This is a genomic window from Streptomyces sp. NPDC052299 (assembly GCF_040679335.1).
Classification (GTDB): domain Bacteria; phylum Actinomycetota; class Actinomycetes; order Streptomycetales; family Streptomycetaceae; genus Streptomyces.
Genome location: NZ_JBFAUP010000003.1, coordinates 225273 through 339537 on the forward strand (window position 1 = coordinate 225273; position 114265 = coordinate 339537).

Genomic DNA, 114265 nt, shown 5'->3' on the forward strand with positions numbered 1-114265 from the left:
TCGGCCGGACCGGTCACCGCCCGGCCGCTCGGCTTGGCCGTGAACCCCCGCCGCTCCTTGCCCGCGGTCCACGTGCGGTTCAGTTCGCCGGGCGGACCGGGGACCGGGGCGAGGTTGAGGCGCAGCGTCTCACCGAGGGTGCCCCCGAGCGCGACCACGCGGATCCGGCTGCCGAGACGGGTGGCGGCGAGGTTGGTGAGGGTGGCCCCGAGCGTCTCCTTGCCCGAGATCCGGGCGCGCCCGGCCGGGCCGTACACGTGCTGGGTGAGCATGGCCCGGAACGCCTCGGCGGCCGGAAGCGGATCCGGGTGCTCCAGATGGTGGTGGTCGAAGAACTGGTTGTAGTCGCCCACCCGCTCGATCACCAGCTGGGCGGGACCCGCCCCGTGCTCATCGATGAACGGGGCCAGCAGGGAGTTCTGTCCCAGGGGCTCCTCGGGGTGGAACAGATCCCAGACCTCGTCCTCCGGGCGCTGGGTGAGCCAGTCGGCAGCGGGCCGGAGCGCGTCCTTCCGGTCCACCCAGGCGGGCCACCGTGCGGCCGACTCCGGATACGTACCGGAGGCGTAGCAGATGGCCAGCAGGTACTCGATGACGGCGACCCGCTCCCCCGGCGTGCCGCCTTCCACACTCCGCAGGCCGTCGGCATCGTGGAACAGCTCCACCAGATTCAGCTCCACGAGCCGGCCGTCCAGGGTGAGGACCCGGACGCAGGGGGATTCCCGGGGGTCCCATCGGGGCCGTAAGCCCTCACCGGGCAAGGCACTTGATCCAGCCACGCTCCACCGTTTCTCATTGCTCTTAACGGTTGCCTGCTCGAACGGCACAGGACGCTAGCAACCGGGCGCCTGCGGGGCGGCGGCATTGGCATATCTCCAACGAGCTTCGACAAAGAGCCAGTTGGCGACGGAGCGCGGCTGTACGATGCCGTGGCCGAGATGGCCCGTACGGGACGAGGAACCCGTTCCCCGCGGTGATGGACTCCCGCGTGCGCGGGGATGTCCCGAAGGCCGAAGACCTGCTGGACACGTTCAACGACTGCTCCCCGCACGCGCGGGGCCCTCACCCCGGCAGCAAACTCCCCCGCCGCCCCAGCAGGAACCGCTTGAACGCCGCCACCGGGGCCGTGTCCGGGTGCCCGTCCAGCCAGGCCACCCCGATCTCGCGCACCGCCCTCGGTGCCGTCACCGTCAGTTCCACCACCCCGGGGCGGGCCACCGCCGGAGGGGGCAGCAGGGCCACGCCCAGGCCCGCCGCCACCAGGCCGCGCAGGGTCTCCGCCTCCTCGCCCTCGAAGGCGACGCGGGGGACGAAGCCCGCCGCCGCGCAGAGGTCGTCCGTGATGCGGCGGAGGCCGTAGCCGGGTTCGAGGGTGACGAAGGTTTCGTCGGCGGCTTCGGCGAGGCGGATGCGGCGGCGGGTGGCGAGGGGGTGGTCGTCGGGGACGACCAGGCGGAGGCGTTGTTCGTCGAGGCGGCGGGTGACCAGGTCGGGGGCGTCCGGGACCGGGGAGGTGAGGCAGAGGTCGAGGCCGCCGGCGCGGAGGCGTTCGATCATGGCCTCGCCGTAGTTCTGGACGAGCTGGAAGCGGACCCGGGGGTGGTCGGCCCGGAAGGCGCGGATGAGGGCCGGGACGGTTTCTGAGCCCATCGTGTGGAGGAAGCCGAAGGCCACCTTGCCCGCGGTGGGATCGGCGTCGGCGCGTACCGAGTCGGCGGCCTTCTCCACCTCGGCGAGGGCGCGTTCGGCCGAGCCGAGGAAGGTCCGGCCGGCCGGGGTCAGCGAGACCGTGCGGCCCTTGCGCGCGAACAGGGCGACGCCCAGGTCGTCCTCCAGCCGCACCATCGCGCGCGAGAGCGTGGACTGCGGGACGCCCAGCTCCTGCGCGGCGCGGGTCACGTGCTCGTGGCGGGCGACCGCCTCGAAGTACGCGAGGCGGGGCGCGAGGACCGCGCGGATGTCTTCTTCGTAACTGCCCGGTGACAGCCGGGGCCGTGAGCTGTGTTGATGCACCATGGGATTGATTATTGGCTGTTTGTGCATTGGACGCATGAATCGCCCGCGGCATACGTTCCTTGCATGCCTCCTGCCAGTACCGGGGCGTCCACCCTCACCGTGGCCGCCTCGACCCCGTCGTCCCCCGTCACCGACACCACCGACCGGCTCGAACCCGGGCGCCTCGGCTACCGCCGGATGAGCTTCGCCCTCTTCGCTGCCGGTGTCGCGACCTTCGCGCTCCTCTACTCCACGCAGGCGCTGCTGCCCGCCGTCTCCGCGTCCTTCGGCGCGACGGCCGGGCAGGCGAGCTGGACGGTGTCCGCCGCGACCGGGGCGCTGGCGCTGTGCGTCCTGCCGCTGAGCGCGCTGTCCGAGCGGTTCGGGCGGCGGCAGATGATGACCGCCTCGCTGGTGATCGCGGTGACGGTCGGGCTGTTCGTCCCGTTCGCCCCCTCGCTGGGCTGGCTGATCGCGCTGCGCGCGGTCCAGGGCGCCGCGCTCGCCGGACTGCCCGCGTCCGCGATGGCGTACCTGGCGGAGGAGGTGCGGCCCAAGGCGCTCGTCGCCGCGATCGGGCTGTTCGTGGCCGGGAACAGCATCGGCGGGATGAGCGGCCGCATCCTCACCGGCTGGGTCGCCCAGCTGTGGGGCTGGCGGGCGGCGCTCGGCGCGGTCGGGCTGCTGGCCGTGGCCTGCGCGGTCGTCTTCCACTTCATGATCCCGCGCGCCCGCCACTTCACCCCGGGCACGCTGAACCCCAAGGCGCTCGCGCGTACGGTCGGTTCGCACCTCGCCAACCCGCTGCTGCGGCGGCTGTACGCGATCGGCGCGCTGTTCATGACGGTGTTCGGCGCCGTGTACACGGTCATCGGATACCGGCTCGTGGAGGCCCCGTTCAACCTGCCGCAGGGCATCGTGGGCTCGATCTTCCTGGTGTACCTGGTCGGCACGGTCTCCTCCGCCGCAGCCGGACGGCTGGTCGCCCGGCTGGGGCGGCGGGGCGCGCTGTACCTCGCCGTCTCGACCACGGCCGCCGGATTGCTGCTCTCGCTGGGCGACGCACTGGCCGCGGTGCTCCTGGGCCTGGTGCTGATCACGGCCGGGTTCTTCGCCGGGCACGCGGTCGCCTCGTCCTCGGTGAGCCGTACGGCGACGACGGGCCGCGCCCAGGCGTCGGCGCTGTACCAGTCGGCGTACTACCTCGGCTCCAGCGCGGGCGGCACGCTCGGCGCGGTGGCCTTCCACACCGGCGGCTGGGCGGGCACGGTGACGCTGGGACTGCTCGCGGTCCTCGGAGTCGTGTCCATCACGCTGTACGGGACGCGGGCCGCCCGCGCCGAACGGCTGCGGCCCGGCGCGGTGGCGCCCGTACAGAACTGAGACATTCGGCGCACAACCTGTCGCTCCCCTTCGCGCATCTAGCAGGCGGAATCACCGCAGTGCGCGCGAAGGGGAGTTGGCGTACATGGGAGTCAGGAAGAGCATGCGGAACATACGGGGCATTACGGGCGTACGGGCGCGGCGGGGGCTCGTCCTGTCCGTCGCGGGGCTGACCGCGATACCGGCGTTCGTCCTCGGCACGGGCACCGCCGCGCAGGCGGCGTCCTGCACGACGTCCACGGGCCCGTACCAGAAGCAGGTGGAGAAGTACCTGCACCTGAAGGTGGACGGCAGGCAGTCGGCGGCCGACTGCAAGAAGATCCGGTCGTTCCAGAGCACTTACGGGGTCACCCCGACCATCGGTTACGCGGGGCCGGTCACCTGGCGCACGATGCAGACGCTCACCGCGCAGAAGGCGGCCGGCAAGAACCCGAACAAGGCCGGGAAGTGCCCGACCAACAAGGGGCGCATCGCCTGCGTCGACCTGACGCGGCAGATCAGCTGGATCCAGGACGGCAAGAAGCTGAAGTTCGGGCCGGTGCCGGTGCGGACGGGGCGGGACAAGTACGAGACGCGGACGGGCGCCAAGAAGATCTACTGGCGCCACAAGAACCACGTGTCCTCGATCTACCACGTGTCCATGCCGTACTCGCAGTTCTTCGACGGCGGGCAGGCGTTCCACGCGGTCGGCGTGAAGATGTGGAACCCGCCGGGTTCGCACGGCTGCGTCAACATGCGCACCTCGGACGCGAAGTCATACTGGAATTTGTTGAAGAACGGCGACGACGTCTACGTGTACGGCCGCAAGCCGGGGACCTGACGGCTGCCGCTCGCCCGCCCCGTTGTCAGTGCCCCGCTGTAGCTTCCGAAGTACTGGACGGAGCGAGCGGTCGCACGGCACGACAGGGTGGATCGGCGATGAGTGAAGTGACAGCGGCGGGCCCCGGCGCGGAAGCCGGGGTGCCGGGCGACATCGACAGCCGCCTGGAAGGGCACCGGGTCGAGCTGACCGGTTACTGCTACCGGATGCTCGGCTCGGCGTTCGAGGCGGAGGACGCGGTCCAGGAGACGCTGGTGCGGGCCTGGCGGAGCTTCGACAAGTTCGAGGGCCGGTCCTCGCTGCGGTCCTGGCTGTACCGCATCGCCACCAACGTCTGCCTCGACATGCTGAACGCGGGCAAGCGGCGGGCCCGGCCGGTCGATCTGACCGGGCCGACGCCGCTCGCGCAGGCCGCGCTCAATCCGCTGCCGGAGAACACCTGGCTGGAGCCGATGCCGGACGGCCGGATCATTCCGACGACCGACGACCCGGCGGAGGCGGCGGTGGCGCGCGAGTCGGTGCGCCTGGCGTTCGTCGCGGCGCTCCAGCACCTGCCGCCGAAGCAGCGCGCGGTGCTCATCCTGCGCGAGGTGCTGGCCTGGAAGGCCGCGGAGGTCGCGGAGCTGCTCGGCACCTCCGTCGCCTCGGTCAACAGCGCCCTCCAGCGGGCCCGGGCGACCCTGACCGACCACGAGTCCGTGGCGGCCGACGCGGCGGACCCCCTGGACTCGGAGCAGACCGCCCTGCTGGAACGGTACGTGGCGGCGTTCGAGGGCTACGACATGCAGGCGCTGACCGCGCTCCTCCACGAGGACGCGGTGATGACGATGCCGCCGTTCGACCTCTGGCTCCGGGGCCACGACGACATCACCGGCTTCATGACGTCCCTGGGCGCGGGCTGCGCCGGCTCCCGCCTCCTCGCGACCACCGCCAACGGCTCCCCGGCGTTCGCCCACTACAAGCCCGACCCGGAGGGCCCGGGCTTCCTCCCCTGGGCGGTCCAGGTCATCGACATCAAGAACGGCACGATCACGGGCCTGCACTGCTTCCTGGACGCGCCGCGGTGGTTCCCGTTGTTCGGCTTCCCGGACAGGCTGGAGGCGGTCGCGGCGTGAGGCGGCGCGTGGTGCGGGGCCTGGCCGTGGGCTGGGTGGTGCTCGCGGGGGCCGGCTGGGCGGCCGCCCAGTGGCTCGGCGAGCCGGCGGCGACTTCGGGGCCGGCCCCGGTGACCCCGCCCTCATCGGCGGCCGAGCCGGGTCCCCAGCCGGAGTCGGACTGCGCGCAGGCGATGCGGGCGACGCCGCGCGCGACGGCACTACGGACAACACCGAAGGGGACGGGCTCCGGCGAGGGCCGTTCCCGGCTGTTCACCTGCGATTACGCGGTGGGGGAGCGCTGACGGGCGCCTGCTCCGCCCGTCCGCTCATCGGACGGGCGGGACCACGGCGAACGCCTGGGTCAAGGCACTGGGACAACCCGCCGAATTCCGTTCGGAACGCGCGCGTCAGCGTCCGTAGGTGAGGCAGTCCCCCAGTCCCACCAGTTCCAGCAGCGCCCGTAGTTCCGGGGGCGTGCCGCGCAGGGGCAGCTCGGGGATGCCTGTTCTGCGGGCGGTCAGGGTGAGGCGGGCGATCGCCTCGACCGCGGTCAGGTCCGGGTGGACGACGCCGCTCAGGTCGCAGTACACCGTGGCGGGGTCCGGGGACCTGGCCAGGAGGAGTTCCAGCTCGGCGCAGAGGCGGGGGACGGCGTCGCGCGTGATGCGGCCGGTTACGACGAGCGCGGCCGGGGGCGGGGCTGACGAGGCTTCCATACCCTGGCAGACCGGAGGGCGCCCCGGAATTCACCGCGTCGAGGCGGCCCCTCTCAGCTGACCGGGAAGATGCCCGTGTCCAGGTCCAGCCCGAACGGGTCGGGCAGGGTCAGCTTGTCGCCGTACTCGACCGTGGCCAGCTGGCGGTACGTACCGTCCTCGGGCTCCCCGTACAGCGTGGCGGTGGGGCGGCCCGAGTGCCAGGGGTCCAGCAGGAGGAAGAGCGCGACGCCCGCCTTCGCGTAGCCGCGCACCTTGCCGATGCGGTCGTGGTTGGCGTTGTGCTGCGAGGTGATCTCGACGACCAGCAGCGCTTCCTCGGCGGGGACGCGGTTGCCCGGTCCGCTCGCCACGGCTCTCGGGACGACCACGAGGTCGGGGATGTAGAGCCCGGCCCTGCCGGGGACCGAGACCCCGAGGGTCTGGTAGATCCCCCAGTCCTCCGGAATCACGGAATAGAGCCTGCGCTGGAGCAGCTCGGCAGTGGTGTTGTGGTCCTTGGACGGCGGCGGCGACACAGTGACGATCCCCTCGATGATCTCCACCTTGCAGCCCTCCGGCGCGTCCGTCTCCTCCCAGATCCGGACGAGGTCGTCCCACTCCTGGCCCTGTCCCGGGCCCGGCGCGGGTTCGACGGTGAGTGCGCTCATGGCGGTCTCTCCTCGTATTGGTGCGTCACCGAGTCCAGCATGCCGAACGGGACCGGGGGCGGTCCACCGGTCCCGTTCACCCGTACGAGGAAGCCGCAGGTCAGGCAATACGTTCCCGCACCACCGGGGTCGCCGTGAACGCCGTGCCCGCGGGCTCGATGTCGTACGCGTCCGGGAGCGCCTTCAGGGCGTAGTCGAACTTCTCCGGGGTGTCCGTGTGCAGCGTCAGCAGCGGCTGGCCGTCGGTGATCTCGTCGCCGGGCTTGGCGTGGAGCTCGATGCCCGCGCCGGCCTGGACCGGGTCCTCCTTGCGGGCGCGGCCCGCGCCGAGGCGCCAGGCGGCGACGCCGATGTCGTAGGCGTCCAGGCGGGTCAGGACGCCGGAGGAGGACGCCTTGATGACGTGCTGTTCGCGGGCGACCGGGAGCGCGGCGTCCGGGTCGCCGCCCTGCGCGGAGATCATGCGGCGCCAGACGTCCATCGCGGAGCCGTCCTGGAGGGCCTTTTCCGGGTCGGCGTCCTTGAGTCCGGCCGCGTCCAGCATCTCGCGGGCCAGGGCCAGCGTGAGGTCGATGACGTCCTTCGGGCCGCCGCCGGCCAGGACCTCGACGGACTCGCGGACCTCCAGGGCGTTCCCGGCGGTGAGGCCGAGCGGGGTGGACATGTCGGTGAGCAGGGCGACCGTGCGGACGCCGCTGTCGGTGCCGAGGGCGACCATGGTGGAGGCCAGCTCGCGGGCGTCGTCCAGGGTCTTCATGAAGGCGCCGGAGCCGACCTTGACGTCCAGGACCAGGGCGCCCGTGCCCTCCGCGATCTTCTTGGACATGATCGAGCTGGCGATGAGCGGGATCGCCTCGACGGTGCCGGTGACGTCGCGCAGCGCGTACAGCTTCTTGTCGGCGGGGGCCAGACCGTCGCCCGCCGCGCAGATGACCGCGCCGGTGGTGTCCAGGACGTCCAGCATCTCCGCGTTCGAGAGGCGGGCGCGCCAGCCGGGGATGGACTCCAGCTTGTCGAGGGTGCCGCCGGTGTGGCCGAGGCCCCGGCCGCTGAGCTGGGGGACGGCCGCGCCGCAGGCGGCGACCAGCGGGGCGAGCGGCAGGGTGATCTTGTCGCCGACGCCGCCGGTGGAGTGCTTGTCCGTGGTGGGGCGGGAGAGACTGTCGAAGTTCATCCGCTCGCCGGAGGCGATCATCGCGGCGGTCCAGCGGGCGATCTCCGTACGGTTCATGCCGTTCAGCAGGATCGCCATGGCCAGCGCGGACATCTGCTCGTCGGCGACCTCGCCGCGGGTGTACGCGTCGATGACCCAGTCGATCTGCTCGGGGGTCAGCTCGCCTCGGTCCCGCTTGGTGCGGATGACGGAGATGGCGTCCATGGTCTGGCGTCCTTCCGGCCGGTACGTACAAACGCGTTGGGTCCCGCTGACTCTACGCGCATAGAGGGAGAAAGAGGCGCCGGGTGGGCCCGTTGTGCGGGCCCACCCGGCGGGGAACGGTCAGCCCAGGTGCGAGGGGCCGAACGCCTGGGGCAGCATCTCGTCCAGGGTGCGGAAGCCGTCCGGGGTCTCCAGGATCAGTTCCGGGCCGCCGAACTCGTAGAGCAGCTGCCGGCACCGGCCGCACGGGACGAGGCTCTCGCCCGCGCCGTCGACGCAGGTGAAGTGGGTCAGCCGGCCGCCGCCCGTGGCGTGCAGCTGGGAGACCAGGCCGCACTCGGCGCAGAGCCCGATCCCGTACGAGGCGTTCTCGACGTTGCAGCCGGTGATCGTACGGCCGTCGTCCACCCGGGCGGCGACGCCGACCGGGTAGCCGGAGTACGGGGCGTACGCCCGGGACATGGCGTCCCGGGCCGCGGCCCGCAGGGCCTCCCAGTCGGCCTCGGTGAAGGGCGGGGGCGTCACTTGCCCTGGCCCTTGCGGTAGCGCATGCCGTCCGCCTTCGGCATCCGCAGCCGCTGCGCCGAGAGCGAGAGGACGAGCAGCGTGACGATGTACGGCGTGGCGCTGACGAACTCGGTGGGCACGCTGTCCGTGCCGAGGTACCAGACCAGGACCACGGCGGCGATGACGGCGCTGACGACGCCCTGCGTCCAGCTCTTGCGGTAGAGCTTCCACGCGGCGATGCCGACGAGCACCACGAACAGCAGCAGGAGCAGCGCGTGCACGGACTCGCCGCCGTTGCGCAGCTGGAGCGCGTCGGCGAAGCCGAACAGGCCCGCGCCCATGGCGAGTCCGCCGGGGCGCCAGTTGCCGAAGATCATCGCGGCGAGACCGATGTAACCGCGTCCGCCGGTCTGGCCCTCGTTGTAGATGTGCGAGGTGACCAAGGAGAGGAAGGCACCGCCGAGCCCGGCGAGCCCGCCGGAGACGATCACCGCGACGTACTTGTACGTGTAGACGTTGACGCCCAGCGATTCGGCGGCGACCGGGTTCTCGCCGCAGGAGCGCAGGCGCAGGCCGAACGCCGTCTTCCACAGGACGAAGAAGGTCCCGATGAAGAGCACGACGGCGAGGATCGTCAGCAGCGAGAGGTTGGTGACGAGGCCGCCGAGGATGCCGGCCAGGTCGGAGACGAAGAACCAGTGGTGCTTCTCGATGGAGCGCAGTCCGTCGGAGAGGCCGGGGATCGTCACCGAGGTGATGTCGTCGGCCGGCGGGGACTGCTTCGGGGAGCCGCCCTTGGCCGCCGCCTCGCCGCTGTTGAACCACAGCTTGGCGAAGTAGGTGGTGAAGCCGAGCGCCAGGATGTTGATCGCGATGCCGGAGATGATGTGGTCGACGCCGAAGGTGATGGTCGCGACCGCGTGCAGCAGGCCGCCGAGCATGCCGCCGATGACACCGGCGAGGACGCCGAGCCAGGGGCTGGTCTGCCAGCCGGCCCAGGCACCGAAGAAGGTGCCGAGGATCATCATGCCTTCGAGGCCGATGTTGACCACACCGGCCCGTTCGGACCACAGACCGCCGAGACCGGCGAGGCCGATCGGCACGGCCATGGCGAGCGCGGCGCTGATCTGGCCGGCCGAGGTGACGTCCTGGGCGCCGGTGATGGCGCGCACGGCGGACAGCGCGAGCAGGACGCCCGCGATGATCAGCAGGATGACGGGGAAGGACAGGCGGGAACGCCCGCTCTTGCCGCCGGAGACCTTGGGGGCCGCCGGGGGCGGGGTGGAAGTCGCCGTGACGGTCACGCCGACACCTCCTGCTGGTCGGAGTTACGGGCGGCCTGTGCGGCGAGTTCCGCGCCGACCTTGCTCTGCTGGCGCTTGAGTCCGTAGCGGCGGACGACTTCGTACGCGATGACGACGCACAGGACGATGACGCCCTGGATCACGCCGACGATCTCCTTGTCGTACCCCTCGAACTCCAGCTTTCCGGTGCCGCGCTCCAGGAAGCCCCAGAGCAGCGCGCCGAGCGCGATGCCGATGGGGTGGTTGCGGCCGAGGAGGGCGATGGCGATGCCGGTGAAGCCGATGCCGATGGGGAAGTCGCCGCTGAACTCGTGGCTGTCGTTGAGCAGCGTCGGCATGCCGATGAGGCCGGCGACGGCGCCCGAGATGAGCATCGAGGTGATGACCATGCGGCGGACGTTGACCCCGCTGGCCTCGGCGGCGGAGCCGGACTGGCCGACGGTGCGCAGGTCGAAGCCGAAGCGGGTGCGGGACAGCGTGAACCAGTACGCGATGCCGGCGGCGACGGCGACGACGATGAAGCCCCAGACGGGGGTCGGCGTCGTCGGGAACTCGAAGAAGTGCGAGGACTCCGGGAGCGGCTTGGTGGAGATCTTGGTGCCGGCCTCGTCGAGGTGGCCGAGGCGGTTCTGCTGGAGCAGGTAGCCGATGACCGCGGTCGCGATGGAGTTCAGCATGATCGTGGAGACGACCTCGCTGACGCCCCGGGTGACCTTGAGCAGACCGGCGATGCCGGCCCACATGGCGCCGACGATCATCGCGGTGAGGATGATCAGCGGGATCTGGAGGGCGCCCGGCAGGGTCAGCGCGCCGCCGAGCGCGGCGGCGAAGAAGGCGGCGAGGCGGTACTGCCCGTCGACGCCGATGTTGAAGAGGTTCATCCGGAAGCCGACGGCCACCGCGAGACCCGCGAGGTAGTACGTCGTCGCCTTGTTGAGGATGTAGACCTGGCTGTCCGACTTCAGGCCGTAGTCGAACATGATGCCGAAGGCGTTGAACGGCTCCTTGCCGGTGGCGGCGAGCACGAGTGCCGTCACCAGGAAGGCGACCACGATCGCGAGTACGGGGGCCGCGATCCCCAGGAGCAGCCGCTCCTTGTCGATCTTCTTCATCGGTCCTCTCCCCCTTCGCGGGGGTCGGTGTCGTCGTCCGTGGCGGGCGCGGCGGGCGCCTCGCCCTCCTCCGGCGCTTCCAGGTGGCCGCTGGCCGCGCCGGTCATCGCCGAGCCCAGCTCCTCGGGGGTGATGGCCGCGGGGTCGGCGTCCGCGACCAGGCGGCCGCGGTACATGACGCGCAGGGTGTCGGAGAGCCCGATCAGCTCGTCCAGGTCGGCGGAGATCAGCAGAACGGCCAGGCCCTCGCTCCGGGCCTCGCGGATCTGGTCCCAGATCTGGGCCTGGGCGCCGACGTCCACGCCCCGGGTGGGGTGCGCGGCGATCAGGAGCTTGGGCGCGTGGCTCATCTCGCGGCCGACGATCAGCTTCTGCTGGTTGCCGCCGGAGAGGGAGGCCGCGGTGACGTCGATCCCGGGGGTGCGGACGTCGTACTCGCGCACGATGCGCTCGGTGTCGGTGCGGGCGGCCTTGATGTCGAGGAAGGCGCCCCGGCTGTTGGGCCGCTCGGTGACGTGGCCGAGGATGCGGTTCTCCCAGAGCGGGGCCTCCAGCAGGAGCCCGTGCCGGTGGCGGTCCTCGGGGATGACGGCCATGCCGCCCTCGCGGCGCTTGCGGGTCGGGGTGCGGGAGATGTCCGCGCCGTCCAGCGTGAGGGTGCCCGCGTCCGGGGTGCGCATGCCCATGATCGCGTCGACGAGTTCGGACTGGCCGTTGCCCTCCACACCGGCGATGCCCAGGACCTCGCCCTTGTGGATGGTGAAGGTGATGCCGTCGAGCACGGCGCGCACGGCGCCGTCCGGGTCGGTCGCGGTGAGCCGCAGGCCGTCCACGGTGAGCATGGGCGTGTCGGTGACCGTGGACTCGCGGGTCTCCGGGGAGGGGAGTTCGCTGCCGACCATGAGCTCGGCGAGCTGCTTGGTCGTGGTGTTCCGGGGGTCGGCGGTGCCCACGGTGGTGCCGCGCCGGATGACCGTGATCTCGTCGGCGACCGACAGGACCTCGCCCAGCTTGTGCGAGATGAAGATGACGGTCAGGCCCTCCGCCTTGAGCTCCCGCAGGTTGTCGAAGAGCGCGTCGACCTCCTGGGGCACGAGGACGGCGGTCGGCTCGTCGAGGATCAGCGTGCGGGCGCCCCGGTAGAGGACCTTGAGGATCTCCACGCGCTGCCGGTCGGCGACCCCGAGGTCCTCGACCATGGCGTCCGGGCGGACGCCGAGACCGTACGCGTCGGAGATCTCCCGGATCTTGGCGCGGGCCCGGTCCCCGATGCCGTACAGCTTCTCGGAGCCCAGGACGACGTTCTCCAGGACGGTGAGGTAGTCGGCGAGCATGAAGTGCTGGTGCACCATGCCGATGCCGCGGTCGATGGCGTCGCCCGGGTTGGCGAACACGGCCTGTTCGCCGTCCACCGCGATGGTGCCCTCGTCCGGCTTCTGCATGCCGTAAAGGATCTTCATCAGAGTGGACTTGCCGGCGCCGTTCTCCCCGACGAGGGCGTGGACGGTGCCGCGGCGCACGGTGATGTCGATGTCGTGGTTGGCCACGACCCCGGGGAACCGCTTGGTGATACCGCGGAGCTCCACGGCGTTGGGACTGCTGGACGCGTTGATGGCGCACTCTCCTTGGCAGGAGCGGAGGGCGGGGGCGGTGAGGACGGGAAGGCGGGGGGTGGAAAACGTATCGCGCCCGGCCGGTTCCAGTCCCGACGCTACGCGCGTAGCGTCGCCGAATCGTTGGCCACCTGATCACAGGTGGCCTCCACCCCGCCGGGGGTACGTGAATCGGGGCCCGGAACGGGCGGCCGAAGCCGCTCGCCGGGCCCCGATCGACGGTGGATCAGGTCGTGGTCTTGACCGTGATGGTGCCGTCGACGATCTTCTTCTTCGCCTCGTCGAGCTGGGTCTGGATGTCCTTGAGGTGGTCACCCGTGGGGGTCAGGCTGACGCCGCCCTTGGCCAGCGAGTACGTCTGCGTACCGGTGATCGGCTTGCCGTCCTTGACGGACTTGACCAGGTCGAAGACGCCGGAGTCGACGTTCTTGACGACCGAGGTCAGGATCGTGTCCGCGTACTTCGCCAGGGCCGGGTCCTTGGCCTGGTCGGAGTCGACGCCGATGGACCAGGCGCCCTTCTTGCCGGCGACGGCCTCGATCGAGCCGGCGCCCGAGCCGCCCGCGGCGGCGAAGATGACGTCGATGCCCTTGTCGAGCATGCCCTTGGCGGCGGCCTTGCCCTTGTCGGGGCTACCGAAGCCGGAGAGGTCCGAGCCGGTGGACAGGTACTGGATCTGCACCGTGGCCTTCGGCTTGGTGTCCAGGACGCCCTGGCGGAAGCCGGCCGCGAACTTCTTGATCAGCGGGAGGTCCACGCCGCCGATGAAGCCGACCTTGTCGTCCTTGGACTTCAGCGCCGCCGCGACACCGGCGAGGTAGGAGCCCTGCTCCTCGGTGAAGACGATGTTGTCGACGTTCTTGACGTCGGAGACCGAGTCGACCAGGCCGAAGGTGATCTTCGGGTACTTGGGCGCGATCTTGTCGACCGCCTCCTTGTACGCGAAGCCGATCGCGATGACCGGGTTGTAGCCGCCCTCGGCGAGCGACTGGAGGCGCTGGTCGCGGTCGGCCGAGCTCTCACCGGTCTTGGCGGTGAGCTCCTTCGTCTCGGCGCCGAACTCGGCCTTGGCCTTGTCCAGGCCGCGCGCGGCGGAGTCGTTGAACGAGTTGTCGCCACGGCCGCCGACGTCGTAGGCCATGCCGATCTTCATCTTGCCGTCGTCCGAGCCGCTGCTCTCGTCGGACGACTCGCCGCACGCGGTGGCGGTGAGTGCGAGGGCCGCGGTGACGGCGATCGCGGCGCTGATCTTGGATACCCGGCGCAAGGGGAGGCTCCTTCAAACCTGACCGAAGCGCCTCTTCCGGCGCTGGTTTCGCCGCGATCGTAACGCGCGTAGATGTCAGATAAAGACCTGTACGGAAGCCGTTATCGGATCGTCGCGAACGCACGCCGAACCCGGGGCGACGTGTCCGGTTACGGATGGTTGACGTGGAGCAACGCGGAGGCGGTGAAGAGCTCGACGCCGACCGTGATCGCTTCCTCGTCGGCGTCGAAATTGCCCCGGTGGAGGTCGAGCCCGCGGGTGTCGCCGGGGGTGCGGACCCCGAGGCGCGCCATGGCCCCCGGGACGTGCTCCAGGTACCAGGAGAAGTCCTCGCCGCCGAGGCTCTGCTCGGTGTCCTCGATCGCATACGGTCCGCGGCGCGCGGCCATCGCACCGGCCAGGAGGTCGGTCGCCGCGGCCTCGTTGACGACGGGCGGGACGCCCCGGACGTAGTTGATCACCGTCTTGGCGCGGTGCATGCCGGCCACCTCGTCGATCGCGGCGTGCACCAGGTCCGGCGCCTCGCGCCACGCCTTGAGGTCCAGGCAGCGGACCGTGCCGGAGAGCTCCGCGTGCTGCGGGATGACGTTGCAGGCGTGGCCCGTCTCCAGGCGCCCCCAGGTCAGGGCGAGCCCGGCCCGCGCGTCGGCCCGGCGGGCCAGCAGGGCGGGCACCTCGGTGGCGACCTTGGCGGCGGCGGTGACCAGGTCCGTGGTCAGGTGCGGGCGGGCGGTGTGGCCGCCGGGGCCGTCCAGGGTGACTTCGAGGCGGTCGCAGGCGGAGGTGATCGCGCCGACCCGGAGCCCGATCCGGCCGACGTCCACCTTCGGGTCGCAGTGGACGCCGATGATCCGGCCGACGCCGTCGAGGACCCCGGACTCGATCGTGTCGGGCGCCCCGCCGGGCAGCACCTCCTCGGCCGGCTGGAAGATCAGCCGCACCGGGTTGGGCAGCAGCCCCTGCCGGTCCAGTTCGGCGAGCACGAGGCCGGCACCGAGCACGGTGGTGGTGTGGACGTCGTGCCCGCAGGCGTGCGCCCGGTCGGGCACGGTGGAGCGATAGGGCACGCCGCTCTTGGTGTCCGGGATGGGCAGCGCGTCGATGTCCGCCCGGAGCGCGAGCATCGGCCGGGTGTCCTCCCCGCGCGTCCCGACGTCGCACATGAGCCCGGTGCCGGAGGCGAGCACCTTCGGCACGAGCCCGGCCCGTTCCAGCCGGGCCTTGATCGCCGCGGTGGTGCGGAACTCCTGGTTCCCCAGCTCGGGGTGCATGTGGAGGTCCCTGCGGAAGGCGATCAGCTCGGCGCGCAGGGCGTCGGGCAGCGTGCCGGGCAGGTTCGCACCCTGGGAGGGACCGGCTTCGGACTCGGGGCAGATCAACTGGCTCACCTTTTGAAGGGTAAGCCTGTTCCCTCCTCAACTGACCATGAAACAAGAAAACTTCAGCCACACAGGCGAATGTTTGGCCGCGTCTCGGCGTGTGGGACGCGCGCGGGATGGGTACACTCCGGCGCTCGTCCTGGGGTGGAGCGGCAGTCGGGCCGCGTGTACGCGCGCGGGCCCCGGCGCTCCCTCACGCCTCCCCCGTCACCGCCGTGACCCGCCAGGGTGCCAGGCGGTGGACGTCGCGGGCGGTCTCCGTGACGCCGGTCAGGAAGCCCTGGGCGCGGGGGGAGGCCGTTTCGTGGAGCCATTCCGGGGCGATGTCGCAGACCGCGACCTTCACTTCGGTGCCGGCCAGCGCGAGGGGCAGGGTGTGGACCACCGTGGAGGGGAAGCTCACGACCGTGCGGCCGATGGGGCCTCGGCGGGCGATGAGCTCCAGGGGGAGGTCGGGCCGGACGATCTCCAGGCCGGTGACCGCCTCCAGGGCGTGCAGCTTCTCGGTGGACTCGCGGCGGTGCGCGAAGTAGCGGGTGGCGCCGTGCGTACGGGCGAGGGCGGCGACCGCCTCCAGATAGCGGGACCGGTCCACCACGCCGGTCTCGACCAGCGAGGTGCCGACCAGGTCCGCGCCCCTGGTGAGCGACGGCGGCCCGAAGCGGGACCGGGTCCAGGAGAAGGTGTTCGGGATGAGGGTGACGCCCGGCGGCGGGATGACGGGCATGGCGGTGAACAGCTCGACCTCGCGCGCCGCCGACGGCGTGAAGCGGCGCCGCGCGGTGGACGTCACCGGGGCGAGGGCCAGCTCGCGCGGGCCGAGGCCGCCGCGCCGGTGCCAGCGCACCAGGCGCTCGCCCCGGGTGAGCTGGGCGACGAACTCCATGGTGGCGGTGCCGTCGTCCACCACGGTGAGGCGGCGGGGGCGGACCAGGGTGAGCAGCAGCTGCACGTAGCGCGAGAACGGGTCGCCGATGACGATGTGGTCGGCGTTGCGGACGAGCCGGGTGAGGGCGCGCAGCGACTTCAGGGGGGTGCCCGAGTCGCCGCGCGCCTCCTGCCAGCGCACGGTCATGCCCTCGTCGCGGGCCAGCTCCGCCATCCGGCGCAGCTGGCCGCGCGACATCGGGTCGACCGGGGGGAGGACGACGACGGTGACGTCCGTGAGGACGCGCCCGCCGCCCCCCTCGGTGACGGCCCACTCCAGGACGTTCAGGAGCTGGACCGGGCTCTCGACGAAGGCGAGGTTCACCGGCCGGCCCGTCAGACCGCGACCGGCTCGGCGGCCGGGGCCGCCGCGTCGCTCTCCGCCACGACGCCCGGGACCCGGCGGAGCTTCTTCATCGGGCCGAGCTCGGACTCGTACACCTTCTTGACGCCGTCGCCGAGCGACGCCTCGATGGTGCGGATGTCGCGGACCAGGCGGGACAGGCCCTGCGGCTCGACGGAAGCGGCCTGGTCGGAGCCCCACATCGCGCGGTCCAGGGTGATGTGGCGCTCCACGAACGCGGCGCCGAGTGCGACGGCGGCGAGGGTGGTCTGGAGGCCCGTCTCGTGGCCGCTGTAGCCGATCGGGACGTTGGGGTACTCCTGCTGGAGGGTGTGGATGACGCGCAGGTTCAGCTCCTCGGCCTTCGCCGGGTACGTGGAGGTGGCGTGGCAGAGCAGGATGTTGTCGGAGCCCAGCACCTCGACGGCGTGCCGGATCTGGCGCGGCGTCGACATGCCGGTGGAGAGGATCACCGTGCGGCCGGTGGCGCGCAGGGTGCGCAGCAGCTCGTCGTCGGTGAGCGAGGCGGAGGCCACCTTGTGGGCGGGGACGTCGAACTTCTCCAGGAAGGCGACGGCCTCGGTGTCCCACGGGGAGGCGAACCAGTCGATGCCGCGCTCGGCGCAGTGCTCGGAGATGGCCCGGTACTCGTCCTCGCCGAACTCGACGCGGTGGCGGTAGTCGATGTACGTCATGCGGCCCCAGGGGGTGTCGCGCTCGATGTCCCACTGGTCGCGGGGGGTGCAGATCTCCGGGGTGCGCTTCTGGAACTTGACGGCGTCGCAGCCGGCCTCGGCGGCCACGTCGATGAGCGCGAGGGCGTTGTCGAGGTCGCCGTTGTGGTTGATGCCGATCTCGCCGGTGACGTAGACGGGGTTGCCGGGTCCGGCGGTGCGGTTGCCGAGGGTGCGCAGGCGGGAGGTGCTCATGAGGGTGTTCCTTACTCGGTGGGGACTGAGGTGGGGACTGAGGTGGGAGCTGGGGTGAGGGTGGGGCCCAGGAGCCAGGCCGCGATCTCGCGGATGGCACCGGAGCCGCCCGGGGTGGTCGTCACGGCGCGCGCCGCCGCGCGCACCGAGTCGTGGGCGCTCGCGACGGCCACGGGCCAGCCGGCGAGCGCGAAGCAGGGGAGGTCGTTGACGTCGTTGCCGACGTACATGACGCGTTCGGGCGCGAGGGACTGCTCGTCGCACCACTGCTTGAGCGCGAGGTCCTTGCGGTCGACGCCGTGCAGGACGGGCACGCGCAGCTTGTGGGCGCGGGCGGCGACGACGGGGTTCTGCTCGGTGGACAGGATCAGCAGCGGTACGCCCGCCTTGCGGAGGGCGGCGATGCCGAGCCCGTCGCCCCGGTGCACGGCGACGGTCTCGCGGCCGTCCGAGTCCACCAGGACCCGGTCGTCGGTCTGGGTGCCGTCGAAGTCGAGGACCACAGCGTCGATGTCGGCCAGGGTGGGCAGCGGGGCCGGGTCGAGGAGCGGGGCCAGGGCGCGGGCGCGGGCCAGGTCGTGCGGGTCGTCGATCTCCAGGACGCGCGCGGGGTCGGTGCGGACCAGCGCGGTGTGGCCGAAGAAGCGGTGGCGGTGGGTGCGGAAGCCGGCGGCGTCCATCGCGTAGGCGGCGCCCGTCTCCAGCAGGTCCTCGGGGCGGTCCTGGCGGCGCGGGCGGACCCGCTTGTCGTGGTTGACGCCGTAGTTGTGGTCCTCGACCGCGGTGCCGTCGCGCCACAGGAAGCCGTGGAAGGGGGCGACGGTGACGGCGGTGTCGGCGCCCTCGTGGGCGACGGCGGCGGCCACCCCGTCGACGTCCTCGCGGGTGACGAAGGGGCTGGTGCACTGGACGAGGAGGACGACGTCGGCGGTGCGTCCGCGCAGCGCCTCGTAGGCGTCGAGGGCGTGCAGCACGGCGGCCTCGCTGGTCGCGGTGTCGCCGGCGATCTCCTCGGGGCGCTGTACGCAGTGCAGCCGGGCGCTCTCGCCGAGGGCTTCGGCCGCCGCGCGGGCGGCCTCGGCGACGGCGGGCGCGTCGGTCGTCACCACGACGTCGGTGACCTCGCCGGAGGCCAGGCAGGCGTTGACGGCGCGGGCGACGAGCGGGACGCCGCCGACCCGGGCGAGGTTCTTGGCGGGTACGCCCTTGGAGCCGCCGCGCGCGGGGATGACGGCGAGCACGGTGGGTCGGTTCATCGGTGCTCCAGTAGGTGGCTTGTCGGTGGTCACAGCTCCCCCATCCGCCGGACGACCGGGGCGACGCGCTGGACGCCGTGCCGGTACGCGCCCCGGGCCGCGTCCCGGACCGCCTCGCGCACCGCGGTCCGGACCCGGCCGGCCTCGCGGGGTGCGGCGGCGCCGGGCAGCGGGTGGCCGTCGGGGGCCAGGTGGTGGCGGGCGAGGATGTCGGGGAGGTAGCCGGGGGCGGTGGCGGGCGTGTAGTAGGGCGCCGGGTCCGGCAGCCGGCCCCGGGTCAGCAGTGCGGTGACCCGGGCCCGGGCGGTGTCGTACGCCGCGGGGTAGCTGCCGTCGGCGGCGACGCCCTGGCCGGCCAGCCAGTCCGGGTCGGGTTCCGGGTGCCCGCCGCCGTCCAGGTGGTCGAAGGAGGTGAGCAGTCCGGAGCCGGTGAAGTGATGGTTGCCGAGGGCTTCGCGCACCCCGAGGTCGGTGAGGACGGCGGTGGGGATGCGGCGGTGCAGGGCCTCCAGGGCGGCCGTGGAGGAGACGGTGACGAGGAGGTCGGTGCGGTCCAGGACCTCGCCCATGTGCCCGTACACCAGGCGGAAGTTGGGCGGCAGGCCGCCGGGCAGCCGCTCGGCGAGCCGCTGGTAGGGGTGTTCCTCGATGTGCGTGGTGTGCTCGCCGGGCTTGGAGCGCAGCTTCAGCAGCACCTCGCGGCGGGGGTGCAGCCGGGCGTGCTCGACGAGGCGCCGCAGCAGGTACGTCCGGTCGGCGCGGTTCTCCGGTACGGAGGGCTGGGCGGCGAACACCAGGGTGTCGCGGCCCGGTTCGGGGCGGTACGGGTCGCCGCCGAGGAACGGGAGGGCGGCCTCGGTGACGGCCGAGGAGTCGGCGCCCACTCCCTCGTACACCGCGCGGAAACGCTCCGCGTCGTGGCGGGAGTTGGCGAGGACGACGTCGGCGCCGTGGCGCAGCAGGAGCCCGTCGGTGAGCTTCTCGTAGACGACGCCGACGTAGCCGGTGACGAGGACGGGCCTGGTGGGCAGCCGGAGCGCCGCGATGCCGTGCAGCATGGCCTGGACGGCGCCGCCGACGAGGGCGAGGACGACGACGTCGTATCCCTCGTCCCGTACGGCGTGCAGGAATTCGACGGCGGTGACCTCGCGCACCCGGTCGGCGGGGATCCCCACGTCGCCGACCTCGGCGAGCTGGCGGGGGGTCGGGGTCGCCCGGCCGCGCAGCAGCAGGCCGCTGATCTCGACCCGCTGGGCGGGTGCCCCGGACACGGGTGCGGTGAGGCGGTGCGCGGTGAGCGCGCCCCATTTCCACCGGGTGTCGGAGTCGGCGATCACGGCTGCCCTGAGGGCGGTCGTCTTTTCGGTACGTCGTGGCACGTCTCCGAATTTAGGAAGGCATTCGGATTCGCGGCCCAACGTGACGGCAACAGCGGGTTAACAGCCCGCCGACACCCGGAGAATCAGCTGATGGAAAGTGCTTCCGGGGACGGGAATCCGGGCCGGTTCATTGTCCCGACATTCTTCGTTCACCTGGTGTACCCGTCGGGTCCAAGGTAAATGCCGGACCGGCGCCTAGCGTGGTCCGCGTGGTCAAGCTCTCCGTCATCGTGCCGTTCTACAACGTTCGGGCCTACGCCCCCGACACCCTGAGAAGTCTGCGGGCCAATGCCCGCGACGGTGTCGAATTCATCCTCGTCGACGACTGCTCGTCCGACGGGACCCTGGACATCCTCCGGCGCGCGGAGCGCGAGCTCCCGGGTGCCGTGCTGGTCCCGCACGAGCGGAACGGGGGGCTGGCCACCGCGCGCAACACGGGGATCGACGCGGCGCGCGGCGAATACCTCACGTTCCTGGACGGCGACGACTGGGCGGCGCCCGGGCACTACGAGCGGCTGCTCGCCGCGATCACGGCCCTGGGCTGCGATTTCGTCCGTACGGACCATGTGCAGTTCACGGACCGGGTGCGCACGGTCCACCGCGTCCCGTTCGGGCCGCGGAACACCGTGGTCAGCCCGCGCGAGGTGATCCTTCCGGCCGACCGGTCGACGCCGGTGGACTACGCGTACGCCTGGGCCGGGGCCTATCACCGCCGGCTCGCGGATTCGGGGCTGCTGCGGTTCCGGGACGGGCTGCGTACGGCGGAGGACCGGCCGTGGATCTGGCGGCTGCACCGGGAGGCGGAGTCCTTCGCGGCGGTCGGGCTGCCCGGGATCTTCTACCGGCGCGGGGTCGCCTCCTCGCTCACCCAGATCGGCGATGTGCGCCAGCTGGACTTCATTCGCGCGTTCGACCAGGTGCTGGAGGAAACGGCCCTGGATCCGGATGCGGACCGGCTGATGCCGAAGGCCGTGCGTACGTACTGCGCGGTCATGGCGCACCATTTGGAATCCATCGAAAGGTTCGAACCAGCAGTGGCCAGGAAATTGCGCTCGATGAGTGCGGCTTCGCTGCGGCGCATGCCCCAGGACATTCTCGCGGAAACGCTGAATTCGCTGGGTGAGCGCCGTGCGGACCGGCTGCGCCGGGTGCGCCGCCGGTCCGTGTCGCGGGAGGTCGCGGCCTGATGCCCGGCAGCCGGTCCACCACTCAGATCTTCTCGGCGTGCACGCAGTACGCCGCCGCCACGCTCGTCGCCGCCCTGCGCTCGGGCATGTTCGGGCCGCGCTCCGAGCACCGGCGCGTCCTGGTCGTGAGCGACACCTCGCCCGCCCCGGAGCTCGGCACCCCGCTCCACCACCGGCCCGGATTCGAGGCGCTGGCCGCCGAGTTCGACGCGGTGCGGTCCTGGAACGACTTCATCAGCCCGTTCCACCCGGCCGGCTGGGCGCCCCGGGAGCAGGACGCCCCGCTGTGGGAGCGGGCCGTGCGCGCGGCCTGGGACCTCGGCGACGGACCGGTCGAGCTGGCCTGCGAGTCCATCCAGGCCAACCCTGCGCAGGCGCTGGCGACGGTCTTCGGGGACAGCCCGCTGCACGTGTACGCGGACGGGCTGATGAGCTACGGGCCGACCCGCAGCCGCCTCGACCAGCTGGTCGGCACCCGCATCCGCCGACTGCTCCACCTGGACCTGGTGCCGGGGCTGAAGCCCTTGCTGCTCACGGAGTTCGGGGTGGAGCCGGAGGTCGTCCCGACGGACGCGTTCCTCAAGGTGCTGGGCGAGCTGGCCGATCCGGTCGCCGTCCCGGCCGTGTCCGGCGAAGGACCGGGCCCCGCGCTCCTGCTGGGCCAGTACCTGTCCACACTGGGCATCCTGACGCCCCGCCAGGAGGAGGAGCTGCACGCGGGGATGGTGCGCGGCGCGGTCGCCCTCGGCCACACCCGTATCGTCTTCAAACCGCACCCCAGCGCGCCCGCGCACTGGACGCGCGCCCTGGAGGAGGCGGCGGCACGGCTCGGCGCCACGCTCACCGTGGCGGACACCCCGGTCCTGGCCGAGACGCTGTTCGAGTCGATGCGCCCCGCCCTCGTCATCGGCTGCTTCTCCACCGCGCTGCTGACCGCCGCCTCGTTCTACGGACTGCCGGTCGCCCGCCTGGGCACGGCCCCGCTGCTGCAACAGCTCAGCCCGTACCAGAACAGCAACCGCATCCCCCTGACCATCGTGGACGCGCTGCTCCCCGACCTGGACGACCCGGCGGCGGTGACCGGCTGGTCGATGCCCTCGCCCGAGGCCATCGCGCGCGGGGCCGCCGGGCTGGTCGGCGCGGTCGGCTACGCGATGCAGCCGCAGCTCCAGGCCCCCCTGCGCCCCGCCGCCGAGCGCTATCTGAGCGCCCACCGGGACAGCGTGCGGCGGTACTTCAAGCGGCGGCGGCTGACCGCGCTCGGGCTGCCCGGGGCGATTCCGGCGCAGCTCACGTTCATCCCGCGCAACGCGACGGTCCGCCGCATCGCGCGCCGGGCCCGGACGCTGAAGCGGGCAGCGGCCGGCTGACCCATGAGGAAACTCCCGATAATCCGGTCACCGCGCGGCCGGGCCGCCGCGCTGGCCGCCGTGCTCGCCGCCCTGACCGTCTGCGCCGGGGACGCGGTGGCCCGCAGCTATCCCTTCGGCCCGCACACCCGCAGCGTCAACGACCTGGGCAACCAGTTCGTCCCCTTCCACGCCCGCCTCTGGGACCTGCTGCACGGCCGCGCCGACGGCGGACTGCTCCTCAACTGGCAGTCCGGCTTCGGCACGGGCTTCCTGCCCGACTTCGGTACGTATCTCAGCAGCCCGTTCGCCCTGCTCGTCGGGGTCTTCCCCCGGGACCGCATCGACCTTGCGGTGTACGCGGTCACGCTGGTGAAGACCGGGGCGGCGGCGGCCTCGATGACCTGGCTGCTGACGGCGTTGCGGCGGGGACGGGGCAAGGAGTGGGCGGCCGTGGTGCTCGGGGGCTCGTACGCGCTGTGCGGGTGGTCGGTGATCGAGGCCGTGTACAACCCGATGTGGCTGGACGGGCTGATCGCGTTCCCGCTGCTGTGCCTGGCCGCCGAGTGGGCCCGCACGGGCCGTCGGCCGGTCCTGGGCGCGCTGCTGGTGACGCTGGCCTGGGTGTCGAACTTCTACACCGCGTACATGGCGACGCTCGGCGCGGCGCTGGTGCTGGTGGTGCGGCTGGTCCTGGAGGACGGGACGCGCCGGGAGCGGGTACGGGGGCTGGGCCGGGCGGCACGGACGGTCCTGCTCGGCGTCGGGCTCGCCGCGCCCGTCCTGGTGCCGGTGTACCTCGGGACGCGGCACGCCTACCCGGGCTGGACGCGCGCATTCGCCCCGGCCGCCTGGGACGACGTCGCGGCCCGGTTGCTGCCCGCGACGTACGGCTTCTTCAGCCCGGCGCTCTTCCTGGGCACCGGCGCCCTGCTGCTCGCGGGCGCCCTGGCCTTCCACCGGGCCGTCCCGCGCACCGAACGCCTGGTGTGGGCGGGGCTCGTGGCGGGGGTCGCGCTGTCGTTGCAGTGGGGGCCGACACATCTGCTGTGGCATGCCTTCGCGACGCCCAACGGCAGCCCGTACCGCCAGACGTTCGTGCTGTCCGGGCTCCTGGTGGTCGCCGCCTGGATGTCGGTCGCCTCCGGCTGGCCGGACGGGCGGGCGCTGCTCGGGGGCGCCGGGGTGCTCGTGCTGATCGCCGCCGGGGCCGCTTCCAGCGCCCTGGTCACCGCCTGGACGTTCCCGCTGTTCGCGGCGGGCCTGGTGGCCGTGGCGGGCGCCCTGGTGCTGGCCCGGCGCGGCCGGTACGCCGTGCTCGCGGCGCTCCTCCTCGTCGGGGCGCAGGCCGGGCAGGCCGCCGCGACGACCGCGTACGCCGACCGGCAGCGGCTGGGGCGGCTGGACGACTACGCGCCCTGGGGCGAGCGCCAGAGCCTCCAGGCGGCGGCGGTCGCCGGGGCGGACGGCTGGCCGCGCTACCGGACCGACCCCGGGCTGGAGCAGAGCACGGCGAACGATCCCCTGCTGACCGGCGGCCAGGGCGGGGCGTACTACAGCAGCCACACCCCGGACGTGCTGACCCGCACCTTCCTCGCCCTGGGCGCCGGGTGGACCTCCAACGGCCGCGCCCTGCACGACCTGGACGGCCCGGTCACGGACGCGGTGTTCTCCGTGGGCGCCCGGGTGCACATGCCGCGCGACCCGCACCAGGGCTGGAACCGGCCGGACGCCCGCCCGGTCACGGTGACACGGGCCGAGGTGCCGCCGCTGGTGACGGTCCGGGCCGCCGACAAGCCCGTGCGATACGGGCGTTCACCGTTCCGCAACCAGGAGAAGCTGCTCGGCGCGTCCGTCTACACGGTGCCCTCGACCACCCTCCGCGCGGCGGACGGGAGCGGTGCGGCCGACGCGGGAGCGTACGACTACGCGGTGCGGCCCGGCACGTACACCCTCCGCGCGGTCTGCCCGGCGGGCAGCGAGGTCTATCTGTGGGCGCCGGACCTCTTCGGCCGCGCACGGCTCGGCTCATCCGAAGAGGCGGACTTCCGGGGCGAGTTGCCGGGGCGGCGGGCCGAGCTGCGGAAGCTGGGCGACGGGGGCGGGGTGCTCGACGTGTCGCTGCGGGTGGCCCGGCCGGGGACCGTCCCGCACGGGGCCGTGGGCTGCCTGGACCGGGACCGGCTGGCCGACGCGGTGGCCGGGCTGAAGCGGACGGGGGCGACGCGGGTGACGGTGACCGGGAGCGGCGTACGCGCCGAACTCCCTCCGGGCACGCGGGGCCTGGCGGTGCTCGCCGCGCCCCGGATCGCCGGGTGGAGCTGCGGGGGTCGCCCGGCCGGCTCGTATCTGGGGCTGGTCGCGGCCCCGGTGAGCGGCGACCGGCCGGTCCTAGACTGCGCGTACCGGCCGCCGGGGCTGAGGGCGGGGGGCCTCGCCGGGGGCGTGGCGCTGCTGGGGCTGGTGGCGGTGGGGGTGGCCGGGCGGCGGCGCGGGGCGGCACCGGGAACCCGCGACGACACCGAGACTTCATCTCCGCGTGGTGGGGCGGCCCGGCGCTCGCGCGTACGTTCCCAGCCATGGTCTCCCTTCTGAACAACCGCCTGACCCGGCGTGCCCTGCGCCCCGCCGCCGCCCTGGTCGACCGCCGCATCCAGCAGCGCGTGGAGCGCGCCGCCGGACCGTTGCGCGGCGAACTCGCCACCCTGCGGCGGGCGTACGAGGAGGAGCGGCGCGGCCGGTACGCCGTGGAGCTGCTGCTCGACGGAACGGGGCGCGGCGCGCACCGGATGCCCCCGGCCCATGAGGTGGACCGGCTGGTCCGCGAGGTGGGGGCGCTGGCCGGGAACGGGGCGGCGGCGCGCCGGAGCGTGGTGTCCGCCTACCGCACGGTGGTCGCGCTGGAGGCGCTGGGGGTGGGCCGTCTCGCGGGCTCGACGTCCAATGTGTGCGGCAAGCTGGCGACCGTGCCGCTGCTGGCCCCGCCGAACGGGCGCATCCTGGAGATCGGCACGCTGTACGGGCTGTTCGCCGCCGCGCTGACCCGGATGACGCACCGGGCGGGGGTCGAGCCGGAGCTGACGATCGTCGACCCGCTGGCCGGTTCGCAGCTCCAGCCGGGCACCTCGCAGCCCGCCGACCCCACCGGCACCCCGGTCCGCGAGGACGTGGTGCGGGCCAACCTGGCGCTGACCGGGGGCGGCACGACGCACCACCCCCGGATCGTCCAGGGCTTCTCCAGCGCCCCGGAGGTGCGGGCGGAGGCGGGCGACCGGGAGTACGGGGTGATCGTGGTGGACGGCGACCACTCCATGGCGGGGGTGGCCGCCGACCTGGAGTGGGTCGAGGAGATCGTGGCCCCCGGCGGTGTCGTGGTGCTGGACGACTACGGCGACGCGGCGTGGCCGGGCGTCCAGGAGGCCCTGGACAAGCATCTGGCGGACGGCGGTTCGCGGCTCCGGCTGCTGGGCCGCGTGTCGACGTCGGCGTACCTGCGGGCGGAGTGAGGGCGTACGGCGGCGCCCGTCAGACGCTGCTGAGCGACAGCTTCGCGGCGAAGCCGAGGAACAGCACCCCGGCCGCCGAGGTGGCCCCGGCCGAGAGCCGGCGGCGCCTGCGGAAGGCCGCGGACAGCCGGGTGCCGCCGAAGATCAGCGCCGACAGGTACAGGAAGCTGGCGAGCTGGAGCAGGGTGCCCAGGACCAGGAACGACAGGGCCGGGTAGGCGTATCCGGGGTCCACGAACTGCACGAAGAAGGAGATCAGGAAGAGGATCGCCTTCGGGTTGAAGAGGCTGACCACCAGCGCCCGCCGGTACGGCCGTTCCATCGCCCCCGGAGCCTGCGCCTCGGCCCGCTCCTCGTCCGTGATCTCGGCGACCCGCCGGTGCCGCTCGCGCCACATCGACAGGGCGGCCCGCAGCATGCCGATCGCCATCCAGGTCAGATAGCCCGCGCCCGCGTACTTGACGATGGCGAACAGCACGGGCGTCGTCTGCAACAGCGACGAGGCACCCAGCGCGGACAGCGTCATCAGCACGGTGTCCCCGGTCCACACCCCGGCCGCCGCCACGTACCCGGTCCGCACCCCGCGCCGCGCGGCGACGGACAGCACGTACAACGAATTCGGTCCCGGCAGCAGAACGATCAGCACGAGGCCGGCGAGATAGGTCGGAAGGTCGGTGACACCCAGCATGGGACGGAGTCTCGCACGCGGCCGCGACGGCGCGGAAGCGGGAATTCCGGGGTGAAGGGCGCGGAAGGGTGCGTTCTCCGTCACAGTCGCGCGACGGCGGGAGCGGTGCAGGATTCGGCAACCGGCCGACGTGGGAACCCGTCCCATGAGACAGGCGAGTGCGCGGGCCGGGGAAGCCGGGCCGAGGATGCAGGGGGCTGGGATGATACGCACGGGCAGGACCGGGCGCGGTTACGCGCTCAGAGGGGCCGCCGTCGTGGCCGTGGTGGCGATGGCCGGGGTGACCGCCGGGTGCAAGGAGCAGCCCGCGGCCGGTGCTTCGGCCGCGCCCTCCGCACCGGCGGGCAACGGCTCCCCCACGGACGACGCGAAGCCGGCCGGCTCCGCGAGCCCGTCCGCGAGCGCGAAGCCGAAGCCGCAGCAGCCGGTCAAGGCGTCGCCGAAGCCGAGCGCGACCCGCACCACGCCGACCGCCGACCCGCAGGGCACGGTGCTGATGGCGAGCGGGTCCGAAGGCAAGCGGGTACGCGAACTCCAGGCCCGGCTGCGGCAGATCGGGCATTTCGGCCGCACCCCCACGGGCTACTACGGGACCGTCACCGTGGCCGCGGTGCAGTCCTTCCAGGGCAAGCGCGGTCTGGCGCGGACCGGGAAGACCGACAGCCTCACCTGGCAGAAGCTGCTCGGCATGACGCGCGAGCCGACGGCCGACGAGCTGAACCCGCCGACCACCCGCCCGGTCGCCAAGCCGGACAAGCGGTGTCTGACGGGGCGGGTGCTCTGCATCAGCAAGAACAGCCGCACGCTGTCCTGGATGATCGACGGCAAGGTCGTCTCGTCCATGGACGTGCGGTTCGGCTCGCAGTACACGCCGACCCGCGAGGGCACGTTCTCCGTGTACTGGAAGTCGCGCCACCACGTGTCCTCGATCTACCACACGGCCATGCCCTACGCGATGTTCTTCAGCGGCGGCCAGGCGGTGCACTACTCGTCGGACTTCGCGGCCCGCGGCTACAACGGGGCCTCGCACGGGTGCGTGAACGTCCGGGACGAGGGGAAGATCGCCGCCCTGTTCGCCGCCGTCCGCACCGGCGACAAGGTCGTCGTCTACAAGTGAGGCGGAGAAGGGGTGAGGGGCGCGGGCGGGACCGGGGGAACGTGTCCCGCCCGCGCCATGTGCGCCGAGCCGCAGGTACGGGGGGAACCCCGGCTCCGGGCGCTGCCGATGACCAGTCGGCTCATCCCGTACAGCGTCCGCAGGCCGAAAAACGTCACACCGGCCGGTAGCAAAGGTCAGCGGGCCGCCGCGGAGGCGGTCGGCCGGGGGTCCTCCGTGGCCGAATCCGTCGGCTCCGGGCCCGGCGCGACGGCCGCCGTCGAGGGGCCGGGCGACTCGGTGAACCGGATCGCGGGGAGCGACGCGGAGGCGTCGCCGCCCTGCTCGGCGTCGCCCGCTCCGGCGCCGTGCTTGCCGTCCTCGGCCGCGAGCAGCCGGTCGCAGAACCGGTCGAGGTTGCGGGCGCCCTTGGCCAGGTCCTCGAGGCGGGTGCGGCGGTCCTCGTCGAGCGTGCCGTCGCGGTAGTCGCGGCACGCCTGGACGGTCTTGGCGTACCAGGAGCCGGAAGGGGCGTCGCCGGAGTGGTCGTCCCCCTTGCCGGGGTCCTCGTTCCCCTGGGAGTCGTCGTCGCCGGGGTCGGTGCCGCCGCCGGTGCGGCTGCCGCCCGTCCGGTCGGCGTCGCTCCCCTCGTCCTCGCCGCTCCGGTCGTCGTGGGAGGCGCCGCCGCCTGGGCGCGCGGTGTCCTCGTCGTCGGCGTCGGGGCGGGCACCGGGGGACGGGGCGCCCGGGGTGGGGGTGTCGGGCGGCGGGGGCGCGGAGGTCTCCTCGTCGGGGAGGGCGCCGGTGCCCGGCTCCTCGGGTGACTCGGCGGCCGAGACCGAGGTCGCCGGCGAGGGGGCGTGCCGGCCGAAGGGGCCGGGCAGCATTCCGGACCCGGCGGCCACGGCCACCCCTCCTATGGCACAGCAGGCCAGCGAGGCGACGAGTCCGAAGCGCAGGGGCCGGCTCCAGCGGAACGGGCGGTCGGCGCGCGCACCGGCCGCCCGGCCTATGTGGACCGGGGCGAGCATCGCCGTACCGGCGTCGTCGCCGGGCGCGGCCGTGGCCCCGGCGGTACGGGGGCCGCGCGGGGCGGCGCGGAAGGCGGCGAGCGCGGCGGCCTCGCCGGGGAGTTCACCGGTGGCGGGGCGGGCGGTGCGGGCGGCGGCGTCGAGGGCGGCGGCCAGGCGTTCGGCGTCCTGGCGGGGACGGCCTTCGGCAGGGTCGACCGGTTCGCCGCGGAGCAACTTCTCCGCCGCTTCCTTGTCAAGCCATGCGTACTGCTCGTCGGCCATCACATGTCCTTCTGCGTCCACAGACGCGAATGCGTCACACCGGCGGGAGCCACCAGGCCGGTGCGTGGGGGGCGTTGTACGGGTACGGCACCGAGCTCCCCGGTCCGTCCCGGCGCGTCCCCCGCATTCTTCCGGAAGGCCGGCGAGGGCGCCTCGGGGCCCTCCGGCTCGCCCCCGTACCGCCGGCCGTCGTCCGCCTGGCCGGGGCCGGTCCTGCCGTCCCCGCCGTCCGGGCGCTCGGCCGCGGTGCCCGTCGAGTCCGCCCCGAGCAGTTCGGCGAGCCGCTTCAGCCCGCGGTGGGCGGCGGTGCGGACCGCGCCGGGCCGCTTGCCCAGCGTCTGAGCGGCGCTCTTCGCGTCGAGGCCGACCACCACGCGGAGCACCACCGCCTCGGCCTGGTCCTGCGGCAGCTGGGCGATGAGCGACATGGTGCGCCCGGTCGCCAGGGACTCGATCGCCTCGTCGGCCGTGTCGGAGACCGCCGGTCTGTCGGAGAGCTCCGTCTCGTCGCCGCCGATGGCGGGGCGCCTGCCGCGCATCCGGAGGTGGTCCAGCGCCCGGTTGCGGGCTATGCGCGCGGCCCAGCCCCGGAAGCGGTCGGCGTCCCCGCTGAAACGGTCGAGGTCGCGGGCTATCTGCAGCCACGACTCGGACGCCACGTCCTCGGCGTCCGGCTCCCCCACCAGCGTCCTTATGTAGCCCAGCAGCCGCGGCTGCACAGCGCGGTACACAGTACGGAAGGCGTCCTCGTCCCCGTGCTGTGCCGCGAGCACCGCGGCAGTAAGCCCCGCGTCGTCCCCCAGCACTACCTCAACCCTGCCCTGCTGTCCGAATCGCAGCTGGTCACCACTGCCGCGCCACCCTGCGCGACTCAGCACGCTACGTCCTTGGCGTGCACCGCGTCCATGACTTGTACAACCTGCAACATTCAGTCTGCGGACGCCGGTGTGACAGAAAACGCACCCGCGGCGCAGAGATGAGTACGGGGTCGTCCTGCGGCCCCGCGGAAGACGACCGGGGCCTCTCCTGTGGGGGGTGGCGGCCCCGGTCGTCCTCGTTCTTCCGGCCACGCGGCGGCGGTTCACGTACGAGGATGACTCCGTGACGACCACCGAAGGCGTTCCCGCCGTCCCGGTCCGCGTGTGTGCGGTACTCGTCGAAGGCGGCGAGCTCTGTCTCATCCGGCGGGAGCGGGCCGCCGGGCCGCAGTACTCGCTGCCCGGCGGGCTGCTCCACGCGGACGAGCAGGTGCCCGCGGGGCTGGCCCGCGAGTTGTGGGAGGAACTGGGGCTCGATGTCGCGGCGCTGCCCGAGCCGCCCCGGCTGCTCGGGGTGCAGGACCAGGTGACGACCCGGCCCGGCCGCCCCGGCACGTTCCGCCGGCTCCACCTCATCCATCTGGTGACCGTGCCCCGCGAGGTGCGCGCCGCCTTCCCGGCAGCCGAGCTGGACGCCGAGGACATGGCCCGGGTGGTCTGGGTGCCCCTCGCGGAGGCCGCCGGGCTGCACCTCTATCCGGCGGCAGGTCCGGTGCTCATGAAGCCGGCCGGGGCCGCCGGGTCCGACGTGCTGCTGCCCCCGCTCACCGACGCGACGTACGCCTGGCGCTAGCCGTCTGCCCATTCCCGTAGCCGGGCGAGGGCTCAGGACCGCACTCGCCCCCGCCGGGCCGCCGCAGCGCGGAGTATCCGTCCGCCCTCCGTGGAGACGTCGCGGATCTGGCGCAGGCCCGCCGTCGCGGGGGCGTCCTCGTCCAGGGCGGCCAGCATCTCCAGGATCGCGGTCTGGCGGGCCGCCTCCCCGGCCAGCAGCGGGCCCGCGCCCGAGGGGTCGCCCGCCCGGCAGCGGGCCACCGGGTCCGGGGTCGCCGGGGCGGTCATGTCGTGGCCGAGGTGGACCTCCAGGGCCAGCACCGAGCAGGCGTCCGCCCAGCCGCGCAGCTCCTCGCCCGTCCGCTCGTCCGGGGCGGCGGCGAGCAGGTCGCGGACGCGGGCGGCCGGTTCGCCGGGGTGCGCGAGGGCGTCCAGGGCGGTGCGGGTCTCGGCGAGGCGGGCGGGCCAGAGGCGGGGCTCGGCGCAGGCGGCCCAGAGCGGGCGCAGCGGATCGGGGCCGGTGCCCGGGACGGGCTGGGGCAGACAGCGTTCGAGGCAGGCGACCGCCGCGGCGGCGAGCCCGCGTTCGTCGGCGGCGGCGATCAGGTCGAGCAGGCTCATCGGCGTCTCCTGTCAGCCCTCCCGCACCCCGTGCCGGGACACAGGGGGGCGCAGCGCTTCCTGTTATCGCATTCAGCGCCGAATGGCCGAAAAGCGTCACCACCGATGGCCGATTCCCGCCGCCTCGCCTGCCGCCGACGCGCCCGCCGGCTGCCGCCCGCCTCAGTGCGCCCGGGGCGGACGCGGCGCCGCCGGGACCGGGCCGAGGTCCGCGCGCCGGGACTGCATCGCGGTCAGCCTGCGGACGAACAGGATCGCCAGGACCGCCGCGCCGAGGTCCAGGGCGTCGGTGGCCGCGACCAGGTCGAGCCCGCGGATGATCTCGTCGCCAGACTCCGCGGCGGCGTAGAGGCGACTGGTGCCCCGGCTCACGAGCTGGTCGGCGACGAACACCGCCCACCAGGCGTTCAGCAGCCCGCGCGGCGCGGCGAACCGGCCGCCGGGGGTCTCGACCGGGGCGCTCGCGGTCCAGACACCGCTCGCCACCCGGTACGGCAGCCACAGATTGCCGAGGGGCACGAACCAGCCGCCGATCGCCCAGCCGGGCCTCATCGGATGGGCGGACGGGTCGAACACCTCGGCGTTGAGCCGGACCCGGCGCATCCACACGAGGAAGACGACCGCCGCCGCGAGGAAGGTGAGCGCCTGAAGGGACCCGGCGAACCCGTACAGCCTGTCGGCGCGCGTCCACGCCTCCTCGTCGACCGCCAGGAACCCGCCGTCCAGCCCGTCCGCGAGCAGCATGCGGCTGTGGACACCGGCGGCGATCGCCACCACGTCCGCGACGGCCACGGCGCCGAGCAGCACGCACACCGCCTTGGCCGGCCCCACCGGCGAGCGCAGCTGGTCGAGCCGGGGCGGGGCCGGCGGCCAGCCCGGGCGGTCGGCCCAGGACCGGGCCCCGTCGGCGGCGGCCGTGACGGCGCACACGCCGCACCGCACATCGGCCGCACCGGCCTGTCTCGTACCGCAGAGTGAACAGAGCATGGAAACGGAACCCCCCTGGATTCGGACGTCGACGCGAGAAGCGCGCGCGTCCCTCCCCGGACGGCGCGGCCACCGGACCGTATGCCCCGGGGACCGCGTTGTCCATGGTCAGAAGCGTTTCCAGGGGCTCAGCCCGCGTCGATCTCCTTCGCCAGCGCCTGGAACTTCGCGTAGCTGAGCTTCGGCTTGCCCGGAACCCACAGCTTCTGGGCGGTCGCCCGCAGCGGCATCCGGATGCCCGCGGCGACCTGCTCGGCGGTCTGGGCGTTCGGGAAGTCGCCCCAGACCGCGAACCGGCCGCCGAGGATCTGGTCCGAGTAGCGCGCCGGGACCGGAGTGGTGCCGCGCAGCACGAGCGGGGTCCACTGCTCGTAGATCCGCTTGCCGGTCGGGTAGACGAAGGCGTTGGGCTGGCCGAGCACGTAGTACATGAACTCGTCGTTGAGGTTGAGGACCTTGCGGCCCTCGCGCAGGTACTCCTCCGGCGACCGGGCCCCGTACTCCTTGCCCGTCCAGTACTCGACCTCGATGTCCTTGTCGGCGCGCACCTCGCTGTCGCGGAACTGGCCGTCGTTCCACGCCTTCGGCCGCATGCCGCGCTTGCGGACGACCTCCGCCCGGTCGTTGAGCCAGCCGGTGGCGAGGTCGGAGATGCCTGCCCCGGAGCCGTACTTCGCGACGGCCGCGCGCTGGAGCTGCGGGTAGGAGGCGGCCGGGTTGCTCGCCATCAGCGCCCGGTACTCGTCGCCGCCCAGGTGCCAGTACGCCCCGCCGAACAGCTCCGCGTACTCGCCCAGCAGCTCGTCGATCAGCTTGGCCGCGCCCGGCTTCGAGATGTCGAGCGAGCCGGTCGAGGCGACGCCGTTGACGTTGTGCAGCTGGAGGTCGGGGTGGGCGCGCAGCACCGCGCCGAGGTGGCCCGGCGAGTCGATCTCCGGGACGACCTGGATGTGCAGCCGCCCGGCCAGGGCGACGATGTGCCGCACCTGCTTCTTGGTCAGGTGGTCCGGCGAGACCACCTCGGGGTGCGTGTCGGACTCGATGCGGAAGGCCTGGTCGTCCGAGAAGTGCAGGCCGAGCTGGTTGAGCTTGAGGTCCGCCATCTCGCGCATCCGGTCCTCGATCCAGGACGCGGTGTAGTGCTTGCGGGCGATGTCCAGGTTGAGGCCCCGCTGCGGCTTGTCCGGCCGGTCGCTCACCTCGCCCTCGGGCATCGAGCCGTCGGCGCGCACGGACTGCTTGAGGGTGCGGGTGCCGTAGAAGACGCCCGCCTCGCCGGGCCCGCTGATCCTCACCCGCCCGTCGGCGGTGCGCAGGGTGTACGACTCGGGCCCGCCGGACGCCTTCGGGGTGAGGGCCAGCTCGACGTCACCGGCGCGGGCGGCCGCCTCGCCCCGGTAGTGGATCTTCAGCTCGCCGGCCAGCAGCTTGCCCTCGTCGGCGAGCTTGCCGCTGCCCTTCGCGATGACCACCCCGCTGTCCTCGCCGGGCTTCCAGCCGGGTCCGTGGGCGGGGGTGTGCTCGCGTACGGCGGGAATGGTGCGGGGCGTCTTGGAGAGCGGGTAGCTCCGGGTCGGCGACGGGGTGGGGGAAGGGGACGACGCCGCACGGGACGTCTCGGGTCCGTTGCCGTGTTCGGTTCCGGAGCCGCCGCAGCCGACGAGCGCGACGCTCGCCGCGGCCGCCGCCGTCACGGCCAGGAGGGCGCCGCGTGAGGATGCCATCAGTCAGAACCTCCGGTTCGAAGAAGCGTGGGGGGAAGGTCAGAGGCAGGTCGGGGAAAGCCGGGGCAGATCGGAGAAAAGGGAGCAGAACTGCGAGAAAAGAAGGCAAATGCAGGGAGGTAACCGGGCATTCTCCTCACACATCCGCTCGTCGGGCATCGCGAAACTCTCCCGTCCGGGTGAAATTCGCGCATCCTTCGCCCACCCTTACCCACGCCTCGCTAGCGTTGTGCCCCCTTCGTATCCGAGTCCCCCTTCGTCTCTCCATTCGGGAGCACACGCTGTCCAGGTCCAGCGAGTCCCACGCCGGCCTTCCCGAGCAGCCGCGCCGGCCCGCCCGGCACACCGCCGTACCCGTACAGAACCGCGGCGGCGCCCCCGCCCGGTCCGCGCCCCCCTGGGGCCTGCCCCGGTTCAACGGCGCGCCCGCCCCCGAGGCCGAGGCGGCCCTGCTGGAGTGCTTCGGCAGCGCGGCCTGGGCGCGCCGCCTCGTCCGCCACCGCCCCTACCCCGACGCGGAGGCGCTGCTCGCCGCGGCCGACGAGGCGGCCTACGACCTCTCCCCCGCCGATCGCGCCGAGGCCCTGGCGGCCGAGGAGTCCCCGGGGCTGCGGCCGGACGCGCCGCGCTCCGCCCACCTCGCGCTGGCCGCCGCCCACGCCGAGTACGAGCGCAGGTTCGGCCACGCCTTCGTGATCTGCCTGGACGACTACCCGCCCGCCGAGCACCCGGACCAGGTCCTCGCGGGCATCCGGGCCCGCCTTGCGCACGAGGAGGACCGGGAGCGGGCGGTCGCGGCGGACGAGATGCGGCGACTCGCCCGGGGACGCCTGGCCGCCTTGGTATCGAGTCGATAACGGGCCGGGGGCGGGCCGGGCGGCCCGGATTCCCCGGCAGGGAGCGGCCGAGCAGCGTCGCGGAGGGCTGTCCATAGCCCGTCCGTGCCTGTTTCGTTGCCACTTTGATCACACCGGAGGGCCCCGCGCGATCGAACCGACAATCCGTCGCTACGATGGCCGGGGCCGGTGGACCGTACCCGGCCGGGTCAGACCGACAGTCAAGCCGGCCGACCCCAATCCCCGCTCCCGGAGGGTTCTTCCGTGCCGGCTGGAACGCTGTACCGCGGCCGGGAAGGCATGTGGTCCTGGGTGGCTCATCGAGTCACCGGTGTCCTCATTTTCTTCTTCCTGTTCGTGCATGTCCTGGACACCGCCCTCGTCCGCGTCTCCCCCGAGGCGTACGACGACGTCGTGTCCACGTACAAGACGCCGATCGTCGCGCTGCTCGAATACGGCCTCGTGGCCGCGATTCTCTTCCACGCGCTGAACGGTCTGCGCATCGTCGCCGTGGACTTCTGGGCCAAGGGCCCGCGCGTTCAGAAGCAGATGCTCTGGGCCGTGCTGGGCATCTGGATCGTGCTGATGCTGGGTGCCCTGTACCCCGTGCTCGGCCACGCCGTACGCGAACTCTTCGGGAGCTGAGGCCCATGTCCACCGAGACTTCCGCGATCGGCGCCGTCGAAGGCGTTACCCTCTACGACGTCGACAACCCGGCCCCCGTGATCGAGCCGCCGCGCAAGCGGACCGGCAAGACCCCCAAGGGCTCGCGCACCAACTTCGAGATGTACGCCTGGCTCTTCATGCGCCTGTCGGGCATCGTGCTGGTCGTCCTGGTCATCGGCCACCTGCTGATCCAGCTGGTGCTGGACGGCGGCGTGTCCAAGATCGGCTTCGCCTTCGTGGCGGGCCGCTGGGCCTCGCCGTTCTGGCAGGTCTGGGACCTGGCGATGCTGTGGCTCGCCATGCTGCACGGCGCCAACGGTCTGCGTACGGTCATCAACGACTACGCCGAACGGGACAACACCCGCTTCTGGCTGAAGATGCTGCTGTACACCGCCACGGTGTTCACCGTCCTGCTGGGCACGCTGGTGATCTTCACCTTCGACCCGAACATCCGCTAGGCGCCGGGCCCGAAGGACCAGAGGTAAACCATGCAGATCCACACGTACGACACCGTCATCGTCGGCGCCGGCGGCGCCGGCATGCGCGCGGCCATCGAGTCGACCAAGCGCAGCCGCACCGCCGTGCTGACCAAGCTCTACCCCACCCGCTCCCACACGGGCGCCGCGCAGGGCGGCATGGCCGCCGCGCTGGCCAACGTGGAGGAGGACAACTGGGAGTGGCACACCTTCGACACGATCAAGGGCGGTGACTACCTGGTCGACCAGGACGCCGCCGAGATCCTGGCGAAGGAGGCCATCGACGCCGTTCTCGACCTGGAGAAGATGGGCCTGCCGTTCGGCCGCACGCCCCAGGGCAAGATCGACCAGCGCCGCTTCGGCGGTCACTCCCGCAACCACGGCGAGGCCCCGGTCCGCCGCGCCTGCTACTCGGGCGACCGCACCGGCCACATGATCCTCCAGACGCTGTACCAGAACTGCGTCAAGGAGGGCGTGGAGTTCTTCAACGAGTTCTACGTCCTGGACCAGCTGGTGGTCGAGGAGGACGGCGTCAAGAAGTCCGCCGGCGTCGTCGCCTACGAGCTGGCCACCGGCGAGATCCACGTCTTCCAGGCGAAGGCGGTCATCTACGCCTCCGGCGGCACCGGCAAGTTCTTCAAGGTGACGTCGAACGCGCACACCCTGACCGGTGACGGCCAGGCCGCGTGCTACCGCCGGGGTCTGCCGCTGGAGGACATGGAGTTCTTCCAGTTCCACCCGACCGGCATCTGGCGGATGGGCATCCTGCTGACGGAGGGCGCCCGCGGTGAGGGCGGCATCCTCCGCAACAAGGACGGCGAGCGCTTCATGGAGAAGTACGCGCCCGTCATGAAGGACCTCGCCTCGCGCGACGTCGTCTCGCGCTCCATCTACACGGAGATCCGCGAGGGCCGCGGCTGCGGTCCCGAGGGCGACCACGTCTACCTCGACCTGACGCACCTCCCGCCGGAGCAGCTGGACGCCAAGCTCCCGGACATCACCGAGTTCGCGCGCACGTACCTCGGCATCGAGCCCTACACGGACCCGATCCCGATCCAGCCGACCGCGCACTACGCCATGGGCGGCATCCCGACCAACGTCGAGGGCGAGGTGCTGGCCGACAACACCACCGTCGTCCCGGGCCTGTACGCCGCCGGCGAGGTCGCGTGCGTGTCGGTGCACGGCGCCAACCGCCTCGGCACCAACTCGCTGCTCGACATCAACGTCTTCGGACGCCGCGCGGGCATCGCCGCCGCCGAGTACGCCGCGAAGAGCGACTTCGTCGAGCTTCCGGAGAACCCGGCGCAGCTGGTGGTCGACCAGGTCGAGCGGCTGCGCAACTCCACGGGCACCGAGCGGGTCGCGGCAATCCGCCAGGAGCTCCAGGAGTGCATGGACGCCAACGTGATGGTGTTCCGCACCGAGCAGACGATCAAGACCGCGGTCGACAAGATCGCGGAGCTGCGCAAGCGCTACCTGGACGTGTCCATCCAGGACAAGGGCAAGCGGTTCAACACGGACCTGCTGGAGGCCATCGAGCTGGGCAACCTGCTCGACCTCGCCGAGGTCATGGCGACGTCGGCGCTGGCGCGCAAGGAGTCCCGCGGCGGTCACTACCGCGAGGACTACCCCAACCGCGACGACGTCAACTTCATGCGCCACACCATGGCGTACCGCGAGGTCGCCGAGGACGGCACCGAGTCGATCCGGCTGGACTACAAGCCGGTCGTCCAGACCCGCTACCAGCCGATGGAGCGTAAGTACTGATGGCTACACCCACCCTGGACAAGGCCGACAAGGCTCCCGAGCCCGAGGCCGGCTTCGCCGACTCGCCGTACATCACGGCCACGTTCCGCATCCGGCGGTTCAACCCGGAGGTCTCCGACGAGGCCCAGTGGCAGGACTTCCGGATCGAGATCGACCCGAAGGAGCGTGTGCTCGACGCCCTTCACAAGATCAAGTGGAACGAGGACGGGACGCTCACGTTCCGCCGGTCCTGCGCGCACGGCATCTGCGGTTCGGACGCCATGCGGATCAACGGCAAGAACAGGCTCGCCTGCAAGACGCTGATCAAGGACCTGAGCCCGGAGAAGCCGATCACGATCGAGGCCATCAAGGGCCTCACGGTCCTCAAGGACCTCGTGGTCGACATGGACCCGTTCTTCCAGGCGTACCGCGACGTCATGCCCTTCCTCATCACCAAGGGGAACGAGCCGACCCGCGAGCGCCTGCAGTCCCCCGAGGACCGCGAGCGCTTCGACGACACCACCAAGTGCATCCTGTGCGCCGCGTGCACGTCCTCGTGCCCGGTGTTCTGGAACGACGGCCAGTACTTCGGCCCGGCGGCGATCGTCAACGCGCACCGCTTCATCTTCGACTCGCGCGACGAGGGCGGCGAGCAGCGCCTGGAGATCCTCAACGACCGTGACGGGGTGTGGCGTTGCCGCACCACCTTCAACTGCACGGACGCCTGCCCGCGTGGCATCGAGGTCACCAAGGCGATCCAGGAGGTCAAGCGCGCGCTGATCACGCGTCGCTTCTGATCCCCCGAGCACGTGAAGAGGCCCGGTCCCCCTCGGGGGTCCGGGCCTCTTGCTGCGCCCCGGCGGCCCGGGCGGTACGGTCGTGCGGAACCGTTGGCCGGTTCACCCACCGCCGCCAGGGGGGTGCGCGGGGAGAGCGAGAGCGGGGAACGTTGAGCGATCCGAATCCGTACGCGGACGACTCGTCCAAGTGGGGGCCGCAGCAGCCCGGGACTCCTCCCGGGGTCCCGAACGGCCAGGGCTACGGCTATCCGTCGGCCGGCAATCCGGTCTACGGCTACCCGCAGCCGCTCTCCGGCCCGCCCTCGCAGCCGCCGGGCTACGGCTATCCGTCGCAGCAGGCCCCGGGATACGGGTATCCGGGCGCGGCCCCGGCGGGCGGCGGGGCGCCGGTGCTGTCCATCGGGGACATCACGGTGCTGAGCGATTCGGTCGTGACGCCGTCCGGGACGATGCCCCTCAGGGGCGCGGTGTGGACGGCGACGGACATGTCGCGCACCGAGGAGAAGATCCCGCCGGTGGCGATCGTGCTGGCGATCATCTTCGCCCTGGCCTGCCTGATCGGCCTGCTGTTCCTGCTGATGAAGCAGAAGCAGACGACCGGCTTCGTCCAGGTGACGGTGACCAGCGGGGGCCGCCACCACTCCACGATGATCCCGGCCACCCATCCGGAGACCTTCGCGATGGTGATGTCCCAGGTCAACACCGCCCGCTCGATGAGCGTCTGAGGGCGGGGCCGAATGGCCGTCCTGCGGCACTCCGTCACCGTCCTGGCGGTCGAGCGCGACCTCGTCGCCGAACTCGCCCCGGTCTTCTGGGACATGGCGGAGTCGACCCGGACCGAGGGAGCGGCCGTCCTCGCCCCGGACGGTCAACCAGTCCAGGACCTGCGGTTGCTGAGGGGGCGTCACCTCAAGTCGGGGGCGCTCTATGAGATCGGCCGGCCGGACGACGGCGAGCGGATGGCGGTGCGCATACGGGAGTGGCGGCGCGCCTCCGCGGTCGAGCTGGAGCAGCGGCTGCGCGCCCCGGACCTGAACGCCAGGGTGACCCTGCGGCTGACCGCGCCCGACCGCCCCCGGCTCGTCGAGGCGCGGGGGCGGATGTGGGGCCCGGACGGCTCGGGTGTGCTGCGGCGCGGGTCGGGCAGGGCCCGGGCCGATCTGGCCGCGTGGTGGGACGCGGCGGCGCTGCCGCCCGGCGCGCCGCCCACCGCGCGCGCCCCGGTGACGGTGCGGCTGAGGCACCTGCTGGGTGAGGCGCGGCTGCAGCTGCGGCCCCGGCGCGCGGCGGACGGGCGCTGGCTGGTCGAGGCGGTGGCCACGGTGCGCGGGCGGTGGCTGCTGCGCCCGGTCGCCGCGGTCGGGCTGCTGCTGGCCGGGGGGCCGTTGCGGCGGGGGTTCCGGGACGCGGTGGAGCGGGCGGCGGAGAGCTGGGACGGGGCGGTGACCCGGCTGCTGGAGCTCGGGCCGGACGGAGTCCGGGAGGAGTTGGCCCGGCGGCCGGAGGACTGAGCTCAGTCCCAGGCCGCGCCGCCCCGGTCCTCCGCGACCACCATGATGCGCCGCAGCATGTCGTTGAGCAGCGCCCGCTCGTCCGGGTCCAGGACGCCCAGCAGCCGTTCCTCCTCGTGCCCGAGGAAGGCCATCGCGCCGAGCCAGGTCGACCGGCCCTCGTCCGTCAGCATCACGTCGACGCGGCGCCGGTCCGTGGTGGAGGGGGTGCGGCGGACGAAGCCGCGGCGTTCGACCGCGTCCAGCCGGCCGGTGACGGAGGCGGGGGCGAGGTCGAGGTCGGCGGCCAGTTCGGACGGGGCCGCCGTGCCGCCGCGTCCGGCCAGCTTGTGCAGGGTGTCGAACTCCTGCCGGTCCAGGTCGAAGTCGACGAGGGACTGCTCGCGCACCCGGCGCAGATGGACGGAGAGCTTCTTCATCCGGGTCACCGCACCCTCGACCTCCGGATCGAGCTCGGGGAGGACGGGTTTCCACCGCTCCACGTGCCCGTCGGTCCAGTCGCGTTGCTCCATGGCGCTCAGCCTACGCGGACGGCCCCGGTGGACGAAGTCCTTCGGAATCGTAATTCTCGTTGACGGGTACTTCGGTACCGAAATAGATTGCCGCGCATGGCCACCCACGCGCCGCCGACGGCGCATCCCTTGAGAACGCGTTCGTTCCGGCTGCTCTTCATCGGGCGCTCGCTCTCGATGCTGGGCGACTCCGCGATTCCCGCCGCGCTCACCCTCGCCGTCTATCTGGCCACCGGCTCGACCGGCGACCTCGCCCTGGTGCTGGGGTGCGCGATGGTGCCCAAGCTGCTGCTGCTCCCGCTGGGCGGTGTCGTCGGCGACCGCTTCAACGCCCGTACGGTGGCCCTGACCACCGATCTCGTGCGGTGCGCGACCCAGCTCTTCGTCGGCGCCGAACTGCTCTCGGGCACCCCGGCCCTCTGGCAGATCGCCCTCGCCGAGGCGGTCGGCGGCGCGGCCGGGGCCTTCGCGATGCCGACCTCGTCCCCGCTGGTCCGGGGCACCGTGGACGAGTCGGGGCTGCTGCGCGCCAACTCCCTGATGGCGGTGGCCTCCGGGACCGCGCGGATCGGCGGGCCCGCCGTCGCCGGGGCGCTGATCCTCACCGCGGGGCCGGGCTGGGCGTTCGTGCTGGACGGTGCCAGTTTCGCGGTGAGCGCCGCCCTGCTGTACGTGATCCGGGTCCGCCACGTCCCGATCCCCCGGCGCTCGCTGCTCGGCGACCTCAAGGGCGGCTGGACGGAGGTCCGCAGCCGCGACTGGTACTGGACGAGCCTGATCGCGCACGCCGTCTGGAACGGGGCGGCGGCCGTTCTGACCACGCTCGGCCCGGCCCTCTTCCTGCACGGGCCGGGCGGCAAGGGGGCCTGGGTCGTCCTCCTCCAGACCGGCGCGGTGGGCCTGCTGGCCGGCTCGCTGGTGGCCGCCCGCATCCGGCCCCGCCGGGCGGTCCTGGCCGCCAATCTCGCCGGCGCGCTGTACGTGCTGCCCCTCTGCCTGCTGGCCGCGCACGCCCCGGTGGCCGTCTCGCTCACCGCGTACGGGGTCGCCATGGCCGGTCTCGGCTTCCTCAACCCGGTCTGGGAGACGGCGGTCCAGTCCGCGGTGCCGCCGCAGGCGCTGGCCCGGGTGACGTCGTACGACTGGCTGCTCTCGCTGGCCGCGACGCCCCTCGGATACGCCCTCGCCCCGCTCGCCGCCGCCGCCTGGAACACGGAGGCCCCGCTCGCCGCGGCCGGGCTGCTGGCCGGTGTCGCCTGCGCGGGCACCGCCGCCGTGCCGGGCGTGCGGCGCTTCGGGGCGCCCGTCGCCGGGGACGCGGCGCGGGCGGCCGGACCGGTGAAGTCCGTACCGCCCGCGTCCGCCTAAAAGTCGATCAGATCCAGCCGAGCTCCCACAGGCGCCACACGCCCGTGCCGTCGGAGAGGTACTGCGAGCCGGAGACGTCCGACTTGGCGATGACGTAGTCCTTCTTCTGCCACAGCGGCACCAGCGGCACGTCCTCACCGACCAGCTTCTGGAGCTCCTTGAAGTCCCCGGCGGCCCGGCTGCGGTCGCTGTACTGCAGCGTGGCGCTGATCAGCTCGTCCATCTTCTTGCTGGTGTAGCCGTTGTGGAGGCTGCTGTCGCGGCCGACGAGCGGCTGGCTGAAGGTGTCGGGGTCCGGGTAGTCCGGGAGCCAGCCGACGGTGTACATGTCGTACTCGCCGTTCGCGTAGCCCTTCTGGAACCGGGTCCACTCGACGGCCTTGGTGGTGACCTTGAAGAGCCCGGTGGCGTTCAGCTGACGCTGGATCTCCTTGGTCTCGTCGGTGTACTGGTCGCCCTCGCGGTAGGCGAAGGTGACCGCCAGCGGCGTCTGGACGCCGGCCTCGTCCATGAGCGCCTTGGCGCGCTTGGTGTCCGGCGAGGGGTAGGCGTCGAAGAACGGGGTGCTGTGCCCGATGGTGCCCTGCGGGATCAGCGAGTAGAGCGGTTCGACGGTGCCCTTGTAGATCTTGCTCACCAGCGGGCCCCGGTCGATGACCGCCGCGATGGCCTGGCGGACCTTGCGGTCGGCGAGCGGGGTGCCCGAGCGGACGTTGAAGACGAGGTTGCGGATCTCGGCGCTGTCCGCCTCGGTGACGCGCTGCGCGGTGTCGCCCGGGTTCAGCGCGGCGAGCGTGGACGGCGGCAGCTGGCGGTGCGTGACGTCGACCTGGCCGGACTTCCAGGCCGAGAGGAGGTCGTCGGACTCCTTGTAGTACCGCACGGTGACCGGGACGCCGGACTTGGTGATCGCGCCCTTGTAGCGCGTGTTCGGCACGAGTTCGGCCTTCACGCCGGCCTCGTAGGACTTCAGGACGTACGGCCCCGAGCCCGTCACCTGGCCGTCGTTGCGCAGCTTGTGCTCCGCGTAGGAGTCCTTCTGGACGATGGAGCCGGCGCCCGTGGCGATCTTCTGCGGGAAGGTCGCGTCGCGCGAGGAGAGGTTGAAGGTGATGAGCCGGCCCTCGGTGACCACGTTCTTCAGGCTGGGGAAGAGGACCGAGGGACCGACGTCCGTCTTGATCTCCAGCATCCGGTCGAACGAGTACTTGACGTCCTCGGCGGTGAGCTTGTCGCCGTTGGAGAACGTCAGGTCGTCACGGAGCTTGCACTGGTACGTCTGCAGCTTGGCACCGATGAACTGGCAGCTCTCGGCCGCGTCCGGCTCGGGGACGATGCCCCCGGACTTGAACGTCATCAGGGACTGGTAGACATTGCTGTACATCGCCCAGGAACCGGCGTCGTAGGCGCCGGCCGGGTCGAGCGAGGTCACCGCGTCGGTCGTCCCGACGACGACCGGATCGGAGTTCCCCTCGTCCGAGGGAAGCAGTTGCCAGGCGACCACGCCTGCGATGACCAATACCGCGAAAATCGCGAGAATCCGTAGCCGGATCGACCGCATTGACGTGCTCTCCCTTAACTGCCCCACCTCGGTGTCGCGCTCAGATACGCAGATCACCGCACGTTCGCGCCAAGCAAATCACACGATTTTCACATCTGGAAGGGGAGATCAGAGGGTCATAGCCAATTGTTTGTCAGTCGAAACCTTGGCGCTTAGAGCGAATACAGAGGGTCCCCGAACGGTCACCCGTTTCGCCATTTCGCGTGCGCACGAGGGTGATTACGCCTGCCGGGAGGCGAGCTCGACAACGGTGATGTCGGACGGCGCGCCGACCCGCACGGGCGGACCCCAGGCTCCGGCGCCCCGGGTGACGTAGAGCTGGGTGTCACCGTAGCGTTCGAGCCCTGCGACGGTCGGGTTGGACAGCTCCGCGACGTAGTTGCCCGGCCACAACTGACCGCCGTGGGTGTGCCCGGACAGCTGCAGGTCCACACCGTGCTCGACGGCCTCGTCGATCACCACGGGCTGGTGCGCCATGAGCACGACCGCGCGGGCGGGGTCGCGGTCGCCGAGGGCTCGGGCGAAATCCGGGCCCTGCCCTTCGCTCTCGCCGGCGATGTCATTGACCCCGGCAAGATCGAAACCGCCGGTCTCCACCCGGGCGTTCTCCAGCGGGTGCAACCCCAATTCCCGTACGTGATCAACCCATTGGGCGGCGCCGGAGTAGTACTCGTGATTGCCGGTGACAAAGAACGCGCCGTGCCGGGCGCGCAGGCCGGCGAGCGGTTCGGCGGCCGGGCCGAGATCGGCGACCGAGCCGTCGACCAGATCGCCGACGACCGCGACGAGGTCGGGCTGGGTCCGGTTGACCGCGTCCACGATCCGCTGCGTGTGGGCGCGCCCCAGGATCGGTCCGAGGTGAATGTCGCTGACGACGGCGATACGGAAACCGTGGGCGGACCTCGGCAGCCGGGCGAGCGGCACGGTGACCCGCTTGACCCGGGGCCCGCGCAGCACGCCGTACGTCCCGTAACCCACGGTCCCGAGCCCGGCGACGGCGGCGGCACCCCCGACCGCCCGCGCCACGAACAGCCGCCGCGACGGGGCGGGGAGCGCGGGCGCGGCGGCCTCCGGTGCGGGCGCGGACTCCGCCGCGGCTGCCGGTACGGGGACCGGCACCGGTTCCGGCGCGGATTCCCGTACGGGCGCCGCCCGGCGCGCGAGCCACCGGCGCAGCAGGGGCCGTACGGCCTCGCCGACGAGCAGGGCGAGGGTCAGATAGAGCAGCGCGGCGAGCCAGAGGTAGCCCGGCCAGGCCAGCATCCGCTGGACCGGGAAGGGCGCGCCCGCGGGCCCGGCGACGAGGGCCCCGACGCTGAGCAGCGGCAGCGCGTACGCGGCGATCGTGCCGGCCCTGCGCCACGGGCTGCCCTGGCTCGTCGTGTCACCGACGAGCCGGCGCCACACATAGCGGTGCACGGCCACGAGCAGGGCGAGCACGGCAAGCACCGCCAGCACGGCCCCCACGACCCGCATGCCCGTCCCCCCGCCCTGTTCGTCCCGGTTGCACCCGATTCAGGTCCCGGCCGAGACCAGTGATTTCAAGCCTTCTCGGCGCGCAGGGCCCTGACGCCCCGGAACCCGATCCAGCCCACGGCCGTCCCCAGGAGAAAGGACGTGATGGCGAGCAGCAGATGCACCCAGAAGTACGCGGTCGGGTCACCGGCGTCGTCGAAGGCGAGGCCGCTGCCGTCCTTCCAGAGATTTTTCACGAAGGTGACCCAGATGACCCAAGACCACGCCCCGAAGGCGAGCAGGAACCAGGAGACCGGGCGGCTGAGCTTCATGGATTCAGTATCACCGCCGCGCTCCGGGCGGCTCGGGCGGGGTGGTCCGTCCCGGCGTTCGGCCCGGCGGGTCACACCGCCGGTACATATATTCACATCAACTGCATGTACGTTTTCGACCGTGCCAGCTCTCAAGAAGGCCGCGTTGGCGGTCACCTCTGCCGCCCTGCTGTCCGCTTTTGTCGTCACGCCCGCCTCGGCGGCCGACGGGGACGACGACGCCCCCAAGCCTCCGGCGACCATGTCGCAGATCGGCGGCGCGCAGCTGGGGCGGTCCGGCACCCAGGTCAACCTCGGGCCCGGTGCCCCGGTGCTGCCCAAGAAGCTGACGGGCCGGTCGTGGATGGTCTCGGACGCGGAGACCGGCGAGGTGCTCGCCGCGCACAACGCGCACTGGCGGCTCCCCCCGGCGTCCACGCTGAAGATGCTCTTCGCGGACACGCTCCTCGACGACCCGGCGCTCCTGCCGAAGACGCGGGAGTACACGGTGAAGGACGAGGACCTCGCGGGCATGGGCGAGGGCAGCAGCCTCGTCGGCATCAAGGAGGACCACAGCTACACGGTGCACGACCTGTGGCTCGGGGTCTTCCTCCGCTCGGGGAACGACGCGGTGCACGTGCTGTCCTCGATGTACGGCGGTGTGCCCAAGGCCGTCCAGGCCATGCGGGACCGCGCGGAGGAGCTCCAGGCGCTCGACACGAACGTGGTCTCGCCCGACGGGTACGACGCGCCCGAGCAGGTCTCCAGCGCGTACGACCTCTCGCTCTTCGCCCGCGACGGGCTCCAGAACGCGGACTTCCGGGAGTACTGCTCCACCGCCGACGCGCAGTTCCCCGGTGAGAAGAAGAAGGGCAAGAAGCGCGAGACCTTCGGCATCCAGAACACCAACCGGCTGCTCACCGGGGCCGACGGCGTCGCCCCGTACAAGGGCATCGCGGGCGTCAAGAACGGCTACACCTCGCACGCCGGCAACACCTTCACCGGTGTCGCCGAGCAGGGCGGCAAGGTCCTCCTGGTCACCGTCATGCACCCGGACGACGACGAGACGCACGCCGTGTACAAGGAGGCGGCCCGGCTCCTGGACTGGGGGTTCGCCGCGACCGGCAAGGTCACCCCGGTCGGTGAGCTGGTCCCGCCGAAGTCCGCGGTCACCGGCGACGGCGCGGACACCGCCGGGGCGGGCAAGGGCGCCGAGGCGGACACCGCGGACACGGACAAGGGCAGTCACGGAGCGGACAAGGCCGCGCGGGCCGCGGCGGCCACCGACGGCTCCAGCGGGGTCGGGATCGCGCTGGGCATCGTCGGCGGGGTGCTGGTCCTGCTGGCCGGCGCGGTGTTCCTGGTCAACCGGCGCTGGCCGCTGCCGGACCTGATGCGTCGCCGTCCTCGCCCGTGACGCGCCGGGCGGCGAGCGTGGAGCCCCCCTCCGCGTCCGCCGCCGGTTCGTCCTCCTTGCCCGGCGTCGCCGTCCAGGCGGCGCAGAACAGCAGCAGCTTCGCCGTGAAGTTGATCCACAGCAGCAGGGCGATCGGCACCCCGAAGGCGCCGTACATGCTCTTGGACGCGACGCCCCGCATATAGCTGCCGAGCAGCAGCTTGAGGAGTTCGAACCCAACCGCGCCGAGCAGCGCGGCCACCATCAGCCTGCGGCGCGGCGGTTCGACGCCGGGAAGCATCGTCAGCAGGTAGAGCAGCAGCAGGAAGTCCGCCGCCACCCCCACCAGCAGGGCGGCGATCCGCAGCAGCACCCCGCCCGCCCCGTTCTCGGGAATGCTGAGCAGGTCGGCGACCCGGCCGACGGCGACCGAGCCGACCGAGGAGATCGCGAAGGTCACCAGGGCGGCGCCGCCCAGTCCGAACAGCACCCCGGCGTCCTTGAGTTTGCGCAGGACCGGATTGCCCTCGTCCAGGTCGTCCATCTCCCAGACCGCGCGCAGGCAGTCCCGCATCGAGCCGATCCAGCCGATACCGGTGAAGAGCAGCAGCGCACCCGCCACCAGACCGATCGTCCCCGCGTGGGCGACCAGGTTGTCGATGCCGAGCTGGTCGGAGATGCCGGGCACCTGCTCGGCGAGCTTGTCCTCGATCTTGTCCAGCTGCTTGTCGGTGAGCAGCGCGGCACCGATCGCCGCGCCGACCGCGATCAGCGGGAAGAGCGCGAGGAAGCTGATGAACGTGATGGCCGCGGCCAGCCGGGCCCAGTGGACCCGCACCAGCGTCTCGTAACTGCGCCAGGCGTGCGTCTCCATCAGCCGGGAGACGAGTGGCCCGATGACGGGGAGTTTTTTCAGCCAGTCCATGGGTCACTGCTACCCCTCCGGCGCGCGAAAACCGAAGCCCGGTGCGAGGTGGAGGAGATAACGGGCCCTCAATCACCCATTTCGGTGAGTGTTGTAACAAATCCCTCAAAGGTGTTATCTCGGGCGATACGGTCACCCTCATGTCTGTCGACACCGTGTCCCTGACCGGCTGGGGCCGCACCGCCCCGACGACCGCGCTCCGTTTCCGCCCCCGTAGTTACGAGGAGGCCGCGGCGACCGTGGTGGGCTGCGGTCCGCGCGGCTCGATCGCCAGGGGCCTGGGCCGGACGCACGGCGACGCGGCGCAGAACGCCGGGGGTTCGGTCCTCGACATGACGGCGCTGGACCGCGTCCGGACGATCGACGCGGCGGCCGGCCTGGTGGTCTGCGACGCGGGCACGACGCTGCACCAGCTGCGCGAGGTGATGCTGCCGCTCGGCTGGTTCCCGCCGGTGGTGCCCGGCGGCCGATACGTCACGGTGGGCGGCGCGATCGGTTCGGACGCGCACGGCGACAACCACCGTGCGGCCGGCTCCTTCTCGCGCCACGTCACGGAGTTCACGCTGCTCACCGCCGACGGCGAGGTGCGTACGGTGCGCCCGGGCACCCCGCTCTTCGACGCGACCACCGGCGGCCTCGGTCTGACCGGGGTCATCCTCTCGGCCACGCTCCGGTTCCGGCCCGTCACTACGGCGCTGATGTCGGTCGACACCGAGCGGGCGTCCGGCCTGGACGACCTGCTGGGCCGGATGGCGCGCGGCCACCGCCCGTACGAGTACGCCCGGATCGACCTCACCGCGCGGGGCCGGGCCACCGGCCGGGGGGTCCTGGTCCGCGCGGACCACGTCCCGGTGCGGGCGCTCCCGGCGCACGCCCGGCGCACCGCGCTCGCCCTCGGCCCGACGCGCCGCCCCGCCGCGCTGCCGCTGCTGCCCCGCCTCTTCGGCCGGCTGTCCGCCACGGCGCTCAACGAGCTCGGCTACCGCTCCGCGCCCCGGTCCCGCACCGGCGAACTCCAGCCGCTCGGCGCCTTCTTCCGCTCCTTGGACGCCCGGCCGCACAGCAACCGCGTCTCGCCCACCGGCGGCCGCATCCACTACGCGTTCCTGGTCGGGCACGGACAGGAGGAGACGCTGCGGCGGATCGTCGGGCGCATCGCCCGCAGCCGCTGCCCGTCCTTCCGGGCGGTGCTCAGGCGGTGCGGCGAGGGCGGCCCCGGCTGGCTGTCGTTCCCGGCGCCCGGCTGGCACCTCTCCCTCGATCTGCCGGCCGGTCTGCCGGGGCTGGCCCGCTTCCTCGACTCGCTGGACGAGGAGGTGGCGGCGGCGGGCGGGCGCGTCTCCCTGACCGAGGACGCCCGGCTGCGCCCCGGCGCGCTCGCCGCGATGTACCCGCGGCTGCCCGACTTCCGGGCGCTGCGGGCCGAACTGGACCCGAACGGGGCGTTCCGCTCGGACCTGTCCCGCCGGCTGTCGCTGTAGATCCCCCTCTTCCCTGCAAGGAGCGTTCCCGTGAAGGATGCCTTCGGTGCCCCGCAGTCCCTGCTCGTCCTCGGCGGCACGTCGGAGATCGGGCTCGCCACCGCACGCCGCCTGATCGCCCACCGCACCCGCACGGTCTGGCTGGCCGGCCGCCCCTCGCCCGCCCTGGAGGCCGCGGCGGAGGACCTGCGCCACCGGGGGGCGTACGTGCAGACCGTGGCGTTCGACGCGCTGGACACCAAGTCCCACGAGACGGTCCTCGGCAAGGTCTTCGCCGAGGGCGACATCGACATGGTGCTGCTCGCCTTCGGCATCCCGGGCGACCAGGGGCGCGACGAGGAGGAACCGCTCGCGGCGGTCCGGGTGGCGCAGACGAACTACACCGGCGCGGTCTCCGCCGGTCTGGTGTGCGCGGGCGCGCTCCAGGCGCAGGGGCACGGTTCGCTGGTGGTGCTGTCCTCGGTGGCCGGTGAGCGGGCCCGGCGGGCGGACTTCATCTACGGGTCGAGCAAGGCGGGCCTGGACGTCTTCACGCAGGGCCTCGGCGACGCGCTGCACGGCACGGGGGTGCACGTGATGGTGGTGCGGCCCGGGCCGGTGGTGCCGGACGCGGCGGGGGTGCGGGAGGCCGGAGGGCCGCTGGCGACGATCCCGTTCACCCGGACGCCGCTGGTGACGACGCCGGGTGCGGTGGCGGACGCGATCGTGACCGGGCTGCGGAGGCGCCAGGAGACGGTGTGGGTGCCGGGGGCGCTGCGCGCGGTGATGTCCGCGCTGCGCCACGTGCCCCGGCCGCTGTTCCGGCGGCTGCCGGTGTGACGGGCGCTACGGGTGCAGCGAGGGGGCGTCCAGGGTGCTGCCGCTCTGCGCGGGGACCGCGGGGCCGGTGCCGCCCGCGCCGAACGGGAACTCGTTGATCTTGCGCCAGACGCGGTCCAGGCGGCCCTGCTCGTACAGCGCGAAGGAGCCGCAGATCCAGGACGCCTCGTAGTCGGCGAGCTCCTCGTACGCCCGGTCCATCGCCGCTTCGGAGATGTCGTGGGCGACGGTCACGTGCGGGTGGTACGGGAACTGGAGCTCGCGGACCAGGGGCCCGGAGGCGTCCCGCACCCGCTTCTGGAGCCAGGAGCAGGCCGAGGCGCCCTCGACCACCTGGACGAAGACGACCGGCGACAGCGGGCGGAAGGTGCCCGTGCCGGACAGCCGCATCGGGAAGGGCCGGCCGCCGGTCGCGATCGAGGCGAGGTGCGCCTCGATCGCGGGCAGGTCGGCCGCCAGGGCCTCGGTCGGCGGCAGGAGGGTGACGTGGGTGGGAATGCCGTGTGCGGCAGGGTCCCCGAAGCTCGCGCGGCGCTCCTGGAGCAGGCTGCCGTAGGGCTCCGGGACCGCGATCGAAACGCCGAGCGTTACGGTCCCCACGTCGTTCTCCTCAATCCTCGGTGGTCTGTTTTCAGCCACTGACGGCCGCAAGCATCACGCCGCAAGTGTGCCGCCTGCGAGCCCTCCGCCGCCAGGGTCCTTGGACTCAGTGCTTGGCGGGCAGAAGGCCCATCCGGTCGTAGGTGAGCGCCAGGGTCTCGGCGGCCACGGCCCGCGCCTTCTCGGCACCCTCGGCCAGGATGGAGTCCAGCGTCTCCGGGTCGTCCAGGTATTCCTGCGTCTTCGTGCGGAACGGTGTGACGAAGTCGACCATGACGTCGGCCAGGTCCGTCTTCAGCGCGCCGTAGCCCTTGCCCTCGTACTTCTGCTCCAGCTCCGGCACGGAGGCACCGGTGAGCGTCGAGTAGATGGTGAGCAGGTTGCTGACGCCGGGCTTCTCGGCCCGGTCGAAGCGGATCACCGTGTCGGTGTCGGTGACGGCGCTCTTCACCTTCTTGGCGGTGGTCTTCGGCTCGTCCAGGAGGTTGATCAGACCCTTGGGGTTCGCCGTCGACTTGCTCATCTTCGAGGACGGGTCCTGGAGGTCGTAGATCTTCGCCGTCTCCTTGAGGATGTACGGGTCCGGGACGGTGAAGGTCTCGCCGTAGGTGCTGTTGAACCGCTCGGCGAGATTACGGGTCAGCTCCAGGTGCTGGCGCTGGTCCTCGCCCACCGGGACCTGGTCGGCCTGGTAGAGCAGGATGTCGGCGACCATCAGCATCGGGTAGGTGAAGAGGCCGACCGTGGTGCGGTCGGCGCCGTGCCGGGCGGACTTGTCCTTGAACTGCGTCATGCGGGACGCCTCGCCGAACCCGGCCAGGCAGTTCATGACCCAGCCCAGCTGGGCGTGCTCCGGCACGTGGCTCTGGATGAACAGCGTGCAGCGCTCGGGGTCGACCCCGGCGGCCAGCAGCTGGGCCACGGCGAACCGGGTGTTGGCCCGCAGCTGCGCGGGGTCCTGCGCGACGGTGATGGCGTGCAGGTCGACCACCATGTAGAAGGCGTCGTGGGACTCCTGCAGGGCCACCCACTGGCGGACGGCGCCGAGGTAGTTGCCGAGGTGGAACGAGCCGGAGGTGGGCTGGATTCCGGAGAGCACGCGGGGACGTTCAGAGGCCATGGGGCTCATTGTCTCAGGTGCGGGGCCCTTCCCGGGCAGCCGGTGGAGGAATCGCCCGACGGGCTTCCGCCGCGGAATGCGCGGGCGCGCCGTGAACCGAAGGTTTCCTCGCGGACGAACCGACCGACGATACAAAGTGGGCCCAACCCCGGCTCACACCGCACGACGATCGGAGATCCCGTGTCGACCACGGAAAACGCCATCGCCTCCGCCGAGGCGCACAGCGCGCACAACTACCACCCGCTGCCCGTCGTCGTCGCCACGGCGGACGGGGCCTGGATGACCGATGTCGAGGGCCGCCGCTACCTCGACATGCTCGCCGGATACTCGGCGCTCAATTTCGGCCACGGCAACCGCCGGCTGATCGACGCGGCGCGGGCCCAGCTCGAACGGGTGACGCTCACCTCCCGGGCCTTCCACCACGACCGCTTCGCGGACTTCTGTACGCGCCTGGCGGAGCTGTGCGGCATGGAGATGGTGCTCCCGATGAACACCGGGGCGGAGGCCGTCGAGACGGCGGTGAAGACCGCCCGCAAGTGGGGCTACCGGGTCAAGGGCGTCCCGGACGGCATGGCGAAGATCATCGTCGCCGCCGACAACTTCCACGGCCGCACGACCACGGTCATCAGCTTCTCCACGGACCCGGAGGCGCGCGCCGACTTCGGCCCGTACACCCCCGGTTTCGAGATCGTGCCGTACGGGGATCTCACCGCGATGCGCGAGGCCATGACGGAGAACACCGTGGCCGTGCTCATCGAGCCGATCCAGGGCGAGGCGGGCGTGCTGGTCCCGCCGCCCGGCTATCTGGCCGGGGTGCGGGAGCTGACGCGTGAACGGAACGTGCTGTTCATCGCCGACGAGATCCAGTCCGGTCTGGGCCGGACCGGGAAGACCTTCGCCTGCGAGCACGAGGACGTCGTCCCCGACGTGTACCTGCTGGGCAAGGCGCTCGGCGGCGGCGTGGTGCCGGTGTCGGCCGTGGTGTCGTCGGCGGCCGTGCTCGGGGTGTACCGCCCCGGGGAGCACGGCTCGACCTTCGGCGGGAACCCGCTGGCCTGCGCGGTGGCGCTGGAGGTCATCGACATGCTGAGCACCGGCGAGTACCAGCAGCGCGCGGCCGAGCTCGGCGACCACCTCCACCGCGAGCTGGGTCTCCTGGTGGGCGCGGGCACGGTGCAGGCCGTCCGGGGACGCGGGCTGTGGGCGGGCGTGGACATCGAACCGGAGCTGGGCACGGGCCGCGAGATCTCCGAGCGGCTGCTGGAGCGCCGGGTCCTGGTGAAGGACACCCACGGCTCCACGATCCGGATCGCGCCGCCGCTGGTGATCGGCAAGGAGGACCTGGACTGGGGCCTTGAGCAGCTGCGGGAGGTCCTGCGGGGCTGAGACCGGGGCGGGCGCGGACCGGAAGGCCGCCTGCGCCCGCCCTCAGTCCAGCACCCGCAGCAGCGCCTCCAGCGCGCCGGTCCACGCGCTGTCCGTCGGGGTGCCGTAGCCGATGACCAGCGCCTCGCGCCTCAGGTCGGCGTCCGGGTGGCGGAAGAAGGCCAGGCCCTCCACCGCGAGGCCCTGCCAGGCCGCCGCCCGGATCGCCTCGGCCTCGCCGCCCTCCGGGAGTTCGAGGACGGCGTGCAGCCCGGCGGCGATCCCGCTGACCCGGATGTGCGGGGCGCGCTCGGCGAGGGCCGCGACGAGCTGGTCGCGGCGGTTGCGGTAGCGCAGCCGCATGGACCGCACGTGCCGGTCGTAGGCACCGGAGGCCATGAACTCCGCGAGCGTCAGCTGGTCCAGCGCGCCCGGCGCCCAGTCGCTCACCCCCTTCGCCGCGGCGACCTCGGCGGCCAGGGCGCGCGGTACCACCATCCAGCCGAGCCGCAGCCCCGGTGCCAGGGACTTGCTGGCGGTGCCCAGGTAGACGACGCGTTCCGGGTCCAGGCCCTGGAGGGCGCCGACCGGCTGGCGGTCGTACCGGAACTCGCCGTCGTAGTCGTCCTCCAGGATCAGCCCTCCGGTGGCCCGGGCCCAGTCGACGGCCGCCGCCCGGCGGTCCGGGTGGAGCGGGACCCCGGTGGGGAACTGGTGCGCCGGGGTCAGCAGGACCGCGCCCGCGTGGCGCAGGGCGTGCAGCTCGCCGGTCCGGGTGCCGAGCTCGTCCAGCGGCACGCAGGGGATGCGCAGCCCGGCATCGGTGAGCAGGCGGGTGTGGACGCCGAGGCCGTACGACTCCACGGCCACCTCCCGCACCCGGCGCCGCCGCAGCACCTTGCCGAGCAGCATCAGGGCGTGCACGAATCCGGAGCAGACGATGATCCGGTCCGGGTCGGCGTACACCCCGCGCGCCCGGGCGAGGTATTCGGCGAGGACGGTGCGCAGCTCGATCCGGCCGCGCGGGTCGCCGTAGCCGAAGGCGTCGTTCGGCGCGGCGGACAGGGCGCGCCGGGCGGCCTTCAGCCACTCGGCGCGCGGGAAGGTGGCGAGGTCCGGGGTGCCCGGCTTGAGGTTGTACGCCGGTGCGCCGCGCGGCGGCCTGGCGGGCGGGGCCTCGGGCGCCGTCACCGGCCGGGGGTCGGCGCGGCGGGCCACCCGGGTGCCGGAGCCCTGGCGGGCGGTGAGCCAGCCCTCGGCGACGAGCTCCGCGTAGGCGTCGGCGACGGTGTTGCGGGCGATGCCGAGGTCGGCGGCGAGGGTGCGGGAGGACGGCAGGCGGGTGCCGGGGGTCAGCCGGCCGGTGCGGACGGCCTCGCGCAGGGCGTCCATCAGACCGGCTCGCAGACCGGTCGACCCGGTCGGGTCAATGTGGAGGTCGGCACCGAAAGTGGCCCAGTCGTCTGTCATGCGAATGGACCATACCGGTGCGCCATTCCCCCCGTAACGTTGAGGGCATGACGACGAACGAGAACAGCACCGACACCTCCGGCCACTGCCCCGAGCACACCCCGCGCCTGGCCTGGGCGCAGCACGCCCCCGACGTCTACAAGGCGATGGCCCGTCTGGACGCCGCCTCCCGCAAGGGCCTCGACCCGGTCATCGGCGAGCTGGTGAAGATCCGCTCCTCGCAGCTCAACCACTGCGCGTTCTGCCTGGACATGCACACCAAGGACGCGCTCGCGGCGGGCGAGTCCGTGCAGCGGATCGTCCAGCTCAGCGCGTGGGAGGAGTCGCAGCACTTCTACACGCCGAAGGAGATCGCCGCGATCGAGCTGACCGAGGCGGTGACCGTGCTGACCGACGGCTTCGTGCCGGACGAGGTGTACGCACGGGCCGCGAAGCACTTCGGCGAGGAGGAGCTGGCCCACCTCATCGCCGCGATCATCACGATCAACGCCTGGAACCGCTTCGCCGTGTCCACCCGCATGGTGCCGGGCCACTACACGCCCGGCGACCACGGCTGAGCGGCCCGGTGACCGCGTCGGGCCTGCGGGCCCTGCACCACGGCCGCGCCCCCGGCGACCCGCTGGTCCTCCCCGGCCCGTGGGACGCCGCGAGCGCCCGTGTCTTCGCGGAGGCCGGCTTCCCCGCGCTCGCCACGCCGAGCGCGGGGGTCGCCGCGTCCCTGGGTTACGAGGACGGCTCGACGCCCGCCGACGAGATGTTCGCGGCGGTGGCGCGGATCGCCCGGGCGGTCCCCGTACCGGTCTCCGCCGATGTCGAGGCCGGATACGGGCTGGCACCCGGCGAGCTGGTGGAGCGGCTGCTGGCGACCGGGGCGGTCGGCTGCAACCTGGAGGACACGGTGGACGGGGTCCTGCTGGACGCCGGGGCCCAGGCGGACCGGCTGGCCGCGGTGCGGGCGGCGGCCGGGGACGCGCTCTTCGTGAACGCCCGGATCGACACGTACGTCACGGGCGTCCCGGACGGGGTGGACCCGGCGGCGGAGACCCTGCGCCGGGCGCGGCTCTACGCGGCCGCGGGCGCGGACTGCGTCTACCCGATCCTGGCCCCGCCCGAGGCGTTCGGGCCGCTGGCCGGTGCGCTGCCCGGGCTGCCGCTGAACGCGCTGGCCCGCCCGGGCGGGCCGGGGCCGGGCCGCCTCGGTGAGCTCGGGGCGACCCGGATCACCTTCGGCCCGGGGCTCCAGCGCAGGGCCACGGCCGCGGTGCGGGAGATCGCGGCCGGCCTCTGACCGCGTGACGAGCACGACGCCCCCGGCAGCGCTGCGGCTGCCGGGGGCGTGGTGTGTGCCCCTGGGGGCGGTGTCTCAGATGAGGCCGAGCTCGCGGACCGCGTCGCGCTCCTCGGTGAGCTCCTTGACCGAGGCGTCGATGCGCGCACGGGAGAACTCGTTGATGTCCAGGCCCTGGACGATCTCGTACGTGCCGTCCTTCGTGGTGACCGGGAAGGACGAGATGATGCCCTCGGGCACGCCGTAGGAGCCGTCCGACGGGATGCCCATGGAGGTCCAGTCGCCCTCGGCGGTGCCGTTGACCCAGGTGTACACGTGGTCGATGGCGGCGTTGGCGGCGGAGGCGGCGGAGGACGCGCCACGGGCCTCGATGATCGCGGCGCCGCGCTTGGCCACGGTCGGGATGAAGGAGTCGGCCAGCCACGCCTCGTCGTTGACCAGCTCGGCGGCGTTCTTGCCGGCGACCTCGGCGTGGAAGATGTCCGGGTACTGGGTGGCCGAGTGGTTGCCCCAGATCGTCAGCTTCTTGATGTCGGAGACGGCGGCGCCGGTCTTGGCGGCCAGCTGCGAGATCGCGCGGTTGTGGTCCAGGCGGGTCATCGCGGTGAAGCGCTCGGCCGGGACGTCCGGGGCGGCGGCCTGCGCGATGAGCGCGTTGGTGTTGGCCGGGTTGCCGACGACGAGGACCTTGATGTCGTCCGCGGCGTTGTCGTTGATCGCCTTGCCCTGCGGCTTGAAGATGCCGCCGTTGGCGGAGAGCAGGTCGCCGCGCTCCATGCCCTTGGTGCGGGGGCGGGCGCCGACGAGGAGGGCGACGTTCGCACCGTCGAAGCCGACGTTCGCGTCGTCGGTGATCTCGATGCCGCGCAGCAGCGGGAAGGCGCAGTCGTCGAGCTCCATGGCGGTGCCCTCGGCGGCCTTCAGCCCCTGGGGGATCTCCAGGAGACGCAGGTTGACCGGCACGTCCGGGCCGAGCAGGTGGCCGGAGGCGATGCGGAAGAGCAGCGCGTAGCCGATCTGGCCGGCTGCGCCGGTCACGGTGACATTCACGGGAGTGCGGGTCATGGCGATCTCCGTTAGACAGCTGGCGGTCCGGGCTCCTGGCCCCTGGTGCGGGACATCTCCCTGAATCTTGATGTGAAGAGATATCCGTCGGCCAGGCTATCCGACCCCGAACCCCACGGCCGCCCGGCCCCCGTTGCCTGTCGATCACACCATGGCGGAATGGTCACTTCCGTGCCACAGGGGCAACCCATCCCTTGAACGGGTGAGGGCCGTCAACAAGGCTGGACGCAGGACGGGGCAAGGCCGCTCAACCGCCGCTTCCGGAGCTTCGCGCTCCGGGGTTGCCCCCGACTCCGGTGTCCGTCCCTTCTCGGGGGAGGGGACGGCCACCGGTTCTTCCGCTCCGTCCCGGAGCGCGGGTCAGCGGACCGTGAAGTGGACCGCGTCCTCCAGGAACGGGATGTCGAGCCACGGCTCCGGCTGCGCAACCAGGGCGAGCAGCACGATGAGGACGCCGAGCAGGCCGTACGTCACCAGATCGGTGAAGCGGGACCGCACCGCGAGCATGCCCACCGACCGGACGGTCACGCGCAGGACCGCGCCCAGCACGAGGGCGAAGCCGATCAGTATCGTCCCGACGCGGAAGGCTTCCTCGAACGGGTCGGCCGCCACGATCAGCAGTCCGGCGCCGGCCGTGCAGAGCACCGCGAGCAGCGGCCACTGCCGGGCCGGGGCCGGCGCGTCCCCGCCGGCCGCCCGCCCGCCGCCCTCGGGCCGCGCGGTGTCCCGGGTCAGCGAGAACCGCCGGGCCCGCCGCGTTTCGGCGGCGGCGGCCGGCGCCGCCTCGGTGGAGCCGGTGTCCGGGCTCGTACCAGCACCCACGGGGTCAGCCGGCGGAGACGGCAGCCGCGTCGCGCTCGGCGGCCTCGACCACGTTGACGAGCAGCTGGGCGCGGGTCATCGGGCCGACACCGCCCGGGTTCGGCGAGATCCAGGCGGCGACCTCGGCCACGCCGGGGTGGACGTCGCCGACGATCTTGCCGTTCTCGTCGCGGCTGACGCCGACGTCCAGGACGGCCGCGCCGGGCTTCACGTGCTCGGGCTTGATGATGTGCGGCACGCCCGCGGCGGCGACGATGATGTCGGCCTGCTTCAGGTGGGCGGCCAGGTCCCGGGTGCCGGTGTGGCACTGGGTCACCGTGGCGTTCTCCGACTTGCGGGTGAGCAGCAGCGGGATGGACCGCCCGATGGTGACACCGCGTCCGACGACCACGACGTGGGCGCCGTTGATCTCGACGCCGTGGTGGCGCAGGAGCTGGACGACGCCCTGCGGGGTGCAGGGCAGCGGGCCGGTCTCGTTGAGCACGAGGCGGCCGAGGTTCATGGGGTGGAGGCCGTCCGCGTCCTTGGCCGGATCCATCAGTTCCAGGACGCGGTTGGTGTCGATGCCCTTGGGCAGGGGAAGCTGCACGATGTAGCCCGTGCAGGCGGGGTCGGCGTTGAGCTCGCGGACGACGGCCTCGATCTCCTCCTGGGTGGCGGTGTCGGGGAGTTCGCGCTGGATGGACCCGATGCCGACCTGGGCGCAGTCCTTGTGCTTGCCGTTCACGTACCACCTGCTGCCCGGGTCGTCCCCGACCAGCAGGGTTCCCAGGCCGGGCGTGACGCCCCGGGCCTTGAGGGCCGCCACGCGGGCGGTCAGATCGGACTTGATCGCGGCTGCGGTGGCCTTGCCATCGAGAATCTGGGCAGTCATGGTCCCCATACTCCCGGATGACCCCGCCCTCGGACCAATCAGGTACCAGGCGTGGACGCAAGGTTGCACTTGGACAACTTCTCGGGCCGCGGCTGGACAAACGTACTAACCGCTTATAACGATGAAGGCCGCTGTGCCGCAGCAGTAACCGGGGGGCTGGACCGCTGTCGTTTTCTCTTCCTCCGTGCGGCCGCACCGTCCCCGTACGTCTGTTGGAGGAACGCCCATGAGCTTCGGCGACCCGAACCCGAACAACCCCTACGGGCAGCAGCCCGGTCAGCCGCAGCAGCCGGGCTACGGCTACCCGCAGGCCCCCCAGGGCGTGCCGCAGCAGGGCTACGGCTATCCGACGGCCCCGCCGGTGCCCGGCGGCGACTACGGCCAGCAGCCCGGCTACGGGGCCCGCCCGCCGCTGTCCGGCTGGTGGCGGCGCGTCGGCGCGATCCTGATCGACGGCATCTGCATCGGCATCCCCTACGGCGCGATCATCGGCATCGGCGCGGGCGTGGGCGGCGGCGCGGGCAGCGGCATCCTGGTGCTCGGCATCCTCGTCGGCATCGGCCTCGGCCTCTTCAAGCTGTACAAGGAGGGCACGACCGGTCAGTGGATCGGCAAGAAGGCCCTCGGCATCAGCCTGCTGCGCGAGGTGGACGGCCGGCCGCTCGGCTTCGGCATGGCCTTCGTCCGCTACATCGCCCACTTCCTGGACAGCTTCGCCTGCTACCTCGGCTGGCTGTGGCCGCTGTGGGACGCGAAGAACCAGACGTTCGCGGACAAGGTCTGCTCCAGCGTCGTGGTCCGCGTCGGCTGACCCGTCGTCGGACAGGCCCGAGGGCCGTAACCCCGCGCGGATCGCGTGGGGTTACGGCCCTCGGTCGTACGGGGACGAACCGGCTCAGTGGAAGAAGTGCCGGGTGCCCGTGAGGTACATCGTCACGCCGGCCTTCTTCGCGGCCTCGACCACCAGCTCGTCGCGGACCGAACCGCCCGGCTGGACCACGGCCTTGACGCCGGCGGCGGTCAGGATCTCCAGCCCGTCCGGGAACGGGAAGAAGGCGTCGGACGCCGCGTAGGCACCGGCGGCCCGCTCCGCACCCGCGCGCTCGACGGCCAGCTTCGCGGAGTCGACCCGGTTGACCTGGCCCATGCCGACGCCGACCGAGGCGCCGCCCTTGGCGAGGAGGATGGCGTTGGACTTGACCGCACGGCACGCCTTCCACGCGAAGGCGAGCTCCTTCAGCTCGTCGGCGGAGAGCGCGTCGCCCGTGGCGAGCGTCCAGTTGGCCGGGTCGTCGCCCTCGGCCTGGAGGCGGTCGGTGACCTGGAGCAGCGCGCCGCCGTCGATCGGCTTGACCTCGACCTCGGCGGACGGGGCCTCGGGGCAGCGCAGCACGCGGATGTTCTTCTTGCGCGCCAGGATCTCGACCGCGCCGTCCTCGTACGCCGGGGCGACGATGACCTCGGTGAAGATCTCCGCGACCTGCTCGGCCATGGCGACGGTCACCGGACGGTTGACGGCGATGACCCCGCCGAACGCCGAGAGCGGGTCGCAGGCGTGCGCGTTGCGGTGCGCCTCGGCGATGTCGTCGGCGATGGCGATGCCGCAGGGGTTGGCGTGCTTGATGATCGCGACGCACGGCTCGGCGTGGTCGTACGCGGCGCGCCGGGCGGCGTCGGTGTCCGTGTAGTTGTTGTAGGACATCTCCTTGCCGTGCAGCTGCTCCGCCTCGGCGAGGCCGCCGGCGCCCGAGGTGTAGAGCGCGGCGGGCTGGTGCGGGTTCTCGCCGTAGCGCAGGACGTTCTCGCGCTCGTAGGTCGCACCGAGGAAGTCCGGGAAGCCGGAGTCGTCGGCGGCGGCGTAGTCGGCGGCGAACCAGCCGGCCACGGCCACGTCGTAGGCGGCGGTGTGCTGGAACGCCTCGGCGGCGAGCCGCTTGCGGGCGGTCAGGTCGAAGCCGCCCGCCCGGACCGCGGCGAGCACGTCGGAGTAACGCTCCGGGCTGGTGACCACGGCCACGGAGGGGTGGTTCTTGGCGGCGGCGCGGACCATCGAGGGGCCGCCGATGTCGATCTGCTCGACGCACTCGTCGGCGGTGGCGCCGGACGCGACGGTCTCCTTGAACGGGTACAGGTTGACGACCACCAGGTCGAACGGCTCGACGCCCAGCTCGGCCAGCTGCTCGCGGTGCGCGTCGAGGCGCAGGTCGGCGAGGATGCCGGCGTGGACGCGGGGGTGCAGCGTCTTGACGCGGCCGTCGAGGCACTCGGGGAAGCCGGTCAGCTCCTCGACCTTGGTGACCGGGACACCGGCGGCGGCGATCTTTCCGGCGGTGGAGCCGGTGGAGACCAGTTCGACACCCGCCTCGTGCAGACCGCGGGCGAGGTCTTCGAGGCCGGTCTTGTCGTAGACGCTGACCAGGGCGCGGCGGATGGGCTTATTCTCCGACATGACCGAGATGAACCTTTCGTCCCTCAATGCGATAGCCGTCGCGGGCGAGCCGCCCCACGGCCTCGACGAGCAGCTTGCGCTCGACTTCCTTGATGCGTTCGTGGAGGGCCGCTTCGCCCTCCGGGGTGTCCTCTTCGGTCACCTCGACCACGCCCTGCGCGATGATCGGACCGGTGTCGACGCCGTCGTCGACGAAGTGGACGGTGCACCCGGTGACCTTCACGCCGTACGCGAGCGCGTCGCGCACGCCGTGGGCACCGGGAAAGCTGGGGAGCAGGGCGGGGTGGGTGTTGATGAAGCGGCCGCCGAACCGGGCCAGGAACTCCTTGCCCACGATCTTCATGAATCCGGCCGACACCACGAGGTCCGGCCGGTGCGCGGCGGTGGCCTCGGCGAGCGCGGCGTCCCACTCCTCGCGGGTGGCGTGGTCCTTGACGCGGCACGTGAAGGTGGGGAGCCCGGCGCGCTCGGCCCGCTCCAGGCCGGCGATGCCGTCGCGGTCGGCGCCGACCGCGACGATCCGGACGCCGAAGCCCTCGGGATCGTCACCGATCGCGTCGAGCAGGGCCTGGAGGTTCGTACCGGAACCGGAGACCAGGACGACCACACGGGCCGGGGCGGCGGAAGGAAGCGGGGAGGCCACGGCTGGGCCCTTTCTCGCGTGCGAGCGGTTCGAAGCGGCCGGCCCGCCACCACGGCACCGGGGCGGCGGCCTGCGATTTGTACGGTCGTACGAAAGGAGCACACTCCCCCATACGGGGAACTCTACGAACGGGCCGACCGTCAGCAACGATACCGGCACCTCGCCGCGCCCCTGCCTGACGGGGGTGACGGACCCCCGCGCTCCCCGCTTTCGGCCCCTCCTCGCCGGAAGGTAGCGTCAGGGGCAGCGAACCGTCCGCCGGGCGGAAACGACGAGATGGGGAAGACGTTCACCACATGCCGGACCGACGCCGCACCGCTTTCCGCCAGCCGCTGCCCGAGCGGGCCACCGTGCTGATGCGCGAGCGCTCCTCCTCGTCCTCCTCCACCGGCTCCTCCGGTTCCTCCGGGAGCCCGAACGACGACAACCCCTTCGCGCCGCCGCCCGAGGGACGGCCCGACCAGCCCTGGCAGCCGCGCCACCCGTCCGGCTCCCCGGACGGCCCGGCGAACGGCGGCGACAGGCCCGAGGGCGGGCCGTCCGACGACCGGCCCGTGTGGGGCAGCCAGTGGAGCAGTCAGCAGCCCGGCCGCCAGAACGGCTCCTTCGGCGGGCGCCCCTCCGGTCCCGGCGGTACGGAGCGGCCCCCGGCCGGTCCGCGCTGGGACCCGACCGACCCCATCCAGCGCCGCGCCCGCTACGCGCTGCTCTCCGGCATGTGGGCCTTCTTCTTCGCGATCTTCGACTTCTCGGAGATCGCCCTGCTGCTCGGCGCGCTCGCCACGTACTGGGCGGTCAGCGCGCTGCGCGCCAAGCCGAAGCCGCCGGTGGCGGGTGACGCGGCGGAGGGCCCCGCCGCTCCCGGTACGGCGGACGGGACCGCTCCGGCGCCGGACACGCTCGCCGCGCAGCGCGGGGGGCGGCAGCAGACCACGGCCGCGGTGAGCGGTCTGGTGACGGGCGTGGTCGCGCTGGCGATCGTCGCGACGACGTTCACGGTGCAGATGGTCTACCGCGACTACTACACCTGTGTGAACGACGCCCTGACCAAGTCGGGCCAGCTGACCTGCAACGACCTGCTCCCGAAGCCGCTGGAGCCGTTCTTCGGCGTCAAGCGCTAGCGGCCGGGGGGCCGGAGGGCGCGTCGGTCTCCCGGGCGTGCCAGGGGTCGGTGGGGAGGAAGTCGTACGGGTCCAGGTCGTCGTCCCCGTCGCCGTCCTCGTCCCGGCTTCCGCCTTCGTTCTTCTCCTTCGCGGGTTCGGGCGGCCCGGGGGCGACGGGTGCGGGTGCCTTGGGGGTCTTCGGAGCTTTCGGGGGCTTCGGGGCCTTGGCCGTGTTCACGGTGTCCGCCGTGGTGTCCGGCTCCTCCGGTTCGGCGTCCGCCTTCGTGCGGCCGCGCAGCCGCCAGGCCCGGAGCAGCAGGGCCGCCGGGACGCCGATCACCGCCGTCCACCCCAGGGCCGCCGCCCCGGTGAGCCACCACACCGGTCCGAAGTCCGCCAGGGCGTGCGTGCCGAGCGGCCCCCTGGCCGCCGCCGCCAGCAGCGCCGTGCCGAGCCCGCAGCCCACCGCCCCCAGTGCGGTGGTGAGCGCGGTCTCCGCCGGCCCCCACGCCTCTGCCCGTACGCCCCGGACCGGCGCCGCCCTCCGTGCGGTGAACCAGGCCAGCGTCAGCGCCGCCGCCACCGGGACCGCCCCGGCCGCCCAGTTCAGCGGGGTGCCCGGGCCCTGCGCGGGCATCGCGGCCAGCAGTGGGAAGTCGGGGACGGCCGGGTGCCCGGTGAAGGCCGCCGGGGCGACCGTCGCGCCGGTGCCGAGGGCGAACCCGGGGCCCAGCCCGTACGCCGCGCCCCACACCGCCGCGTTCGGCACGAGCCCCAGCGCCAGCAGGAGCACGGCGATGCGGCCGCCCCAGTCGCCGGAGAGCCGGAGGAACGATTCCTGGACCGGTGCGCCGTGCCACACCAGGGCCGACGCGACGACCAGCGCGCCGCCGCCCAGCAGCACCGCGGTCCCGGCCAGCGCCGACCGGCCCACCGCGTCGGCCCGCCGCAGGAAGCGGGTGCGCGCCATCGCCTCGTGGAGCCGCACCGGCGCCCACGAGGGCGGCGGCCCGAGCGGGCGCCCGCAGGCCGTCCACACCCCGGCCGCCGCCGCGCCCGCCACGACGAGGGCGGCGGGAAAGAGCAGGGTGAGCGGCCGCGCGGACAGCGACGTGCCGCGCGCGTAGAGGGCCACCGCGGCCCCCACCAGCAGATATCCGCCCGTCACCGAGGCGAACGCGCCGCCAGGCGAGGGGACCCCGCGCCCCTCCTCGGGCTCCAGCACGTCCCGGGCCGCCCGGTGCACCAGCCACACCGGCAGCACGGCGAGCAGCAGCGGGACGACGCCCACCGGTGCCGGGGCCCCGGTCAGCGTCTCGGTCCTGACCAGTTCGGCGCCGTGCGCGAGGAGCCAGAGCCCGGCCGCGGCGTGGAACGCCTCGCCGGGTCCGCTGTCCGGGGCCGGTGAGCTGATCCAGAGCGCGGCGACGAGGACGGCGAGGGAGCCGGCGCCGAGCCCGGCCGCCACGGCACCGCGCAGCACCGCGGAGACCAGCACGGCGGGGCCGCCCCGCTCGCCCTGCGACAACAACGGGCTGCGTTCGGTCACTTGGGTCACGCGGTCATGCTGCCAACGACACGCGCTTATTTCGTGTAACGGGCGAACAGCCGGGGTGTCGATCAATATACGTTTATGTACTTTTTCACCCGGTGCAGGTCGTGTGGGCGGCCCTCATGACGCAGAGCACGTCCGAGAAGGCCGCCGCCCCTCCGCTGCCCTCGCCGAAGGAGCGGCGCAGGCTGCGGGAGGCCCTTTCGCTGACGGAGGACCAGGTCGCGTCCGCCGTAGGCGTGACCCGGGCGACGGTACGGGCCTGGGAGACGGGCCGCAGCAGTCCGCGCGGCCGCAAGCGCGAGGCGTACGCCCGGCTGATCGGGGCGGTCGCCGCCGCCCCGGCACCCCCGCCGCCTGTCCCCCTCGAAGCCCCCGGGAGCGCAGCCGTGGCCGCCGTCGAACCGGACGAGAGCGTCGAACGGGACGCGACCGTCGAACCGGAAGCAGCTGAGCCGGACGACGGTCACGCGGACGACGCGCCCGCCGCCGCGTTCGACGCGCTGTACCAGTACGCCGCCGCGGCGCTCTTCCAGCAGACCTATCTGCTGACCGGACAGCGCGCCCTGTCCCGCGCGGCCGTGACCAAGGCGTTCGAGCTGGCCTGGGAGCGGTGGCCGGAGGTCGCGGTGGACCGGGACCCGGTCGGCTGGGTGCGCGCCGCCGCCTACGAGTACGCGATGTCCCCGTGGCGCCGGCTGAACCGGGAGCACCGGCGCCCCGACCCGCCGCCCGAGGCCCCGGCCTCGCGGGCCCTGCTGGACGCGCTGCTGGCCCTGCCCCCCGCGTACCGCCGCACGCTGGTGCTGCACGACGGAGTGGGGCTCGGACTGCCGGAGACCGCGGCGGAGACCGAGGCGAGCACCCGGGCGGCGGCCGGGCGGCTGGTGACCGCGCGGGCGGCGGTCGCCGAGCGGCTGCCCGAGATCGCCGAGCCCGGCGCACCGGACGCGCAGGCCGCGCTGATCCACGAGCAGCTGGGCACCCTCGCCCGCAGCCGGCCGGTCGCCCCGCTCCCGGTGCCGGAACTGATCCGTACCGGCAGCGAACGCAAGGCGCAGCTGTGGGCCAGGACGGCCATCGCGTTCACCGTGCTGATCGTCGGGCTCACGCTGATCACCCTGGCCACGGCCCCCCGGAAGTACGAGACGCCCCCGGCGCCCGCCCAGAAGGTCGGCGGGGTGCCGCCGGTCGGGGGCCCGCAGAAGCTGACGCCGCAGGACGTCAAGCTGCGGAAGAAGCTCGCCGACGAGGTCTTCCGCGGCCCGGCCCGGCTGGTACCCGAGGCCGGCTGAACCGGTCCGGCGCGCACGACGACGCGGGCCCGTCCCCCGGGTGAGGGGGACGGGCCCGCGTCGTGCGTACGGTGACACCTGCCGCGCGAGCGCGGCGACGGGGTCAGGCGCCGAGGATCTCGCGCGCCAGCTTGGCGGTCTCGGTCGGCGTCTTGCCGACCTTCACGCCGGCGGCCTCAAGGGCCTCCTTCTTGGCCTGCGCGGTGCCGGAGGAGCCGGAGACGATGGCGCCGGCGTGGCCCATGGTCTTGCCCTCGGGGGCCGTGAAGCCCGCGACGTAACCGACGACCGGCTTGGTGACGTTGGCCTTGATGAAGTCGGCCGCGCGCTCCTCGGCGTCGCCGCCGATCTCGCCGATCATGACGATCAGGTCGGTCTCGGGGTCCGCCTCGAACGCCGCGAGGGCGTCGATGTGCGTCGTACCGATGACCGGGTCGCCACCGATGCCGACGGCGGACGAGAAGCCGATGTCGCGGAGCTCGTACATCATCTGGTAGGTCAGCGTGCCGGACTTGGACACGAGACCGATGCGGCCGGGCTTGGTGATGTCGCCCGGGATGATGCCGGCGTTGGACTGGCCAGGGGTGATCAGGCCGGGGCAGTTCGGACCGATGATCCGGGTCTTGTTGCCCTTCGAGCCGGCGTACGCCCAGAAGGCGGCCGAGTCGTGGACGGCGATGCCCTCGGTGATCACGACGGCGAGCGGGATCTCGGCGTCGATCGCCTCGATGACGGCGGCCTTGGCGAAGGCCGGCGGCACGAAGAGGACGGACACGTCGGCGCCGGTCTTCTCCATCGCCTCGGCGACGGAGCCGAACACGGGGACCTCGGTGCCGTCGAAGTCGACGGTCGTGCCGGCCTTGCGCGGGTTGACGCCGCCGACGATGTTGGTGCCGTCGCCGAGCATGAGCTTGGTGTGCTTCATGCCGGTGGCGCCGGTCATCCCCTGGACGATGACCTTGCTGTCCTTGGTGAGGAAGATAGCCATGGTGGTCTGAGTCCCTCTTCCTTACTTCGCAGCCGCGGCGAGCTCGGCGGCCTTGTCGGCCGCGCCGTCCATGGTGTCCACGCGCTGGACCAGCGGGTGGTTGGCGTCGGAGAGGATCTTGCGACCCAGCTCCGCGTTGTTGCCGTCGAGGCGGACGACGAGGGGCTTGGTGACGTCCTCGCCCTTCGACTTCAGCAGCTCCAGGGCCTGGACGATGCCGTTGGCGACCTCGTCGCAGGCGGTGATGCCACCGAAGACGTTGACGAAGACGGACTTGACGTCCGAGTCGCCGAGGATGATCTCCAGGCCGTTCGCCATGACCTCGGCGGACGCGCCGCCACCGATGTCGAGGAAGTTGGCGGGCTTCACGTTGCCGTGCTTCTCACCGGCGTACGCGACGACGTCCAGGGTCGACATGACCAGACCCGCGCCGTTGCCGATGATGCCGACCTCGCCGTCGAGCTTGACGTAGTTGAGGTTCTTGGCCTTGGCGGCGGCCTCGAGCGGGTTGGCCGCGGCCTTGTCCTCGAGGGCCTCGTGCTCCGGCTGGCGGAAGTCGGCGTTCTCGTCCAGCGAGACCTTGCCGTCCAGGGCCAGGATGCGGCCGTCCTTGGTCTTCACCAGCGGGTTGACCTCGACGAGGAGCGCGTCCTCGGCGACGAAGGTCTCCCACAGGGTGACCAGGGCCTCGGCGACGCCCTCGGCCACGTCGGCCGGGAACTTCGCCTGGGCCACGATCTCGCGGGCCTTGGCGATGTCGACGCCGTCGACGGCGTTGACCGGAACCTTCGCGAGGGCCTCGGGGGTCTTCTCCGCGACCTCCTCGATGTCCATGCCACCCTGCACCGAGGCCATGGCCAGGAAGGTGCGGTTGGTGCGGTCGAGCAGGTACGAGACGTAGTACTCCGCCTCGATCTCCGGCGACAGCTCGGCGATCATCACCTTGTGGACCGTGTGGCCCTTGATGTCCATGCCGAGGATGTCGGTCGCGCGGGCGACCGCCTCGTCGGCGTTCGCCGCCAGCTTGACGCCGCCGGCCTTGCCGCGGCCGCCGACCTTCACCTGCGCCTTGACGACCGACTTGCCGCCCAGCCGCTCGGTCGCCTCGCGGGCTGCCTCAGGCGTGTCGATGACTTCACCGGCCAGCACCGGTACACCGTGCTTGGCGAAGAGGTCCCTCGCCTGGTACTCGAACAGGTCCACGCGCGTCCGTCCCTTATCAATGGTCTCGCGGTTGGTTTTCTGCGTGGGCGTGCCGCGAGGGGCAACGTGACTGCGGTGTCACTAGGAAGGCGCACACGGTGACCGGATACGCGGCATGTCCATCTCGCAGGTTATCCCCGAGGCCGGTGTGACCCTAAATCGCAGATCACACCTGGGCGGTGATTACGGTCACAGATTCCCACTGGTGGGGGCGTTCTCCGGGTCCGGTATCGGCAGGGGCCGCTTCTCGATCGCGGCGGCCATGACGTCCGGGAAGAGGTCCGGCGTACAGGCGAAGGCGGGGGCTCCGAGGGCGGCCAGCGCGGCCGCGTGGTCGCGGTCGTAGGCCGGGGCGCCCTCGTCGGAGAGGGCGAGCAGCGTCACGAACTGGACCCCGGACGCCTTCATCGCGGCGACCCGCTTCAGCATCTCGTTGCGGATGCCGCCCTCGTACAGGTCGCTGATGAGCACGACGACGGTGTCGGCCGGCCGGGTGATCCGGGACTGGCAGTAGGCCAGGGCCCGGTTGATGTCGGTGCCGCCGCCGAGCTGGGTGCCGAACAGGACGTCCACGGGATCGTCCAGCTGGTCGGTGAGGTCGACCACCGCCGTGTCGAAGACGACCAGCCGGGTCCGGAGGGAGCGCATCGAGGCGAGCACGGCGCCGAACACCGACGCGTAGACCACGGAGGCGGCCATCGAGCCCGACTGGTCGATGCAGAGGATGACGTCCTTCTTCACGGACTGGGCGGCCCGGCCGTAGCCGATGAGCCGTTCGGGGACGATCGTGCCGGCGCCGTCCCGGCCGGGCAGCTCCAGGTAGTTCTTGAGGTTGGCCCGGATGGTCCGGTCCCAGTCGATGTCGTGGTGGCGGGGGCGGGTGACCTTCGCCGACCGGTCGAGCGCGCCGGTGAGCGTGGCCCGGGTGCGGGTGGTGAGCCGCTTCTCCAGCTGCTCGACCACCTTGCGGACCACCGCCCGGGCGGTCTCCTTCGTCGTCTCGGGCATCGCCTTGTTGAGCGAGAGCAGCGTGCCGACGAGGTGGACGTCGGCCTCGACGGCCTCCAGCATCTCCGGTTCGAGCAGGAGCGCGGAGAGGCCGAGGCGGTCGATGGCGTCGCGCTGCATGACCTGGACGACCGAGCTGGGGAAGTACGTCCGGATGTCACCGAGCCAGCGGGCCACGGAGGGTGCGGAGGCGCCGAGTCCGGCGGAGCGCCCGCTGCCGCTCCGGCCGCCGGGCCGTCCCCCGCTCCCGTAGAGCGCGGTGAGCGCCTGGTCCATCGCGGCGTCGCGGCCGGTGAGCCCGCGCCCGGTGCTCTCCTCGCTGTCGGCGCCCAGCACCAGGCGCCAGCGGCGCAGCCGCTCGTCGTGGGCGGTGTCCGTGGTGGTCGTCATGCCGTCTCCCCCAGTGGTGTGTGGTCGTGGTGGGCGGGAGCCGCGGGTGCCGGGGCCTCGTCCAGGCCGAGGAGCAGGCGCAGGACCGGGACCACCGCGTCCGCGCGGGCCGCGTCCAGGACCGGGCCGAAGCCCGGGGCCGTCGCGCCCGCACCCGACGGGGACCCGGCCCCCGTCGCCCCGGCGGGGGCCGGGCCGCGCCGGACGAGGTCGCCGAGGGTGCGCCGGACGCCCGGTTCGTACGCGGAGAAGGTGCGCCGCAGCAGGGGCAGCACGTCGGTGAACGTGTCGGCGGGGACTCCGGTGAGCCAGGAGTCGACCAGGGCGAGCAGCCGTTCGTCGTGGACGAGGAGCATGCCGCCGCCCGCCGCGCCGCCGACGAAGCCCTCGATCCAGGCGGCGGCGTCGGCCGGCGGGGTGCCCGGGGAGAGTGCGAGGCCCATCAGCCGGGCGGCCGCGTCCTGGTCGAGGTGGCCGTCGTCCAGGAGCAGGCGGGCGGCCCGGCCCCGGATGACGCCCGCGACCGTGTCCCGGACGGTGAGCTTGCGCAGCACCGCGCGCCACCGCGTCCGCAGCCCGTCCGCGCTCGAAGGGACGGCTCCGGCGAGGAGTCCGATGGCGGTGTGGACGCCGTCCACCTGGCGGCGCAGCGCCTCGGCCCCGTCGGCGTCGAGCCCGGTACAGGCGGGGGGCAGGCCGACGCAGATCCGTTTCGCGAGGCCGGCCGCGACCTCGCCGAGCGCGGTGGTGTCCGTGGCGCGGACGTCTCCGTAGCGCAGGGTGCGGGCGAGGGCGGGCAGGGCGTCCGCGAGGTGGCCGACGTCGGCGTCGAGCGCGGCGCGGTCGGCGAGGGCCCGCATCACGACCGGCAGGGCGTCCGGCAGGTCGGCGAGCAGGCAGCGCTCGGCCAGCGCGGTCACGTCGGCGAGCGCGGGGGCGGCCAGGGCGTCGGACTCGGCGCGGGCGGTGGCGGCGGAGAGCACGGTGGTGCCCCAGACGCCCGCTTCGGCGACGCGCACGTACAGCTCGGGCTCCCAGCGCAGCCGCCAGCTCTCCCGGAAGGTGCCGGTGCTCCCCCGCCCGGCAGTCGGTTCGCCCCAGCCGATGCCGAGGAGGCGGAGCCGGTGGAGCAGGCGGCTGCGGGAGGCGTCGGTGTCCTTGCGCAGGTCGAGCTCGATCTCCCGCTCGTCGGCCTCCGGCTTCAGCCGCAGGGTGCGCTGCTGCCGGGTCAGGTCGCGCTGGAGGGGGACGGCGGGGGCGGTGTCGGGGACCTCGCCGAGCGTGGTGCCGACGACGAGGCGGTCGTGGACGAGCGCGAGGGGCACGTCGGAGCCCTCGCACATGACGGCCCGGATCGCGTCGGTCGTCTCGCTCAGCCCGGCGAGCGGACGGCCGCGCATCGCGGCGAGCGTCTCGGCGAGCCGGACGGCCTCGATGGCGTGGGCCGACGAGACGAACCGGTCCTCGTCGCGCAGGAGTCCGGCGACCTTCGTCATCCACCGCTCGATGGGGCGGTCCGGGGCGGCGAAGAGGTGTTCGTACCAGCCGGGCGACTCGATGCCCGCGCCGTATCCGCTGTGCCGGGCGAGCCTGCGGTGGGTCCAGGGCACCCAGGTCAGTTCGGCCTTGGCCTTGGGCAGGCCCTTGAGCAGGGCCCGGTCGGCGGTGAGCGTCGGGCGCGTACGCAGGGCGGGGACGTGCCAGGCGCCGCAGATCACGGCGAACTCGTCGCCGAACTCCTTGGCGGCCGTACGGATCTGGATGCGCATGTACGCCTCGCGCACCGCGTCCCTGGGATGCCCGCCGTCGCCGTACGCCTCGCGGAGCGCGGTCATCGCCTCGCCGAGCGCGGCGAACGCGGCGAGCGGTCCGGCCGCCTCGCCGCTGCCGGGGACGCGGTGCTCGACCACGTCCTCCCACCAGCGCTCGGGGTCGTCGTACCCGGCGGTCTCGGCGAGCACCCGGATCGGGTCGACGGGGACGGGCCGCTCGGCCGGCTCCTCCTCGGGGGCGTCGTCGTCGCGGTCGGCTTCGGTCTCCATGGCCAGCGAGTGCGCGGCGGGCAGGTCGATGAAGCGGACCGGCACGTCCCTCGCCAGGGCCCAGCGGATCGCGACCCACTCGGGGGAGAACTCGGCGAACGGCCAGAACGCGGCCCGGCCGGGGTCGTCCACCGCGTGGGCGAGCAGGGCGACCGGGGGCCGCATCTCCTCGTCGGCCGCGAACGGCAGCAGCGCGTCGCCCTCGGGCGGGCCCTCGACGAGGACCGCGCGCGGGTTCGCCGTGTCGAGGGCGGCGCGGACGGCGCGGGCCGAGCCGGGGCCGTGGTGCCGCACCCCCAGCAGCAGCGGCCCCGCTGCACGGGTGCCGGTCATGCGGACGCCTCCCGGCAGGCGCGGTAGAAGTCCTTCCAGCCGTCCCGCTCGCGTACCACGGTCTCCAGGTACTCCTGCCAGATGACCCGGTCCGCCGCCGGGTCGCGGACGACGGCGCCGAGGATGCCGGCCGCGACGTCCCCGGGGCGGAGCACGCCGTCCCCGAAGTGGGCGGCGAGCGCGAGGCCGTTGGTGACGACGGAGATGGCCTCGGCCGTGGAGAGCGTCCCCGAGGGGGACTTGAGCTTGGTGCGGCCGTCGGTGGTGACGCCGTCCCGCAGTTCGCGGAAGACCGTGACGACGCGCCGGATCTCGGCGAGGCCGTCCGGCGCGGGCGGCAGGTCGAGCGAGCGGCCGACCTGGTCGACGCGGCGGGAGACGATGTCGACCTCCGCCTCCGGGGTGGCGGGCAGCGGCAGGACCACGGTGTTGAACCGGCGGCGCAGCGCGCTGGACAGCTCGTTGACGCCCCGGTCACGGTCGTTGGCGGTCGCGATGACGTTGAACCCGCGCACCGCCTGCACCTCCTGGCCCAGCTCGGGCAGGGGCAGGGTCTTCTCGGACAGGATCGTGATCAGCGAGTCCTGCACGTCGGCGGGGATGCGGGTCAGTTCCTCGATGCGGGCGGTCATGCCCTGGGACATGGCGCGCATCAGCGGGCTGGGCACGAGCGCGTCGCGACTGGGGCCGTTGGCGAGCAGCTGCGCGTAGTTCCACCCGTAGCGGACGGCCTCTTCCGGGGTGCCCGCGGTGCCCTGGACGAGCAGCGTCGAGTCACCGCTGACGGCTGCGGCCAGGTGCTCGGAGACCCAGGTCTTGGCGGTGCCGGGGACGCCGAGGAGCAGCAGTGCCCGGTCGGTGGCGAGCGTGGTGACGGCGACCTCGACGAGGCGGCGCGGGCCCACGTACTTGGGTGTGATGACGGTGCCGTCGGGCAGGGTGCCGCCGAGCAGATACGTCGCGACGGCCCAGGGCGACAGGCGCCAGCGCTCGGGCCGGGGGCGGTCGTCGGCTGCCGCGAGCGCCTTCAGCTCGTCGGCGAAGGCGTCCTCGGCGTGCGGGCGCAGAGCCTCGCCTGTGCTCGCCTGGGTGGTTTCGGACACGGTCATGGATCCCCCTCCGGATCGGTCGCCAAGTCGGTCGGCCGGATGTGGTTCCACCGTGCACCATGGCACTGACAATCGGCCTTCGCGCAGGTCAGGGCGATTGTCAGTGGGGCCGCCTAACGTCGTTGGCATGCTGCTGACTGACGGGGGAGAACCCTTGGCCGACGCTGCCTCGGCCGCGCGCTGGACGGTGGAGCAGGTGCTGGCCCTGGCTCCTGACGACGCCTCACGCAAGGCGGGGAACAAGCTCGGTGCGGCCGGTTCCTGGTCGGAGACCGGGTGCGAGGCGACGGGTGCGGTGTGGGGGCTGTGCAAGGGCAGCGGGAGCAAGCCGTACCGGACGGTGGTCGACACCACCGGCCCCGCGTACAAGTGCAGTTGCCCCAGCCGGAAGTTCCCGTGCAAACACGCGCTGGGGCTGTTGCTGCTCCGTGCCGCCGACGAAGCGGCGGTGCCCGCCGGGTCGCCGCCGGACTGGGCCGAGGAGTGGCTGACCGGCCGCCGCGCCCGCGCGGAGGCGAAGGCGCGGCCGGCCGGGGGCGAGGGGGCGGCGGGTCCCGCCGATCCGGAGGCCGCGCGCAAGCGGGCGGCGAAGCGCGCCGAGCGGATCGGGGGCGGTGCGCGGGAGTTGGAGCGGCGGCTGACCGACCTGTTGCGGGGCGGTCTCGCGGCGGCCGAGCAGTCGGGGTACGGGCTGTGGGAGGAGACGGCGGCCCGCATGGTCGACGCGCAGGCGCCCGGTCTCGCGGGCCGGGTGCGGGAGCTGGGTGCCGTCCCGGCATCGGGCCCGGGCTGGCCGGTGCGGCTCCTGGAGGAGTGCGCGCTGCTCCATCTGCTGGACTCGGCCTGGCTGGGCCGCGACCGGCTGCCGCCCGCCCTCGCGGCCACGGTCCGCACCCGGGTGGGGCTGCCGGCCTCCCCGGAGGGCCCGCCGGTCCGCGACCGCTGGCTGGTCCTCGCCCAGTACGACACCCCCGAGGGCAAGATCGTCGCCCGCCGCATCTGGCTGTACGGGGAGGAGTCGGGGCGCACCGCGCTGCTGCTGTCCTTCGGGGCGGCCGGCCGCTCCCCCGCCCAGGCCCTGCCCGTGGGCGTCACGATCGACGCCGGGCTGACGCCCCATCCGGGGTCCGGGCAGCTCCGGGCCGAGCTGGGCGAACGCTTCGGCGCGCCCGAGCCCGCCGTCACGCCCCCGCCGGGTGTCACGGCCGCCGAGGCGATCGCCGCGTACGGGCGGGCCCTGACCGACGATCCGTGGGCGGAGTCCTGGCCGGTGACCTTGCGCGACGTCATACCGGTGCCGTCCCCGGACGGCTGGCAACTGGTGGACGCGGAGGGCCGGGAGGCCCTGCCCGTGACGACCGCCGCGCTGAACCGCCCGTCGCTCTGGAAGCTCGTCGCGGTCTCGGGCGGCGCCCCGCTCACGGTCTTCGGCGAGTGCGGCCACCGGGGCTTCGACCCGCTGGCGGCGTGGACCGCGGGCGGCGCGGGCGCTCCCGTCGAGACCGTCACGCTCATCTGACTCCGTAGTCCGGCTCCGAAGGAGGGGCGATGCCTCGTACGACCACACCAGCCGCCACCCCGACAGCGGGCGCGGAGGCCCCCGCGTCCGACGCGCTCGCCTCCGTGCCGTGGGAGGAGCTGGTCACCTCGGCTCTGCTCGGCACGGACCGCCGGCCGCCCGGGGGCGTCCCCGGCGCCGGTCCGGACGGTGCGGCCGCCGCGCTGCTGGACGCCGCCGCGCTGCACACCGTGCGACGGCGCGCGGGGCTGCTGCCCGCCGCCGCGCTCCCGCGCCCCGCCGCGGCGCCCGACGATCCCCGGCCGCCCCTGCCGGAAGCGGCCCGGGGCCGGCTGGCCCAGCTCCTGGCGGACCGGGCGGCGGGCTCCGGCGGCCGACGGGGCGCGGCTCCGGACCTTACGGAGCTGATCCCGCAGTGGCTGGCCACCGCCAACCTGCACGGCTACCGGGCGCCGGACTCGGCCCTGCCCGCCCTGCTGGACGCGGCCCGGGCCCGCACCGATCTGCGCCCGCAGACCCTGGAGTTCGCCGGGCCGCGCGGCCTGTGGCTGGCCGGGCTGAACCCGGAGTGGAAGTTCGCGCTGCGCGGCGCCTCCGGGAGCGCGCTGCTGCCTTCGCCGGACGACCCGGAGGCGGTGCGCCGGCTGTGGGAGGAGGGCCTGTTCGCGGAACGGATCGCGCTGCTCGGGGCCGTCCGTGCGCATGACCCGCAGGCGGCCCGCGTACTGCTGGCCACCACGTGGAAGACGGAACGGGCCGAGGACCGGCTCATGTTCGTGGACTCGCTGCGCACCGGGCTGTCCGCCGACGACGAGGAGTTCCTGGAACGGGCGCTCGCGGACCGCAGCCGCAATGTCCGGGCGACGGCGGCCGAGTTGCTGTCCGCGCTGCCCGGTTCGGCGCTGGCCGGGCGAATGGCGGAGCGGGCGCTGTCCTGTGTGAGCCCGGGGCTCACCGGCGACGAGCCGTTCGTCGCGGTGGAGGCGCCGCACGAGTGCGACGAGGCGATGCAGCGGGACGGGGTGGTGCCGCTCCCGCCGTCCGGCCGGGGCGAACGGTCGTGGTGGCTGGGCCAGTTGGTGGAGGCGACCCCGCTGTCCGTCTGGCCCGCGCGGTTCGGCGGGCGCGACGCGGCGGAGATCGTGGGCCTGCCGGTGGCGGACGGCTGGGGCGAGGAGCTGCACGCGGCCTGGTGCCGGGCGGCCGGGCGGCAGCGCGATGCCGCGTGGGCGCGGGCGTTGCTGGGTCCGCCGTCGACGCCCCCGTCGAACGGCCCCGGTACGGCGTCGCTCGCCGAGCGGGCGAAGCTCCTGGCGGTGCTGCCTCCGGCGGAACGGGCCGTCTGGGTGGCGGACTTCGTCGCCGCGCACGGTTTGTCGGAGGCGTTCCAGCTGCTGGGGGTCTGCCCGGTCCCGTGGGCGCCGCCGCTCGGCCGGGCCGTGGTCGACGCGCTCGACATCGCGAGGGACGCGGGCAGCTATCCGTGGAGCTTCAGCGGCGTCATGGGTCTGGCGGAACGCTGCCTCGACCCGGCGGAAGCGGCCCGCCTGGAGGTCCTGACGACGACCCCCGCCGAGCCGGCGGACGCCTCCCCCGGCGCGAACGGCTACTGGACGGAGGCGTTCCAACGCCTGGTCTCCACGCTGCGCCTGCGCGCCACGATGGACAGCGAGCTGTCCGGGTCCCCGATGCGGTGACCCCGGTGCCGGGCGGCCCCGTCCCCCCGCGCGGGAAGGCCGCATCCCTGCCGGACGCCGCCCGCCCCGGCTCCGCCCGGGCACGGAGCCGACGCGGACCGCCCGTGCGGCACGCGGCGTACGGGGCACGGGGTGTCCGGCCCGACGCGGGCCCGGCAGGCCCGGCCGGGGCCCGGCCGCCCCGGACCGCGACTGCTCCGGAACCCCGGCCGCCCCGGACCGCGGGGCCCCGGACCGCGGGGCCCCGGACCGCGGGGCCCCCGGACCGCAGGGCCCCGGAACGCAGCCCCGGGCCCCGGCGCCTCCGGCGCCCCACGCGCCCTACGCCTGCGCGGTCTGGCGGACGTTCGCGTTGACCCAGTCGACGATCGCCGTCGTCGTCGCGCCCGGGGTGAAGATCTCGGCGACGCCCTGGTCCTTCAGGGGGGCGATGTCGGCCTCCGGGATGATGCCGCCGCCGAAGACCTTGATGTCCGCCGCGTCGCGGTCCTTCAGGAGTTCGATCACCTTGGCGAACAGCGTGTTGTGCGCGCCGGAGAGGATCGAGAGGCCGATCGCGTCGGCGTCCTCCTGGATCGCCGTGTCCACGATCTGCTCCGGCGTCTGGTGCAGGCCGGTGTAGATGACCTCCATACCCGCGTCGCGCAGCGCCCGCGCGATCACCTTCGCCCCGCGGTCATGGCCGTCGAGGCCCGGCTTGGCCACCACCACACGGATCGGACCGGTCACACCCATCACTGCCTCCACATGCGTCTCCCGTGCCTGAAGGGCCGGGGATGTGAACGAACGTTATCCACAGCATCCCGCAAGCCGCCGTTTCGCGGTGCGCCGGGAGGGGGAAATCACACATGGGACATTGTTCACGGGCACCGGCCCCGGACCGTGTCCGCGAAGCCCCGTCCGGCCTGCGGGCGTAGGACGGGACTTTCCGGACACGACCCGCCCCCGGCGGTTTCGCCGGGTGGGTCCGGCGCCCGGGGAGCCGCATCGGGTCGCCGTATCACCGCGCCGTCAGCCGCACGGCACGGTGGTACGGGCCTCCCTCCGCACGGGCCGCGGCCCGCCGGCGCGGCGCCCGCCCGGAGCAGGAGGCCGACCATGAAGACCCCCAGCCTGCCGTTCCCCGCCCCGCCCGCCGCGCTGCTGAGAGCGACCGCCCTGGAGCTCGTCGTGCTCGCCGGGCACGCCCTGCTGTATCCGACCGGGATCGCCGGTGAGCGCCACCCCCGCCGGGCCCCGGCGGACGAGGACGCGGCGAGCGCTCGCGCCGCGGACATCGCGCCCACCGACCGGCCGCCCGTCGTCTTTCTTCACGGTTTCATCGACAACCGCTCCGTCTTCGTCCTGCTGCGCCGCTCCCTGGCCCGGCACGGCTGGCTCCATCTGGAATCGCTCAACTACTCCCCGCTGACCAGCGACATCCGTACGGCCGCCGAGCTGCTGGACCGGCACATCGAGGAGATCTGCGCCCGCACCGGCCACCCCCGGGTGGACATCGTGGGCCACAGCCTCGGCGGCCTCATCGCGCGCTACTACGTACAGCGGCTGGCCGGTGACCGAAGGGTGCGGACCCTCGTCACGCTGGGCACGCCGCACTCCGGAACCGCCGTCGCTCCGCTGGCGGGGGCGCTGCCCATCGTGCGGCAGATGCGCGAGGGCTCGGCCCCCGTCGAGGAACTGCGGCTGCCCGCGCCCGGCTGCCGCACCCGGTTCGTCAGCTTCTGGAGCGAACTCGACCGGGTGATCGTCCCCGCCGACGCGGCCTGTGTCGACCACCCGGACCTGGACGCGGTGAACGTACGCGTCACCGGCATCGGCCACCTCGCCCTGCCGGTCCACCCCGCCGTCGCGGCTGCCGTGCGGCAGGCACTGGACGAGGCGGAGCCCGCCCGGGAGACCCCCGACGGCGGGCCCGTGTCCACCCCCGGAACCACCCGCACCACCCCCGCCGCCTAAACCGAACAAACTTCGAACATAGAGCCAAGGCTCTGTGGGGGCCCCGCCGAAAGACGGCCGATTGCCCGTTTCCCGCCCGCCCCGGAGCCGTCGAAGATTGTCGACGGCGGATACCGCCGGGTACAGTCGCCGCCAGTTCTCCCGGGGTCCCCACGCCCCCGGAACCTGGTCCTGCTGCCGAGGCGAGAGAGAAGTTGGTGAACGACCAGCACCCCCACGCCGGGTATGCCGGATACGACGGCTACTCCACAGCCGGCTTCGAGACGGGCAGCTTCGAGACGGACCCGCTCTTCGGCTCACTCCCCGGCACCGGCACCACCTACGACGGCGCCTATGACGCCTCGTACGACACCTCGCAGGGCTACGGCATCCCGTACACCGGCGGCGCGACCGGATACGGCGACGCGTACGCCACCACCCAGTGGGACACGGGCGCCCACCACGGCTACCAGGCCCAGCAGCACCCGCAGTACGACACCGCCGCGACCTGGCTTCCGGCGGACGGCTACGACTCCGGCCAGTGGGACACCACCGCCTGGACCGCCGCCGCGACCGCGTGGCCCTCGGACGACACGGGGACGTACGACACCGGCGTGTACGACGCCACCGCCTGGAACACCGGCGCCACGCCCGGGCACGAAGAGCAAAATGTGCAAAGCCCGGCCGCCTCGAACGAAGCCGAACAGGCCGCCCCCTCGGAGCCGTACGAGAGCTACGAGACCTACGAGTCGTACGAGAACGGCGACTACGACCCGTACGAGCCCCACCGCCGCGCCGCCGACGGCGCCGAGCCGGACGAGGCCGCCGAGCCGCACCCCGATCTCGCCCCCGCCGAGCCCCGCCGGGGCGGACGCAGCCGCAGGCGTTCCCCCGCGAAGCGCTCCGCACTCCTCACCGTCGCCGTTCCCTCCGCCTGCGTGATGAGCGTGGCCGGGATCGCCGCCGCCTCCGTGAGCGGCATGGGCGGGGAGGAGACGAAGAAGGACGCGACCACCACCATGGCCGCCGCCGACCCCGGCACGGTCAAGCCGGTCGCGGCCAACAACAAGCTGGACACCCAGCTCGCCAACCTCAGCGCCGACGCCGAGAACTTCGCGGACCGCGCCAGCCGCACCCAGGAACGCATCGACCTGAAGGAACGGCAGGCCGCCGAGAAGAAGAAGCGCGAGGCGGAGGCCGCCCGCAAGGAGGCCCTGCGCCCCAAGTTCGTGATGCCGGTCAAGCAGCACGGGCTGAGCGCCTACTTCGGGCAGGCGGGCGTCAACTGGATGTCCGTGCACACGGGCATCGACTTCCCCGTCCAGTACGGCACCCCGGTGATGGCGGCGACCGACGGCACGGTCCGTACGCAGTACAACAGCGCCTACGGCAACATGGCCATCGTGACCATGGCCGACGGCACGGAGACCTGGTACTGCCACCTCAGCAGCACCCGTATCCGCTCGGGCCCGGTCAAGGCCGGTGACGTCATCGCGTACTCCGGGAACTCCGGGAACTCGACCGGCCCGCACATGCACTTCGAGGTGCGGCCGGGCGGCGGCGCGGCGATCGACCCGCTGCCGTGGCTGCGCGGTCACGGGATCAACCCGACCTGAGCGGACGGAAACGACGGCGGCGGCCGGGGCCTCGGGGGCTCCGGCCGCCGCCCGTTTCTCAGAGCTTCTGCACCGGGGCGTACCGCAGGAGCAGCTTCTTGGGGCGGTCGTCGCCGAAGTCGACCGTGGCCTTCGCCTGGTCGCCGACGCCCTCGACCGCCGTCACCGTGCCCAGGCCGAACTGGTCGTGCGTGACCCGGTCGCCCGCCACCAGCGTGATCGTCGGCTTGTCCGAGGTCCGCCGGGTCGCGAAGCCGGAGGGGCCGGAGCGGGCACGGGAGGCGGAGAGCGACGAGGTGATCCCCGAGGTGGGGCCCGCCGGGGCGGCCATCGGGCCCTTCCGCTTCCAGTCCAGGTGCTGGTCCGGGATCTCCTCGAGGAACCGCGACGGCGGGTTGTACGAGGGCTGGCCCCAGGCGCTGCGCATGGCGGCCCGGGTCAGATACAGCCGCTCGCGGGCGCGGGTGATGCCGACGTACGCGAGGCGGCGCTCCTCCTCCAGTTCCTTGACCTGGCCGAGTGCCCGCATGTGCGGGAAGACGCCGTCCTCCATGCCGGTCAGGAAGACCACCGGGAATTCGAGGCCCTTGGCGGTGTGCAGGGTCATCAGAGTGATGACGCCGGAGCCGTCGGTGTCCTCGTCGGGGATCTGGTCGGAGTCGGCGACGAGCGCGACCTGCTCCAGGAACTCCGCGAGCGTGCCCGCGCCCTCCTCCTCGCCCCGGTCCTGCTCGAATTCGAGGGCGACGGCGGCGAGCTCCTGGAGGTTTTCGATGCGGGTCTCGTCCTGCGGGTCGGTGGACGCCTGGAGCTCGGCGAGATAGCCCGTACGCTCCAGGACCGCTTCCAGCACCACGGCGGGTCCGGCGCCGGACTCCACCACCGTGCGCAGCTCCTCCATCAGCGTGTTGAACCGCTTCACGGCGTTGGCGGAGCGGGCGGCCATGCCGTACGCCTCGTCCACGCGGCGCAGCGCCTGCGGGAAGGTGATCTTCTCGCGCAGCGCGAGCGCGTCGATCATGGCCTCGGCGCGCTCGCCGATGCCGCGCTTGGGCACGTTGAGGATGCGGCGGAGCGGGACGTTGTCCTCGGGGTTGGCGAGGACCCGCAGGTAGGCCAGGACGTCCCGGACCTCCTTGCGCTCGTAGAAGCGCACGCCGCCGACGACCTTGTAGGGCAGGCCGACGCGGATGAAGATCTCCTCGAAGACACGGGACTGCGCGTTCGTCCGGTAGAAGACGGCGACGTCGCCGGCCTTCGCGTCGCCCGCGTCGGTGAGGCGGTCGATCTCCTCGGCGACGAACTGCGCCTCGTCGTGCTCGGTGTCCGCGACGTAGCCCGTGATGCGGGCGCCGGTGCCGGCGTTGGTCCAGAGGTTCTTCGGGCGGCGGCTCTCGTTGCGCTCGATGACCGCGTTGGCGGCGGACAGGATCGTCTGGGTGGAGCGGTAGTTCTGCTCCAGCAGGATCGTCGTCGCGTCCGGGTAGTCCTCCTCGAACTGGAGGATGTTGCGGATGGTCGCGCCCCGGAAGGCGTAGATCGACTGGTCCGCGTCACCCACGACGCACAGCTCGGCGGGGGCGTTCTCCGGACCGGCCGGGCCGACCAGCTCGCGCACCAGCGTGTACTGGGCGTGGTTGGTGTCCTGGTACTCGTCGACGAGCACGTGCCGGAAGCGGCGGCGGTAGTGCTCGGCGACGTCCGGGAACGCCTGGAGCAGGTGGACCGTCGTCATGATGATGTCGTCGAAGTCCAGCGCGTTGGCCTCGCGCAGCCGCGCCTGGTACATCGCGTACGCCTGGGCGAGGGTCTTCTCGAAGCCGTCGGCGGCCTGCCCGGCGAAGGTCTCCTCGTCGATGAGCTCGTTCTTGAGGTTGGAGACCTTGGCGGTGAAGGACTTCGGCGGGTAGCGCTTCGGGTCCAGCTCCAGGTCGCGGCAGACCAGGGCCATGAGCCGCTTGGAGTCGGCCGCGTCGTAGATCGAGAACGAGGACGTGAAGCCGAGCTTCTTGGACTCGCGGCGCAGGATGCGGACGCAGGCGCTGTGGAAGGTCATGACCCACATCGCGTTGGCCCGGGGCCCGACCAGCTGCTCGACGCGCTCCTTCATCTCGCCGGCGGCCTTGTTGGTGAAGGTGATCGCCAGGATCTGGCCGGGGTGGACGCCCCGCTCGGCCAGCAGGTGGGCGATGCGGTGGGTGAGCACCCGGGTCTTGCCGGAGCCGGCGCCTGCGACGATGAGCAGGGGCGACCCGGCGTGCACGACGGCGGCGCGCTGCTCGGTGTTCAGCCCGTCGAGCAGCGCCTCGGGGTCGATGACGGGGCGGTGCGCCCCGTCGCGGTAGTACGCGTCCCGAGGCGGCGGGGGCCCGTCGAACACGCCCGCGAACAGGTCCTCCGGCACCGCTTCGGGTGCGGGGTCCTCGGGGGGCGGCGGGGGCGCGTCCTCCTCCTGCTGGAGGCCGGCCAGGAAACTGTCGTCAAAGAGGCTGCTCATCGCTGTCCGAGTCTAAAGCTCTCTACTGACACCCGGCCCCGCTCCGAAAAGGTCACGGAAATGTATCGGGCATATCGCACACCAACCTTCACAGCGGCCCCATGAGTTGGCTAGCGTGCACCTCCGGACGGCCCGTACCCCCAGAGGCGACCTACGCCGAGCGGGCCGCCGCGCCGAATCCGGGCCCGCCCGGAACCGGGGACCCACACGCAGCACCGGGGTGAATCGGTCCTTCCCCCACGGGACCGTAGGGCAGCCTTCCGTTCCGCCCGAACCCGACAGCTAACCCGGTAGGCGGTCCACGGAAGGAGATGCCGGCCTTGGCGTCGCATCGCAAACCGCGCACCCGGGTGCGCTCCACCGTCCCCGCCGTCGGGCTGACCTCGGCCGCGCTGGCCTCGGTGACCCTGCTGTCCTCGCAGAGCGCGACGGCCGCGCCCACGCCGAAGCCGAGCATCGAGGAAGTCCAGAAGAAGGTGGACGACCTCTACCGGCAGGCCGGCAACGCGACCCAGAAGTACAACCAGGCCAAGGAAGCCACGGACAAGCAGAAGTCCAGGGTCGACCTGCTCCTGGACAACGTGGCCAAGCGCACCGAGAAGCTGAACGACGCCCGCAGGACGCTCGGCAACTTCGCCGCCGCCCAGTACCGCAACGGCGGCCTCGCGCCGACCGCGACCTTCTTCCTGGCCGACGACCCGCAGTCGTTCTTCGACCAGACGCACCTCATGGACCGGATGGCCGAGCGCCAGCAGCAGGCGGTCACGGACTTCCGTAAGCAGCAGGCGAAGGCGTCCGAGCAGCGGGCCGAAGCCGTGGAGAGCCTGGAGACGCTGACCAAGTCGCAGGCCGCGCTGCGCACCAGCAAGCAGAACGTCCAGACGAAGCTGACCGAGGCCCGGACGCTGCTGTCGAAGCTGACCGCCGAGGAGAAGGCGCGTCTGGCGGAGCTGGAGCGCAAGAAGGAGGCGGAGGCCAAGCGGAAGGCCGAGGAGCTGGCGGAGAAGCAGGCCGCCGCCCGGAAGGAAGCCGAGCGGAAGGCCGAGGAGTCGGCCGGCAGCGGTACGGAGACGGGCTCGGGCTCGGACACCGGCTCGGACACCGGCACCGGGACCAGCGCCTCCACGAAGGCGGACAAGGTCCTCGCGTTCGCCCGCGCCCAGATAGGCAAGCCGTACGTCTGGGGGGCGACCGGCCCCTCCTCGTACGACTGCTCGGGGCTGACGCAGGCGGCCTGGAAGGCGGCGGGCGTCGATATCCCGCGCACCACCTGGGACCAGGTGAACGTCGGGACGCGGATCGCCACGGCTGATCTGCAACCCGGTGACCTGGTGTTCTTCTACGACGACATCAGCCACGTCGGGATCTACAAGGGTGACGGGATGATGATCCACGCGCCGAAGCCCGGGGCCAATGTGCGCGAGGAGTCGATCTACTACATGCCGATCTACGGGAGCGTGCGCCCGGCCTGACCGGGAAAAAAAGAGGGCCGGTCCGCGCGGACCGGCCCTCTCGCGTGCCGCCGCTCAGGTCCAGAGCGTGGCGATGAAGATGTTCGCCAGGGTCAGCGCGCCGACCGCCGCGAAGAACCCCTTCTCGACCTTCTCCTCGTCCCGCTTGACGTAGACGAGCCCCAGGATCACGACCAGGAACAGCAGCTTGATGCCGATCTTGACGTTGTTCACGGGGTGGTCGTCGGCCTGGTCCAGGCCGACCAGGGCGACGCCGGTGACGAGCATGGTCAGCGCACCGTGCAGCATGCCGGGGACGAACCGGGCAGTGCCGGCCTTCATCGCCTTCATCTGACCGAGGAAGCCGCCGAGCAGGGCGGCGATGCCGATGATGTGCAGGGCGACGACGAAATCGATGAGTACGCGCATGGTTCCGCACCCTAGAGCCCTCGCCCCGGACCGCTCCGGGCAGGGTGGGGGCCTACGGGCCGCTTGAATGATGAATGCACTTTTTGCCTGATTCTGTGGCCCTTTTTCCGGTCACTCACGCTTAACGAGCGGTCATCCGGCGACAATGCCACGCCAAGAGCGGGCAATAGCAGTCATAACGACACCTTCCCGTGACCTCGGATTAGCGTCCCTTCCCGGTGGCCGTGGACCAGGAACCGTCCTCGCCGGCCACCGGAGAATCCCGCCGGTAGACCCCGCCGGGCCGTCGCACGGAAGGACGCCCGCCCCCGTGGCAGCGCATCGCAAACCCAGGCAGCGCCTCACCACCGCCTCCGCGGCCCGCACCGCGGCGACGCTCGCCGTCGCCGGAGCCGCGACGGCCGCCGTGCTGCCGGGAGCCGCGCACGCGGACCCCGCGCCCACCGCACGGCAGGTCAAGGCCCAGGTGGACCGGCTGTACCGGGAGGCGGAGGTCGCCACCGAGAAGTACAACGGCGCGAAGGCCGAGGCGACCGCCGCCGCGAAGTCGGTCGACGCCCTGCGCGACGAGGCCGCCCGCAGGACCGCCCGCCTCAACAGCGCCCGCGACGTGCTCGGCGCGTACGCCGCCGCGCAGTACCGGTCCGCCGGGATCGACCCCTCGGTGCAGCTGGCGCTCTCCTCCGACCCGGACCAGTACCTGCGCCGCGCCACCTACGCGGAGCGGGCCGGTGAGCGCCGGGCCGCCGAGGTGCGCTCGGTGCGCCGCCAGGTCGCGGAGATCGCCCAGGTGCGCGCCGAGGCGACCGGGAAGCTCGACGAGCTGACCTCCCGGCAGGCCGCCCTGAAGGAGCACCGCGCGACCGTCCGCGCCAAGCTGGCCGAGGCCCGCCGCCTGCTCGCCCGCCTCACCCCGGCCGAGCGCGCCTCCTACAACGCCTCCGAGGACGGACGCGGGGCCGGTCACGCCGACCGCGGCGCCCCGCGCGCCGCCGTCGCCGCGCCCGACTCGCGCGCCGCCCAGGCGGTCGCCTTCGCGTACGGCGCCCTGGGCAAGCCGTACGTGTGGGGCGCGACCGGGCCCGACTCCTTCGACTGTTCCGGGCTCACCCAGGCCGCCTGGCGCGCCGCCGGGGTCTCCCTGCCCCGGACCACGTACACCCAGATCAACGCCGGGCAGCGGGTGCCACGCTCCCAACTGGCCCCCGGTGACCTGGTGTTCTTCTATTCGGGCGTCAGCCACGTCGGCCTGTACATCGGGAACGGCCGGATGATCCACGCGCCGCGCCCCGGGGCCCCGGTCCGGATCGCGCCCATCGACGAAATGCCCTTCGCGGGGGCGACCCGGGTGGCATAGGCTCCGGGCCTTCGCACCCAACCGCCCGAAGGACACCCGAACATGCCGATGGACGCCGACGTCCAGACCCATGCCCGCACGCTCACCCTGCGCTCCCCGGACCACGTCCGGGTCGGGCCCTTCGTGATCCGCTACAACCCGGGCTGGTCGCTCAAGTACGCCAACTACGCGATCCCGGACCAGGACGCGGAACCGACCCCCGGCGAACTCGACGCGCTCATAGCGGCGTTCCGCGAGCTGGACCGGATGCCCCGCCTGGAGTTCCTGCCGGGCTGGGCGCCCGCCGTCGAACCGGCGCTGCTCGCCGCCGGGTTCACCGTCGAGAACCGGGCCCCGGTCCTGGCCTGCGCCCCCGGCGACCTGGTGGACCCGAAGCCGGTCGCGGACCTGGTCGTGGCGGAGCCCGCCACCGACGCGGAGTTCGCCGCCGCCGCGCTCGTCCAGCACCTGGGCTACGGCGGGGAGGGCGAGCCCGAGGAGGGCACGGCGCGCTGGCTGCGGGACGCGGCGGCGGGCGGCGGGGTCGCCGCGCTCGCGACGGTCGGCGGCACCCCGGCGGGGGCGGGCGGCTGCTCGGTGCCGGTGGACGGGCTCAGCGAGCTGGCGGGCCTGGCGGTCGGCGCGGACTTCCGCCGCCGGGGCATCGGCGCAGCGCTCTCCGCGCACCTGACCCGCACCGCGTTCGAGCGGGGCTGCCGGGTGGTGTGGCTGGAGCCGGGCGACGCCGATGTGGAGCGGATCTACGCGTCCATCGGCTACCGCAGGGTCGGCGAGAAGCTGAACATCTCGCTCGACCCGGAGGCGGACCGCGACTAGACGAGGCGCCGCGCGGTCGCCCAGCGGGTCAGTTCGTGGCGGTTGGAGAGCTGGAGCTTGCGCAGCACCGCCGAGACGTGGGACTCGACCGTCTTCACCGAGATGAACAGCTGCTTCGCGATCTCCTTGTACGCGTAGCCCCGGGCGATCAGGCGGAGCACCTCGCGCTCGCGCTGGGTCAGCCGGTCCAGGTCCTCGTCGACCGGCGGCGCGTCCGTCGAGGCGAAGGCGTCGAGGACGAAGCCGGCCAGGCGGGGCGAGAAGACCGCGTCGCCGTCCTGGACCCGGAAGACCGAGTCGACCAGGTCGGTGCCGGTGATCGTCTTGGTGACGTAGCCCCGGGCGCCGCCCCGGATGACGCCGATGACGTCCTCGGCGGCGTCGGACACGGAGAGCGCGAGGAAGCGCACCGGGTTCTCGGCGGCGCCCATCAGGGGCGCGCAGCGGCGCAGCACCTCGACGCCGCCGCCGCCGGGGAGGTGGACGTCGAGGAGGACGACCTCGGGGCGGGTCGCGGTGATGACCGTGACCGCCTGGTCGACGTCGGCCGCCTCGCCGACGACCTCGACGCCGGTCTCCTCGGTGCGGCCGATCTCGGCCTGTACGCCGGTGCGGAACATCCGGTGGTCGTCGACGAGCACGACTCGTACCCGGCGCTCCGGGTTCTCCCGGCCCCCGGTCGCCTCACTGGTCCCGTTCATCGCTCGTCCTCTCCATCTCAAGCTCGACCTCGGTGCCCCCGCCGGGCACCGAACGCAGCCGGGCCGTGCCGCCGTTGCGCTGCATCCGGCCGATGATCGATTCTCGTACGCCCATTCTGTCCCCCGGTACGGAGTCCAGGTCGAATCCCGGGCCCCGGTCGCGCACGGAGACGAAGACCGTACGGCCCTCGACCTCCGCGTAGACCTGGACGGCGCCGCCCTCGCCACCGTACTTGGCGGCGTTGACCATCGCCTCGCGTGCGGCCTGCATCTGCGCGGCCAGCTTCTCGTCCAGCGGGCAGTCGCCGACGACGACGACCTCCAGCGGGACGCCGTGCTTGTCCTCGACCTCGGCGGCGGCCCGTTTGACCGCCTCGGCCAGCGTCTCGGGCTCGTCGTCCTCGTCCTTGCCGGTGCCCTCGGGGTTGTACAGCCAGTTGCGCAGCTCGCGTTCCTGGGAGCGGGCGAGCCTGCGGACCTCTCCGGCGTCGTCGGCGTTGCGCTGGATCAGGGTGAGGGTGTGCAGGACGGAGTCGTGGACGTGGGCCGCGACCTCGGCGCGCTCCTGGGCCCGGATGCGCATGAGGCGTTCCTCGGAGAGGTCCTGGGTCATGCGGACGAGGTAGGGGCCGGCGAGGAGGGCGATGCCGGTCAGCACGGCGATCGCGGCGGTGATGACGTTGCCGAGCTGGGCGGCGGAGCCGCGTACGACCATGAAGACGGCGAGGCCGAGGCCGACGAGGGCGACTCCGGCCAGGGCGCGGGCCAGTTGCAGCACGCGGCGGCGGCGGCCGACCTCCATCCACCGGGCGCGGCGGGCGTTGTCGGCCTGGCGCCAGACCAGGACGGAGCCGGCGCCGATGAGGAGGCTGGGCCAGATGTAGCGGTCGGCCTTGCTGCCCATGTCGACGTTGCCGACGAAGACGGCGGCGCCGAAGAACAGCGCGATGAGGGCGAAGACCTGGCCCTTGTCGGGTTTGCGGAGGCGCCGGGTGCCGTCGGGGGCGGTCTCGAAGACGGACCGGGGGCCGTCCACACCGCCGACACCGAGCGGGACCACGATCCAGAACACCGCGTACAGCAGGGCGCCGAGACCGTCCGCGAAGAACAGGCCGAGGAAGACGAACCGGAGCCAGGCGACCGGGAGTCCGAGGTGTCCGGCGAGTCCGCGCGCGACTCCGCCGAGGAGCCGGCCGTCCGCGCTGCGGTACAGCTTGCGCAGCGGAGGCTCCTCCGGGTCGGGGGCGTGGGAGCTTGCGGCTCGGGTCGTGGCGGCTGGCATGGTCCGATCGTCACATGCGCGTACGGGTGAGGGCATCAGGGTCGGCCCCCACTTCGACCCTGAGACGGCCGGGACGCGGAGCGGGGTGGGGCCGGGGCGGGCGCCGGGCACCCCTGAGGGACGGCCGGGCCAATATCAGGGACCGGCCAGGGTCGGGGCGGGTGCCGGTGGGGCGCGGGGGCCGTCACCATGGAGTCATGACCGTTCCCCAGGACGCGCCGCCCGGCGCCGCACCTCCCCAGGACCCCGCTCCGCGCCTGCACCGCAGCCCGCGGCACAAGGTGGTGGCCGGGGTGTGCGGCGGGCTGGGCCGGTACTGCGACGTCGATCCGGTGATCTTCCGGATCGTGCTCGGGGTGCTGTCGGTGACCGGTGGCTTCGGGCTGATCTTCTACGGCTTCGCCTGGCTGCTGATCCCGCTGGAGGGCGAGGAGGAGAACGAGGCGCGGCGGCTGCTCTCGGGGCGGGTCGAGCTGGCTTCGCTGAGCGCGGTGCTGTGCGCGCTGATCGGCTGCGGTCTCTTCCTGTCGATGCTGGGGAACGGCGGCACGCTGGCGTTCTCCGCGATGCTGTCGCTCGCGGTCCTCGGCTTCTCCATGTGGACGCAGGCGCGCAAGAAGGCCGATCCGGAGGACCCGCTGCACCAGGCGGCCACCCAGGCGGCGTCGGAGGCACCGCCCGAGGTGAAGGCCCCGCCGGTGCAGTCGTGGCCGTCGTGGTGGCGCGACCCCATAGTCAAGGACGGGTCGACCGGGAAGGTGGCGGTCGGCTACCTCTGGGGGCCGCACGACGCCGCCGCCCTGGACGACGAGCCGCGCGAGGCGTCGCCCGACGCGCCGTTCCGTCCGCCGCCGCCCCGGTCGCGGGAGGTGCGGGGGCCGCGGTCCCTCGCCGGCCCGGCGTTCCTCGCCGCACTGCTCGCGGGCGGCCTCGGCACGGGGCTGACCTGGGGGTCCCAGCCGATGGGCACGAGCCTGGAGGTCGGGTTCGCCGCCGCGCTCGGGGTGTTCGGGCTGGCGATCCTGGTGAGCGCGTTCATCGGGCGGACCGGGTTCGGCACGCTGCTGCTGGCGGTGATCACGTCCGGGCTGCTGGTGGGCGCCGCCTCGCTGCCGAAGGACATCGGCACGCACTGGGTGCGCGAGGAGTGGCGCCCGGCGTCCGTCGCCGCGGTCCAGCCGTTGTACGCGATCGGCTCGGGCCAGGCCGAGCTGGACCTGACCCGGATCACGGTGCCGAAGGGCGAGACCGTGCGGACCCGGGTGGAGGCGCGGGCGGGCCGGGTGCTCGTGCACGTCCCGCCGGAGGTCACCGTCCGGGTGCACGCCCGGACCCGGTTCGGCGCGCTCGTCGTGGTGGACGGGCGCCACAAGGGGGATCTGGACATCCGCGCCACGCAGGACCAGCGCAAGACGCTGCCGCCGGCCGAGGGCAGCACCCCGGGCGGCACCCTCGACCTGGATCTCGAAGTGGACTACGGACAGGTGGAGGTCAACCGTGCCGCGTCATGAGTTCCGTCCGGGGCGGGCCGTCACCGGCCTGGTGATGCTGGCCCTGGCCGCCGGATACGCGGCGGACGCGGCGGGCGCCTGGGACGCCCCGCCGCAATTCTTCGTCGCGCTGCTCTGCGGCGGGCTGTGGACGGCCGCCTGGGCGACCTGGATCGGCTATCGGATACGACGTCGGCGCGTGGCGAGGAGCGCGTCCAGGGAGAGCGACGGGGCCCCGCCCAGCAGCAGCGGCAGCCACGCCATGAGGTAGACCAGGTCGCTGCCGAGGTAGTACGGGGAGTACTGCCAGCTGACGGTGAGCCACAGGCTCAGCGAGATCAGGGCGCCGCCGAGCGCGGCGATCCTCGTCCACAGGCCGAGGAGGGTCCCGATGCCGACGGCCAGCTCGCCGATGGCGATCGCGTAGCCGAAGCCGGACGGGCTGTTCAGCGCCAGGTCGACCAGGCCGGGGATCGCGGCGGAGTCGCGGACGGCGTGCATCTGCTCGCCGATCGACCCGGGGCCGGTGGCGTGGAAGAACGCGCTGTCGGTGAGCTTGTCGAGCCCGGCGTACACGAAGGTGACGCCGAGGAAGATCCGCAGCGGCAGCAGGGCGTGCTGCCGCGCCAGGTCCCGCAGGCTGCTGCCCTCGCCCTGGACGCGCCCCAGGCCCCGTCCGTTACCGCCGTACCCGTACATGCTGCTCCCGCCTTCCGCGGCCGTGCCGTGCGCCATCGGACCGTACGGCCCGTCACCCGACCTTACGTACGAACGGGACGGAGGGCTCCGGCGCGGTCCGGTTCGCCGGGCGGAGTCGCGGGGAGCCGACGGGGGCCGCCGCCGGGAGGAGGCGCGGGAAGGGGTTCAGTCCGTGACGTCGATGGCGACCGGGGCCGTCTCCGTGCCCGCGGCCGTCACCACCTGCACCTCGACCACGCCCGGCTCCACCTCGACCGGCACCGGCACGGTCAGCAGCGTGTCCGAGGGGTTCGCGAAGCCCCCGGGGACCGGCACCAGCGGGACGTGGACGTGCACGGTCCCGATCCGCACCACGACCCGGGCCAGCCGGTCCGGGGCCCCCGCGCCGGGCGGCACGAAACCGGCGCCCCGGATCTCGATGTCGTCCCCGGTCCGGATCGGCGCGTCCAGGTCGCCCGCCTCCCGGGCCCGGACGACCGAGAGGACGACGGGCCGGCCGCCCTCGCCGAACTTGCCCGTGAAGTAGACGGCCGCCGACACGGCCACCAGGAGGGCGAGGCCCCACGGCAGGTCGGGCAGCTGCTCGGGCCTGCGGGCCAGCCGGACGGCGGCGAACACCACGGCGACCGTGGACACCAGCACGTACTGCACGTCCGTGAAGCCGCCGCGCCCCGAGTCGTCGGTGAGCAGGTCCGCCGCGCGCGGCCGGTCGGCGCGCAGCTTCTGGAGCCGCCCGGACAGCACCCGTACGCTCACCACCCGGCGCACGGCCACCGCCACGGCGCACACCAGCGCGAGCACCGCCACGATCCCGGCGCCGCGCGCCAGGTCCAGGCCCTCGATCAGCTCGTCGCGCCGGGCGTGCCCGGAGGCGGCGGCCAGTTCGAGGGCGAGGACGAGCACGGAGAACACGGCGAGCAGCACCCAGGACGCGGCGACCGCGCGCGAGGTGGAGAGCCGGTTGTCCTCACCGATCAGCGGGGCGAGCAGGCCGCCGCGGGCCCGGTGGACGTGGGCGGCGACGGTCAGCAGTGCGGCGGTGACCAGTCCGGCGACGAGTCCGGCGGTGCGGGCGTGGGTCCAGCCCGCCCCGATCGCGGTGGCGGCCTCGGCGAGGGCGAGGACGGCGAGGCCGCCCCAGACGACGACCAGGGTGCGCTGCCACACCCGGTACAGCCAGGCGTCCCCCGCCTCACGGCCCCGGTCGGCCACCTCGCGCGCGGACTCGGTCAGCTCGTCGGAGACCCACTGCCGGGTCGCGGACGCCGACTGGGCGACCCCGGCGGGCAGTCCCTGTCCGGCGGCGAACTCGTCGCGCTTGGCCAGGAAGGCGGCCACCGCGCGCCGGTGTCCCTGGCGCGCCCCGTGCGGGCAGTCCCCGCAGGTGCAGCCGCCGCCGTGCGCGCCCTGTCGTGCCTCGTCCAACGCCACGGAGAACGCCGCCCTTTCCCGCCCCTGTTGCCGCCGTCGGCGGTCCAACTCGTCTGTGAACGCTGCGAATTGTGCCGTACGGAGGGGAGGGCTGCCGCATCGGGGCGCACCGGAGGGGCATCTTCGTCAGCGTGTTCGATACCCGCTCAGGTGCTGAGCACGAGGTAGGCCAGGCCGAGCGTGCCCCGATAGCCGCCGTAGTAGCCGGTGCGCCGCTCGTCCACGGCGGCGACGACCCCGTCGCGCAGGGGGTGCTCGGGGTGGGCCAGCGCCCAGCGCTCGCCCCGGCCGATGTTGGCGTGCGACTCGAAGAGGTCCCATTCGCGCTGGTCGGCGACGGTCACCTGGAGGGCCCGGAGCCCCGCCGCCTCGGCCTGCCGGATCAGGTCGAGCAGCGAGCCGAAGTCCCCGGGCGCGGCGCCGAGTCCGGCCAGCGCCGCCGCGTCCGGCTCCCGCTCCCAGAAGCCCTCCCCGAACAGGACCCGGCCGCCGGGCCCTACGGACGCCCGCAGCGCGGCCAGCGCCTCGGCGGTCCCGCCGGGCCAGGCGTGCGAGGCGCCGATGGACACGGCGAGGTCGTAGTCCCTGCCCGGCCACTCGGCGGCGGGGACCTCGTGGAACCGTACGCGTTCCGCGAGGCCGCGCTCCGCCGCGAGTGCCCGGCCGCGGGCGGTGGCCTCCGGGTCGGTCTCCACGGCGTCCCCGGTGCTGTCGGGGGCGGACTCCACGAGGCGCATCAGCAGCTCGCCCCAGCCGCTGCCGAGGTCGGCGATGCGGGCGCCCGGGGCGGGGGCGCAGGCGGTGATCAGGTGGGCGGCGTGCGCGTCGGAGAGGGGGGTGTTCCAGGTCAGGTGGTCGTTGTGGGCGGCGGACATCAGGGTGCGGATCTTTTCGGCGGACATGGGGGCGGAGCGTGCCATGGGTGCGTGGGGGCGCGCCACGCGTTTTTCGGGGGTGCGGTGCGCCTGCGGCGGGCCCCTTCCCGAGACCGGGGCGCCGCCCCGGACCCCGCTCCTCAAGCGCCGGAGGGGCTGGATTGCGCGCCGGGGCCGCATGTGACGATGCCGCCGCCCGGTTCGCCGGGCGGCGGCATCGTCAAGGGGTCTCGGGGAGGGTCACTCCCACTCGATGGTCCCCGGCGGCTTGCTCGTCACGTCGAGGACCACGCGGTTGACGTCGGCGACCTCGTTCGTGATGCGGGTGGAGATCTTCGCCAGGGTCTCGTACGGCAGCCGGGACCAGTCGGCGGTCATGGCGTCCTCGGAGGAGACCGGGCGCAGCACGATCGGGTGGCCGTAGGTGCGGCCGTCGCCCTGGACGCCGACGCTGCGGACGTCCGCGAGCAGGACCACCGGGCACTGCCAGATGTCGCGGTCCAGGCCGGCGGCGGTCAGCTCCTCGCGGGCGATCGCGTCGGCCTCGCGCAGCAGGTCGAGCCGGTCCTTGGTGACCTCGCCGACGATGCGGATGCCGAGGCCGGGGCCGGGGAAGGGCTGGCGCTGGACGATCTCCTCGGGCAGGCCGAGCTCCTGGCCGACCATCCGGACCTCGTCCTTGAACAGCTGGCGCAGCGGCTCGACGAGCTCGAACTCGATGTCCTCGGGGAGCCCGCCCACGTTGTGGTGGGACTTGATGTTGGCGGTGCCGGTGCCGCCGCCGGACTCCACCACGTCCGGGTAGAGCGTGCCCTGGACGAGGAAGGCGACCTCGGGGCCCTCCTCCTGGAGGATCTCCAGCTGGGCCTGCTCGAAGACGCGGATGAACTCGCGGCCGATGATCTTCCGCTTCTGCTCCGGGTCGGAGACGCCGGCCAGGGCGTCGAGGAAGCGCTTCTCGGCGTCGACCACCTTGAGCTTGGCGCCCGTCGCGGCGACGAAGTCCTTCTCGACCTGCTCGGTCTCGCCCTTGCGCATCAGGCCGTGGTCGACGTACACGCAGGTGAGCTGCGAGCCGATGGCCTTCTGGACGAGGGCGGCGGCGACGGCGGAGTCCACCCCGCCGGACAGGCCGCAGATGGCGCGCTTGTCGCCGACCTGGGCGCGGATCGCGGCGACCTGCTCCTCGATCACGTTGCCCGTGGTCCAGGTGGGCTCGATGCCCGCGCCCCGGTAGAGGAAGTGCTCCAGGACCTGCTGGCCGTGCGTGGAGTGCATGACCTCCGGGTGGTACTGGACGCCGTAGAGCTTCTTCTCGTCGTTCTCGAAGGCGGCGACCGGGACGACGTCGGTGGACGCGGTGACGGTGAAGCCCTCGGGGGCGGCGGAGCAGGCGTCGCCGTGCGACATCCACACCGACTGCTCGTCCGGGGTGCCCTCGAAGAGGGTGGAGCCGGACTTGGAGACGGTCAGCGGGGTGCGGCCGTACTCGCGGGCGCCGTTGTCGTCCACGGTGCCGCCGAGCGTGGTCGCCATCAGCTGGAAGCCGTAGCACATGCCGAAGACGGGGACCCCGGCCTCGAAGAGCGAACGGTCGAGCGAGGGCGCGCCCTCGGCGTAGACGGAGGACGGTCCGCCGGAGAGGATGATCGCGCGGGGGTTCTTGGCCAGCATCTCGGCCACCGGCATCGTGGACGGCACGATCTCGCTGTAGACCCGGGCCTCACGGACGCGGCGGGCGATGAGCTGGGCGTACTGCGCGCCGAAGTCGACTACCAGGACCACGTCGGTGGTGGTATCGGGGGCGGCGGGGGGTGCTGCTGGCACGGGCGGCCTTCCGGCGGTGGAGAGGGGTCGGTCCTCCAATTCTACCGGCGGCCGGAAGTGACCTGCCCCGGTCCGGGGCCGCCGCCCCGGGTGTGCGCCGTCTCACGATCCGGGCCGGGTGCGGGCCCGGATCGGCGAGGGGGCCATACTGTCCCCATGCGTCAGCACACGACCTTCGTCTTTACCTATGGCATCCGGCCCGCCGGCTGCCATGGTCGTGCTGCTTGAACTGACAAGCAACGTTCCAGGCGCCCCGGGCCGACAGGCCCGGGGCGTTCTGCGTTCCCGGCCCGTCCGGCCCGGGGGTGCCGCATCTCACCGGGAGACCCGACATGAGCAGCACCACCAGCACCGAGACCACCGGCGCCCGCACCGAGGAGGCCGCGTCCCTGATCGGCGACGCCCGCACCCGCATCGACTCCCTGGACGACCGGATCATCGGGCTCGTCCAGGAGCGGATGGCGGTCTCGGCGGTGATCCAGGAGGCCCGGATGACGTCGGGCGGCCGCCGGGTCAACCTGTCCCGCGAGACGGAGATCCTGGTCCGCTACCGCGAGGCGCTGGGCAAGCCGGGCACCTCGCTGGCGATGACGCTCCTGGAGCTGTGCCGGGGCCGGGTCTGAACTGCGCTCCCCCGCCGTATCCCAGTTCGGGCCGAGTCTCACCCGTACGGCGCGTGACCGGCTCCGGCGCGGCTTCGTTGGTCCCGGTGTCCGTGCCGGCCAGGTACGGATCTTCTGGGGAACCACACGTGGCTCCGCCGGGGTGCGTGGCGTACCGCGTGTACGCCGTGGGACCGCGCACCGGCGTGCGTGACCGGTCGGCAGGGGACAGCAGCCCGGTCACTCGGAGGGACCATCGGGTCTCTCCGGCGAGACGGCCGGCTCCGGGGACGCCCGGGGCCGGCCGTTTCCGCGTGTACGGGGTCAGCGCGTCGCCCGCCGCCTGGACACGGTGAACAGGACGCCGCCCGCGAGAAGCGCGACGAGGGCCGCGCCGGACGCGGCGAGCGCGACGGTGCCGGTGGAGGCGAGCGAGCCGTCGCCGGAGCCGGAGCCCGTGGTGCCGGAGCCGGTCGTGCCGCTGGTTCCGTCGGTGCCGCTCGTGCCGTCGGTGCCGGACGAGCCGGAGCCGGTCGTGCCGCTCGTGCCCGACGAGGACGAGCCCCCGGTGGCCGTCGAGCCGCCGTTGCCGGAGCCGCCCGTCGTGGTGTGCGCGTCCTCGCCGTTGAGCTCCACCCACGCCTTGTTGTTGGCGGGCTTCGGGTCGAAGGGCAGCGGGGGCGCCTGGAGGTGGGTGTTGCGGACGACGACCGCGCCCTTGCTGCCGGTGTCGGCCGAGTCGAGCTTCAGCCGGAAGGGCAGGGCGAAGTCCGCGTCCTCCAGGACGGACATGGGCGTGGAGCAGAAGTAGCGCGGCGCCTTCTCCTGGTTCTCGCGGTACTCGCCGCTCGCGGTCACGCCCCGGCAGATGTCCGGCCTGGAGACGACGTGGCTGCCGCGGGGCACGGTGAAGTCGACGGTGGCGACGGGCTCGCCGGAGCGGATGTACCCGATCCAGGCCGGGCCCCTGTTGCGGAAGCCCAGGGTCACGTCGACGGTGTCGCCCGGCTTGCCCGCGGCCTTGTCGCCGTAGGCCGCGAAGTCGGCGGTGTTGGTGGTCCGGAAGTCGGCGTCCTGCTGGTTGTCCGCCGGGTCCAGGTCGGCCGAGCGGACGGCCGGGGTCCTGCGCAGGGCCAGCTTCGCGCCCTTGCCGGGGCTGAAGCGGGCGCCGGAGCGCAGCGCCGTGCGGGCGTCGGTGCCGTCCTCGTTGATCCGGTAGAGGAAGGAGTCGTAGAAGGCGCGCTCGGTGGCCCGCAGGGTGGGCGGCACTTCCAGCGTGTACGTGGCGCCGGGCTCGAAGCTGCCGGGGAAGCTGCACAGCGCGGTGGACCAGGCGCCGGGGCTGCCCATGCCCAGGTCCTCCTCGCTGTACTCGCAGTTCTGGTAGCGCTCGGTGAATTCCAGGCCGCGCGTGTTGCGCAGGGTGAGCAGGACGCCCTGGGCGGCGCGGGTGCCGTTGTTGGTGAAGGTGATGGGCACGGGCTGGCTGTCGCCGGGCTTGAGCTCCGTCTTCAGCGGCAGCCGCTTCATGGAGAGGTCGGGCCCGCCGACCGACACGCGCGCGGTGAACGGCCGGAAGGTGGCGCCGTCCGCCTCGGCGGTGACCTCGATGGAGCCGGAGTCGCCGTCCTCGCTGCCCTTGGCGGCGCTGACCTGGAGCTCGGCGAGGGTGCTCAGGCCGGGCCAGATCCCGTAGTCGTGGCAGACGGCGGTGGTTCCGGTCCGCTCGCAGTCCAGGCTGCCGTCCTCGTCGAAGGACACGTCCGCGACGCCCGCCAGCTTTCCGAAGTCGAAGCGGACGGTGTACTCGTCCGCGAAGACCCCGTTCTCCTCGTCCTCGGACGGGTTGGTCACCGTGATGTCGAGGCTCGCCTTCTGCGGGGAGCCCGTGGCCGGATACGGGTGCAGCGCGGTCTCGGCGGGGCCGCCGATCGTGAATGCGGGGTCGGCTGCCTGGGCCGGACCGGCCGTCGTGAGCGTTCCGGCGGCCAGCAGACCGGCCGAGGCCAGGACGCCCAGCGCACGGCGGAACGGAATCGTGCTTCTCATCTCGGGGCCTTCGGGGTCGTCGGGAGCTGTGTGACCGCTGGGGCGGCGACAGGGGGTACGACCGGGGGCGCCCGGGAAAAGTTGCCCGGAACCAGATCACGGATCGGGCACGACAAGCGGAGTGATCCACCTCACATAAGGATTTCATCAATGCGAGGACAACCATCGGGGGGTCCGGCGGGTCATGCATGCGGGACACCGGTCGTCGGTTGTTTGACGACGGACCGGTTACAGCGTGAGGGGCTGCACTGGGAGGGGGGTGCAGCCCCTTCTGCTGTCCTCAGGCCGTTTCCGTCGTCTTCTTCTTCGGCGGAACGGCGGGCATCCCCAGGAACGGCAGCCTGAGCGCGCCGAACGCCTCCTTCGGGACCGCCGGCGCCTGCGGCTCGACCGCCGCCAGCCGCTCGTACGCCTCGCCCTGCGCCGGGCGGGGGTCCGGCTCGCCCTTGTTCGGCCAGAACGACATCGCGCGCTCCGCCTGGGCGGTGATCGTCAGCGACGGGTTGACGCCGAGGTTCGCGGAGACCGCGGAGCCGTCGACCACCGAGATGCCCGGGTGCCCGAAGAGCCGGTGGTACGGGTCGATGACGCCCTCGTCCGCGGTGGCGCCGATCGGGCAGCCGCCGAGGAAGTGGGCGGTGAGCGGGGTGCCCATCAGCTCGCCGATGTTGGACCCGGGAAAGCCGTTGATCTCCTCGGCGAGCAGGGTCGCGCTCTGCGTCGCCTCGGCGATCTGCGTGGGGTTGGGCGCGCCGTGGCCCTGGCGGGCGGTGAGCAGGCCCTTGCCGATGCCGCTCGGCTTGCGGTAGGCGGTCAGGGAGTTGTCGAGCGACTGCATGACGAGCCCGATGATGACGCGCTCCGACCAGCGCCGGTTGGAGAGCGAGCGGACGGCGATCGTGGGGTGCTTGACCAGGTTGCCGAGCCAGGCGCGGACCCGGTGGGCGCTGTAGGGGACCTGGACGATGGTCATGCCGCCCATGGCGTTGGAGCCCTTGCCGTAGCGGACCGGCTCGATGTGGGTGTTGGCGTCGGGGTGGATGGACGAGGTGATGGCGACGCCCTTGGTGAAGTCGGGCTTGGTGCCGTGCTTCTTGCGGTAGCGCCGGTCGGAGGTCTGGGCGCCGACCAGGCCCTCGGAGTTGGTGCGGGTCAGCTCGCCGAGCCTCGCGGAGAGCCGGGGCAGCAGCCCCTTGTCCTTCATCGTGTGCAGCAGGGTCTGGGTGCCGTACGTGCCCGCCGCGACGACCACCTTGCGGGCGCGCAGGGCCGTGGGCTTCGCCTTCCGGCGGCGGTCGGTGGGCACGGTGGCGACGCGGTAGCCGCCCTCCGGGTGCTCGGTGACGGCGACGACGGAGGTCATGGGGTGGATGACCGCGCCGGCCTTCTCGGCGAGGTGGAGGTAGTTCTCGTTGAGGGTGTTCTTGGCGCCGTGCCGGCACCCGGTCATGCACTCGCCGCACTCGGTGCACGCCTTGCGCGCCGGGCCCGCCCCGCCGAAGTACGGGTCCGGGACCGTGCCGCCGGGCTTCGCGCGCGCGGTGCCGTCCGCGTCCCGGCCGTCGCCGAAGAAGACGCCGACCGGGGCGAGGTGGAAGGTGTCGCCGACGCCCATCGCCTCGGCGGTCGCCTTGAGGTGGACGTCGGAGGGGGTCGTCGTGGGGTTGAGCCGGACCCCGAGCATCCGCTGGGCCTGGTCGTAGTACGGCTTCAGCTCGTCCTGCCAGTCCGTGATGTGCGCCCACTGCCGGTCCTCGAAGAACGGCGCGGGCGGCACGTACAGCGTGTTGGCGTAGTTCAGCGAGCCGCCGCCCACTCCGGCGCCGGCCAGCACCATCACCTTGCCCAGCAGGTGGACGCGCTGGATGCCGAAGAGCCCGAGGGCGGGCGCCCAGAGGTAGTTCTTCAGGTCCCAGGAGTTCTTCGGCAGGGTGCCCGGGGTGAAACGGCGCCCGGCCTCCAGGACGCCGACCCGGTACCCCTTCTCGGTCAGCCGCAGCGCCGAGACCGCGCCGCCGAAGCCGGACCCGACGACGATCACGTCGTAGTCGTACGCGGCGTCGTCGTCGGCCGCACCGGCCGGCCGGTCCTGATTCTGGGCAGGGCTGTCCTGGGACATGGCACTCCTCGGTACGAAAAGGACAGAAGTCGTGCGGGGCGCGGGGTGGGGGGCGTCAGCGCAGGCGGAACGCCTTCATCGCCTTGAGGCTGCGGGTCATGAAGGCGGCGTACTTCTCGTCGTCCATCCCGAAGGACGGGGCGAGCGGGATCAGCCGCTGCTGGGCGACGGTCTGGGCCTCGGTGTACTTGAGGATGCCCTCGGAGCCGTGGCGGCGGCCGAGACCGGAGTCCTTCATGCCGCCCATCGGGGACTGCACGCTGCCGTAGGCGGGGGCGTACCCCTCGTTGATGTTGACCGTGCCGGTGCGCAGCCGGGCGGCGACGCGGTGGCCGCGCCTGGAGTCCTTGGTCCAGACGCTCGAATTGAGGCCGTACGGGGTGGCGTTGGCCAGCTCCACGACCTCGTCCTCGTCGCGGAAGCGGTAGACCGAGACGACCGGGCCGAAGGTCTCCTCGGTGCACACGGCCATGGGCGCCTCGACGCCGTCCAGGATCGTCGGCTCGTAGAAGAGCGGGCCGATGTCCGGGCGGGCGACCCCGCCGGCGACCAGCCTGGCGCCCTTCTCGACGGCCTCGGCGACATGCCTGCTGACGGTCTCCAGCTGCCGTTCCCCGACCAGCGAACCCATGTCGGCGCCGTAGGCGAGGGCGCTGCCGAGCCGCATCGCCTTCGTCCGGGCGGCGAACCGCTCCACGAAGTCGTCGGCCACCGACTCGTGGACGTACAGCCGCTCGATGGAGATGCAGAGCTGGCCGGCCGAGGAGAAGCAGGCCCGGACGGCACCGGCCGCGGCCTTCTCCACGTCGGCGTCGGCCAGGACCAGCATGGCGTTCTTGCCGCCGAGCTCCAGCGAGACGCCGACGAGCCGGGCCGCCGCGCCCTGGGCGACCTCGCGGCCGGTGCGGGTGGAGCCGGTGAACGAGACGTAGTCGGCGTGCTTGACGACCTCCGGGCCGACGACCGGTCCGTCACCGAGGACGACCTGGAAGACCTCCGCCGGGAGCCCCGCCTCGATCAGCAGGTCGCGCGCCCACAGGGCGGTGAGCGCGGTCTCGGTGTCGGGCTTCATCACGACGGCGTTGCCGGAGACGAAGGCGGGCAGCGCGTCGCCGACGGACAGCTCCAGCGGGTAGTTCCAGGGGGCGATCTGACCGACGACGCCGCGCGGCTGACGGAGCTCGGTGACCTTGGTGAGCGCGGGCACGACCCCGGTGTGCCGCTTCGGCTTCAGATACGCGGCGGCCCTGCGGCCGTAGTGGCGGGCGGCGACGGCGACCGCCTGGACCTCCTCGTGGGCGTGGAGGCGGGCCTTGCCGGTCTCCAGCTGGATGAGGTCGAGGATCTCGGACTGGCGGTCCATGAGCAGGTCGTGGAAGCGCAGGAGCACCGCGGCCCTGGCCCGGACCGGCAGGGCGGCCCAGGCGGGCTGGGCGGCGCGGGCGTGCGCGAAGGCGGTGGCCACGTCCTCGGGGGTGGACTCCGGCAGGTCGGCCAGCTTCTCGCCGGTGAACGGCGTGTGGTTGGCGGTGCGGCCGGAGCCGGTCACGCCGCGCGTCAGCCGGGCGACCACCTCGGGCGTCACGACATCGGCGGCCGTGCGCACGCCCGCGGGGGCGGCGGCCACGGGGTTGGTGCCGGCCGTGGCGGCGGGGGACGTGGGGGCAGCCTGCGAGTCCGTCATGAGGGCGAGAGTACGTCGGCGGGAAGCCTTTGGGTACCCGTGGGTAACACCTTTTCACCGTCTCTCCCGGAGACCCGCCACACCCCCGCCGACTCAGCCAGTGATCACTGGCGGCATAAGCCCTGATCAGGGGCTATCGCCCGGGCGGGCTACTGCTCGGCCGGGGGGCGCCAGCTGCGGAGGATCGCGTTGAAGCGGTCGCGGGTCTCGTCCCAGTCGTCCGCCGGGCCCGTCATGTAGAGGGCGTACTCCGGACCGGCCTCCTTCGCGAAGTACATCTGGTCGATCGCGTGCCGCGCCTCGCCGTTCTTCTCGGTCCAGGTGAACTCCCAGACGGACCCGGGGAAGTCGCGGTACAGGTTGGAGTTCAGCTCGATCCGCCGGTACTCCGGCAGCCGCTGGGAGAGCGTCTTCTCCAGCTCCACCATGTGGTCGTAGGAGTTGTCGAAGTCGGGGGCCGGGTCGCTGCTGACCCGGAAGTAGTGCACGCCGCCGTCGGGGGTGTAGTCGATGTTGTTCTCGGTGACCACGCGCTTCCAGCCCTCCGGCAGCAGGACGCTGAACCCGGACGGATCCACGACGCGCCGCCAGCCGTCCGGCACGTCCTGCGTCACGGTGCCCGAAGCACTCGGCGAGGGCGTGGGCTTGGGCGTGGGCTTCGGCGTGACCGGCCCCGGGGTGCGGGAGCCGTGCGCGGACGTCCCGCCGTCCGTGGTCCCGGCCGCCTCCGTGCGGTGCGCGTACAGCATCGCGGCGATCCCCGCACCGCTGCCGAGCACCGCGGCCAGGGCGATGACCAGGACCCGGGTGCGCCAACGGCTGCGGCGGGCGGCCGGGGCGGGGGCCGGGGCCGGACCGGGCTGGGCGACGGGCCCGGGGTGGGGCAGCACCGCGGTGCCCCCGCGCAGCATCTCCTCGGAGACCTGCTGCGTCGGGACGAACGCCTGGGCGGCCCGGGGCACTCGGCCCTCCATGGCTTCCAGGAGCATCCGCTCGGTCTCCGCCGCCGACGGACGGTCCTCCGGCTCCTTGCGCAGCAGCGCGGTGATCACGGGGGCGAGGGCCCCGGCCCGCGCGGGCGGCGGCGGTTCCTCGGTGACGACGGCCTGCATGGTGGATATGGGGGACGTCCGGCGGAACGGTGAGCGGCCCTCGACGGCCGTGTACAGCGTGGCGCCCAGGGACCAGAGGTCGGAGGCGGGCCCGGGGTCGCCGCCGCGCACCCGCTCTGGCGCCAGATAGTCGATGGAGCCGACGAGTTCACCGGTCCTGGTGATGGTGGAGTCGCCCTCGATCGCGGCGATCCCGAAGTCGGTGAGCAGGACCCGGCCGTCCCGGGCGAGCAGCACGTTGCCCGGCTTCACGTCCCGGTGCAGCACCCCGGCCCCGTGCGCGGCGCGCAGTGCGCCCAGCACGTGCAGCCCGATGCGGGCGGCCTCGCGGGCCTCGATCTCGCCGCCGGACTCCTTCGCCCGGTCGGCGAGCGACGGCCCGTCCACGTACTGCATGACGATCCACGGCCGGTTGTCGTACTCGACCACGTCGTGGACGGTGACCACGCCGGGGTGGGTGATCCGGGCGGCCGCGCGCGCCTCCTTCTGCGTGCGCTGGTGCAGCACGATCCGGTCCGACTCGGCGACGTAAAGACCGGCGGTCAGCTCCTTGACGGCGACCGTGCGGTGCAGCACCTCGTCGTGGGCCCGCCACACCTTGCCCATGCCGCCGCGTCCGAGGACGTCGCCCAGCCGGTACCTCCCGGCCAGCAACAGCCCCGCTTCCGTGCCCTGTGCTCGATCCACTTGTGTCCCCCGTTGCTTCGGAGGACAGGTTACGGAGCCGACGCGCGGGCACGGAACCTCGCATCGCCCACGAGACCGCACTGTGATGCGAATCCCGTCCGTCAGCCCGTCACGCGGTAGGAGACGCTCGCCTGTTGGTAGATCTCGGTGACCCGGTCGCGCTCATCCTCGGGGCCGATGACCTGGAGGATGTGGTACCGCCCGCCGACGAGCATGACGAGGTTGCGGACGTACACCTCGCGGCCGTTGGCGTCCTGCCAGGTGAACTGCCCCTCGGCCATGGCCTGTCGGCCGACGTCCGTGCGCCGCAGCCCGCTCGCCGAGGACCAGCTGGAGTCCCGGAACGGCTTCAGCTCCGGTTCCTTGTCCCGCTGGTAGTCGAGCGGATCGCTGCCGTTGGCCTTGGCGGTGTCGCGGCCGGGGACGATGAGCACACTGAACCCGTCGCTGCCGTAGCGGATCTGACGCTCCGCGTTGGCAGGGCTGCGCTGCCAGCCCTTGGGCAGCCCGACCTCGAAGCCCTCGGCGTCCTTGCGCAGGGTGTAGCCGGGCGCGAGCGCGGCGGCGGACCGGCTGGTCTGCGGCTTCTGCGCCCCGGACGACGCGGGCGCGGACGGCTTCCCGGAGGCGCCGGACGGCGGCTCGGGCGTCGTGGAAGCGGGCGGTGCGGACGCGGTACGGGAGGGGGCGGCGCCGGTCCCCTTGCCGTCCTCCTCGTCCGACTTGGGCATGAACAGCACCGCGTACGCGATCGCCGCGACGAGCGCCAGCATGATGAGGACGAGCAGGGTCCGGCCGAGGCGGCGCGGCTGGTCGCCCTGGCGCAGCGCGCGGGGTTCCCGGGGCGCGCGCGGCTCACGGGGCTCGCGGGGCGGCTTCAGGCGTGGCTCGCGGTGGGTGACGGCGGTGCGGTCCACGGCGTCCCGGTTCTGCCGGTGCCGCGCGTGCGTCCCTCCGCCGCGCCGGGAGCGCCGCTTGCGGACGAGCTCGCCGCGCCTGCGGACGACGGGGAGCCGCGTCGCGTCCTCGGCGGGCAGCGGCACGACGTCGAACCCGGCCTCCGGCTCCGGTGCCGACCGTACGAGGGAGCGCAGCCAGCCGCTCAGCTCCTCCACGTCCGGCCGTTCGGTGGGGTCCTGCCGCAGCAGCGACTCCACGACCGGGCGCAGCGGCCCGCACTCCTCGGCGAACGCGGGCGGTTCGCCGCACACCATCTGGACCAGCTCGGCCGCGCTGTCCTCGGGGTAGGGCGCGTGCCCCTGGACGGCACGGAAGAGCAGCGCGCCGAGGGCCCACAGGTCGGTGGCGGGCCCGACGGGCGGCGCCAGCTGCCAGTTGCCGTGGACGGGTCCGGCCTGCTCGGGCGCCCAGCGCTCGGTGACCGCGCCGACCACCGCGATCCGCGCCTGCCGGGCCCGCTCGGCGGCGAGCGCGGTGGCGGGCCCGCGGTAACCGGCCGCGCCGGGGGCGTCGGGGACGTCGGCGTCCTCGTCGTCCCAGCGGCCGGAGGCGGCATCGGGGCCGTACGGGGCCCGGCCGGGCGTCTCACGGCCGTACGCCTCCCGGTCCGGCGGGGGCGTGCCGCGGCGGGCGGCGTCGGCGCGGAGCGCGTCCTCGCGGGAGCCGCCCGCGGGCACGGGGCGCCCGGCGGCGGGCCCGTCGTCCCAGGTGCCGGTGAGGTGGAGGCGGCGGGGCGGCGGGCCCTCGTCCTCGTCCTCGTCGTCGTCCTCGTCGTCGTAGGGGAGGGCGGCGTACGGCCCCGGCGCGTCCGGGCCCCGCACCCAGCCACCGGGCAGCTGCGGCAGCTCGGGGCGAGGGCGCGGCGGGGTGCCGGGGCGCGGCCCGTCCCCGTCGTCGTACGCCTCGTCGTACGCGTCGTCCCGTGCCGGGGGCAGCGCGCTCCAGGGCCCGGATTCCTCGTCGTACGCGTCGTACGCGTCGTCCCCGGGGCCGCCCGGCGCACCGGGACCGGACGGTGCGGTGTCCCGCGCCCAGTCGTCCCGGTCCGGCGGCGCGTCCCGGCGGGCGGCGGCCCGGGTGCCCGCGCGATACGCGGCGATGGCACCGGCCCGGGCGCGCGCCGCGCTGTCCGCCCCGGCGGCGGGCAGGGGCAGCCCGGCGGGCGGCACCTGCCGGGGCGCGGGGCCGTCGGCCGGGTCCTCGGCGGAGCCCCCGGACGGGCCCTCCTCGGAGCCGTACGGGCGGGCGGGCCCTATCGCCGCCGGGCCCCGGGAGGCGGGCAGCAGACCGGTGGGTGGCACATAAGGGCCGCTGGGGCCGGTCTCGACGGCGGGCCCGCCGAAGCCCTCCTCGTCCGGCTCGTCGTCGTCGGGGCGCGGCACCGGGCTGTAGCCGCACAGCGCCTCCTCGGCCGCCCCGGCGGCGAGGCCGGTGAGGACGACGCGTCCGTCGTCGCAGACGAGCACCGTGCGCACGGTGATGTTGCGGTGGGTCCAGCCGTGCGCGTGCAGCACGCGCAGCGCGGTCAGCACGTCGGAGCCGATCTCGGCGGCCCGGTACGGATTCAGCGGGCGCTCCGCGAGCAGCGCCGCGAGCGGGCGGGACGCGACGAGTTCGCTCACTATCCAGAGCGAGCCCTCCTCCGCGAACACGTCGAAGACCTGGTCCAGGCGCGGGTGGTCGGGGACCTGGGCCGCCGCCTGGGCGGCCTCGATGGCGCGCCGCACGGCCGGGTCGGCGGGCCGCCGGGCGGTGCGCGGCGCGGCGGTCGTGCGCCCGTCGCCCTCCACGAACTCCGCGTCCACGACCTCGGGCAACGGCACCTGACGGACCAGCACCTCCTGCCCGCTGTACGTGTCGAAGGCCCGCGTCTCCACGAGTTCGTACGCGTCGGACGGAGGCAGCGGAAGGCGGTAGCGGTCGGCGAGCACCCGACCCGCGTAGTCGTCCACGACGCCTCCCCAGAGCGCGCTGTCCCCCGGTCACGGAGACCGCGCCGAATCGGTCAATCACAGTCGCTTGCGGTGCAATTGACTGCGTGTTTCGGCTGCGTACGGTCTCCGGGCTCTCACCATACGTGGCAAGCGGCGGGCGCGCGGCAGGGTCGGCGCAACCAGCCGCCCGGCCGCGCCGAATCCCGCCGCCGCCCGGCTCAGTCGACCGGCTCGAAGGAGGCGAACGCCGCCTTCCGCAGCTCCCGGCACTCCTTGCCGTTCCACTCGTCGGCCTTGCAGCTGATCATGATCGCGTAGCCGTGGTCGCCGTCCACCTTGAAGCCCCGGTTGAGCACCCGGACCCGCTGCCCCTGCTGCGTACGCTCGAACTGCCAGTCGGCGACGGTCGGATAGCCGTTGTACGACACCTTCTTGATGCCCAGGTGGCGGTAACCGGTGCTGGTGGCGGCGACTCCGCCCCGGGCGGAGTTCCAGGAGGCGGCGGCGTCGTTGCCGGGCGAGGAGGTGTAGTCGACCTGGAGTCGGGGGAAGCCGCCGCCCGCGTTGTAGATCGCACCGGCGCCCTGGCCGGAGGTGGTGTCGAAGCGGAAGCCCTTGGGCATCGCGATCGAGAAGTGGAACCGCTTGTTGGTCACCGTGCGGTAGCCCTCGGGCACGGCGTCCTCGGCCTTGCCGCCCTTCTTCCCGTCCCCGCCCTGCTCACCGGAGTCGTCGTCCTGGCCCTTGCCCTTGTCCTCGCCGGGGTCCTGCTCCTCGCCGCTGTCGCCCTGAGCGGCGTCGGACGAGCCGGACGGGGCGTCGGCGCTCGGCGCCCCGGCGGGGGCGGAGGCACCGGTGGTGTTCTGGCCGGAGTCGTCGGGCTTGCCGTCGCCGCCGTTGAGCGTGAGCGCCAGCACGGTGCCGAGGACCGCGAGCACGATGACGGCCGCGATGATCGCGAGGGTGCGGCGCGGGACCACGTCCGTGAGGGACGCCCGGGGAGGGGTGACCGGCGAGGAGGCCGGGCGCTGCGGAGGCACGGCCCCGGAGGGGGACGCGGCGCCGGGCGCCGAGGTCGGCCGGGCCGGGACGGGCGGTGCGGTGACGGGGGCGGCGGCCGCGCCGGTGGCGGGCGCCTTGGCGTTGCGCACGGAGCGCAGCGCGCCGCGCAGCCGGTCCCGGGCGCCCTCGCCCGCCTCGGCGTCGGCGACGCCCTTGGGCAGCGCCATGACCTGCGTGGCGTCGGCTGGGGCCGGGGCGGGGCGCTCCGGCTGCTCGAAGGATTTGATGACGTCGTTGAGCAGGGCGCGCGCCCCGGCGTCGTCCAGCCGCTGTTCGGGGTCCCGGGTGAGCAGCCCGTAGATGACCTCCTCCAGCGGGCCCGCGTTCTTCGGCGGGTCCAGCGGCTCGGTCATGACGGCGGTCAGGGTCGCGATGGCGGAACCCTTGTCGTACGGCGGGGAGCCCTCGACGCTCGCGTAGAGCAGGCCGCCGAGCGACCACAGGTCGGCGGGCGGTCCCGGCTTGTGGCCGCGCGCCCGCTCCGGCGAGATGTAGGAGGGGGCGCCGACGAGCATGCCGGTGGAGGTGACCGACGGGTCGCCCTCGACCTGGGCGATGCCGAAGTCGGTCAGCACGACCCGGCCGTCCTCGGCGATCAGCACGTTGGACGGCTTCACGTCGCGGTGCAGGATGCCCTCGCGGTGCGCGGAGCGCAGCACGTCGAGGAGGGCGAGGCCGATCTCGGCGGCCCGCTTCGGCTCCAGGACACCGTCCTCGCGGACCGCCTCGGCCAGCGACTTGCCCTCGATGAGCTCCATGACGATCCACGGCCGGTCGTCCTCGTCCACCACGTCGTAGACCGTGACCGCGCCGTTGTTCCGGATGCGCGCGATCGCCTTGGCCTCGCGCAATGTACGCGTGATCAGGCGGCGCTTCTCGTCCTCTTCGATGGCCGACGGGAACCGCAGTTCCTTGACCGCGACCGTACGGCCCAGGGTCTCGTCAACGGCACGCCAGACCGTGCCCATACCGCCCCGGCCGAGCACCTCCCCGAGCCGGTACCGCCCCGCCAGGAGACGTCCGTCCGTGTCCCCTTGGGGCTCCCGTGCCTGCTCCGCCTCCGACATGCGTCCCCTCTGCGATCAACCCGCCCTGGCAGAGCGTCCATTGTCCCTCACCCCGGGACCGGCCCGGGTCCCGGGTCCTGGTGCGGCTTCCGGCGCGCCGGAACCGGGGGCTCCGGGAGGTGGAGTTCCGCCCGGAGCCGGGCTGAGGCGGCGTCACAGCAGCGGCACGATGTCCGGTGCCCCCAGCCGCGCCGCGTCCGCCGTCAGGTCGTCCGGCTGGCGCTGCGACTCGCGTTCCGCCTCCACCCGCTTCTCGTAGTGCTCGGTCTCCCGGTCGATCCGCCCGGCGTCCCAGCCGAGGACGGGTGCCATCAGTTCGGCGCAGAGCCTGGCGGAGCGGGTGCCCCGGTCGAAGGTCTCGATGGAGATCCGGGTGCGCCGGGTCAGCACGTCGTCCAGATGGCGCGCGCCCTCGTGCGAGGCGGCGTACACGATCTCGGCCTTCAGATAGTCGTCGGCGGCCGGCAGCGGATCGCCCAGCGCCGGGTCGGCGACGATCAGTTCGAGGATCTCCTCGGTCATCGAGCCGTACCGGTTGAGCAGGTGCTCCACCCGGGCGACGTGGAGGCCGGTGCGGGCGGCGATCCTGGCGCGCGCGTTCCACAGGGCGCGGTAGCCCTCGGCACCCAGCAGCGGGACGTCCTCGGTGACGCAGTCGGCGACCCGCTGGTCGAGGCCGTGCACCGCCTCGTCCACGGCGTCCTTCGCCATCACCCGGTACGTCGTGTACTTGCCGCCCGCGACGACGACGAGGCCCGGCACCGGGTGGGCGACGGTGTGCTCGCGCGACAGCTTGCTGGTGGCGTCCGACTCACCGGCCAGCAGGGGCCGCAGGCCCGCGTACACACCTTCGACGTCGTCCCTGGTCAGGGGCGTCGACAGGACCGCGTTCACATGCTCGAGGAGGTAGTCGATGTCGGCGCTGGAGGCGGCCGGGTGCGCCTTGTCCAGGTCCCAGTCGGTGTCCGTGGTGCCGACGATCCAGTGCCGGCCCCAGGGGATGACGAAGAGCACGGACTTCTCGGTGCGCAGGATCAGGCCGGTCGAGGAGTGGATGCGGTCCTTGGGGACGACCAGGTGGATGCCCTTGGAGGCCCGTACGTGGAACTGGCCGCGCTCCCCGATCAGCGACTGGGTGTCGTCCGTCCAGACCCCGGTCGCGTTGACCACCTGTTTGGCCCTGACCTCGTACTCGCCGCCCGCCTCGACGTCCTCCACGCGGGCGCCGACGACGCGCTCGCCCTCCCGGAGGAAGCCGGTCACCCGCGCCCGGTTCGCCACGTGGGCGCCGTACGCGGAGGCGGTGCGCACCAGCGTGGCGACATAGCGGGCGTCGTCCATCTGGGCGTCGTAGTACTGCAGGGCCCCCACCAGGGCGTCCCGCTTCAGGGCCGGGGCGACGCGCAGGGCCCGGCGGCGCGAGAGGTGGCGGTGCACGGGCAGGCCCCGGCCGTGCCCGGAGGAGACCGACATCGCGTCGTACAGCGCGACGCCGGAACCGGCGTACAGCCGCTCCCAGCCCTTGTGCTGCAAGGGGTAGAGGAAGGGCACCGGCTTCACCAGATGCGGGGCGAGCCGTTCCAGGAGCAGTCCGCGCTCCTTCAGCGCCTCCCTGACCAGGGCGAAGTCGAGCATCTCCAGATAGCGCAGGCCGCCGTGAATCAGCTTGCTCGACCTGCTCGACGTGCCGGACGCCCAGTCGCGCGCCTCGACCAGACCGGTCGAGAGCCCTCTGGTGACCGCGTCCAGCGCCGTCCCGGCGCCGACCACACCCGCTCCCACGACGAGCACGTCCAGTTCGCGCTCGGCCATGGCGGCGAGCGCCTCGGCGCGCTCCGCGGGTCCCAGTGTCGCTGTCCTCACCGCTGCCTCCCGGTTGCTCGGGGTCCGGCACGGAACGCGGCCCCGACCATGCGTTCGGCGCCCGTGCCCACAGATCGATTCTGTCCGCGCCGCGCGAGTTCAGCCACCGCCTGTGGACAACACCCCGGCGACAAGGGCCACACAATGCGACATGTCGGTCATATTTACGCCTAACCTGACATAGCGCTGTCCACAGCGGTTGCGCTTTCAGCCTCCTGGTCTTAAGGGAAGGACGGCCCACCCAGTGCCTGCAGACCTCGCCGTCATCGGACTCGGTCACCTCGGCCTGCCCCTGGCCCAGACCGCCGTCCACGCCGGTATCCAGACCATCGGCTACGACACCGATCCCCGGGCCTTCGCGGAGGTCGCGGCGGGCCGTGCGCCGGTCGAGGGATCGCTGCCGGCGTCCGACATCCGCCGCATGCTCTCGCTGGGCTTCCGGCCCACCACCGACCAGGCCGAGCTGGGCCGGGTCCGCACCGCCGTGATCTGCGCGCCGACCCCGCTCGGCCCCGACCGCACCCTGGACCTGAGCGCCGTCGCCGACGCGGCTCGCGCCCTGGCCGCCCGGCTGCGCCCGCACACCACCGTGCTCCTGGAATCGGCCGTGCCCCCCGGCACCACGGAGGACTTCCTGCTCCCCATCCTGGAGGAGGGCTCGGGCCTGCGCGGCGGGCGCGACTTCCACCTCGCGCACTCCCCCAGCCGGCTCGACCCGGGAAACCGCAGCCACGTCTACGCCAACACGCCCAAGGTCATCGGCGGCCTCACCCCCGCCTGCACCGAATCCGCCGCCGCCTTCTACGGCCGCCTCACCGACAAGGTGGTCCGGGCCCGGGGCACCCGCGAGGCCGAGATGACGAAGGTGCTGGAGACCAACTTCCGGTACGTCAACATCGCCCTGGTCAACGAGATGGCGGTGCTCTGCCACGATCTGGGTGTCGACCTCTGGGACGTCATCCGGTGCGCCGAGACCAAGCCCTTCGGCTTCCAGCCCTTCCGCCCCGGCCCCGGCGTCGGCGGTCACGGCGCCCCGGTCGACCCGGGCCACCTCCCGTACCACCACCGCACCCCCGGCCCCCCGCTGCGGATGGTCTCGCTGGCGCAGGAGATCAACGAGCGGATGCCGCAGTACGTGATCCAGCGCTGCGCCACCCTCCTCAACGAGCACGGGAAGGCGGTGCGCGGCGCCAGAATTCTTCTGCTGGGCGTCACCTACAAGCCGGACCTCGCCGACCAGGAGGCGTCGCCCGCCCGCGAGATCGCCACCCGGCTGATGGACATGGGCGCCCAGATCGGCTTCCACGACCCGCACGTCCTGGACTGGCGCGTCCGCCAACTCCCCGTCCCCCGCGCCGATTCGCTCTACGAGGCGGCCGCGGGCGCGGACCTCACGGTGCTGCTCCAGCACCACCGTACGTACGACCTCCAGGGCCTCGCCGTGAAGGCGCAACTCCTTCTGGACACCCGTGGCGCGACCCCCGCCGGAGCCGCCCACCGGCTCTGATGACGGGCCCTCAGCCCAGTTCCCCCAAGGATTCCGGTGGGCCGATGTCGGAACCGGCTGCTAGCCTGCGGCGTCATTCCTCGCACACAGTTGCGCAGACGTCCCCAGGGGGAGAACCCAGCATGAGCCAGTCCGTACCACCGCCGAACCAGCCCTACGGCGGCCAGCCCCAGGGTGGCAACCCGTTCGGCGGCCAGCAGCCCGGCGCCCCGTTCGGCGGCGGCCCCGCCCCGTTCACCCCGGCCCCGCCGGCCCGTAACAACATCGCGCTCGGCCTCGGCGCGGGCGTGGTCGCGGCCGTCGTCGGTGCGCTCGTCTACGGCCTCATCCTGGGCAACTTCGAGCACGAGATCGGCTACCTCGCCATCGGCGTCGGCTTCCTCGTCGGCTTCGCCGCGAGCAAGCTCGGCGGCGGCAACCCCGCCGTGACCGTCGTCAGCGTCCTGCTCTCCATCGGCGCCGTGTACATCGGTCAGCTCGCGGGCATCTCGATCGCGCTCTCGGACCTCGCGCACGAGTCGGCGACCAGCATCTTCTTCGACCACTTCGGCGCCCTCACGGACGCGTACAGCGAGGCGGCCGACTTCAAGACGTACCTCTTCCTGGCCCTCGGCGCCGTCGGCGCCGTCGCCGGTGCGAAGAAGGGCGCGTAACGAAGACCCGGAGGGCCCGGACCGCGGCTGCGGTCCGGGCCCTCCGGCGTGCGTACGGGGAGACTCAGCGGCGGTGCTGGGAGTCCGCGACCGTCACCTCGACGCGCTGGAACTCCTTGAGGTCGCTGTAGCCCGTGGTGGCCATCGCGCGGCGCAGCGCGCCGAAGATGTTCATCGAGCCGTCCGGGGTGTGCGAGGGACCGGTCAGGACCTCCTCGGTCGTCCCGACCGAGCCCAGGTCCACCAGCTTCCCGCGCGGCACGTCCTCGTGGACGGCCTCCATGCCCCAGTGCCGGCCGCGGCCCGGCGCGTCCGTCGCGCGGGCCAGCGGGGAGCCCATCATCACGGCGTCCGCGCCGCAGGCGATGGCCTTCGGCAGGTCGCCGGACCAGCCGACACCGCCGTCCGCGATGACGTGCACGTAACGGCCGCCGGACTCGTCCATGTAGTCGCGGCGGGCACCGGCCACGTCCGCGACGGCGGTCGCCATCGGGACCTGGATGCCGAACACGTTGCGCGTGGTGTGCGCGGCGCCGCCGCCGAAGCCGACGAGGACACCGGCCGCGCCGGTCCGCATCAGGTGCAGGGCGGCCGTGTACGTGGCGCAGCCGCCGACGATCACCGGGACGTCCAGCTCGTAGATGAACTGCTTCAGGTTCAGCGGCTCGGCCGCGCCCGAGACGTGCTCGGCGGAGACCGTGGTGCCGCGGATGACGAAGATGTCCACGCCCGCGTCGACCACGGCCTTGGAGAACTGCGCGGTGCGCTGCGGGGAGAGCGCGGCGGCGGTGACGACGCCGGAGTCGCGCACCTCCTTGATGCGCTGCCCGATCAGCTCTTCCTGGATCGGCGCGGAGTAGATCTCCTGGAGGCGGCGGGTCGCGGTCTCGACGGGCATCTCGGCGATCTCGTCGAGCAGCGGCTGCGGGTCCTCGTGCCGCGTCCACAGCCCTTCCAGGTTGAGGACGCCGAGGCCGCCGAGCTCGCCGATGCGGATGGCGTGCTGCGGGGACACCACGGAGTCCATGGGGGCGGCCAGGAACGGCAGCTCGAAGCGGTAGGCGTCGATCTGCCAGGCGATCGAGACCTCCTTCGGGTCGCGGGTCCGGCGGCTCGGGACGACGGCGATGTCGTCGAATGCGTATGCCCGGCGGCCGCGCTTGCCGCGCCCGATCTCGATCTCAGTCACGATGATGTGGCCTTTCCCTCTGCGTCTGCGCTGTCCAGTATCCCCGACACGCGCCGGAGGGGCGGTCCGGGAACCCCCGGGCCGCCCCTCGTGCTCGCGTGGCGCGTTACTTCTTGCTGTAGTTCGGTGCTTCGACCGTCATCTGGATGTCGTGCGGGTGGCTCTCCTTGAGGCCCGCCGAGGTGATCCGCACGAAGCGGCCCTTGCTCTCCATCTCGCCCACGGTCGCGGCGCCCACGTAGCCCATGGTCTGGCGGAGGCCGCCGACCAGCTGGTGCAGCACGTTGGCGAGGGGGCCGCGGTAGGGCACCTGGCCCTCGATGCCCTCGGGGACGAGCTTGTCGTCCGAGGCGACCTCGGCCTGGAAGTACCGGTCCTTGGAGTAGGAGCGGCCCTGGCCGCGGGACTGCATCGCGCCCAGCGAGCCCATGCCGCGGTACGACTTGAACTGCTTGCCGTTGATGAACATCAGCTCGCCCGGGGACTCCTCGCAGCCCGCGAGGAGCGAGCCCAGCATCACGCTGTCGGCGCCGGCGGCGAGCGCCTTGCCGATGTCGCCCGAATACTGCAGCCCGCCGTCACCGATGACCGGGACGCCCGCGGCGCGGGCGGCCAGCGCGGCCTCGTAGATCGCGGTGACCTGCGGGACGCCGATGCCGGCGACGACGCGGGTCGTACAGATGGAGCCGGGGCCGACGCCGACCTTGACGCCGTCGACACCGGCGTCGATCAGGGCCTGGGCGCCGTCGCGGGTCGCCACGTTGCCGCCGATCACGTCGACGCTCACGGCCGACTTGATCTTGGCCATCCAGTTGAGCGCGTTGCTGTTGTGGCCGTGCGAGGTGTCCACGATGAGGAAGTCGACGCCCGCCTCAGCCAGCGCCTGGGCGCGGTCCAGCGCCTCGGGGCTGGCGCCCACGGCGGCGCCGACGAGCAGCCGGCCGTCGGCGTCCTTGGCCGCGTTCGGGTACTGCTCGGCCTTCTTGAAGTCCTTGACCGTGATCAGGCCCTTGAGGAGACCCGCCTCGTCCACCAGCGGCAGCTTCTCGATCTTGTGGCGACGCAGCAGCTCCATGGCGTCCACGCCGGAGATGCCGACCTTGCCGGTGACGAGCGGCATGGGCGTCATGACCTCGCGCACCTGGCGGGAGCGGTCCGACTCGAAGGCCATGTCGCGGTTGGTGACGATGCCGAGCAGCTTGCCCGCCTGGTCGGTGACCGGGACGCCGCTGATGCGGAACTTGGCGCAGAGCGCGTCCGCCTCGGCGAGCGTGGCGTCGGGGCCGACCGTGATCGGGTCGGTGACCATGCCGGACTCGGACCGCTTGACCAGGTCGACCTGGTTGACCTGGTCCTCGACCGAGAGGTTGCGGTGCAGCACGCCGACGCCGCCCTGCCGGGCCATCGCGATGGCCATGCGGGCCTCGGTGACCTTGTCCATGGCGGCGGACAGCAGCGGGATGTTGACGCGGA

At 72.9% G+C, this 114265-nt stretch carries 95 protein-coding genes, 1 pseudogene and 1 riboswitch (2 of these 97 only partly in view); of the genes and pseudogenes, 38 read left to right on the forward strand and 58 right to left on the reverse strand.

Annotation, left to right across the window (positions count from 1 at the left end):
- A protein-coding gene (locus tag AB0L33_RS06575) for a type I-E CRISPR-associated protein Cse1/CasA (protein WP_365678673.1) crosses the window boundary here: on the reverse strand, positions 1 to 761 show its 5' end (the start). 841 nt of this gene lie to the left of the window's left edge; 761 of the gene's 1602 nt are visible here — the first part of the coding sequence; its start codon is at positions 759 to 761; the stop codon falls past the left edge of the window.
- Positions 762 to 1062: 301 nt separating this feature from the next.
- Entirely contained in the window at positions 1063 to 2016 is a 954-nt protein-coding gene (locus tag AB0L33_RS06580) for a LysR family transcriptional regulator (protein WP_365678300.1), read from the reverse strand.
- A gap of 63 nt (positions 2017 to 2079) precedes the next feature.
- On the opposite strand from AB0L33_RS06580, the gene AB0L33_RS06585 reads away from it, so the two are divergent.
- From AB0L33_RS06585 to AB0L33_RS06600, 4 genes are all read left to right on the forward strand, one after another.
- Positions 2080 to 3378: an MFS transporter gene (locus AB0L33_RS06585; RefSeq protein ID WP_365678302.1), complete on the forward strand. Its 1299-nt coding sequence runs from the start codon at positions 2080 to 2082 to the stop codon at positions 3376 to 3378.
- 103 nt (positions 3379 to 3481) lie between these two features.
- Entirely contained in the window at positions 3482 to 4198 is a 717-nt protein-coding gene (locus AB0L33_RS06590) for a L,D-transpeptidase (protein ID WP_365678304.1), read from the forward strand.
- Between the two features lie 98 nt (positions 4199 to 4296).
- The gene (locus tag AB0L33_RS06595; protein WP_365678306.1) at positions 4297 to 5313 is read left to right on the forward strand and encodes a sigma-70 family RNA polymerase sigma factor; all 1017 of its coding nucleotides are present in this window, start codon (positions 4297 to 4299) and stop codon (positions 5311 to 5313) included.
- Positions 5310 to 5597 (forward strand): hypothetical protein, encoded by a 288-nt coding sequence (locus AB0L33_RS06600; RefSeq protein ID WP_365678308.1) that lies wholly within the window; start codon positions 5310 to 5312, stop codon positions 5595 to 5597. Before AB0L33_RS06595 ends, AB0L33_RS06600 begins: the two co-directional genes overlap by 4 nt.
- Positions 5598 to 5702: 105 nt before the next feature.
- Here the strand turns inward: AB0L33_RS06600 and AB0L33_RS06605 are convergent, their stop codons facing one another.
- The 13 genes from AB0L33_RS06605 to AB0L33_RS06665 all read right to left on the reverse strand — a co-directional run bounded on the left by AB0L33_RS06605 (position 5703) and on the right by AB0L33_RS06665 (position 20055).
- Positions 5703 to 6011 (reverse strand): STAS domain-containing protein, encoded by a 309-nt coding sequence (locus tag AB0L33_RS06605; RefSeq protein ID WP_365678310.1) that lies wholly within the window; start codon positions 6009 to 6011, stop codon positions 5703 to 5705.
- Positions 6012 to 6064: 53 nt separating this feature from the next.
- Entirely contained in the window at positions 6065 to 6661 is a 597-nt protein-coding gene (locus AB0L33_RS06610; protein WP_365678312.1) for a Uma2 family endonuclease, read from the reverse strand.
- A 100-nt stretch (positions 6662 to 6761) separates the two neighbouring features.
- Entirely contained in the window at positions 6762 to 8039 is a 1278-nt protein-coding gene (locus tag AB0L33_RS06615; protein WP_365678314.1) for a thymidine phosphorylase, read from the reverse strand.
- Between the two features lie 120 nt (positions 8040 to 8159).
- The gene (locus AB0L33_RS06620; RefSeq protein ID WP_073964308.1) at positions 8160 to 8564 is read right to left on the reverse strand and encodes a cytidine deaminase; all 405 of its coding nucleotides are present in this window, start codon (positions 8562 to 8564) and stop codon (positions 8160 to 8162) included.
- The gene (locus tag AB0L33_RS06625) at positions 8561 to 9850 is read right to left on the reverse strand and encodes an ABC transporter permease (RefSeq protein WP_365678316.1); all 1290 of its coding nucleotides are present in this window, start codon (positions 9848 to 9850) and stop codon (positions 8561 to 8563) included. The genes AB0L33_RS06620 and AB0L33_RS06625 overlap by 4 nt, the downstream gene beginning before the upstream one ends.
- On the reverse strand, positions 9847 to 10962 hold the full coding sequence (locus AB0L33_RS06630; RefSeq protein ID WP_365678318.1) for an ABC transporter permease: 1116 nt from the start codon (positions 10960 to 10962) through the stop codon (positions 9847 to 9849). The genes AB0L33_RS06625 and AB0L33_RS06630 overlap by 4 nt, the downstream gene beginning before the upstream one ends.
- A complete protein-coding gene (locus AB0L33_RS06635; RefSeq protein ID WP_365678320.1) occupies positions 10959 to 12548 on the reverse strand; it encodes an ABC transporter ATP-binding protein in 1590 nt (529 codons plus the stop codon). The genes AB0L33_RS06630 and AB0L33_RS06635 overlap by 4 nt, the downstream gene beginning before the upstream one ends.
- 253 nt (positions 12549 to 12801) lie before the next feature.
- On the reverse strand, positions 12802 to 13842 hold the full coding sequence (locus AB0L33_RS06640) for a BMP family ABC transporter substrate-binding protein (RefSeq protein ID WP_143623497.1): 1041 nt from the start codon (positions 13840 to 13842) through the stop codon (positions 12802 to 12804).
- Between the two features lie 149 nt (positions 13843 to 13991).
- Complete coding sequence (locus tag AB0L33_RS06645) at positions 13992 to 15221, reverse strand: amidohydrolase (protein WP_365678675.1); 1230 nt, start codon at positions 15219 to 15221, stop codon at positions 13992 to 13994.
- Between the two features lie 193 nt (positions 15222 to 15414).
- Positions 15415 to 16473 carry a hypothetical protein gene (locus AB0L33_RS06650; protein ID WP_365678323.1) on the reverse strand — a complete coding sequence of 353 codons (1059 nt, stop codon included), beginning with the start codon at positions 16471 to 16473 and terminating at the stop codon, positions 15415 to 15417.
- A gap of 11 nt (positions 16474 to 16484) precedes the next feature.
- The gene (locus tag AB0L33_RS06655; RefSeq protein ID WP_365678325.1) at positions 16485 to 17420 is read right to left on the reverse strand and encodes an N-acetylneuraminate synthase family protein; all 936 of its coding nucleotides are present in this window, start codon (positions 17418 to 17420) and stop codon (positions 16485 to 16487) included.
- An 11-nt stretch (positions 17421 to 17431) separates the two neighbouring features.
- Positions 17432 to 18676 (reverse strand): acylneuraminate cytidylyltransferase, encoded by a 1245-nt coding sequence (locus AB0L33_RS06660; protein WP_365678327.1) that lies wholly within the window; start codon positions 18674 to 18676, stop codon positions 17432 to 17434.
- 29 nt (positions 18677 to 18705) lie between these two features.
- On the reverse strand, positions 18706 to 20055 hold the full coding sequence (locus AB0L33_RS06665) for a DUF6716 putative glycosyltransferase (protein WP_365678329.1): 1350 nt from the start codon (positions 20053 to 20055) through the stop codon (positions 18706 to 18708).
- A 209-nt stretch (positions 20056 to 20264) separates the two neighbouring features.
- Here AB0L33_RS06665 and AB0L33_RS06670 point away from each other — a divergent pair, with 209 nt between their 5' ends.
- Genes AB0L33_RS06670 through AB0L33_RS06685 form a run of 4 tightly spaced genes read left to right on the forward strand, consistent with a single transcriptional unit; the run spans position 20265 to position 26097 of the window.
- A complete protein-coding gene (locus tag AB0L33_RS06670) occupies positions 20265 to 21242 on the forward strand; it encodes a glycosyltransferase family 2 protein (RefSeq protein ID WP_365678331.1) in 978 nt (325 codons plus the stop codon).
- A complete protein-coding gene (locus AB0L33_RS06675) occupies positions 21242 to 22612 on the forward strand; it encodes a polysialyltransferase family glycosyltransferase (protein ID WP_365678333.1) in 1371 nt (456 codons plus the stop codon). Before AB0L33_RS06670 ends, AB0L33_RS06675 begins: the two co-directional genes overlap by 1 nt.
- A gap of 3 nt (positions 22613 to 22615) precedes the next feature.
- Positions 22616 to 25186 (forward strand): YfhO family protein, encoded by a 2571-nt coding sequence (locus AB0L33_RS06680; protein WP_365678335.1) that lies wholly within the window; start codon positions 22616 to 22618, stop codon positions 25184 to 25186.
- Positions 25171 to 26097 carry a class I SAM-dependent methyltransferase gene (locus AB0L33_RS06685; protein WP_365678337.1) on the forward strand — a complete coding sequence of 309 codons (927 nt, stop codon included), beginning with the start codon at positions 25171 to 25173 and terminating at the stop codon, positions 26095 to 26097. The genes AB0L33_RS06680 and AB0L33_RS06685 overlap by 16 nt, the downstream gene beginning before the upstream one ends.
- A 19-nt stretch (positions 26098 to 26116) precedes the next feature.
- On the opposite strand, the gene leuE is transcribed toward AB0L33_RS06685, so the two are convergent.
- Entirely contained in the window at positions 26117 to 26785 is a 669-nt protein-coding gene (leuE, locus tag AB0L33_RS06690; protein ID WP_365678339.1) for a leucine efflux protein LeuE, read from the reverse strand.
- A gap of 202 nt (positions 26786 to 26987) precedes the next feature.
- Here leuE and AB0L33_RS06695 point away from each other — a divergent pair, with 202 nt between their 5' ends.
- Positions 26988 to 27902, forward strand: coding sequence for a L,D-transpeptidase family protein (locus tag AB0L33_RS06695; protein WP_365678341.1), 915 nt, complete (start codon positions 26988 to 26990; stop codon positions 27900 to 27902).
- Between the two features lie 176 nt (positions 27903 to 28078).
- Here AB0L33_RS06695 and AB0L33_RS06700 read toward each other — a convergent pair whose 3' ends face one another.
- Complete coding sequence (locus tag AB0L33_RS06700) at positions 28079 to 29176, reverse strand: hypothetical protein (RefSeq protein ID WP_365678343.1); 1098 nt, start codon at positions 29174 to 29176, stop codon at positions 28079 to 28081.
- Positions 29176 to 29982 carry an RNA polymerase sigma factor gene (locus AB0L33_RS06705; RefSeq protein WP_365678677.1) on the reverse strand — a complete coding sequence of 269 codons (807 nt, stop codon included), beginning with the start codon at positions 29980 to 29982 and terminating at the stop codon, positions 29176 to 29178. The genes AB0L33_RS06700 and AB0L33_RS06705 overlap by 1 nt, the downstream gene beginning before the upstream one ends.
- A 295-nt stretch (positions 29983 to 30277) precedes the next feature.
- On the opposite strand from AB0L33_RS06705, the gene AB0L33_RS06710 reads away from it, so the two are divergent.
- Complete coding sequence (locus tag AB0L33_RS06710; RefSeq protein ID WP_365678345.1) at positions 30278 to 30787, forward strand: NUDIX domain-containing protein; 510 nt, start codon at positions 30278 to 30280, stop codon at positions 30785 to 30787.
- 32 nt (positions 30788 to 30819) lie between these two features.
- Here AB0L33_RS06710 and AB0L33_RS06715 read toward each other — a convergent pair whose 3' ends face one another.
- The 3 genes from AB0L33_RS06715 to AB0L33_RS06725 all read right to left on the reverse strand — a co-directional run bounded on the left by AB0L33_RS06715 (position 30820) and on the right by AB0L33_RS06725 (position 34100).
- The gene (locus tag AB0L33_RS06715) at positions 30820 to 31389 is read right to left on the reverse strand and encodes a hypothetical protein (RefSeq protein ID WP_365678347.1); all 570 of its coding nucleotides are present in this window, start codon (positions 31387 to 31389) and stop codon (positions 30820 to 30822) included.
- Positions 31390 to 31551: 162 nt separating this feature from the next.
- Positions 31552 to 32376, reverse strand: a complete 825-nt coding sequence (locus AB0L33_RS06720; protein ID WP_365678349.1) for a DUF4328 domain-containing protein — start codon at positions 32374 to 32376, stop codon at positions 31552 to 31554.
- A gap of 128 nt (positions 32377 to 32504) precedes the next feature.
- Positions 32505 to 34100, reverse strand: coding sequence for a glycoside hydrolase family 20 protein (locus AB0L33_RS06725; protein WP_365678351.1), 1596 nt, complete (start codon positions 34098 to 34100; stop codon positions 32505 to 32507).
- Positions 34101 to 34327: 227 nt separating this feature from the next.
- Here AB0L33_RS06725 and AB0L33_RS06730 point away from each other — a divergent pair, with 227 nt between their 5' ends.
- The 7 genes from AB0L33_RS06730 to AB0L33_RS06760 all read left to right on the forward strand — a co-directional run bounded on the left by AB0L33_RS06730 (position 34328) and on the right by AB0L33_RS06760 (position 40135).
- Positions 34328 to 34957, forward strand: coding sequence for a 2-oxo-4-hydroxy-4-carboxy-5-ureidoimidazoline decarboxylase (locus AB0L33_RS06730; protein WP_365678353.1), 630 nt, complete (start codon positions 34328 to 34330; stop codon positions 34955 to 34957).
- A 243-nt stretch (positions 34958 to 35200) separates the two neighbouring features.
- The gene (sdhC, locus tag AB0L33_RS06735; protein ID WP_026242571.1) at positions 35201 to 35581 is read left to right on the forward strand and encodes a succinate dehydrogenase, cytochrome b556 subunit; all 381 of its coding nucleotides are present in this window, start codon (positions 35201 to 35203) and stop codon (positions 35579 to 35581) included.
- Positions 35582 to 35586: 5 nt separating this feature from the next.
- Positions 35587 to 36060: a succinate dehydrogenase hydrophobic membrane anchor subunit gene (locus tag AB0L33_RS06740; RefSeq protein WP_365678355.1), complete on the forward strand. Its 474-nt coding sequence runs from the start codon at positions 35587 to 35589 to the stop codon at positions 36058 to 36060.
- A 30-nt stretch (positions 36061 to 36090) separates the two neighbouring features.
- On the forward strand, positions 36091 to 37845 hold the full coding sequence (sdhA, locus tag AB0L33_RS06745; protein WP_365678356.1) for a succinate dehydrogenase flavoprotein subunit: 1755 nt from the start codon (positions 36091 to 36093) through the stop codon (positions 37843 to 37845).
- Complete coding sequence (locus AB0L33_RS06750; RefSeq protein ID WP_365678358.1) at positions 37845 to 38621, forward strand: succinate dehydrogenase iron-sulfur subunit; 777 nt, start codon at positions 37845 to 37847, stop codon at positions 38619 to 38621. The genes sdhA and AB0L33_RS06750 overlap by 1 nt, the downstream gene beginning before the upstream one ends.
- A 152-nt stretch (positions 38622 to 38773) precedes the next feature.
- Positions 38774 to 39349: a hypothetical protein gene (locus AB0L33_RS06755; RefSeq protein WP_365678360.1), complete on the forward strand. Its 576-nt coding sequence runs from the start codon at positions 38774 to 38776 to the stop codon at positions 39347 to 39349.
- Positions 39350 to 39361: 12 nt separating this feature from the next.
- Positions 39362 to 40135 (forward strand): hypothetical protein, encoded by a 774-nt coding sequence (locus AB0L33_RS06760; RefSeq protein ID WP_365678362.1) that lies wholly within the window; start codon positions 39362 to 39364, stop codon positions 40133 to 40135.
- A gap of 2 nt (positions 40136 to 40137) precedes the next feature.
- Here the strand turns inward: AB0L33_RS06760 and AB0L33_RS06765 are convergent, their stop codons facing one another.
- Positions 40138 to 40647 carry a MarR family transcriptional regulator gene (locus AB0L33_RS06765; RefSeq protein ID WP_365678364.1) on the reverse strand — a complete coding sequence of 170 codons (510 nt, stop codon included), beginning with the start codon at positions 40645 to 40647 and terminating at the stop codon, positions 40138 to 40140.
- Between the two features lie 96 nt (positions 40648 to 40743).
- Between AB0L33_RS06765 and AB0L33_RS06770 the strand changes: the two genes are divergently transcribed.
- Positions 40744 to 42015 (forward strand): MFS transporter, encoded by a 1272-nt coding sequence (locus tag AB0L33_RS06770; RefSeq protein WP_365678366.1) that lies wholly within the window; start codon positions 40744 to 40746, stop codon positions 42013 to 42015.
- A 7-nt stretch (positions 42016 to 42022) separates the two neighbouring features.
- Here AB0L33_RS06770 and AB0L33_RS06775 read toward each other — a convergent pair whose 3' ends face one another.
- The 3 genes from AB0L33_RS06775 to AB0L33_RS06785 form a co-directional block, all read right to left on the reverse strand.
- Positions 42023 to 43576, reverse strand: a complete 1554-nt coding sequence (locus AB0L33_RS06775; RefSeq protein WP_365678368.1) for an ABC transporter substrate-binding protein — start codon at positions 43574 to 43576, stop codon at positions 42023 to 42025.
- A 219-nt stretch (positions 43577 to 43795) separates the two neighbouring features.
- The gene (locus AB0L33_RS06780; protein ID WP_365678370.1) at positions 43796 to 45052 is read right to left on the reverse strand and encodes a metallophosphoesterase; all 1257 of its coding nucleotides are present in this window, start codon (positions 45050 to 45052) and stop codon (positions 43796 to 43798) included.
- Between the two features lie 65 nt (positions 45053 to 45117).
- Complete coding sequence (locus tag AB0L33_RS06785) at positions 45118 to 45363, reverse strand: SCO4848 family membrane protein (RefSeq protein ID WP_073964337.1); 246 nt, start codon at positions 45361 to 45363, stop codon at positions 45118 to 45120.
- Positions 45364 to 45484: 121 nt separating this feature from the next.
- Between AB0L33_RS06785 and AB0L33_RS06790 the strand changes: the two genes are divergently transcribed.
- A complete protein-coding gene (locus AB0L33_RS06790; protein ID WP_365678372.1) occupies positions 45485 to 46759 on the forward strand; it encodes a D-alanyl-D-alanine carboxypeptidase in 1275 nt (424 codons plus the stop codon).
- On the opposite strand, the gene AB0L33_RS06795 is transcribed toward AB0L33_RS06790, so the two are convergent.
- A complete protein-coding gene (locus AB0L33_RS06795; RefSeq protein ID WP_365678374.1) occupies positions 46707 to 47663 on the reverse strand; it encodes a YihY/virulence factor BrkB family protein in 957 nt (318 codons plus the stop codon). The two genes, AB0L33_RS06790 and AB0L33_RS06795, sit on opposite strands and share 53 nt — an antisense overlap.
- Positions 47664 to 47803: 140 nt before the next feature.
- Here AB0L33_RS06795 and AB0L33_RS06800 point away from each other — a divergent pair, with 140 nt between their 5' ends.
- Together AB0L33_RS06800 and AB0L33_RS06805 are read left to right on the forward strand one after the other, a co-directional pair.
- The gene (locus AB0L33_RS06800; protein ID WP_365678376.1) at positions 47804 to 49144 is read left to right on the forward strand and encodes an FAD-binding oxidoreductase; all 1341 of its coding nucleotides are present in this window, start codon (positions 47804 to 47806) and stop codon (positions 49142 to 49144) included.
- A 30-nt stretch (positions 49145 to 49174) separates the two neighbouring features.
- A complete protein-coding gene (locus tag AB0L33_RS06805) occupies positions 49175 to 49963 on the forward strand; it encodes a decaprenylphospho-beta-D-erythro-pentofuranosid-2-ulose 2-reductase (RefSeq protein ID WP_365678378.1) in 789 nt (262 codons plus the stop codon).
- A 6-nt stretch (positions 49964 to 49969) separates the two neighbouring features.
- Here the strand turns inward: AB0L33_RS06805 and AB0L33_RS06810 are convergent, their stop codons facing one another.
- Together AB0L33_RS06810 and trpS are read right to left on the reverse strand one after the other, a co-directional pair.
- Positions 49970 to 50563, reverse strand: coding sequence for a 2'-5' RNA ligase family protein (locus tag AB0L33_RS06810; RefSeq protein ID WP_365678380.1), 594 nt, complete (start codon positions 50561 to 50563; stop codon positions 49970 to 49972).
- Positions 50564 to 50669: 106 nt separating this feature from the next.
- Positions 50670 to 51683: a tryptophan--tRNA ligase gene (trpS, locus tag AB0L33_RS06815; protein WP_365678382.1), complete on the reverse strand. Its 1014-nt coding sequence runs from the start codon at positions 51681 to 51683 to the stop codon at positions 50670 to 50672.
- A gap of 180 nt (positions 51684 to 51863) precedes the next feature.
- On the opposite strand from trpS, the gene rocD reads away from it, so the two are divergent.
- Positions 51864 to 53069 carry an ornithine--oxo-acid transaminase gene (gene rocD, locus AB0L33_RS06820; protein ID WP_365678384.1) on the forward strand — a complete coding sequence of 402 codons (1206 nt, stop codon included), beginning with the start codon at positions 51864 to 51866 and terminating at the stop codon, positions 53067 to 53069.
- 42 nt (positions 53070 to 53111) lie between these two features.
- Here rocD and AB0L33_RS06825 read toward each other — a convergent pair whose 3' ends face one another.
- The gene (locus AB0L33_RS06825) at positions 53112 to 54518 is read right to left on the reverse strand and encodes a PLP-dependent aminotransferase family protein (protein ID WP_365678386.1); all 1407 of its coding nucleotides are present in this window, start codon (positions 54516 to 54518) and stop codon (positions 53112 to 53114) included.
- 47 nt (positions 54519 to 54565) lie between these two features.
- Here AB0L33_RS06825 and AB0L33_RS06830 point away from each other — a divergent pair, with 47 nt between their 5' ends.
- On the forward strand, positions 54566 to 55075 hold the full coding sequence (locus AB0L33_RS06830; protein ID WP_365678388.1) for a carboxymuconolactone decarboxylase family protein: 510 nt from the start codon (positions 54566 to 54568) through the stop codon (positions 55073 to 55075).
- Positions 55076 to 55083: 8 nt separating this feature from the next.
- A complete protein-coding gene (locus tag AB0L33_RS06835; RefSeq protein WP_365678390.1) occupies positions 55084 to 55806 on the forward strand; it encodes an isocitrate lyase/phosphoenolpyruvate mutase family protein in 723 nt (240 codons plus the stop codon).
- Positions 55807 to 55881: 75 nt separating this feature from the next.
- Here the strand turns inward: AB0L33_RS06835 and AB0L33_RS06840 are convergent, their stop codons facing one another.
- The 3 genes and pseudogenes from AB0L33_RS06840 to AB0L33_RS06850 form a co-directional block, all read right to left on the reverse strand.
- The gene (locus AB0L33_RS06840) at positions 55882 to 56871 is read right to left on the reverse strand and encodes a malate dehydrogenase (RefSeq protein WP_365678392.1); all 990 of its coding nucleotides are present in this window, start codon (positions 56869 to 56871) and stop codon (positions 55882 to 55884) included.
- Between the two features lie 360 nt (positions 56872 to 57231).
- Positions 57232 to 57627, reverse strand: a pseudogene (locus AB0L33_RS06845) (DUF3017 domain-containing protein); the annotation flags it as partial.
- A 70-nt stretch (positions 57628 to 57697) separates the two neighbouring features.
- Positions 57698 to 58567, reverse strand: a complete 870-nt coding sequence (locus AB0L33_RS06850; protein WP_164399210.1) for a bifunctional methylenetetrahydrofolate dehydrogenase/methenyltetrahydrofolate cyclohydrolase — start codon at positions 58565 to 58567, stop codon at positions 57698 to 57700.
- A gap of 226 nt (positions 58568 to 58793) precedes the next feature.
- Here AB0L33_RS06850 and AB0L33_RS06855 point away from each other — a divergent pair, with 226 nt between their 5' ends.
- On the forward strand, positions 58794 to 59378 hold the full coding sequence (locus tag AB0L33_RS06855) for an RDD family protein (RefSeq protein ID WP_365678394.1): 585 nt from the start codon (positions 58794 to 58796) through the stop codon (positions 59376 to 59378).
- An 84-nt stretch (positions 59379 to 59462) separates the two neighbouring features.
- Here the strand turns inward: AB0L33_RS06855 and purH are convergent, their stop codons facing one another.
- Positions 59463 to 61016 carry a bifunctional phosphoribosylaminoimidazolecarboxamide formyltransferase/IMP cyclohydrolase gene (purH, locus tag AB0L33_RS06860; protein WP_365678396.1) on the reverse strand — a complete coding sequence of 518 codons (1554 nt, stop codon included), beginning with the start codon at positions 61014 to 61016 and terminating at the stop codon, positions 59463 to 59465.
- Positions 61003 to 61659, reverse strand: coding sequence for a phosphoribosylglycinamide formyltransferase (purN, locus tag AB0L33_RS06865; RefSeq protein WP_365678398.1), 657 nt, complete (start codon positions 61657 to 61659; stop codon positions 61003 to 61005). Before purN ends, purH begins: the two co-directional genes overlap by 14 nt.
- A 296-nt stretch (positions 61660 to 61955) precedes the next feature.
- Here purN and AB0L33_RS06870 point away from each other — a divergent pair, with 296 nt between their 5' ends.
- Positions 61956 to 62780, forward strand: a complete 825-nt coding sequence (locus AB0L33_RS06870) for a hypothetical protein (protein ID WP_365678400.1) — start codon at positions 61956 to 61958, stop codon at positions 62778 to 62780.
- On the opposite strand, the gene AB0L33_RS06875 is transcribed toward AB0L33_RS06870, so the two are convergent.
- Positions 62770 to 64311, reverse strand: coding sequence for a DUF6350 family protein (locus AB0L33_RS06875; protein ID WP_365678679.1), 1542 nt, complete (start codon positions 64309 to 64311; stop codon positions 62770 to 62772). The genes AB0L33_RS06870 and AB0L33_RS06875 overlap by 11 nt on opposite strands.
- Before the next feature lie 125 nt (positions 64312 to 64436).
- Here AB0L33_RS06875 and AB0L33_RS06880 point away from each other — a divergent pair, with 125 nt between their 5' ends.
- Positions 64437 to 65609: a helix-turn-helix domain-containing protein gene (locus tag AB0L33_RS06880; RefSeq protein WP_365678402.1), complete on the forward strand. Its 1173-nt coding sequence runs from the start codon at positions 64437 to 64439 to the stop codon at positions 65607 to 65609.
- Positions 65610 to 65712: 103 nt separating this feature from the next.
- Here AB0L33_RS06880 and sucD read toward each other — a convergent pair whose 3' ends face one another.
- The 5 genes from sucD to AB0L33_RS06905 all read right to left on the reverse strand — a co-directional run bounded on the left by sucD (position 65713) and on the right by AB0L33_RS06905 (position 72682).
- A complete protein-coding gene (gene sucD / locus AB0L33_RS06885) occupies positions 65713 to 66597 on the reverse strand; it encodes a succinate--CoA ligase subunit alpha (RefSeq protein ID WP_164404328.1) in 885 nt (294 codons plus the stop codon).
- 21 nt (positions 66598 to 66618) lie between these two features.
- A complete protein-coding gene (gene sucC, locus AB0L33_RS06890) occupies positions 66619 to 67800 on the reverse strand; it encodes an ADP-forming succinate--CoA ligase subunit beta (protein WP_073964356.1) in 1182 nt (393 codons plus the stop codon).
- Positions 67801 to 67989: 189 nt separating this feature from the next.
- Positions 67990 to 69198 (reverse strand): VWA domain-containing protein, encoded by a 1209-nt coding sequence (locus tag AB0L33_RS06895; protein ID WP_365678405.1) that lies wholly within the window; start codon positions 69196 to 69198, stop codon positions 67990 to 67992.
- Positions 69195 to 71573 (reverse strand): DUF5682 family protein, encoded by a 2379-nt coding sequence (locus AB0L33_RS06900; RefSeq protein WP_365678407.1) that lies wholly within the window; start codon positions 71571 to 71573, stop codon positions 69195 to 69197. The genes AB0L33_RS06895 and AB0L33_RS06900 overlap by 4 nt, the downstream gene beginning before the upstream one ends.
- Positions 71570 to 72682: an AAA family ATPase gene (locus AB0L33_RS06905; RefSeq protein ID WP_365678416.1), complete on the reverse strand. Its 1113-nt coding sequence runs from the start codon at positions 72680 to 72682 to the stop codon at positions 71570 to 71572. Before AB0L33_RS06905 ends, AB0L33_RS06900 begins: the two co-directional genes overlap by 4 nt.
- A 154-nt stretch (positions 72683 to 72836) precedes the next feature.
- Between AB0L33_RS06905 and AB0L33_RS06910 the strand changes: the two genes are divergently transcribed.
- Positions 72837 to 74201 (forward strand): SWIM zinc finger family protein, encoded by a 1365-nt coding sequence (locus AB0L33_RS06910; RefSeq protein ID WP_365678418.1) that lies wholly within the window; start codon positions 72837 to 72839, stop codon positions 74199 to 74201.
- A 29-nt stretch (positions 74202 to 74230) separates the two neighbouring features.
- The gene (locus AB0L33_RS06915) at positions 74231 to 75898 is read left to right on the forward strand and encodes a DUF5691 domain-containing protein (protein ID WP_365678421.1); all 1668 of its coding nucleotides are present in this window, start codon (positions 74231 to 74233) and stop codon (positions 75896 to 75898) included.
- 321 nt (positions 75899 to 76219) lie between these two features.
- Here the strand turns inward: AB0L33_RS06915 and AB0L33_RS06920 are convergent, their stop codons facing one another.
- Entirely contained in the window at positions 76220 to 76633 is a 414-nt protein-coding gene (locus tag AB0L33_RS06920; RefSeq protein WP_365678423.1) for a cobalamin B12-binding domain-containing protein, read from the reverse strand.
- A gap of 363 nt (positions 76634 to 76996) precedes the next feature.
- Between AB0L33_RS06920 and AB0L33_RS06925 the strand changes: the two genes are divergently transcribed.
- Positions 76997 to 77854 (forward strand): alpha/beta fold hydrolase, encoded by an 858-nt coding sequence (locus AB0L33_RS06925; protein WP_365678425.1) that lies wholly within the window; start codon positions 76997 to 76999, stop codon positions 77852 to 77854.
- A gap of 197 nt (positions 77855 to 78051) precedes the next feature.
- Entirely contained in the window at positions 78052 to 79449 is a 1398-nt protein-coding gene (locus tag AB0L33_RS06930) for a M23 family metallopeptidase (protein WP_365678427.1), read from the forward strand.
- Between the two features lie 58 nt (positions 79450 to 79507).
- On the opposite strand, the gene pcrA is transcribed toward AB0L33_RS06930, so the two are convergent.
- Positions 79508 to 81946: a DNA helicase PcrA gene (gene pcrA, locus AB0L33_RS06935; RefSeq protein WP_365678429.1), complete on the reverse strand. Its 2439-nt coding sequence runs from the start codon at positions 81944 to 81946 to the stop codon at positions 79508 to 79510.
- 161 nt (positions 81947 to 82107) lie between these two features.
- A riboswitch (cyclic di-AMP (ydaO/yuaA leader) is annotated at positions 82108 to 82259 on the forward strand.
- Between pcrA and AB0L33_RS06940 the strand changes: the two genes are divergently transcribed.
- On the forward strand, positions 82258 to 83418 hold the full coding sequence (locus tag AB0L33_RS06940) for an NlpC/P60 family protein (protein WP_365678431.1): 1161 nt from the start codon (positions 82258 to 82260) through the stop codon (positions 83416 to 83418). Its footprint overlaps the riboswitch before it by 2 nt.
- 54 nt (positions 83419 to 83472) lie before the next feature.
- Here AB0L33_RS06940 and AB0L33_RS06945 read toward each other — a convergent pair whose 3' ends face one another.
- A complete protein-coding gene (locus AB0L33_RS06945) occupies positions 83473 to 83826 on the reverse strand; it encodes a hypothetical protein (protein WP_361023816.1) in 354 nt (117 codons plus the stop codon).
- A 310-nt stretch (positions 83827 to 84136) separates the two neighbouring features.
- Here AB0L33_RS06945 and AB0L33_RS06950 point away from each other — a divergent pair, with 310 nt between their 5' ends.
- Positions 84137 to 85183 carry an NlpC/P60 family protein gene (locus AB0L33_RS06950; RefSeq protein WP_365678433.1) on the forward strand — a complete coding sequence of 349 codons (1047 nt, stop codon included), beginning with the start codon at positions 84137 to 84139 and terminating at the stop codon, positions 85181 to 85183.
- Between the two features lie 42 nt (positions 85184 to 85225).
- Complete coding sequence (locus AB0L33_RS06955; protein WP_365678435.1) at positions 85226 to 85999, forward strand: GNAT family N-acetyltransferase; 774 nt, start codon at positions 85226 to 85228, stop codon at positions 85997 to 85999.
- Here AB0L33_RS06955 and AB0L33_RS06960 read toward each other — a convergent pair.
- Together AB0L33_RS06960 and AB0L33_RS06965 are read right to left on the reverse strand one after the other, a co-directional pair.
- The gene (locus tag AB0L33_RS06960; RefSeq protein ID WP_164398286.1) at positions 85996 to 86700 is read right to left on the reverse strand and encodes a response regulator transcription factor; all 705 of its coding nucleotides are present in this window, start codon (positions 86698 to 86700) and stop codon (positions 85996 to 85998) included. The two genes, AB0L33_RS06955 and AB0L33_RS06960, sit on opposite strands and share 4 nt — an antisense overlap.
- Positions 86684 to 87982 (reverse strand): PspC domain-containing protein, encoded by a 1299-nt coding sequence (locus AB0L33_RS06965; RefSeq protein WP_365678438.1) that lies wholly within the window; start codon positions 87980 to 87982, stop codon positions 86684 to 86686. Before AB0L33_RS06965 ends, AB0L33_RS06960 begins: the two co-directional genes overlap by 17 nt.
- A gap of 197 nt (positions 87983 to 88179) precedes the next feature.
- Between AB0L33_RS06965 and AB0L33_RS06970 the strand changes: the two genes are divergently transcribed.
- A complete protein-coding gene (locus AB0L33_RS06970) occupies positions 88180 to 89493 on the forward strand; it encodes a PspC domain-containing protein (protein ID WP_365678440.1) in 1314 nt (437 codons plus the stop codon).
- A gap of 156 nt (positions 89494 to 89649) precedes the next feature.
- Here AB0L33_RS06970 and AB0L33_RS06975 read toward each other — a convergent pair whose 3' ends face one another.
- From AB0L33_RS06975 to guaA, 4 genes are all read right to left on the reverse strand, one after another.
- Positions 89650 to 90171: a DoxX family protein gene (locus AB0L33_RS06975; protein WP_365678442.1), complete on the reverse strand. Its 522-nt coding sequence runs from the start codon at positions 90169 to 90171 to the stop codon at positions 89650 to 89652.
- Positions 90172 to 90336: 165 nt separating this feature from the next.
- Complete coding sequence (locus AB0L33_RS06980; protein ID WP_365678444.1) at positions 90337 to 91602, reverse strand: hypothetical protein; 1266 nt, start codon at positions 91600 to 91602, stop codon at positions 90337 to 90339.
- A gap of 146 nt (positions 91603 to 91748) precedes the next feature.
- A complete protein-coding gene (locus tag AB0L33_RS06985) occupies positions 91749 to 92504 on the reverse strand; it encodes a class I SAM-dependent methyltransferase (RefSeq protein WP_365678446.1) in 756 nt (251 codons plus the stop codon).
- Positions 92505 to 92717: 213 nt separating this feature from the next.
- A complete protein-coding gene (gene guaA, locus AB0L33_RS06990) occupies positions 92718 to 94304 on the reverse strand; it encodes a glutamine-hydrolyzing GMP synthase (RefSeq protein WP_365678448.1) in 1587 nt (528 codons plus the stop codon).
- Positions 94305 to 94636: 332 nt separating this feature from the next.
- Between guaA and AB0L33_RS06995 the strand changes: the two genes are divergently transcribed.
- Positions 94637 to 94927 carry a chorismate mutase gene (locus tag AB0L33_RS06995; RefSeq protein ID WP_365678450.1) on the forward strand — a complete coding sequence of 97 codons (291 nt, stop codon included), beginning with the start codon at positions 94637 to 94639 and terminating at the stop codon, positions 94925 to 94927.
- Positions 94928 to 95230: 303 nt separating this feature from the next.
- On the opposite strand, the gene AB0L33_RS07000 is transcribed toward AB0L33_RS06995, so the two are convergent.
- From AB0L33_RS07000 to AB0L33_RS07030, 7 genes are all read right to left on the reverse strand, one after another.
- Positions 95231 to 96955 (reverse strand): peptidase, encoded by a 1725-nt coding sequence (locus AB0L33_RS07000; protein WP_365678452.1) that lies wholly within the window; start codon positions 96953 to 96955, stop codon positions 95231 to 95233.
- A gap of 280 nt (positions 96956 to 97235) precedes the next feature.
- Positions 97236 to 99074, reverse strand: a complete 1839-nt coding sequence (locus AB0L33_RS07005; RefSeq protein ID WP_365678454.1) for a GMC family oxidoreductase — start codon at positions 99072 to 99074, stop codon at positions 97236 to 97238.
- A gap of 55 nt (positions 99075 to 99129) precedes the next feature.
- A complete protein-coding gene (locus tag AB0L33_RS07010; protein WP_365678456.1) occupies positions 99130 to 100758 on the reverse strand; it encodes a succinic semialdehyde dehydrogenase in 1629 nt (542 codons plus the stop codon).
- A 149-nt stretch (positions 100759 to 100907) separates the two neighbouring features.
- A complete protein-coding gene (locus AB0L33_RS07015) occupies positions 100908 to 102557 on the reverse strand; it encodes a serine/threonine-protein kinase (RefSeq protein WP_365678458.1) in 1650 nt (549 codons plus the stop codon).
- Between the two features lie 101 nt (positions 102558 to 102658).
- A complete protein-coding gene (locus tag AB0L33_RS07020) occupies positions 102659 to 105469 on the reverse strand; it encodes a protein kinase (protein ID WP_365678460.1) in 2811 nt (936 codons plus the stop codon).
- A 200-nt stretch (positions 105470 to 105669) separates the two neighbouring features.
- Positions 105670 to 107580 carry a serine/threonine-protein kinase gene (locus AB0L33_RS07025; protein WP_365678462.1) on the reverse strand — a complete coding sequence of 637 codons (1911 nt, stop codon included), beginning with the start codon at positions 107578 to 107580 and terminating at the stop codon, positions 105670 to 105672.
- A 153-nt stretch (positions 107581 to 107733) separates the two neighbouring features.
- The gene (locus AB0L33_RS07030; protein WP_365678464.1) at positions 107734 to 109443 is read right to left on the reverse strand and encodes a glycerol-3-phosphate dehydrogenase/oxidase; all 1710 of its coding nucleotides are present in this window, start codon (positions 109441 to 109443) and stop codon (positions 107734 to 107736) included.
- A gap of 244 nt (positions 109444 to 109687) precedes the next feature.
- On the opposite strand from AB0L33_RS07030, the gene AB0L33_RS07035 reads away from it, so the two are divergent.
- Positions 109688 to 110950, forward strand: a complete 1263-nt coding sequence (locus AB0L33_RS07035) for a nucleotide sugar dehydrogenase (RefSeq protein WP_365678466.1) — start codon at positions 109688 to 109690, stop codon at positions 110948 to 110950.
- 122 nt (positions 110951 to 111072) lie between these two features.
- A complete protein-coding gene (locus tag AB0L33_RS07040; protein WP_365678468.1) occupies positions 111073 to 111603 on the forward strand; it encodes a hypothetical protein in 531 nt (176 codons plus the stop codon).
- Between the two features lie 64 nt (positions 111604 to 111667).
- On the opposite strand, the gene AB0L33_RS07045 is transcribed toward AB0L33_RS07040, so the two are convergent.
- Together AB0L33_RS07045 and guaB are read right to left on the reverse strand one after the other, a co-directional pair.
- Positions 111668 to 112792 carry a GuaB3 family IMP dehydrogenase-related protein gene (locus AB0L33_RS07045; protein ID WP_018101158.1) on the reverse strand — a complete coding sequence of 375 codons (1125 nt, stop codon included), beginning with the start codon at positions 112790 to 112792 and terminating at the stop codon, positions 111668 to 111670.
- Between the two features lie 106 nt (positions 112793 to 112898).
- Positions 112899 to 114265: the 3' portion of an IMP dehydrogenase gene (gene guaB / locus AB0L33_RS07050; RefSeq protein WP_365678471.1), read on the reverse strand. Its footprint extends 136 nt past the window's final position; only the last 1367 of its 1503 coding nucleotides appear in the window; the start codon falls outside the window, past its right edge; it ends in the stop codon at positions 112899 to 112901.

Excerpts from the sequence above, each read along its gene's own strand:
- AB0L33_RS06580 (WP_365678300.1), bottom strand. The coding sequence starts at position 2,016 with ATGGTGCATCAACACAGCTCACGGCCCCGGCTGTCACCGGGCAGTTAC.
- AB0L33_RS06585 (WP_365678302.1), top strand. The coding sequence starts at position 2,080 with ATGCCTCCTGCCAGTACCGGGGCGTCCACCCTCACCGTGGCCGCCTCG.
- AB0L33_RS06590 (WP_365678304.1), top strand. The coding sequence starts at position 3,482 with ATGCGGAACATACGGGGCATTACGGGCGTACGGGCGCGGCGGGGGCTC.
- AB0L33_RS06595 (WP_365678306.1), top strand. The coding sequence starts at position 4,297 with ATGAGTGAAGTGACAGCGGCGGGCCCCGGCGCGGAAGCCGGGGTGCCG.
- AB0L33_RS06605 (WP_365678310.1), bottom strand. The coding sequence starts at position 6,011 with ATGGAAGCCTCGTCAGCCCCGCCCCCGGCCGCGCTCGTCGTAACCGGC.
- AB0L33_RS06610 (WP_365678312.1), bottom strand. The coding sequence starts at position 6,661 with ATGAGCGCACTCACCGTCGAACCCGCGCCGGGCCCGGGACAGGGCCAG.
- AB0L33_RS06615 (WP_365678314.1), bottom strand. The coding sequence starts at position 8,039 with ATGGACGCCATCTCCGTCATCCGCACCAAGCGGGACCGAGGCGAGCTG.
- AB0L33_RS06630 (WP_365678318.1), bottom strand. The coding sequence starts at position 10,962 with ATGAAGAAGATCGACAAGGAGCGGCTGCTCCTGGGGATCGCGGCCCCC.
- AB0L33_RS06655 (WP_365678325.1), bottom strand. The coding sequence starts at position 17,420 with ATGAGCACCTCCCGCCTGCGCACCCTCGGCAACCGCACCGCCGGACCC.
- AB0L33_RS06660 (WP_365678327.1), bottom strand. The coding sequence starts at position 18,676 with ATGAACCGACCCACCGTGCTCGCCGTCATCCCCGCGCGCGGCGGCTCC.
- AB0L33_RS06675 (WP_365678333.1), top strand. The coding sequence starts at position 21,242 with ATGCCCGGCAGCCGGTCCACCACTCAGATCTTCTCGGCGTGCACGCAG.
- AB0L33_RS06680 (WP_365678335.1), top strand. The coding sequence starts at position 22,616 with ATGAGGAAACTCCCGATAATCCGGTCACCGCGCGGCCGGGCCGCCGCG.
- AB0L33_RS06685 (WP_365678337.1), top strand. The coding sequence starts at position 25,171 with ATGGTCTCCCTTCTGAACAACCGCCTGACCCGGCGTGCCCTGCGCCCC.
- leuE (WP_365678339.1), bottom strand. The coding sequence starts at position 26,785 with ATGCTGGGTGTCACCGACCTTCCGACCTATCTCGCCGGCCTCGTGCTG.
- AB0L33_RS06695 (WP_365678341.1), top strand. The coding sequence starts at position 26,988 with ATGATACGCACGGGCAGGACCGGGCGCGGTTACGCGCTCAGAGGGGCC.
- AB0L33_RS06700 (WP_365678343.1), bottom strand. The coding sequence starts at position 29,176 with ATGGCCGACGAGCAGTACGCATGGCTTGACAAGGAAGCGGCGGAGAAG.
- AB0L33_RS06715 (WP_365678347.1), bottom strand. The coding sequence starts at position 31,389 with ATGAGCCTGCTCGACCTGATCGCCGCCGCCGACGAACGCGGGCTCGCC.
- AB0L33_RS06720 (WP_365678349.1), bottom strand. The coding sequence starts at position 32,376 with ATGCTCTGTTCACTCTGCGGTACGAGACAGGCCGGTGCGGCCGATGTG.
- AB0L33_RS06725 (WP_365678351.1), bottom strand. The coding sequence starts at position 34,100 with ATGGCATCCTCACGCGGCGCCCTCCTGGCCGTGACGGCGGCGGCCGCG.
- AB0L33_RS06740 (WP_365678355.1), top strand. The coding sequence starts at position 35,587 with ATGTCCACCGAGACTTCCGCGATCGGCGCCGTCGAAGGCGTTACCCTC.
- sdhA (WP_365678356.1), top strand. The coding sequence starts at position 36,091 with ATGCAGATCCACACGTACGACACCGTCATCGTCGGCGCCGGCGGCGCC.
- AB0L33_RS06750 (WP_365678358.1), top strand. The coding sequence starts at position 37,845 with ATGGCTACACCCACCCTGGACAAGGCCGACAAGGCTCCCGAGCCCGAG.
- AB0L33_RS06760 (WP_365678362.1), top strand. The coding sequence starts at position 39,362 with ATGGCCGTCCTGCGGCACTCCGTCACCGTCCTGGCGGTCGAGCGCGAC.
- AB0L33_RS06765 (WP_365678364.1), bottom strand. The coding sequence starts at position 40,647 with ATGGAGCAACGCGACTGGACCGACGGGCACGTGGAGCGGTGGAAACCC.
- AB0L33_RS06770 (WP_365678366.1), top strand. The coding sequence starts at position 40,744 with ATGGCCACCCACGCGCCGCCGACGGCGCATCCCTTGAGAACGCGTTCG.
- AB0L33_RS06775 (WP_365678368.1), bottom strand. The coding sequence starts at position 43,576 with ATGCGGTCGATCCGGCTACGGATTCTCGCGATTTTCGCGGTATTGGTC.
- AB0L33_RS06780 (WP_365678370.1), bottom strand. The coding sequence starts at position 45,052 with ATGCGGGTCGTGGGGGCCGTGCTGGCGGTGCTTGCCGTGCTCGCCCTG.
- AB0L33_RS06785 (WP_073964337.1), bottom strand. The coding sequence starts at position 45,363 with ATGAAGCTCAGCCGCCCGGTCTCCTGGTTCCTGCTCGCCTTCGGGGCG.
- AB0L33_RS06795 (WP_365678374.1), bottom strand. The coding sequence starts at position 47,663 with ATGGACTGGCTGAAAAAACTCCCCGTCATCGGGCCACTCGTCTCCCGG.
- AB0L33_RS06800 (WP_365678376.1), top strand. The coding sequence starts at position 47,804 with ATGTCTGTCGACACCGTGTCCCTGACCGGCTGGGGCCGCACCGCCCCG.
- trpS (WP_365678382.1), bottom strand. The coding sequence starts at position 51,683 with ATGGCCTCTGAACGTCCCCGCGTGCTCTCCGGAATCCAGCCCACCTCC.
- AB0L33_RS06825 (WP_365678386.1), bottom strand. The coding sequence starts at position 54,518 with ATGACAGACGACTGGGCCACTTTCGGTGCCGACCTCCACATTGACCCG.
- AB0L33_RS06830 (WP_365678388.1), top strand. The coding sequence starts at position 54,566 with ATGACGACGAACGAGAACAGCACCGACACCTCCGGCCACTGCCCCGAG.
- AB0L33_RS06840 (WP_365678392.1), bottom strand. The coding sequence starts at position 56,871 with ATGACCCGCACTCCCGTGAATGTCACCGTGACCGGCGCAGCCGGCCAG.
- AB0L33_RS06850 (WP_164399210.1), bottom strand. The coding sequence starts at position 58,567 with ATGACTGCCCAGATTCTCGATGGCAAGGCCACCGCAGCCGCGATCAAG.
- AB0L33_RS06855 (WP_365678394.1), top strand. The coding sequence starts at position 58,794 with ATGAGCTTCGGCGACCCGAACCCGAACAACCCCTACGGGCAGCAGCCC.
- purH (WP_365678396.1), bottom strand. The coding sequence starts at position 61,016 with ATGTCGGAGAATAAGCCCATCCGCCGCGCCCTGGTCAGCGTCTACGAC.
- AB0L33_RS06870 (WP_365678400.1), top strand. The coding sequence starts at position 61,956 with ATGCCGGACCGACGCCGCACCGCTTTCCGCCAGCCGCTGCCCGAGCGG.
- AB0L33_RS06880 (WP_365678402.1), top strand. The coding sequence starts at position 64,437 with ATGACGCAGAGCACGTCCGAGAAGGCCGCCGCCCCTCCGCTGCCCTCG.
- sucD (WP_164404328.1), bottom strand. The coding sequence starts at position 66,597 with ATGGCTATCTTCCTCACCAAGGACAGCAAGGTCATCGTCCAGGGGATG.
- AB0L33_RS06895 (WP_365678405.1), bottom strand. The coding sequence starts at position 69,198 with ATGACGACCACCACGGACACCGCCCACGACGAGCGGCTGCGCCGCTGG.
- AB0L33_RS06900 (WP_365678407.1), bottom strand. The coding sequence starts at position 71,573 with ATGACCGGCACCCGTGCAGCGGGGCCGCTGCTGCTGGGGGTGCGGCAC.
- AB0L33_RS06905 (WP_365678416.1), bottom strand. The coding sequence starts at position 72,682 with ATGACCGTGTCCGAAACCACCCAGGCGAGCACAGGCGAGGCTCTGCGC.
- AB0L33_RS06915 (WP_365678421.1), top strand. The coding sequence starts at position 74,231 with ATGCCTCGTACGACCACACCAGCCGCCACCCCGACAGCGGGCGCGGAG.
- AB0L33_RS06920 (WP_365678423.1), bottom strand. The coding sequence starts at position 76,633 with ATGGGTGTGACCGGTCCGATCCGTGTGGTGGTGGCCAAGCCGGGCCTC.
- AB0L33_RS06925 (WP_365678425.1), top strand. The coding sequence starts at position 76,997 with ATGAAGACCCCCAGCCTGCCGTTCCCCGCCCCGCCCGCCGCGCTGCTG.
- pcrA (WP_365678429.1), bottom strand. The coding sequence starts at position 81,946 with ATGAGCAGCCTCTTTGACGACAGTTTCCTGGCCGGCCTCCAGCAGGAG.
- AB0L33_RS06940 (WP_365678431.1), top strand. The coding sequence starts at position 82,258 with ATGCCGGCCTTGGCGTCGCATCGCAAACCGCGCACCCGGGTGCGCTCC.
- AB0L33_RS06945 (WP_361023816.1), bottom strand. The coding sequence starts at position 83,826 with ATGCGCGTACTCATCGATTTCGTCGTCGCCCTGCACATCATCGGCATC.
- AB0L33_RS06955 (WP_365678435.1), top strand. The coding sequence starts at position 85,226 with ATGCCGATGGACGCCGACGTCCAGACCCATGCCCGCACGCTCACCCTG.
- AB0L33_RS06960 (WP_164398286.1), bottom strand. The coding sequence starts at position 86,700 with ATGAACGGGACCAGTGAGGCGACCGGGGGCCGGGAGAACCCGGAGCGC.
- AB0L33_RS06965 (WP_365678438.1), bottom strand. The coding sequence starts at position 87,982 with ATGCCAGCCGCCACGACCCGAGCCGCAAGCTCCCACGCCCCCGACCCG.
- AB0L33_RS06970 (WP_365678440.1), top strand. The coding sequence starts at position 88,180 with ATGACCGTTCCCCAGGACGCGCCGCCCGGCGCCGCACCTCCCCAGGAC.
- AB0L33_RS06975 (WP_365678442.1), bottom strand. The coding sequence starts at position 90,171 with ATGTACGGGTACGGCGGTAACGGACGGGGCCTGGGGCGCGTCCAGGGC.
- AB0L33_RS06985 (WP_365678446.1), bottom strand. The coding sequence starts at position 92,504 with ATGTCCGCCGAAAAGATCCGCACCCTGATGTCCGCCGCCCACAACGAC.
- AB0L33_RS06995 (WP_365678450.1), top strand. The coding sequence starts at position 94,637 with ATGAGCAGCACCACCAGCACCGAGACCACCGGCGCCCGCACCGAGGAG.
- AB0L33_RS07000 (WP_365678452.1), bottom strand. The coding sequence starts at position 96,955 with ATGAGAAGCACGATTCCGTTCCGCCGTGCGCTGGGCGTCCTGGCCTCG.
- AB0L33_RS07005 (WP_365678454.1), bottom strand. The coding sequence starts at position 99,074 with ATGTCCCAGGACAGCCCTGCCCAGAATCAGGACCGGCCGGCCGGTGCG.
- AB0L33_RS07010 (WP_365678456.1), bottom strand. The coding sequence starts at position 100,758 with ATGACGGACTCGCAGGCTGCCCCCACGTCCCCCGCCGCCACGGCCGGC.
- AB0L33_RS07025 (WP_365678462.1), bottom strand. The coding sequence starts at position 107,580 with ATGTCGGAGGCGGAGCAGGCACGGGAGCCCCAAGGGGACACGGACGGA.
- AB0L33_RS07040 (WP_365678468.1), top strand. The coding sequence starts at position 111,073 with ATGAGCCAGTCCGTACCACCGCCGAACCAGCCCTACGGCGGCCAGCCC.